At 60.5% G+C, this 111276-nt stretch carries 108 protein-coding genes, 2 tRNA genes and 2 pseudogenes (2 of these 112 running past the window's edge); 62 read left to right on the top strand and 50 right to left on the bottom strand.

What is annotated here, in order from left to right; all coding sequences use genetic code 11:
* The 8 genes from ACN0X0_RS00770 to ACN0X0_RS00735 all read left to right on the top strand — a co-directional run.
* A protein-coding gene (locus ACN0X0_RS00770) for a hypothetical protein (RefSeq protein ID WP_417277603.1) crosses the window boundary here: on the top strand, positions 1 to 161 show its 3' end. The gene continues 412 nt to the left of window position 1, outside the view; the window shows 161 of its 573 coding nt (coding positions 413-573); its start codon lies off the left edge, out of view; its stop codon occupies positions 159 to 161.
* Positions 162 to 296: 135 nt separating this feature from the next.
* Positions 297 to 563: a hypothetical protein gene (locus ACN0X0_RS00765; RefSeq protein WP_417261433.1), complete on the top strand. Its 267-nt coding sequence runs from the start codon at positions 297 to 299 to the stop codon at positions 561 to 563.
* 123 nt (positions 564 to 686) lie between these two features.
* Complete coding sequence (gene sufC / locus ACN0X0_RS00760; RefSeq protein WP_417261434.1) at positions 687 to 1448, top strand: Fe-S cluster assembly ATPase SufC; 762 nt, start codon at positions 687 to 689, stop codon at positions 1446 to 1448.
* A 59-nt stretch (positions 1449 to 1507) separates the two neighbouring features.
* Positions 1508 to 2746 (top strand): Fe-S cluster assembly protein SufD, encoded by a 1239-nt coding sequence (gene sufD / locus ACN0X0_RS00755; protein WP_417277873.1) that lies wholly within the window; start codon positions 1508 to 1510, stop codon positions 2744 to 2746.
* A gap of 5 nt (positions 2747 to 2751) precedes the next feature.
* The gene (locus ACN0X0_RS00750) at positions 2752 to 3255 is read left to right on the top strand and encodes a YIP1 family protein (protein WP_417277602.1); all 504 of its coding nucleotides are present in this window, start codon (positions 2752 to 2754) and stop codon (positions 3253 to 3255) included.
* Positions 3248 to 4465, top strand: coding sequence for a cysteine desulfurase (locus ACN0X0_RS00745; protein ID WP_417277601.1), 1218 nt, complete (start codon positions 3248 to 3250; stop codon positions 4463 to 4465). Before ACN0X0_RS00750 ends, ACN0X0_RS00745 begins: the two co-directional genes overlap by 8 nt.
* Before the next feature lie 79 nt (positions 4466 to 4544).
* Positions 4545 to 5024: a hypothetical protein gene (locus ACN0X0_RS00740; protein WP_417277600.1), complete on the top strand. Its 480-nt coding sequence runs from the start codon at positions 4545 to 4547 to the stop codon at positions 5022 to 5024.
* Between the two features lie 131 nt (positions 5025 to 5155).
* Positions 5156 to 5232 (top strand) — tRNA-Arg (locus ACN0X0_RS00735).
* 119 nt (positions 5233 to 5351) lie between these two features.
* Here the strand turns inward: ACN0X0_RS00735 and ACN0X0_RS00730 are convergent.
* Positions 5352 to 6416 carry an alpha/beta hydrolase family protein gene (locus tag ACN0X0_RS00730; protein ID WP_417277599.1) on the bottom strand — a complete coding sequence of 355 codons (1065 nt, stop codon included), beginning with the start codon at positions 6414 to 6416 and terminating at the stop codon, positions 5352 to 5354.
* 112 nt (positions 6417 to 6528) lie between these two features.
* Between ACN0X0_RS00730 and ACN0X0_RS00725 the strand changes: the two genes are divergently transcribed.
* The gene (locus ACN0X0_RS00725) at positions 6529 to 7536 is read left to right on the top strand and encodes a helix-turn-helix domain-containing protein (RefSeq protein WP_417277598.1); all 1008 of its coding nucleotides are present in this window, start codon (positions 6529 to 6531) and stop codon (positions 7534 to 7536) included.
* An 82-nt stretch (positions 7537 to 7618) separates the two neighbouring features.
* Here the strand turns inward: ACN0X0_RS00725 and ACN0X0_RS00720 are convergent, their stop codons facing one another.
* A complete protein-coding gene (locus ACN0X0_RS00720; RefSeq protein WP_417277597.1) occupies positions 7619 to 8434 on the bottom strand; it encodes an arginase family protein in 816 nt (271 codons plus the stop codon).
* Positions 8435 to 8570: 136 nt separating this feature from the next.
* Here ACN0X0_RS00720 and ACN0X0_RS00715 point away from each other — a divergent pair.
* Together ACN0X0_RS00715 and ACN0X0_RS00710 are read left to right on the top strand one after the other, a co-directional pair.
* Positions 8571 to 8810 (top strand): annotated as a pseudogene (locus tag ACN0X0_RS00715) (DJ-1/PfpI family protein); the annotation flags it as partial.
* A 33-nt stretch (positions 8811 to 8843) separates the two neighbouring features.
* On the top strand, positions 8844 to 9260 hold the full coding sequence (locus ACN0X0_RS00710; protein ID WP_417277872.1) for a helix-turn-helix domain-containing protein: 417 nt from the start codon (positions 8844 to 8846) through the stop codon (positions 9258 to 9260).
* Positions 9261 to 9278: 18 nt separating this feature from the next.
* On the opposite strand, the gene pdxY is transcribed toward ACN0X0_RS00710, so the two are convergent.
* On the bottom strand, positions 9279 to 10139 hold the full coding sequence (gene pdxY / locus ACN0X0_RS00705) for a pyridoxal kinase (protein WP_417277596.1): 861 nt from the start codon (positions 10137 to 10139) through the stop codon (positions 9279 to 9281).
* Entirely contained in the window at positions 10136 to 10822 is a 687-nt protein-coding gene (locus tag ACN0X0_RS00700; protein WP_417277595.1) for an MOSC domain-containing protein, read from the bottom strand. The genes pdxY and ACN0X0_RS00700 overlap by 4 nt, the downstream gene beginning before the upstream one ends.
* A gap of 89 nt (positions 10823 to 10911) precedes the next feature.
* Between ACN0X0_RS00700 and ACN0X0_RS00695 the strand changes: the two genes are divergently transcribed.
* The 3 genes from ACN0X0_RS00695 to ACN0X0_RS00685 all read left to right on the top strand — a co-directional run bounded on the left by ACN0X0_RS00695 (position 10912) and on the right by ACN0X0_RS00685 (position 13232).
* Positions 10912 to 12324 (top strand): PLP-dependent aminotransferase family protein, encoded by a 1413-nt coding sequence (locus ACN0X0_RS00695; RefSeq protein WP_417277594.1) that lies wholly within the window; start codon positions 10912 to 10914, stop codon positions 12322 to 12324.
* Between the two features lie 124 nt (positions 12325 to 12448).
* Complete coding sequence (locus tag ACN0X0_RS00690; protein WP_417277593.1) at positions 12449 to 12874, top strand: MerR family transcriptional regulator; 426 nt, start codon at positions 12449 to 12451, stop codon at positions 12872 to 12874.
* Positions 12813 to 13232 (top strand): carboxymuconolactone decarboxylase family protein, encoded by a 420-nt coding sequence (locus ACN0X0_RS00685; protein WP_417277592.1) that lies wholly within the window; start codon positions 12813 to 12815, stop codon positions 13230 to 13232. Before ACN0X0_RS00690 ends, ACN0X0_RS00685 begins: the two co-directional genes overlap by 62 nt.
* Positions 13233 to 13261: 29 nt before the next feature.
* Here the strand turns inward: ACN0X0_RS00685 and ACN0X0_RS00680 are convergent, their stop codons facing one another.
* Positions 13262 to 13822: a pyridoxamine 5'-phosphate oxidase family protein gene (locus ACN0X0_RS00680; RefSeq protein WP_417277591.1), complete on the bottom strand. Its 561-nt coding sequence runs from the start codon at positions 13820 to 13822 to the stop codon at positions 13262 to 13264.
* Positions 13823 to 13902: 80 nt separating this feature from the next.
* Between ACN0X0_RS00680 and ACN0X0_RS00675 the strand changes: the two genes are divergently transcribed.
* Positions 13903 to 14571, top strand: coding sequence for a TetR/AcrR family transcriptional regulator (locus tag ACN0X0_RS00675; RefSeq protein ID WP_417277590.1), 669 nt, complete (start codon positions 13903 to 13905; stop codon positions 14569 to 14571).
* Positions 14572 to 14935: 364 nt separating this feature from the next.
* Here ACN0X0_RS00675 and ACN0X0_RS00670 read toward each other — a convergent pair whose 3' ends face one another.
* Positions 14936 to 16315, bottom strand: coding sequence for a PLP-dependent aminotransferase family protein (locus tag ACN0X0_RS00670; RefSeq protein ID WP_417277589.1), 1380 nt, complete (start codon positions 16313 to 16315; stop codon positions 14936 to 14938).
* Positions 16316 to 16395: 80 nt separating this feature from the next.
* Here ACN0X0_RS00670 and ACN0X0_RS00665 point away from each other — a divergent pair, with 80 nt between their 5' ends.
* A complete protein-coding gene (locus ACN0X0_RS00665) occupies positions 16396 to 17565 on the top strand; it encodes an aminotransferase class V-fold PLP-dependent enzyme (RefSeq protein ID WP_417277588.1) in 1170 nt (389 codons plus the stop codon).
* A gap of 12 nt (positions 17566 to 17577) precedes the next feature.
* Here the strand turns inward: ACN0X0_RS00665 and ACN0X0_RS00660 are convergent.
* The 7 genes and pseudogenes from ACN0X0_RS00660 to choX all read right to left on the bottom strand — a co-directional run.
* Positions 17578 to 18426: pseudogene (locus tag ACN0X0_RS00660) on the bottom strand (ABC transporter permease); the annotation flags it as partial.
* 5 nt (positions 18427 to 18431) lie between these two features.
* The gene (locus ACN0X0_RS00655; protein ID WP_417277587.1) at positions 18432 to 19718 is read right to left on the bottom strand and encodes an ABC transporter permease; all 1287 of its coding nucleotides are present in this window, start codon (positions 19716 to 19718) and stop codon (positions 18432 to 18434) included.
* A gap of 87 nt (positions 19719 to 19805) precedes the next feature.
* On the bottom strand, positions 19806 to 20903 hold the full coding sequence (locus tag ACN0X0_RS00650; protein WP_417277586.1) for an extracellular solute-binding protein: 1098 nt from the start codon (positions 20901 to 20903) through the stop codon (positions 19806 to 19808).
* 67 nt (positions 20904 to 20970) lie between these two features.
* Complete coding sequence (locus ACN0X0_RS00645; RefSeq protein WP_417261475.1) at positions 20971 to 22068, bottom strand: ABC transporter ATP-binding protein; 1098 nt, start codon at positions 22066 to 22068, stop codon at positions 20971 to 20973.
* 309 nt (positions 22069 to 22377) lie between these two features.
* Positions 22378 to 23400 (bottom strand): choline ABC transporter ATP-binding protein, encoded by a 1023-nt coding sequence (choV, locus tag ACN0X0_RS00640; protein ID WP_417277585.1) that lies wholly within the window; start codon positions 23398 to 23400, stop codon positions 22378 to 22380.
* Positions 23397 to 24230, bottom strand: a complete 834-nt coding sequence (gene choW / locus ACN0X0_RS00635) for a choline ABC transporter permease subunit (protein WP_417277584.1) — start codon at positions 24228 to 24230, stop codon at positions 23397 to 23399. Before choW ends, choV begins: the two co-directional genes overlap by 4 nt.
* 81 nt (positions 24231 to 24311) lie before the next feature.
* A complete protein-coding gene (choX, locus tag ACN0X0_RS00630) occupies positions 24312 to 25241 on the bottom strand; it encodes a choline ABC transporter substrate-binding protein (RefSeq protein WP_417277583.1) in 930 nt (309 codons plus the stop codon).
* 81 nt (positions 25242 to 25322) lie between these two features.
* On the opposite strand from choX, the gene betI reads away from it, so the two are divergent.
* From betI to ACN0X0_RS00595, 7 genes are all read left to right on the top strand, one after another.
* Positions 25323 to 25910 (top strand): transcriptional regulator BetI, encoded by a 588-nt coding sequence (betI, locus tag ACN0X0_RS00625; RefSeq protein ID WP_417277582.1) that lies wholly within the window; start codon positions 25323 to 25325, stop codon positions 25908 to 25910.
* Between the two features lie 12 nt (positions 25911 to 25922).
* Positions 25923 to 27437, top strand: a complete 1515-nt coding sequence (betC, locus tag ACN0X0_RS00620) for a choline-sulfatase (protein WP_417277581.1) — start codon at positions 25923 to 25925, stop codon at positions 27435 to 27437.
* Between the two features lie 23 nt (positions 27438 to 27460).
* Positions 27461 to 28924, top strand: a complete 1464-nt coding sequence (gene betB, locus ACN0X0_RS00615) for a betaine-aldehyde dehydrogenase (RefSeq protein WP_417277580.1) — start codon at positions 27461 to 27463, stop codon at positions 28922 to 28924.
* 13 nt (positions 28925 to 28937) lie between these two features.
* Complete coding sequence (betA, locus tag ACN0X0_RS00610; RefSeq protein WP_417277579.1) at positions 28938 to 30587, top strand: choline dehydrogenase; 1650 nt, start codon at positions 28938 to 28940, stop codon at positions 30585 to 30587.
* A 133-nt stretch (positions 30588 to 30720) separates the two neighbouring features.
* On the top strand, positions 30721 to 31257 hold the full coding sequence (locus ACN0X0_RS00605; RefSeq protein WP_417277578.1) for a flavin reductase: 537 nt from the start codon (positions 30721 to 30723) through the stop codon (positions 31255 to 31257).
* A 99-nt stretch (positions 31258 to 31356) separates the two neighbouring features.
* Positions 31357 to 32343 (top strand): tRNA dihydrouridine(20/20a) synthase DusA, encoded by a 987-nt coding sequence (gene dusA, locus ACN0X0_RS00600; protein ID WP_417277577.1) that lies wholly within the window; start codon positions 31357 to 31359, stop codon positions 32341 to 32343.
* 16 nt (positions 32344 to 32359) lie between these two features.
* Entirely contained in the window at positions 32360 to 33172 is an 813-nt protein-coding gene (locus ACN0X0_RS00595) for a class I SAM-dependent methyltransferase (protein WP_417277576.1), read from the top strand.
* 3 nt (positions 33173 to 33175) lie between these two features.
* On the opposite strand, the gene ACN0X0_RS00590 is transcribed toward ACN0X0_RS00595, so the two are convergent.
* Both ACN0X0_RS00590 and ACN0X0_RS00585 read right to left on the bottom strand, forming a co-directional pair.
* Positions 33176 to 37186 (bottom strand): efflux RND transporter permease subunit, encoded by a 4011-nt coding sequence (locus ACN0X0_RS00590; RefSeq protein WP_417277575.1) that lies wholly within the window; start codon positions 37184 to 37186, stop codon positions 33176 to 33178.
* Positions 37183 to 38337 (bottom strand): efflux RND transporter periplasmic adaptor subunit, encoded by a 1155-nt coding sequence (locus ACN0X0_RS00585; RefSeq protein WP_417277574.1) that lies wholly within the window; start codon positions 38335 to 38337, stop codon positions 37183 to 37185. The genes ACN0X0_RS00590 and ACN0X0_RS00585 overlap by 4 nt, the downstream gene beginning before the upstream one ends.
* A 427-nt stretch (positions 38338 to 38764) precedes the next feature.
* On the opposite strand from ACN0X0_RS00585, the gene ACN0X0_RS00580 reads away from it, so the two are divergent.
* From ACN0X0_RS00580 to der, 3 genes are all read left to right on the top strand, one after another.
* The gene (locus tag ACN0X0_RS00580; protein ID WP_417261488.1) at positions 38765 to 39418 is read left to right on the top strand and encodes a hypothetical protein; all 654 of its coding nucleotides are present in this window, start codon (positions 38765 to 38767) and stop codon (positions 39416 to 39418) included.
* 56 nt (positions 39419 to 39474) lie between these two features.
* Positions 39475 to 40806 (top strand): PQQ-binding-like beta-propeller repeat protein, encoded by a 1332-nt coding sequence (locus ACN0X0_RS00575; RefSeq protein WP_417277573.1) that lies wholly within the window; start codon positions 39475 to 39477, stop codon positions 40804 to 40806.
* A 91-nt stretch (positions 40807 to 40897) separates the two neighbouring features.
* On the top strand, positions 40898 to 42415 hold the full coding sequence (der, locus tag ACN0X0_RS00570; RefSeq protein ID WP_417261490.1) for a ribosome biogenesis GTPase Der: 1518 nt from the start codon (positions 40898 to 40900) through the stop codon (positions 42413 to 42415).
* Between the two features lie 52 nt (positions 42416 to 42467).
* On the opposite strand, the gene xth is transcribed toward der, so the two are convergent.
* The 4 genes from xth to ACN0X0_RS00550 form a co-directional block, all read right to left on the bottom strand.
* The gene (gene xth / locus ACN0X0_RS00565; protein ID WP_417277572.1) at positions 42468 to 43298 is read right to left on the bottom strand and encodes an exodeoxyribonuclease III; all 831 of its coding nucleotides are present in this window, start codon (positions 43296 to 43298) and stop codon (positions 42468 to 42470) included.
* A gap of 246 nt (positions 43299 to 43544) precedes the next feature.
* On the bottom strand, positions 43545 to 44741 hold the full coding sequence (locus ACN0X0_RS00560) for an NAD(P)/FAD-dependent oxidoreductase (RefSeq protein WP_417277571.1): 1197 nt from the start codon (positions 44739 to 44741) through the stop codon (positions 43545 to 43547).
* Positions 44742 to 44856: 115 nt separating this feature from the next.
* Entirely contained in the window at positions 44857 to 45201 is a 345-nt protein-coding gene (locus tag ACN0X0_RS00555; RefSeq protein ID WP_417277570.1) for a hypothetical protein, read from the bottom strand.
* A 232-nt stretch (positions 45202 to 45433) separates the two neighbouring features.
* The gene (locus tag ACN0X0_RS00550) at positions 45434 to 45766 is read right to left on the bottom strand and encodes a HesB/IscA family protein (protein WP_417277569.1); all 333 of its coding nucleotides are present in this window, start codon (positions 45764 to 45766) and stop codon (positions 45434 to 45436) included.
* A gap of 155 nt (positions 45767 to 45921) precedes the next feature.
* On the opposite strand from ACN0X0_RS00550, the gene ACN0X0_RS00545 reads away from it, so the two are divergent.
* From ACN0X0_RS00545 to ACN0X0_RS00505, 9 genes are all read left to right on the top strand, one after another.
* Positions 45922 to 47094, top strand: coding sequence for a deoxyguanosinetriphosphate triphosphohydrolase (locus ACN0X0_RS00545; RefSeq protein ID WP_417277568.1), 1173 nt, complete (start codon positions 45922 to 45924; stop codon positions 47092 to 47094).
* 46 nt (positions 47095 to 47140) lie between these two features.
* Entirely contained in the window at positions 47141 to 49081 is a 1941-nt protein-coding gene (locus tag ACN0X0_RS00540; RefSeq protein WP_417261496.1) for a cation:proton antiporter, read from the top strand.
* A gap of 72 nt (positions 49082 to 49153) precedes the next feature.
* Complete coding sequence (argS, locus tag ACN0X0_RS00535; RefSeq protein ID WP_417277567.1) at positions 49154 to 50872, top strand: arginine--tRNA ligase; 1719 nt, start codon at positions 49154 to 49156, stop codon at positions 50870 to 50872.
* A 141-nt stretch (positions 50873 to 51013) separates the two neighbouring features.
* On the top strand, positions 51014 to 52249 hold the full coding sequence (locus tag ACN0X0_RS00530; protein ID WP_417277566.1) for an SPOR domain-containing protein: 1236 nt from the start codon (positions 51014 to 51016) through the stop codon (positions 52247 to 52249).
* A 2-nt stretch (positions 52250 to 52251) separates the two neighbouring features.
* The gene (locus ACN0X0_RS00525) at positions 52252 to 53241 is read left to right on the top strand and encodes a glycoside hydrolase family 3 N-terminal domain-containing protein (protein ID WP_417277565.1); all 990 of its coding nucleotides are present in this window, start codon (positions 52252 to 52254) and stop codon (positions 53239 to 53241) included.
* A gap of 28 nt (positions 53242 to 53269) precedes the next feature.
* Positions 53270 to 54061 carry a segregation and condensation protein A gene (locus tag ACN0X0_RS00520; RefSeq protein WP_417277564.1) on the top strand — a complete coding sequence of 264 codons (792 nt, stop codon included), beginning with the start codon at positions 53270 to 53272 and terminating at the stop codon, positions 54059 to 54061.
* A 1-nt stretch (position 54062) separates the two neighbouring features.
* On the top strand, positions 54063 to 54707 hold the full coding sequence (gene scpB, locus ACN0X0_RS00515; RefSeq protein WP_417277563.1) for an SMC-Scp complex subunit ScpB: 645 nt from the start codon (positions 54063 to 54065) through the stop codon (positions 54705 to 54707).
* A gap of 130 nt (positions 54708 to 54837) precedes the next feature.
* The gene (locus tag ACN0X0_RS00510; RefSeq protein ID WP_417277562.1) at positions 54838 to 55095 is read left to right on the top strand and encodes a hypothetical protein; all 258 of its coding nucleotides are present in this window, start codon (positions 54838 to 54840) and stop codon (positions 55093 to 55095) included.
* A gap of 369 nt (positions 55096 to 55464) precedes the next feature.
* Positions 55465 to 56892: a GGDEF domain-containing protein gene (locus ACN0X0_RS00505; RefSeq protein ID WP_417277561.1), complete on the top strand. Its 1428-nt coding sequence runs from the start codon at positions 55465 to 55467 to the stop codon at positions 56890 to 56892.
* 26 nt (positions 56893 to 56918) lie between these two features.
* Here the strand turns inward: ACN0X0_RS00505 and ACN0X0_RS00500 are convergent, their stop codons facing one another.
* The 8 genes from ACN0X0_RS00500 to ACN0X0_RS00465 all read right to left on the bottom strand — a co-directional run bounded on the left by ACN0X0_RS00500 (position 56919) and on the right by ACN0X0_RS00465 (position 63345).
* Complete coding sequence (locus ACN0X0_RS00500) at positions 56919 to 57989, bottom strand: 2'-deoxycytidine 5'-triphosphate deaminase (RefSeq protein ID WP_417277560.1); 1071 nt, start codon at positions 57987 to 57989, stop codon at positions 56919 to 56921.
* A 114-nt stretch (positions 57990 to 58103) separates the two neighbouring features.
* Positions 58104 to 58180: transfer RNA gene (locus ACN0X0_RS00495), tRNA-Pro, on the bottom strand.
* A 108-nt stretch (positions 58181 to 58288) separates the two neighbouring features.
* On the bottom strand, positions 58289 to 59641 hold the full coding sequence (locus ACN0X0_RS00490; protein ID WP_417277559.1) for a MerR family transcriptional regulator: 1353 nt from the start codon (positions 59639 to 59641) through the stop codon (positions 58289 to 58291).
* 27 nt (positions 59642 to 59668) lie between these two features.
* A complete protein-coding gene (gene ihfA, locus ACN0X0_RS00485; protein WP_167600471.1) occupies positions 59669 to 59968 on the bottom strand; it encodes an integration host factor subunit alpha in 300 nt (99 codons plus the stop codon).
* A 117-nt stretch (positions 59969 to 60085) separates the two neighbouring features.
* Positions 60086 to 61060, bottom strand: a complete 975-nt coding sequence (locus ACN0X0_RS00480; protein WP_417277558.1) for a beta-ketoacyl-ACP synthase III — start codon at positions 61058 to 61060, stop codon at positions 60086 to 60088.
* A 20-nt stretch (positions 61061 to 61080) separates the two neighbouring features.
* Positions 61081 to 62217: a phosphate acyltransferase PlsX gene (gene plsX, locus ACN0X0_RS00475; RefSeq protein ID WP_417277557.1), complete on the bottom strand. Its 1137-nt coding sequence runs from the start codon at positions 62215 to 62217 to the stop codon at positions 61081 to 61083.
* Positions 62218 to 62242: 25 nt separating this feature from the next.
* Positions 62243 to 62449: a 50S ribosomal protein L32 gene (gene rpmF, locus ACN0X0_RS00470; protein WP_226550917.1), complete on the bottom strand. Its 207-nt coding sequence runs from the start codon at positions 62447 to 62449 to the stop codon at positions 62243 to 62245.
* 332 nt (positions 62450 to 62781) lie between these two features.
* Entirely contained in the window at positions 62782 to 63345 is a 564-nt protein-coding gene (locus ACN0X0_RS00465) for a YceD family protein (protein WP_417261507.1), read from the bottom strand.
* A 79-nt stretch (positions 63346 to 63424) separates the two neighbouring features.
* On the opposite strand from ACN0X0_RS00465, the gene ACN0X0_RS00460 reads away from it, so the two are divergent.
* Entirely contained in the window at positions 63425 to 63913 is a 489-nt protein-coding gene (locus ACN0X0_RS00460) for an outer membrane protein assembly factor BamE (RefSeq protein WP_417277556.1), read from the top strand.
* 83 nt (positions 63914 to 63996) lie between these two features.
* Here the strand turns inward: ACN0X0_RS00460 and msrB (ACN0X0_RS00455) are convergent, their stop codons facing one another.
* Entirely contained in the window at positions 63997 to 64407 is a 411-nt protein-coding gene (msrB, locus tag ACN0X0_RS00455) for a peptide-methionine (R)-S-oxide reductase MsrB (protein ID WP_417261509.1), read from the bottom strand.
* Between the two features lie 136 nt (positions 64408 to 64543).
* On the opposite strand from msrB (ACN0X0_RS00455), the gene ACN0X0_RS00450 reads away from it, so the two are divergent.
* Entirely contained in the window at positions 64544 to 65296 is a 753-nt protein-coding gene (locus tag ACN0X0_RS00450) for a GNAT family N-acetyltransferase (RefSeq protein WP_417277555.1), read from the top strand.
* 3 nt (positions 65297 to 65299) lie between these two features.
* Here the strand turns inward: ACN0X0_RS00450 and ACN0X0_RS00445 are convergent, their stop codons facing one another.
* A complete protein-coding gene (locus tag ACN0X0_RS00445; protein WP_417277554.1) occupies positions 65300 to 65941 on the bottom strand; it encodes a LysE family translocator in 642 nt (213 codons plus the stop codon).
* A 109-nt stretch (positions 65942 to 66050) separates the two neighbouring features.
* Here ACN0X0_RS00445 and ACN0X0_RS00440 point away from each other — a divergent pair, with 109 nt between their 5' ends.
* From ACN0X0_RS00440 to ACN0X0_RS00410, 7 genes are all read left to right on the top strand, one after another.
* Positions 66051 to 67880 (top strand): ABC-F family ATP-binding cassette domain-containing protein, encoded by a 1830-nt coding sequence (locus ACN0X0_RS00440; protein WP_417277553.1) that lies wholly within the window; start codon positions 66051 to 66053, stop codon positions 67878 to 67880.
* A gap of 205 nt (positions 67881 to 68085) precedes the next feature.
* On the top strand, positions 68086 to 68679 hold the full coding sequence (locus ACN0X0_RS00435; RefSeq protein ID WP_226550927.1) for an outer membrane beta-barrel protein: 594 nt from the start codon (positions 68086 to 68088) through the stop codon (positions 68677 to 68679).
* Between the two features lie 173 nt (positions 68680 to 68852).
* Positions 68853 to 69815, top strand: a complete 963-nt coding sequence (gene speB / locus ACN0X0_RS00430) for an agmatinase (RefSeq protein WP_417277552.1) — start codon at positions 68853 to 68855, stop codon at positions 69813 to 69815.
* 10 nt (positions 69816 to 69825) lie between these two features.
* A complete protein-coding gene (locus tag ACN0X0_RS00425; protein ID WP_417277551.1) occupies positions 69826 to 70248 on the top strand; it encodes a DUF1499 domain-containing protein in 423 nt (140 codons plus the stop codon).
* A gap of 46 nt (positions 70249 to 70294) precedes the next feature.
* A complete protein-coding gene (gene prfA / locus ACN0X0_RS00420; RefSeq protein ID WP_417277550.1) occupies positions 70295 to 71344 on the top strand; it encodes a peptide chain release factor 1 in 1050 nt (349 codons plus the stop codon).
* Positions 71341 to 72195, top strand: a complete 855-nt coding sequence (gene prmC / locus ACN0X0_RS00415) for a peptide chain release factor N(5)-glutamine methyltransferase (protein WP_417277549.1) — start codon at positions 71341 to 71343, stop codon at positions 72193 to 72195. The genes prfA and prmC overlap by 4 nt, the downstream gene beginning before the upstream one ends.
* 376 nt (positions 72196 to 72571) lie before the next feature.
* The gene (locus tag ACN0X0_RS00410) at positions 72572 to 73192 is read left to right on the top strand and encodes a DUF4167 domain-containing protein (protein ID WP_417277548.1); all 621 of its coding nucleotides are present in this window, start codon (positions 72572 to 72574) and stop codon (positions 73190 to 73192) included.
* A gap of 57 nt (positions 73193 to 73249) precedes the next feature.
* On the opposite strand, the gene ACN0X0_RS00405 is transcribed toward ACN0X0_RS00410, so the two are convergent.
* The 10 genes from ACN0X0_RS00405 to ACN0X0_RS00360 form a co-directional block, all read right to left on the bottom strand.
* Complete coding sequence (locus tag ACN0X0_RS00405) at positions 73250 to 73762, bottom strand: helix-turn-helix transcriptional regulator (protein ID WP_417277547.1); 513 nt, start codon at positions 73760 to 73762, stop codon at positions 73250 to 73252.
* An 18-nt stretch (positions 73763 to 73780) separates the two neighbouring features.
* On the bottom strand, positions 73781 to 74305 hold the full coding sequence (locus tag ACN0X0_RS00400; protein ID WP_417277546.1) for a cytochrome b/b6 domain-containing protein: 525 nt from the start codon (positions 74303 to 74305) through the stop codon (positions 73781 to 73783).
* Positions 74306 to 74357: 52 nt separating this feature from the next.
* Positions 74358 to 74606: a PepSY domain-containing protein gene (locus ACN0X0_RS00395; RefSeq protein WP_417277545.1), complete on the bottom strand. Its 249-nt coding sequence runs from the start codon at positions 74604 to 74606 to the stop codon at positions 74358 to 74360.
* 147 nt (positions 74607 to 74753) lie between these two features.
* Positions 74754 to 75176 carry a VOC family protein gene (locus ACN0X0_RS00390; protein ID WP_417277544.1) on the bottom strand — a complete coding sequence of 141 codons (423 nt, stop codon included), beginning with the start codon at positions 75174 to 75176 and terminating at the stop codon, positions 74754 to 74756.
* A gap of 3 nt (positions 75177 to 75179) precedes the next feature.
* A complete protein-coding gene (gene rsmA, locus ACN0X0_RS00385; protein ID WP_417261521.1) occupies positions 75180 to 76022 on the bottom strand; it encodes a 16S rRNA (adenine(1518)-N(6)/adenine(1519)-N(6))-dimethyltransferase RsmA in 843 nt (280 codons plus the stop codon).
* Positions 76022 to 77005, bottom strand: a complete 984-nt coding sequence (pdxA, locus tag ACN0X0_RS00380) for a 4-hydroxythreonine-4-phosphate dehydrogenase PdxA (protein ID WP_417277543.1) — start codon at positions 77003 to 77005, stop codon at positions 76022 to 76024. Before pdxA ends, rsmA begins: the two co-directional genes overlap by 1 nt.
* Before the next feature lie 38 nt (positions 77006 to 77043).
* Positions 77044 to 78297 carry a peptidylprolyl isomerase gene (locus ACN0X0_RS00375; protein WP_417277542.1) on the bottom strand — a complete coding sequence of 418 codons (1254 nt, stop codon included), beginning with the start codon at positions 78295 to 78297 and terminating at the stop codon, positions 77044 to 77046.
* Positions 78298 to 78466: 169 nt separating this feature from the next.
* Positions 78467 to 80662 (bottom strand): LPS-assembly protein LptD, encoded by a 2196-nt coding sequence (locus ACN0X0_RS00370; RefSeq protein WP_417277541.1) that lies wholly within the window; start codon positions 80660 to 80662, stop codon positions 78467 to 78469.
* 4 nt (positions 80663 to 80666) lie between these two features.
* A complete protein-coding gene (lptG, locus tag ACN0X0_RS00365; protein ID WP_417277540.1) occupies positions 80667 to 81764 on the bottom strand; it encodes an LPS export ABC transporter permease LptG in 1098 nt (365 codons plus the stop codon).
* Positions 81761 to 82906, bottom strand: coding sequence for an LptF/LptG family permease (locus ACN0X0_RS00360; protein ID WP_417277539.1), 1146 nt, complete (start codon positions 82904 to 82906; stop codon positions 81761 to 81763). The genes lptG and ACN0X0_RS00360 overlap by 4 nt, the downstream gene beginning before the upstream one ends.
* 203 nt (positions 82907 to 83109) lie before the next feature.
* Here ACN0X0_RS00360 and ACN0X0_RS00355 point away from each other — a divergent pair, with 203 nt between their 5' ends.
* From ACN0X0_RS00355 to ACN0X0_RS00345, 3 genes are read left to right on the top strand one after another with little or no spacing between them, the layout of a single operon-like run.
* The gene (locus tag ACN0X0_RS00355) at positions 83110 to 84588 is read left to right on the top strand and encodes a leucyl aminopeptidase (RefSeq protein WP_417277538.1); all 1479 of its coding nucleotides are present in this window, start codon (positions 83110 to 83112) and stop codon (positions 84586 to 84588) included.
* 6 nt (positions 84589 to 84594) lie between these two features.
* Complete coding sequence (locus tag ACN0X0_RS00350; RefSeq protein WP_417277537.1) at positions 84595 to 85056, top strand: DNA polymerase III subunit chi; 462 nt, start codon at positions 84595 to 84597, stop codon at positions 85054 to 85056.
* Between the two features lies 1 nt (position 85057).
* Positions 85058 to 85693 carry a LysE family translocator gene (locus tag ACN0X0_RS00345; protein WP_417277536.1) on the top strand — a complete coding sequence of 212 codons (636 nt, stop codon included), beginning with the start codon at positions 85058 to 85060 and terminating at the stop codon, positions 85691 to 85693.
* Between the two features lie 3 nt (positions 85694 to 85696).
* Here ACN0X0_RS00345 and ACN0X0_RS00340 read toward each other — a convergent pair whose 3' ends face one another.
* The 3 genes from ACN0X0_RS00340 to ACN0X0_RS00330 all read right to left on the bottom strand — a co-directional run bounded on the left by ACN0X0_RS00340 (position 85697) and on the right by ACN0X0_RS00330 (position 88834).
* A complete protein-coding gene (locus ACN0X0_RS00340) occupies positions 85697 to 86266 on the bottom strand; it encodes a retropepsin-like aspartic protease family protein (protein ID WP_417261530.1) in 570 nt (189 codons plus the stop codon).
* 87 nt (positions 86267 to 86353) lie between these two features.
* Positions 86354 to 86980 (bottom strand): MarC family protein, encoded by a 627-nt coding sequence (locus ACN0X0_RS00335; protein WP_417277535.1) that lies wholly within the window; start codon positions 86978 to 86980, stop codon positions 86354 to 86356.
* Positions 86981 to 86983: 3 nt separating this feature from the next.
* On the bottom strand, positions 86984 to 88834 hold the full coding sequence (locus ACN0X0_RS00330; protein WP_417277534.1) for an ABC-F family ATP-binding cassette domain-containing protein: 1851 nt from the start codon (positions 88832 to 88834) through the stop codon (positions 86984 to 86986).
* 139 nt (positions 88835 to 88973) lie between these two features.
* Here ACN0X0_RS00330 and ndk point away from each other — a divergent pair, with 139 nt between their 5' ends.
* Positions 88974 to 89396, top strand: coding sequence for a nucleoside-diphosphate kinase (gene ndk / locus ACN0X0_RS00325; protein ID WP_417261533.1), 423 nt, complete (start codon positions 88974 to 88976; stop codon positions 89394 to 89396).
* Positions 89397 to 89571: 175 nt separating this feature from the next.
* Here the strand turns inward: ndk and ACN0X0_RS00320 are convergent, their stop codons facing one another.
* The 4 genes from ACN0X0_RS00320 to kdsA form a co-directional block, all read right to left on the bottom strand.
* Positions 89572 to 89748 carry a YqaE/Pmp3 family membrane protein gene (locus ACN0X0_RS00320; protein ID WP_226550959.1) on the bottom strand — a complete coding sequence of 59 codons (177 nt, stop codon included), beginning with the start codon at positions 89746 to 89748 and terminating at the stop codon, positions 89572 to 89574.
* A gap of 72 nt (positions 89749 to 89820) precedes the next feature.
* Positions 89821 to 90159 (bottom strand): TfoX/Sxy family DNA transformation protein, encoded by a 339-nt coding sequence (locus tag ACN0X0_RS00315; RefSeq protein WP_417277533.1) that lies wholly within the window; start codon positions 90157 to 90159, stop codon positions 89821 to 89823.
* 89 nt (positions 90160 to 90248) lie between these two features.
* Positions 90249 to 90431 (bottom strand): hypothetical protein, encoded by a 183-nt coding sequence (locus tag ACN0X0_RS00310; RefSeq protein WP_417277532.1) that lies wholly within the window; start codon positions 90429 to 90431, stop codon positions 90249 to 90251.
* 122 nt (positions 90432 to 90553) lie between these two features.
* Positions 90554 to 91393, bottom strand: coding sequence for a 3-deoxy-8-phosphooctulonate synthase (gene kdsA, locus ACN0X0_RS00305; protein WP_417277531.1), 840 nt, complete (start codon positions 91391 to 91393; stop codon positions 90554 to 90556).
* 227 nt (positions 91394 to 91620) lie between these two features.
* On the opposite strand from kdsA, the gene ACN0X0_RS00300 reads away from it, so the two are divergent.
* Complete coding sequence (locus ACN0X0_RS00300; RefSeq protein ID WP_417277530.1) at positions 91621 to 93600, top strand: TonB-dependent receptor plug domain-containing protein; 1980 nt, start codon at positions 91621 to 91623, stop codon at positions 93598 to 93600.
* Positions 93601 to 93653: 53 nt separating this feature from the next.
* Here the strand turns inward: ACN0X0_RS00300 and ACN0X0_RS00295 are convergent, their stop codons facing one another.
* Complete coding sequence (locus ACN0X0_RS00295) at positions 93654 to 94151, bottom strand: MarR family winged helix-turn-helix transcriptional regulator (RefSeq protein WP_417277529.1); 498 nt, start codon at positions 94149 to 94151, stop codon at positions 93654 to 93656.
* Between the two features lie 554 nt (positions 94152 to 94705).
* Here ACN0X0_RS00295 and ACN0X0_RS00290 point away from each other — a divergent pair.
* The 11 genes from ACN0X0_RS00290 to ACN0X0_RS00240 all read left to right on the top strand — a co-directional run bounded on the left by ACN0X0_RS00290 (position 94706) and on the right by ACN0X0_RS00240 (position 105689).
* Positions 94706 to 94912: a Flp family type IVb pilin gene (locus ACN0X0_RS00290; protein WP_417277528.1), complete on the top strand. Its 207-nt coding sequence runs from the start codon at positions 94706 to 94708 to the stop codon at positions 94910 to 94912.
* Positions 94913 to 94926: 14 nt separating this feature from the next.
* Entirely contained in the window at positions 94927 to 95904 is a 978-nt protein-coding gene (cpaB, locus tag ACN0X0_RS00285; protein ID WP_417277527.1) for a Flp pilus assembly protein CpaB, read from the top strand.
* Between the two features lie 2 nt (positions 95905 to 95906).
* The gene (locus tag ACN0X0_RS00280; protein ID WP_417277526.1) at positions 95907 to 97274 is read left to right on the top strand and encodes a type II and III secretion system protein family protein; all 1368 of its coding nucleotides are present in this window, start codon (positions 95907 to 95909) and stop codon (positions 97272 to 97274) included.
* Complete coding sequence (locus ACN0X0_RS00275; RefSeq protein ID WP_417277525.1) at positions 97271 to 97837, top strand: hypothetical protein; 567 nt, start codon at positions 97271 to 97273, stop codon at positions 97835 to 97837. The genes ACN0X0_RS00280 and ACN0X0_RS00275 overlap by 4 nt, the downstream gene beginning before the upstream one ends.
* On the top strand, positions 97834 to 99093 hold the full coding sequence (locus tag ACN0X0_RS00270; protein WP_417277524.1) for an AAA family ATPase: 1260 nt from the start codon (positions 97834 to 97836) through the stop codon (positions 99091 to 99093). Before ACN0X0_RS00275 ends, ACN0X0_RS00270 begins: the two co-directional genes overlap by 4 nt.
* The gene (locus tag ACN0X0_RS00265; protein WP_417277523.1) at positions 99090 to 100631 is read left to right on the top strand and encodes a CpaF family protein; all 1542 of its coding nucleotides are present in this window, start codon (positions 99090 to 99092) and stop codon (positions 100629 to 100631) included. Before ACN0X0_RS00270 ends, ACN0X0_RS00265 begins: the two co-directional genes overlap by 4 nt.
* Positions 100631 to 101602 carry a type II secretion system F family protein gene (locus tag ACN0X0_RS00260; protein WP_417277522.1) on the top strand — a complete coding sequence of 324 codons (972 nt, stop codon included), beginning with the start codon at positions 100631 to 100633 and terminating at the stop codon, positions 101600 to 101602. Before ACN0X0_RS00265 ends, ACN0X0_RS00260 begins: the two co-directional genes overlap by 1 nt.
* 187 nt (positions 101603 to 101789) lie before the next feature.
* Positions 101790 to 102587, top strand: coding sequence for a type II secretion system F family protein (locus ACN0X0_RS00255; RefSeq protein ID WP_417261547.1), 798 nt, complete (start codon positions 101790 to 101792; stop codon positions 102585 to 102587).
* Positions 102584 to 103018 (top strand): TadE/TadG family type IV pilus assembly protein, encoded by a 435-nt coding sequence (locus ACN0X0_RS00250; protein WP_096804865.1) that lies wholly within the window; start codon positions 102584 to 102586, stop codon positions 103016 to 103018. Before ACN0X0_RS00255 ends, ACN0X0_RS00250 begins: the two co-directional genes overlap by 4 nt.
* Positions 103008 to 104798 (top strand): pilus assembly protein TadG-related protein, encoded by a 1791-nt coding sequence (locus ACN0X0_RS00245; protein WP_417277521.1) that lies wholly within the window; start codon positions 103008 to 103010, stop codon positions 104796 to 104798. The genes ACN0X0_RS00250 and ACN0X0_RS00245 overlap by 11 nt, the downstream gene beginning before the upstream one ends.
* Positions 104799 to 104888: 90 nt before the next feature.
* Entirely contained in the window at positions 104889 to 105689 is an 801-nt protein-coding gene (locus tag ACN0X0_RS00240) for a tetratricopeptide repeat protein (protein WP_417277520.1), read from the top strand.
* A 23-nt stretch (positions 105690 to 105712) separates the two neighbouring features.
* On the opposite strand, the gene ACN0X0_RS00235 is transcribed toward ACN0X0_RS00240, so the two are convergent.
* From ACN0X0_RS00235 to ACN0X0_RS00225, 3 genes are all read right to left on the bottom strand, one after another.
* Positions 105713 to 108778: a CapA family protein gene (locus tag ACN0X0_RS00235; RefSeq protein WP_417277519.1), complete on the bottom strand. Its 3066-nt coding sequence runs from the start codon at positions 108776 to 108778 to the stop codon at positions 105713 to 105715.
* Positions 108779 to 108968: 190 nt separating this feature from the next.
* Complete coding sequence (msrB, locus tag ACN0X0_RS00230; RefSeq protein WP_417277518.1) at positions 108969 to 109436, bottom strand: peptide-methionine (R)-S-oxide reductase MsrB; 468 nt, start codon at positions 109434 to 109436, stop codon at positions 108969 to 108971.
* 95 nt (positions 109437 to 109531) lie between these two features.
* Complete coding sequence (locus ACN0X0_RS00225; protein WP_417261552.1) at positions 109532 to 110083, bottom strand: fasciclin domain-containing protein; 552 nt, start codon at positions 110081 to 110083, stop codon at positions 109532 to 109534.
* A gap of 350 nt (positions 110084 to 110433) precedes the next feature.
* Here ACN0X0_RS00225 and ACN0X0_RS00220 point away from each other — a divergent pair, with 350 nt between their 5' ends.
* Positions 110434 to 110640, top strand: coding sequence for a hypothetical protein (locus ACN0X0_RS00220; RefSeq protein WP_417261553.1), 207 nt, complete (start codon positions 110434 to 110436; stop codon positions 110638 to 110640).
* Positions 110641 to 111190: 550 nt separating this feature from the next.
* Positions 111191 to 111276, top strand: the start of a protein-coding gene (locus ACN0X0_RS00215; protein WP_417277517.1) for a hypothetical protein. The gene runs 736 nt beyond the window's last position; 86 of the gene's 822 nt are visible here — the first part of the coding sequence; the start codon lies at positions 111191 to 111193; the stop codon falls past the right edge of the window.

Raw genomic sequence — 111276 nt, 5'->3', positions numbered from 1 at the left:
AATTCGCGGGGATTTTGCTGGCGATCGTCACGATGCACAATGTGGTGCACGAAATGCCCGACCTGTTCTCGAAACTCTTCTCCCAGCAATGGGTGCAATATGTGACCGGCACGACCGAGCCGGGCACGCTCTATTTTCGGGGGCACAGCTATCACATCTGACCCAGCGCGTGATCGTGCGCGCGGGTGACGTTGCGTCATTCGTTTCGGGCGCAAGAATGCCCGTCGTCCGCCGCAATCTTTCCCAAATTCCCGGCCAATCTGTTTGTGAAGACAGAAAAGAGGGGCAGGGAGAAGATGCAGCATCAGCACGCTCAGTTCGCCGACAGGATCAAACGGATCGAGGCCGGGGCGCCGAATACATTCGCGACCGTCTACACGGGCCTACAGGATGTGGACACGCCCAAGGGCAAACGCGTCTCGGGCATCAAACACCATGGGGCGGTGCAGCAAGAACGCCTGCTCAAACGCACGCTCTTGGCCATGGGTCTCAAATCCGGCCTTCTGAAACTGATCGCACTGGGCTCCGGCCTGTTGATCTTTTTGCATTTTTCGGGCGTCTGATCGCATCAGGCTCCCGTTCTGATAAGGCGCGCCCGCGCGTCACAACCTCCACGCACATGAAAAACACACAGGCGCCTGCCGGGTTCTCCCCGCGCGGGCCCTTCCTCGTGAAAGGACAATAATATGTTGGAAATCAAAAACCTCCACGTCAAACTTGAAGAAGAGGACAAGCAAATCCTCAAAGGCGTCGACCTGAAGGTCGGCGAGGGCGAAGTGCATGCCATCATGGGTCCGAACGGCTCTGGCAAGTCCACCACCTCTTACGTGCTCTCCGGCCGCGACGGCTATGAGGTGACCGAGGGCGAAGTGCTGCTCAATGGCGAAAACATCCTTGAACTGGAGCCCGAAGAGCGCGCCGCCGCCGGTCTGTTTTTGGCCTTCCAATACCCGGTCGAAATTCCGGGCGTCGGCAACATGACCTTCCTGCGCACCGCCGTGAACGCGCAACGCAAAGCGCGCGGTGAGGAAGAGCTGTCGGCCACCGATTTCCTGAAAGAAATCCGCGCCAAGGCGAAATCGCTCCAGATCGACGCCGAGATGCTCAAGCGTCCAGTCAACGTCGGCTTCTCCGGCGGTGAGAAAAAGCGCAATGAAATCCTCCAGATGGCGATGCTGGAGCCCAAACTCTGCATCTTGGACGAGACCGACTCCGGCCTCGACGTGGATGCGATGAAACTGGTGTCCGAGGGCGTGAACGCGCTGCGCGACGGCAAACGGTCCTTCATCGTGATCACCCACTACCAGCGTCTTCTGGACCACATCAAACCGGACGTGGTGCACATCATGTCCAACGGTCGGATCATCAAGACGGGCGGCCCCGAGCTGGCGCTTGAGGTCGAGAACAACGGCTATGCCGATCTTCTGGCCGAGGTGGAGCAAGCCTGATGAAACGCGCAGAGTTGAAACAACGCAAGTTGGACGCCACCAGCGCCCGTGTTGAGGGCATGACCCTGCCTGCGGGGGCGGCTTGGGCCGAAGCGCTGCGTCAGGACGCTTTGAGCCGCTTGCTCGCAATGGGCTTGCCGCAGGGGCGCGACGAATATTGGCGCTGGACCCGTCCGGACACGCTGAACGCCGATGCGCCGAAACCCGCCACGGTGTTCGACGCAAAGGAAGCGCCGGTGTTTTCCGGCATTGACCGGCTGAAGATCGTTTTCGTTGATGGTGTGTTCGATGCCGAAGCCTCGGATGCGCTCAACGGCGAGAACCTCGAGATCATGCGCCTGTCGGATGCGCTGTCCGCCGACATCCATTGGGTGAAAGACGCTTACGGCGTGCAGGAGAAAAAGGCGCAAGACCCGGTCGAGCGGCCTTTCGCGACGCTCAACACCGCCTTTGCCACGGACGGCGTGGTGATCCGCGCCACGGGCAAGGTCGCGAAACCGGTGTCGCTGATCTATCTGCACCGCAATGAGACCTCGGATGCGATCCTGCACCATGTGATCCGCGTCGAAGAGGGCGCCGATCTGACGGTTCTGGAAAACGGCCCGGCTGCTGCGCGGTTCAACAAGGTGATGGAGGTCGAGGTTTCCGACAAAGCCGCCTTCCACCACGTCCGCGCGCAGGGCCGCGATCACGAACGTCGTGCCGTGACGCATGTGTTCGCCACGATCGGGCAGGAGGCTTTGTTCAAAAGCTTCACCATGACAGCCAATGGCGTTCTGACCCGCAACGAAGTGGTGCTCGACATTCAAGGCGACGATTCCATGGCGCATGTCGCGGGGGCTGCGCTTGGCGATGGCGATTTTCACCACGATGACACGGTGTTCATCACCCATGATGCCGAGCGCTGCGAAAGCCGTCAGGTGTTCAAAAAGGTGCTGCGCAACGGCGCGAAAGGCGTGTTTCAGGGCAAGATCCTCGTGAAAGCGGGCGCGCAAAAGACCGACGGCTATCAGATCAGCCAAGGCCTTTTGCTCGATGGCGACAGCCAGTTTTTGGCCAAGCCGGAGCTTGAGATCTACGCCGATGACGTCGCCTGTTCGCATGGCTCCACCGTGGGGGCAATCGACGATGAGGCGCTTTTCTACCTGCGCTCGCGCGGCGTGCCGACGGCGGAGGCGACCGATCTTTTGACGCTGGCGTTTCTGGCCGAAGCTATCGAGGAGATCGAGGATGAGGCCATCGCCGAAGACATCCTGCATCGTCTCGAAGGCTGGCTGACCCGCCGCCGTGCAGGCTGAGCCTGATGGGCGTCGTCACCGACATCGCAAAGAGCTACCGCGCGCCGCGCGCGGTGCTCCGTCACAGGTTGGCGGGCGGGGACAATGAGGGCAGCGCCCTTGTGACCCTGATGCTGGCCTGTGGGCTGATTTTCGTGGCGCAATGGCCGCGTCTGTCGCGGCTCGCGTTCGAGACCGGCCAAGAGGTGCAAATGCTGATGGGGGCCACGCTTTTGAGCTGGCTCTTTATCATGCCTTTGGTCTTCTACGTCTTGGCAGGAATTGTCGCTTTTGTTCTGCGTTTGCTCAAGACGCCCGCCACCGGGTTCGAGACCCGCATGGCGCTGTTTTGGGGCCTCTTGTGCGCCGCGCCGCTGTGGCTTTTGTGGGGCCTGACCGCGGGCTTTGTGGGCCCCGGTGCGGCCACGACGGCTGTGGGCGTTTTGGCGCTTGCTGCCTTGATCTATTTCTGGGGCGCGATGCTGTCCGAAGTCGCCCACACACCTAAGAAAGAGAGCCGAGATGTTTGACGTCAACGCCATTCGTGCCGATTTTCCGATCCTGTCGCGGCAGGTCAACGGTCAGCCTCTGACCTATCTCGACAGCGGCGCCTCGGCGCAAAAACCACAGGTGGTGATCGATGCGATCACCAAGGCCTATTCTGAAGAATACGCCAATGTTCACCGTGGCTTGCACTATCTTTCTAATCTTGCGACCGACAAATATGAGAATGTCCGCCAAGTGGTGGCCAAGTTCCTGAACGCCGGTCATGAAGACGAGATCGTCTTTACCTCCGGCACGACCGAGGGGATCAACCTTGTCGCTTACTCCTGGGCGATGGAGAACTTGCAGTCGGGCGATGAGATCGTACTGTCGGTCTTGGAGCATCACGCCAATATCGTGCCTTGGCAATTCCTGCGCGAACGTCAGGGCGTGGTTCTGAAATGGGTGGATTGCGCAGCCGATGGCAGCCTAGATCCGCAGGCCGTGATTGACGCTATGGGGCCGAAGGTCAAACTCGTCGCCGTGACGCATATGTCCAACGTGACCGGGACAAAAGTCGACGTCAAAACCATCTGTCAGGCAGCGCGCGAGAAGGGCATCGCCACTCTCATTGACGGCTCTCAGGCCTCTGTGCATGGGCCGGTCGATGTGCAGGACCTCGGCTGTGATTTCTATCCCATCACCGGGCATAAACTCTACGGACCGTCGGGCTCCGGCGCGATCTATATCCGTGCCGAGCGTCAAGCCGAGATGCGGCCTTTCATGGGCGGCGGCGACATGATCGACACGGTGACGAAAGACGCCGTGACCTACGCCAAACCGCCGCTCAAGTTCGAGGCCGGCACGCCGGGCATCGTTCAGACCATCGGCATGGGCGTGGCGCTCGATTACCTGATGCAGATCGGCATGGAGAACATCGCCGCCTATGAGGCCCAACTGGCCGCTTATGCCTCCGAGAAGCTTCAGAACCTCAATTGGCTCAATGTCCAAGGCACCGCACCGGGCAAGGGCGCGATTTTCTCCTTCACCATGGAGGGCGCGCATCCGCATGACATCTCGACGGTTCTCGACAAAAAAGGCGTCGCGGTGCGGGCAGGGAGCCATTGTGCCATGCCCTTGATGCAGCATCTGGGCGTGACCGCCACCTGCCGGGCGTCTTTCGCGATGTACAACACCACCGAGGAAGTCGACCGTCTCGTTGAGGCGCTGGAGCTTTGCCGGGAATTCTTTGGCTGAATTTGGGGCTAAGAGGCGCTTGTCTGAAACGGGATGTCATGCCACGCTTCTGCTCGTGTGAGGTACGAGGAGACGCGGCATGACGCCTTTTAGATTCTCTGTGATTGCCGTGGTTGGCATGGCGCCGCTGATGGCCACAGCGGCGGATATCCAGCCGACATCCGGCCAGTGGCAAGGGCAGGCGACGCTTTTGGGGCAGGACGGCTGTCCGCCGCAAATGGTCGATCAAATGCCCGGCGCGTTTTCTGAAAATGCGAATTACGGTCCGCAGCAGATCACCTTCCCCGATCCGTTTACCCCGGAGAGCTTTGTGGGGGATTTCGCTTGGGTCAAACTGGGCGAAAACCACTGGCAGGCGGCCTTTCAACAGAGCAACCAGACCGGCATGGGCGCTTTGGTGGCCGATCACAAGATCGATCTCTATGTGCGGTCTGAGACCGCTCTGGAACAAGTCTCTGTTTTGCAGGTCTCCTTCCCACCGGCTTTGGCGCAGATGATGGGCACATCGGCGCCCTGTGTCATCTCCTCGCGCGTGGATCACCGCTATGCCGGGCCGTGACCGCGCATGAGCGCCCATGTGCAGGAACATGAGCAGGAATAAGGGCAGGAAGAAGAGGCCATGGCCATGAAAACCGATTGCGCGCCGGTTTTTCATCCCCTATAGAAACCCCACTGACGCGGTCAGCCCGCGCACCCATAGCTCAGCTGGATAGAGCGCTGCCCTCCGAAGGCAGAGGCCAGAGGTTCGAATCCTCTTGGGTGCGCCATTACTCTCGAAATTCCAGACTGTTAAATGACGTTTCTGACGCGCGTGCCTCTGCATCGCGAGACAGGCCTGCCCACTTGGGCCCCTCCCACGGTCAGGCCGCGAGAGGGGTGTGCGGCGCTAGAGATCTAGAAACCGGGCGATGGCCGCGAGGGAGGCGTCATGGGCCGTCGCGCGGTCCCAGCCTTCGGGGTCGTCGCAAATCGGGTCTTCGCCTTCTTCGATCAGCAATTGCGCCGCATGATCCTTGCAGAGCGGAAGAAAGGAATAGTGGTGGGCATTGGGAATGATCGTGTGCTCGACTTGGGCGAGCAAATCGACCAGCCCGCTGCCTTCCGTGCGGACATCGGTTGTGGGCCAGGGAAAGCTGTCGCCGAGGGACAAGAGCTGGATAGGCCGGTCGATTTTGGCGGCGCTTTCGGGCATGGCCGCATAGGTCCAGCCGGGGTCGACCGCAACGATGGCGGTGAACCTCGGGTCTGACATATTGGCGGAGAATTCGGGCGGCAGAGTGTCGAGATCGACGCCGCCGCGCATCAGGAACAGGCAATCTTGCGCCGTCTCTTTGAAGCGGGCGCAATAGTCCCGGTAGGCCGCCGGGTCGAGACGCAGACCGGCGAGGCCCAGCACCGTTGAGCCGCCGAGAGAGAAGCCGACGGCTGAAATTCGGCTGCTGTCGATATGCGGTGCGATCTGCGGGTCGGCCAATACATGATCCAGCGCGGCGCTCATGTCGGCGGCCCGTTCAGAGAGGCGCACGGTGCGGCGCGGGGAGCTGTCTCCGGTTGTCGTGCCGGGGTGGTTCAGAACCAGAACCATGGCGCCACGTTCGGCCAGCCCGGCCGCAAGCCAGGCGGTGCCATCGATGCTGCTGCCGGAGCCATGGGACAGGACGATCAGCGGTAGCGCGCCCTCGGGAAGCGCCGCACCGACATAGGCCTCGACCGGTTCGAAGACCAGACTGTCGCCGACGGAGGCGGCATAGGTCGCCCGGCCTGAGGGATACCAGATCCCCGCTGCGAGAGGCGTCGAACGGTGATCGGTTTTGACGTCGAAGCGGTCGAAGCCGATGGTGGGGGCCGCGGCACTGGGAGCTGTGACAGCGGGATCAGTGCCTGCGGGGTCTGTGAAAGCGGGACCTGCGAGAGCGGACATGAGGGGGACGGTAAAAATCAAATGTTTCAAAGTATGTCTCCATGAGTGAGGGGATGGCCTTTCGTCCGCTCCAATCGCCATTCTCGCGACCTGAAACCGGTTTGAGGTCGTGCAGGACGGGATCTTGGACTAAGCGAATGCCATGTTGACGCTTCCGATTCCGCTTGTGGTCGCTCTGATCCTCGGCTTTCTCGCCCTGCGACATGCTCTTGCGGGCGACCGATCCGTGCTGTTTCTCGTGCTGCTCGCAAGCTGCGCGTTTCAGGCGCTGGTGATCTCCTTGACCCAACATTACGGGCTGGTCATGCTATGGCCCTTGCAGCTCCTTGCCGCCGTCGTCATGGCGCCGCTGGCGTGGCTGACATTTCAGACCGCTGTCTTGCGCCCGGTCGATCTTGGGCGTGATTGGGTCCATCTGCTTGGCCCTGTTTTCACCCTCTTTTGCGCCGTTTTCGCTGGGCCGACGCTGGACGTGGTTCTGCCGATGCTGTTCCTCGGCTATGGCGGGTCCATCCTGCTGTACCTGCGGGGCGATGAGGCCCTGCCGCTGGCGCGGCTCGGCGCGGGGCCGGTGCCCGCACGGATTTGGCAAGCCGTCGGTATTTTGCTGATCCTTTCGGCCCTGTCCGATATTCTGATCGCCCTTGCGCTTTGGGACGGTCATGTCGCATGGCGGCCGCTGATCATCAGCATTTTCACCTCCTTCACCTTGCTTGGCATTGGTCTTTTGTCCCTCTCCCGAGACGCCGAGGGGGCGGCTCAGGAGAAGCCCGAGACTGACACCTCTGAGACGCCGGGCCCGGCCGAGGAAGACGCCGCCCTGATCGCGCGTTTGGAGGTGCTGATGCAGGCCGAGCGTCTGCATCTGGACCCCGATTTGACATTGGCCCGTCTCGCCCGTCGGCTTCACGTGCCGATCAAACAGCTCTCAGTGGCGATCAACCGGATGACGGGAGAGAATGTCTCTCGCTATGTCAACGGATACCGCGTGCAGGCGGCCTGCACGGTGTTGCAAAAAGGCGAGACGGTGACCGAGGCCATGCTTGCGAGCGGGTTCAATACGAAATCGAACTTCAACCGGGAATTCTCGCGCGTCATGGGGCAGACGCCCTCCGCCTTTCTGCGCGCAGAGGGGGCCGGGAAGGGATGACGCCTTTTGCCATCGCAGGGAAAAGAGCGAGGCCAAAAGCTCAGCCAAGCTTTTGGCTTTTGGCTTGCCCTCGATGGAAGCGTCACGATCCTTTGCCGGTCTTCTCGTGATACATCGCGCCCAGGAAATCGAGCATCAGGCGCGCCGCCAGAAGCGAGGTGATCCCCGACGGATCATAGGGCGGCGAGACCTCGACGAAATCGACGCCAACAACATCGAACCGCGAGGCGATTTCGCGCAGGATGTCCTTGCCTTCGTAATAGCTCAGGCCACCATGGCTGATCGTCGCGGTGCCCGGCGCGATGGATGGATCAAAGGCGTCGATGTCGATCGAGACATAGACCCGTTGCCCGTCCGGCAGATGCGCCAGAGAGGCCGCAGCCCCCTGTCGGCGCAGTCGCCGCAGCGGCACGACATGGGTGCCATAGGCCTTGGCCGCCTCGTAATCCTTGCGGCTGACCGAGGCCATGTTGTGCGGCGCCAGCGTGGTGATGCCGGTCACATGGGACATTTCCGACGCGCGCCGCATCGGCCTGCCGTGCCCCCAGGAAATGCCATTGCGCTCGTCGATAAAGTCGAAATGCGCGTCGATATGGAGGATGTGGAGCGGCGGTTCATCTGAGTATGCCGCCACGGTCGCCATGGTGATCGCATGATCGCCGCCCAAAATGTAGGGCAGGGTGCCCTGATCCAAAAGCGCGCGCACCGCCTCGGTGGCCTTGGCGAGGCTGCGTTTCGTATCGGCATAGATGACATCGCTGTCGCCTGCGTCAACGATCCGCACCTCATCGGCGTTCAGATAGGTCACCTCATCCTCGAAATCGAACACGCCTTCGGGGCCAAAGCTATGGAACATCGAGGCCTCGCGGATCGCGCGCGGCCCAAATCGGGTGGGCACGCCCAAAAGGCGACATCGGCGCCTCTCAGCTGGCTCCAGTCCTCCTGCGCGGGTTGTCCGGCAAAGCTGACCAGCCCCACAAAGGGCAGGTTCATGCGGTCGATACGAACGCGCAGCCGATTTTCCTGCCTTTTCCGCGTGGCTCCACGCGCGCGCCGGTGATGTGCGCCGGATCGGCTCCGTCTGTACCGGGGCGTTTTTCCTCGCCGAATCCGGGCTGCTGGAGGGGCGGCAAGCGACCACCCATTGGCAACATGCGGCAGAGCTTGCGACGTGCTGTCCGGGCGCCGATGTGCGTCCCGATGCGATCTATGTCGAAGATGAGGGGCTCTATACTTCAGCCGGGGTGACGGCGGGGATCGACCTTGCGCTGCGCCTCATTGAGGAGGACCACGGGCATGAGATCGCGATGCGTGTGGCGCAGCGGTTGGTGGTGTTCCTGAAACGCCCCGGAGGTCAGTCTCAGTTCAGCGCGCATCTGGCGGCGCAGATGGCGCAAGAGGGGCGGATTGCACAGGTTCAGAGCTGGATCTTGGACAATGTCTCGGCGGATTTGTCCGTGGCGGCGCTCGCGCAACGCGTGGGCATGAACCCGCGGAACTTTTCCCGCTTGTTTCTGACCGAGGCCGGAATAACCCCCGCGGCTTTCGTCGAATATGCCCGCGTCGATGCGGTGCGCCGAGCGCTTGAGGAGACGGAGATGCCGCTCAAGAGCATCGCCGCTCTCTGTGGCTTTGCCGGGCCGGATACTTTGCGCCGGGTCAAGACGACGCTGGCTGAATATCGCGAACATTTTTGCCGATCGAAACTCCCGGCGCGCATATAGCGCCGGGGTTTGTGACGTCTACGGCGTCCGGCCGAGGGACAAAAGCGCCTGTCGGAAGTCCGCCTCGCTGAGCACCACCTCTCCGGCCCCCAGCGCCTGTGCATGGGCAAGGGCGCGGGAGGTCAGGGACTGCGCCGTTTCCACCGCCTCACCCAGCGACTGCCCTCGGGCCAGCCCGGCCACAATCAAGCCGCTGAACAGATCGCCGGTGCCCGGCAGCGCGCAGGGCAGATGCGCGGTCGGGTGGCGGCTCGGCGCACTGTCTGTATGTGGGCCGCAAATGATGCTCTCGATCTGACCCGGTTGTGTGGTGTCCAGAATGCAGCCGGTCGCGATCAGATGCGCGTCATCGCGGATGTCGAGATCGCGCCTTGCGGCCTCGACATCTTGCACGGTCGCGATCTGCCGCCCGGTGAGCCAGCCGAGCTCGAACGGGTTCGGCGTCGCGATGTCCGCCATCGGCAAGAGACGCTTGCGCATGACCTCGGCGATGGGTTGGGGCACGTAAAGACCGGGGCCGCTGTCCCCCAGCACCGGGTCACACAGATAGGTCAGCGTCGGGTTCACCGCCTTGGCCTCGGCCACGAAATCAGCCACCATCTCGGCCACCTCAAGCGATCCGATGTAGCCCGTGACGATATAATCGGCCCGCGTGAGGAGGTCGCGTTCGCGCGCACCTTGCAGCAGATCGGCAAAGAAATCGGGCGGCAAAGCGCGCCCGCGCAGCGTCGGGTAATCGGGGGTGTTCGAGTAGATCACGGTGGGGATCGCCGCGACCTGAAGACCCGCCGCCTGCATCGGGAAAAGCGCGGCGGAATTGCCGACGTGGCCGAAAACCACCTGGCTCTGGATCGAGATCACAAAGGGAGAAGGGGTCATGCCTTGCCGTCCAATCTTGGGCTCCAGTCCTCGACGCGCCGGTTCGCCAAGCGGCGGACAGCGTATTTTCGCCAACCGTCCGCCAGAACATCGAGCGCCGCGATGCCCTCCAGCTCCGACAGATTCATGCGGTCTACATAGAGCGCATGCCAGAGCCGGTGCAAGGTCCAGTCCGGCGCGACCCGATCGGTCAATTCAAGCTTGTCACCGGGCGCGACCGTGCCGGGCTGAAGAACACGGTAATACCAGCCGGTGCGGCCCGTGTCTTGCACGCGTCGTGCCATGTCGGGGACATCGAACCGCCGGTTGAGCTTCCAACAGGGTTGGCGCCCTTGTGAGACCTGCACCACTGCGCTGCCCAGCCGAAAGATGTCGCCCACCGCGACGGTTGTCTCGGTCAGCCCCTCGGTCGAGATGTTTTCGCCAAAGCCGCCCGGCGCCTCGAGCGCCGGAAGTGTGCCCAGTTCCGAACGCCACGGCGCATAATGCTCATGCGGATAGTGGTGGACGGCCTTTTCAGGGCCACCGTGGACACGAAGGTCGGCCTGTTCGTCGCTCTCAAAACCGTTGGGGCCGAGTTTCAACGGGCGGTCGACACAGGTCTTGATGATTCCGCTGGGGGTCTCCGTGCCGGAAAGCGGCGCAATCCGGCCGGTCATGAGGGTGATGGGGGACGGGGTCATGGGAGCCTCTTGTCTTTTTCTCCTCTTTGGCGAAAATTCGGCCTATCCAAAAGTGCCAGTATGAATGAAAGAGATAGGCCGGTTTTAAGATGCGCGAGCCTCTTGCCCTCGATATTGAGCTTGGCCACAGTGGCCCGCTTTTCCTCGCGATTGCCGAGGCCATCACCCACGACATCACCCGTGGGCGTTTGAGGCCCGGTGCGCGACTGCCCGGCACACGGGCGCTGGCGCAAGAGCTCGGCGTGCATCGCAACACGGTCGATGCCGCCTACCAGGAGCTGCTGATGCAGGGGTGGTTGGAGGCGAAGCCCGCGCGGGGCACCTTCGTGGCGCAGGATTTGCCGCAAGGCGGTCTGGTGCGCCGCACCGCGCCGGATCCCGTCGCACCGGAGACGCCGCCTCCCGCGCTGGCCTTCACGGACGGCGCGCCCGACCCGAAACTGGTCCCGGACAAAGCATTGGCACGGGCCTTTCGCCGCGCACTCTTGTCGCCGGGGTTCCGCGCCGGGGCGGATTATGGCGACGCCCGCGGCACCTCCGTGTTGCGACAGGCCCTCGCGGGCTATCTCGCCTCCGATCGGGGCGTCGTGGCGGACCCGTCCAGCATGATCATCACGCGCGGCAGCCAGATGGCCCTGTTTCTCGCGGCGCGGGCGGCGCTGTCGCCGGGCGACGTCATCGCGGTCGAAGACCCGGGCTATCCGCTCGCCTGGGAGGCGTTTGGCGCGGCGGGGGCGGTGGTGCGGGGCGTGCCGGTGGATGGCGGAGGTCTCAGGATCGACGCGCTGGAGGCGGCGCTGGCCCGCGATGCGCGCATTCGGGCCGTCTATGTGACGCCGCATCACCAATATCCGACCACGGTGACCATGGGCGCGGCGCGGCGATTGCAGCTTTTGGAGCTGGCGCAGCGTCACGGGATCACGCTGATCGAGGACGATTACGACCACGAGTACCGCTTTGAGGGCCGCCCGGTGTTGCCGCTGGCGGCCCGCGCGCCGGACCACCTGCCGTTGATCTACGTCGGATCGCTGTCAAAGCTGCTCTCGCCGGGCATTCGTCTGGGCTATGCTTTGGCGTCGGGGCCTGTGTTGCGGCGGATGGCGGAGGCGCGGGCCGCCATCGACCGGCAAGGCGACGCGCCTCTCGAGGCGGCGCTGGCGGAGGTGATTGTTGATGGCGATCTTGGCCGCCATGCCCGCAAGGCGCGGCGGATCTATCGGGCGCGGCGGGATTTTCTGGCGGAGCTTTTGCGGGTGCAACTGGCCGGGCGTGCCAGTTTTGAGCTGCCCGGCGGTGGGCTTGCGCTTTGGCTGCGCTGCGACGGTGTGGCGGCAGATCGCTGGGCCGAAAGCGCGGGGCAGGCGGGGTTGGCGCTTTTGCCGGGCAAGCGTTTTGCTCTGGAGGGCGCGGAGCCGCAGGCTTTTCGTCTGGGCTATGCGGCGTTGGATGAGGATCGGATCACCCGCGCGGTCGAGATTTTGGCCAAAAGCTGGCCGGGATGACAGGACGGCGCCGACACACTGGTTGCCTGATCTTGCCTTGAATTTTCACCTATTTTTTTCCGCCTTGACTTAGAGCGCGCTCAAGCCCCTAGAGTCGGGAGCGTCTTGATGAGAAGCAGGTGCAATGCAAATCGGTGAATTGGCGAAACGCAGCGGGCTGTCGGCCCATACGATCCGCTATTACGAGCGTATCGGGCTTTTGCCCTATGCGGATCGCGATGCGGGCGGGCGGCGCGACTATGATGAGGCGATCCTCGTCTGGATCGCGTTTCTCGACCGGCTGAAAACCACCGGGATGCCCATCCGCGAGATGTTGCAATATGCCAAACTGCGTGCGGCCGGGGATCATACCGGGCCTGCGCGGCAGCGCATTCTTGAGGCGCATCGCGACCGGGTGCGCGCCCATGTGCGCGATTTGCAGGCCAGTCTTCTCGTCCTCGACACCAAGATCGACACCTATGTCGAAACGGAAAAAAGGACGCATTCCCATGACGATACAGAACATTCCTTCGACGGACAGCAGACTCGAACGCGGCCAACGCGCCCTTGAGGCCATTGACGGGCGGGCCGGGCAAAACGTGATTGACGCCTTGGCCGATATTGCGCCGGATTTTGCCACCTATCTGTTCGAATTTCCGTTCGGGGACATCTACTCCCGCCCCGGCCTGTCGCTGCGAGATCGCGAGATTGCCACAATCGCGGCGCTTGCCGCCATGGGCACGGCACAGCCGCAGTTGAAGGTGCATGTCGAGGCCGGGCTAAATGTGGGGCTGACGCAGGAGGAAATCACAGAGGTTCTGATGCAGATGGCGGTCTATGCCGGGTTTCCCGCCGCGCTGAACGGGCTTTTCACCGCCAAGGAGGTCTTTGCCGCGCGGGCGCAGGAGGCGGTGGAGGCCCGGACATGAGGCTGAGCCGACGGCGGCTTGTGCCCGGCCTAAGTGGGAGTCATGCGCGGGATGCGGGCCTGGCAATTGCCATAGGCCTGTTCGATCGACACCAGGATCGCCGCCTGAGCGGTCGGCCAGGTGGAGCGGATGTCCTCGTTTGCCTCGATGATCTGCGCAATGCCATTGACACGGGCGCGGCGGCGGCGGTCGAAGTCCATGAACAACATGCCGATATGCGGGTTCACTTGAATATTGCCGAGACTGTTGTAAAGCCCGTTGCCGGAGAAATCGGGGAACACAAGCGATCCGGTGTCGATCACCCGCAAGGCAGGCAGCGGCGCTCCGGTGTCATCATGTTCCCGGCCGCGAAAACTGCAATCGCAATGCCCCTCGGCGTCGGAGGTGGCGATGAAGAAAAAGGGCAGGGATTCGATGAATCGTGCCAGCCCGGTGGAGAGGATGGGGCGCATCATGGCGGTCAGGCTGTGATCGTTCCAGTGATAGTCGCTTGGAAAGCGCTGTCTCATCTCAAGTTCGCCGGGATGTCCCTGCGGCGTGTCGGGGGCGATGGCTGACGCGGCAGAGCCTTTGCCTTTGGGCTGTGTCATAGGTCTCGCTTTCTCTCTTGATAAATCACGATGTGACGACATAAATACGACCGACCGGTCGTTTGTAAATGAGGACTCACATGGCAAAGACATCTCGCAGAGAGATCATCTTTTTCGCGCGCGATTTGATGCGGGAAAAGGGATACGCGGGCATGTCCATGAAGGATGTCGCTCTCAGTGTCGGCCTGTCGAAAAGCAGCCTGTATAGCCACTTTGGCAGCAAGGAAGACTTGGTTCCCGAGGTCCTCGATCTGACCTTCGGTGAGATCATCGAGGGGCTTGAGACCACCGGCGACTGGCGTGCGGATTATGAATCGGCGTTGGATCGGCTGAGTTCCGTGCTGATCCGTAACCGGCGTTGCCTCGGGCTGCATTTGGCTTACGGGCTGAGTGAGGACGCGTCCGAGGTCCGAGAGGCGGTGAGCAGTTTCTTTCTCGATCTTAGGGAATTCCTGCGCGATCTGTTGATGCAGGGGCTGGATGTGACGCTTGCCGAACCTCTGGCCCTCGACACGCTGACCGCGGTGGAGGGCGCGACGCTATGGCTGGCGCTCTACGGCAATGCCGAGCCGATGGAGCGCGTCCGGCGGGCGCTTTTGGCGCGGGCCGACGGTTTGATCGGGCCGGAGCCCGACGAACAGGCCAAAGCTCTGTTGACCCAGATGCTGGGGGACTGGCGCGCGGCAACTGCGGTGGAGAGGCGCCTCGCAGACCGCGTGATCGCGGCGGAAAGCGATCTTTTGGCCTGAGCGGACCACAGCGGATCACAGCGGACCAAAGCGCCTCACAAGGACATCCCTAGGCAACACCCCCGATTTTCAGAGAAGACCGCGTCGAGGTCATGCAGGCGATGATGAGGGAGCATCCCTTTGCGACGATCGTGTCCGACGCGCCCGAGGACTTCGTTTCCCGGCAGTTGAAAGGCCTTGTCGGGTTTGAGATCGTCCTCCAAGAGCCAAAGGGCGTGTGGAAAGTCAGTCAAAACAAGGTGCCACCGGATCGGACGGGGGGTCAGGCCGGGCTCAGGTCGTCTGGCCGCGGTGAGGATAAGGCGCTGGCGGAGCGAGTTCAGGCGCGGGCGATGGATCGCACAGGATCTCAATGAGCGCCGCTTCAGGAGTGCGGGCCGAGATGCGCGGCCAATAGTGCCAGCCCCTGTTGCAACCGGCGCCGGTCGGGCGGTGCGCCGAGGCAGAGGCGCACACCTTCGGGGATCGGTTGCCCCTCGCCATGCGGGGCCGCGAATTGGCGCAGCGGAGCGACGATGACGCCCGCCTCGAACAGGGTGGAGACCAGCGTGCTGCTGCGCTGTCCGGGCGGTAGATGCACCAGAGCATGCATGCTCTGCGGCGCAGTCCGGACCCGGTAAGCCCCCAGTTCCGTTGCGAAAATCCTTTGCCTTTTGGCAATGTCCTTGCGTTTCGCGGCGGTGATCTGTGAGTAGGCGCCACTGTCAATGAGCGCGACGATCACCGAGGCCATCAGCGGCACCGCGGTCCAGATCGTGCCGCTTTGCGCCTGCTCAATACGTTTCTCAAGGCCTGCCGGGAACACCAGATGCGCAATGCGTAGCCCCGGCGCCCAGCTTTTCGAATAGGGCCGCAGGTAGAACACGCGTTCGGGCATCAGGGCGGCAAGGCTCACCGGCGGATCGGGCAGCAGGAAGCCATAGGCGTCGTCTTCGATGACCCAAAGATCGTGCCGTCGGATGACCTCGGCGAGATCACGACGGCGCGCTTCGGGCATCGTGACAGAGGTCGGGTTTTGCAGGTTCGGCATGGTGAACAAAAGCTTGACCGGCGTGTCGCGACAGAGCGCGTCGAGCGCATCGGAACGAATACCGTCCGCATCAGAGGCGACTTCGACGACGTTCAGATGCAGAAGCGCGCAGGCCTGTCGGATCACCGGGTAACTCAACGCCTCGATGGCGATGACGTCACCGGGCCGGCAGGTGGCGGCGAGGCTCAGGAACAGCCCGTGCTGGCCTCCGGCGCAAACGACCAACCGCGCGGCATCAACCCTTGGCACCTGCTCCGTGCCGCTGAGCCAATCGGCAATCCGGGCGCGTTCATCAGGGTCACCGAAGGTGTCGCGATAGCCCAAGACGTCGGTGCCGCGGGCCAGCACCTCTTGAAGCGCGCTTTGGAACAGGTCGTCCTGTTCCGGCAACAGAAAGTGGTTGAGCCGCAGGTCGATCTTCTCGGCGGAGGTACCGCGCACCACGAATTCGCCCGCCCGCACATCGCTTTGCCGCCGCACGAAGGTGCCGCGCCCGACCTCGCCGGTGGTCAGCCCCATGGCGTCCAACTCGGCAAAGACCCGCGTCGCGGTGCCCAAAGACAGCCCATGTTCCCAAGCCAGTTGCCGATGCGTCGGCAGGCGGTCGCCCGGTTGCAACCGACCAGAGTGGATGTCATCGGCGATCCGGGCGACGATCTTGTGATATTTGGCGCGCATGAGAGACAGGGCGTGGTTTCGAGAATATTGTCCCATATACAATGCTGTGCTTGCGGGATCGGATGCAAGACAATTACCACATTGTCTCAAATGATATCCCTCATGTGAGACCCATCATGACCCAGCTCGCCGCCCAGCTTAGCCCCCAACGTGCCCTCTTTGATATTCCCAATGAGATCGCCTATTTCAACGCCGCCTATAACGCGCCGCTGTTGGTGGAGGCGGAAGAGGCGCTGCATCAGGGTGTGCGGTCCAAGTGCCATCCCTGGACGCGGGTGCCTGCCGATTTCTTCGAGGATGCCGAGCGCTTTCGCACACTGGCGGCGCAGGCCTTTGGCGGGGCGGCGGAGAACTATGCGCTGATCCCTTCGGCCAGCTACGGCACCTCGACTGTGGGCCGGATTTTCGAGACGCGGCTGGGGGCAGAGGATGAAATCGTGGTGATCGAAGAGGCCTTTCCGTCGAATTTCCTACCGTGGCAAAGATTGGCGCGCGAGACGGGGGCCACGCTTGTGACCGCGCCTTGGCCCGCGGGCGAGGGCAATTGGACGGAACAAGTGCTGTCCAAGATCACGCCCCAAACCGCGCTGGTCGCTGTGCCGAATTGTCATTGGAGCAATGGCGCGGTGCTGGATCTCATCGCGATCTCGGAGGCTGCGCGCGCGGTGGGGGCGGCTTTGGTGTTGGAGGTGACGCAATCACTGGGCGCGATGCCGCTCGATCTGGCGCGGGTGCAGCCGGATTTCATGATCGCCTCGGGTTATAAGTGGCTGTTGTTTCCCTATGGGCTGAGCCTGTTTTACGCGGCGCCTCAATGGCATGACGCGCGGCCCTTGGAGGAAAGCTGGCTCAACCGGGCGGGCGCGGAGGTGTTCGAGACGCTGTCTGACTATGCCGAGGCCTATCAACCCGGCGCGCGGCGGTTCGATATGGGGCAAAAGAGCATGCCGACGCTTCTGCCCGGCGCTTTGGTGGCGCTGCGGCAGATCGGCGATTGGGGTGTTGAAAACATCGCGGCGCGGCTTCAGGCGATCAATGATCGGCTGGCCGAAGCCATGGTCGAGATGGGGCTCAGCCCCGTGCCGAAATCCCAGCGCAGCCCGCATATTTTGGGTGTGGCCGCCGAGAAGAACCTGCCCGAGGGCCTGATCCCGGCACTGGCCCAGCGGCAGGTCTATGTCAGCCGTCGCGGCAATGCGCTTCGGATCGCGCCGCATCTGCATGTGACGGAGGCCGATGAAGCGCGGCTGTTGTCGGCTTTGTCGGCGTGTTTGGGGCGGGGGTAATCCCCCGACCCCTTAGTGTGTGATCCCGCGCAACCGCTCAGAACGGCGGCGGAGCAGTTCGACGGTGGTCAAAAGCGCAATGGAGATCACCACAAGGATGGTCGCCACGGCGAGGATCGTCGGGCTGATTTGCTCGCGCAAGCCGATGAACATCTGCCAAGGCAGGGTCTTTTGACTGGCCGAGCCGACGAAGAGGATGACGATCACCTCATCGAAAGAGGTGATAAAGGCAAAGAGCGCGCCGGAGATCACGCCGGGCAAAATGAGCGGCATCTGCACCCGGAAAAACGTGGTCACAGGATCGGCCCCCATATTGGCGGCGGCGCGGGTCAGCGAATTGTCAAAGCCCACGAGCGTGGCGGTGACCGTGATGATCACGAAGGGGATGCCAAGCGCGGCATGGGCCAGAACGACGCCTGCATAGGTGCCCTGCAAGCCGATGCGGCTGAAAAAGAAATACATGCCGGCGGCGGAGATGATCAGCGGAACGATCATGGGCGAGATCAAAAGCGCCATGATCGCCCGGCGAAACGGCACATGCGGCTGGCTGAGGCCGATGGCCGCGAGCGTGCCGAGACCGACGGAGAGCATGGTCGCCAAGGGCGCGATCTTGAGCGAATTCCACAGCGCATGCTGCCAATCGCTGTTGCTGAAGAAATCGCGGTAATGCTTGAGTGAATAGCCCTCGGGATCGAGGCGCAGCATCTCCGGCGTGAAGGTGAAGAAATCCTGCGCGTTAAAACTGAGCGGGATGACGACGACAATCGGCGCGATCAGAAAGAAAAAGATCAGCCCGCAGATCACCCGGAAACTGTAGTACCAGATGCGCTGACCGGTGGTGGCGTAGGATGGCAAGCTCATGTCAATTACCCCAGCTTCACGTTGTCGATGCCGACAAATTTGTCATAGGCCCAGTAGAACACGAGAACGACTGCCAAGAGGATGCCGCCAAGCGCGGCCGCCAAGCCCCAGTTGAGCGAGGTCGAAATGTGAAAGGCGATGCGGTTCGAGATGAAGGTCCCGGTGGTGCCGCCGACCAAAGCGGGCGTGATGTAATAGCCGATGGCGAGGATGAACACGAGGATCGAGCCTGCGCCGATGCCCGGCACGGTTTGCGGGAAATAGACCCGCCAAAACGCCGTCCAATCGGTCGCGCCAAGGCTCTTGGCGGCGCGCAGATAAGAGGGGTTGATCGACTGCATGACGGAGTACATCGGCAGGATCATGAAAGGCAAAAGGATATGCGTCATGGCAATGATCGTGCCCAATTGGTTGTTGATCATCACAAGCCGCGCGTCATCTGACACAAGCCCGATCCAAACAAGGATGTCGTTGATCACACCCTGCTGTTGCAGCAGGATTTTCCACGCCGACGTGCGCACCAAAAGCGAGGTCCAGAAGGGCAAAAGGACGAGGATCATCAGGAGGTTAGACGTTCGCATCGGAAGGTTGGCCAAAAGCCAGGCGACCGGATAACCCAGAGCGATACAGCTCAAGGTGATCGCCATGGACATCATCAGAGTGCGCCAGAAGAGTTGCAGGTAGATGCGTTCGTTTTCGGGCCGCATTTCTGGACCGTCGGCGCCGAGCTGCATGTCTACGGCGGCCAGATAATAGCCGGAGGTCGTCGCGGGGGAATAGGTCTGGATCGTGCGCCAAACGTCGATGTCGGCCCAGTCCTCGTCGATCTCGACGAATTTCTCCATAAAGGGCCCGTCGGTTTCCAGATCCCAGCGTTTGACCTGACGTCCGGATTTGCGGAACAGGGACGACATGCCCGGGTTTTCGTAATTGAGGCGCGAGCCAAGCTTGGTGTGGGTCTTTTCCTCAGCGGCGATCTGGATATCGGCGGCCAGCGCGGCAAAGACCGCCTCATCGGGCGGGGTGTCACCGCCCGCGTCCCAATCGGCAAGTGCGACCACCGTGCGCGGAAGGGTCTCGGAAACGATGCCATTCTCGACCGAGCGGTAGAGCATATCCGCTACGGGCAGAATAAAGGTCACCATGATGAAAATCAGAAGCGGCGCGATCAGCATCAGCGCCCTGAGTTTCTGGCGGCGCAGCGCGCGAGCAAGGCTGCGGTGCAGGGGCGTGCCGTCTGCGGCCAGAACTGGACCGTTTTGGGGGCTGTCGTCTGTGGTCGTGTCGCTCATGATCCGTCCATCGAGGTGTGTGAAGCGCAAAGGGGCAGGGCGCCCCTTTGCTTTTTCATTTTGTATTCAAGCGTTTCGCTTAGATACTTATTGCACGAGCCAGGCTTGGAACTTGGCTTCGGCGTCGTCCTGATTGTCGGCCCACCAGTCGAGGTTGTTCACGAGGAAGCGCTCGGCATTGGCCGGGTTGGTCGGCATATGCGGCGCCATTTCGATGCCAAGCTCGGCATGTTTGCCAACGAGCGGCTGGGACGAGGCACGCGCCGGACCGTAGGAGATGTATTTCGCCTGATCCGCCAGACGCTGGGTGTCGGTGGCGTATTTCACGAATTCCATGACGGCGGCTTCGCGCTCTTCCGTCAGGCCAGCCGGGATCACCCAACCGTCGAAGTCGAAGACCTGGTAGTCCCAGAGCATGGCAACCGGCTGATGCTGTTCTTCGATCACGGAGAAGAGGCGGCCATTATAAGTGGAGCCGATCACAACCTCGCCGTCGGCCAGAAGCTGCGGGGTTTCCGCACCGGCGGACCACCAGACGACCTCGTCCTTGATGGTGTCGAGCTTGGCCAGCGCGCGTTCCACGCCGCCGTCCTCGTCGAGCACGTCATAGAGCGCATCTTGTTCCACACCGTCACAGAGCAGAGCCCATTCGAGGTTCTTCTTCGGGCTCTTTTGCAGCGCACGTTTGCCGGGGAAGGTCTCCAGATCGAAAACGGCGCAGAGGTCTTCGGGTTTGCTGTCGCCCCAGGCTTCGACATCGGTGCGATAACCAAAGGTGGTGGAGAAGACGATCTGCGGGATGAAGCAGTCGCTGATCAAAGACGGACCGAAGTCGTCGGAGGGGGCGGAGCCATCGTCGCCCGCGGCCAGAATTTCGTCGATATCGACCTCAATCGCGAGACCTTCGTCACAAAGGCGCACGGCGTCCGGGCCTTCGACGTCGACGAGATCCCAGGTCACATTGCCCGCCTCATCCATGGCACGTAGTTTCGCCACGGCCTCGCCGGAGCTTTCGTCCCAGATCGCGTTGAAGTCGGGCTTCATCTCGGCATAGGGCTCGGTATAGGCCTTTTGCTGGCTGGATTGATAGGCGCCGCCCCAGGACACGATGGTCATGTCTTCGGCAACGGCCGGCAGGGTGAGTGCAGTCGCGGACAAGGCGGCGGCAAGGGTCGTAAGTTTCATGTAACTCTCCAAGTTGGTGGTTTTGTTTTATGAACCCCGCCTATCTGACGGGTGTTTATGGCCACGCTCAGGCGTCCAGCGCGCGGCAATCTTCGGGCATCCAGCCGATGTTGACCGTCTCACCGGGTTTCAAACGGATTTGATCCGGCGCGTTGCGGCATTTCATGATGAAATCGTCCCGCCCCGCGACCCGCAGACGGGTGCGGAACACATCGCCCATGTAGATGAATTCCAGAACCTCGGCCTTGAGCAGATGCGCGCCTTCTTGAAACCGTTCGGAGCGGTATTCGACGCGCTCCGGGCGGATCGAGACTTTGGTGCGGTCGCCGACGTTCTTGACGTTCACAGGCCTGCAATCGATCAGGCTGCCATCGTCGAGCTGGACCACGGCCGTGTCGTTGTTCAGTACCTTCACCGTACCTTCCAAGGAATTGTTTTCGCCGATGAATTGCGCGACAAAGCTGTTCTTGGGCTCTTCATAAAGCGTGTCCGGCGGATCGAGTTGCTGGATGCGGCCATCGTTAAACACGGCAACCCGGTCGGACATGGTCAGCGCCTCGGTCTGGTCGTGGGTGACGTAGACCGTGGTGATGCCCAGATTGTGGGCCAGTCGGGTGATCTCGAACTGCATATGTTCGCGCAGCTGCTTGTCGAGCGCGCCCAGAGGTTCGTCCATCAAAACGAGTTCCGGCTCGAACACCAGCGCGCGGGCCAGAGCGATCCGCTGTTGTTGACCGCCCGAGAGTTGCGCCGGGCGGCGACTGGCGAAATCGCCCATCTGGACCATATCGAGCGCGCGTTTGACCTTGGCCTCGCGGTCGGATTTTCCAAGCTTGCGTACTTCGAGCGGGAAGGCGAGGTTTTCGGCCACCGTCATATGCGGGAAAAGCGCATAGTTCTGAAACACCATGCCGATGCCGCGTTTGTGCGGCGGGATGTTGTTGATGCCCTGACCGTCCAAAAGGATGTCGCCATGGGTGGCGGTCTCGAAGCCCGCGAGCATCATCAGGCAGGTGGTCTTGCCGGAGCCGGACGGCCCGAGCATGGTCAGAAATTCGCCCTTGCCAATCGAGAGATTGAGGTCTTTGACGACAAGTGTTTGCCCGTCATAACTTTTTTGCACCTTGTCGAAAACGACAAAGTCGTCTGAGCCTTGATCAAGCACAGTGTTTATTTCCCTGTTTTTGGCCTCTGCATCTTTGCGACGTCTGGGCCGTCCCCGTTGTTCTTCAAGAAAAGCAGCCCTCGCGAGAATGTCTACCGCACTCTCTTTAGAATTGAGCCACCCAGTCGGGGTTGGTTGATTTTTGATCATACTTGCGTGTTTTCACGCCGCTGTCCAAAGAAAATTTTGATCATCCTTTCCGAAAGATACAAAAAACCTCTTGGAAACGTAGCTAAATTGTTTGCGCAAGCACTGCCGCAGATGCGGGTCGAGGCCCCTCGCGGTTTTGATCCCCGCGAGGGGTGTGGTTCAGTTCGATTTCTTCGCCAATTCCTTGAGCAAAGAGGCGCGGGAGGCCTGTCCGATCAAGGCACCGTCCTGCATCACGCCGAGAGGCGTGTCGAGCTCCGCCAGACGCGCCATGAGGTGGATCACCGGCACAGAGGCTTCGACCGTCTCGACGTGATCGCCCTTGGCCTCTTCCATCACATCGCCCGCCGTCAGAACACCCAAGGGGTTCATATGGTTGACGAATTCCTCGACGTAGTCGTCGGCAGGGTTCTCGAAGATGTCTTTGGGCGTGCCGCATTGCACGATCCGTCCGCCTTTCATGATCGCGATCCGGTCGCCCAGTTTGAACGCTTCATCAAGGTCGTGGCTGACGAAAATGATCGTGCGTTTGAGCTTGTGTTGCAGCTCCAACAACTCGTCCTGCAAGTGGTTGCGGATCAGCGGATCGAGCGCGGAAAACGGCTCGTCCATTAACAGGATCGGCGCGTCGGCGGCAAAGGCGCGGGCAAGGCCCACACGTTGCTGCATGCCGCCCGACAGCTCCGACACCTTGTTCTCCGCCCAGTCGGTCAGGTTCACGAGGCTCAATTGCGCATCGACTTTTTTCGCCCGGACATCCGGCGCCACATGTGCCAGCTCAAGGCCGAGGCCGACGTTTTCGCGCACCGTGCGCCAGGGCAGGAGGCCGAATTGCTGGAACACCATCGCGACCCGGCTTTGACGCAGCGCGCGCAGGCCTTTGGCATCGGCATGGGTCACACTGGCCATGCCGTTGCCGTCGCTGATCTTCACCTCGCCGCGCACCACCGGGTTGAGCCCGTTGACCGCGCGCAGAAGTGTTGATTTGCCCGAGCCGGACAGGCCCATCAGGACGAGGATTTCACCCTCCTGAACCTCGAGCGAACAGTTGTGCACGCCAAGGACCTGGCCGGTCTGTTCCTGCACCTCGGAGCGCTCCTTGCCTTGGTCCATAAGGGGCAGGGCGGTCTCAGGTTTGTCTCCGAAGACGATGGAAACATTGTCAAAAATTACTGCGGTCATTTGCGTTCAATCCTCAGGACACGGTCCAGCATGATGGCCAGTACGACGATGACAAAGCCACTTTCAAAGCCCAAAGCGGTGTTCACCTGATTGAGCGCGCGCACCACCGGAACACCGAGACCATCGGCCCCCACGAGGGCGGCGACCACGACCATGGACAGCGACAGCATGATGGTTTGGTTCAGCCCGGCCATAATCTGCGGCAGGGCAAAGGGCAGTTCGACCTTCCACAAGAGTTGCCGCGAAGTGCCGCCAAAGGCCTGAACGGCTTCGAGCAATGCGGGTGGCGTAGAGCTTATCCCGAGATGCGTCAGACGGATCGGCGCGGGCAGCACGAAGACCACGGTGGCCAAAAGGCCCGGCACCATGCCAATGCCGAAAAACACGATGGCGGGGATCAGATAGACAAAGGTCGGCAGCGTCTGCATCAGATCTAGGATCGGGCGCAGCACGCGGTAAAATCCGGGACGTCGCGCGGCATAGATACCGATGGGCACCCCAATCGCCATACAGACGACACAGGAGGCGACGACGAGGGTGAGGCTTTCGGTGGCCTCTTCCCAATAGTCCTGATTGAGGATGAACAGAAACCCGAGGGCGACGAGCAGACAGGCTTTCCAATTGCGTTGCAGCGCCCATGTGCCCGCCACGAAAACGGCGATAACCACCAGCGGCGGCGGGGTTTGCAGCACCCAGAGGACGGCCTCGATCATCCATTCGAGCGCAGCAGACAGCGCGTCGAAGAACCAGCCTCCATGGTGTTGCATCCAGTCGAAATAGTCTGAGGCGACGTCTCCGACCGGGATTTTATACTCTGTGATCCAGCTCATTGCGTTTCCGATCTTCTGGGGTGTTGGCGGTAGGTCTCAAAACGAAAGGCCCGAGGGTGTGCGCCCCCGGGCCATGTTTGATCAGAGACCGAAGGCCGCTTTCACAGCCGGAAGACCCGGCTCGCCCGCCGTGGTGGTCACGCCGTCGAGCCAGGGATCAAGGATCTCGGGGTGGGCGGTGACATAGGCTTTGACCGCATCGTCGGCGTCTTCGCCGTCGTTGAGGATCGCGCCCATGATCTCGCTTTCCATGGAGACGGTGAAGTCGAGGTTGGTCAGGAGCTTGCCGACGTTCGGGCATTCCTCGGAGAACCCTGCACGGGTCAGCGTGTTCACGACGCCCACGCCGCCAAAGAACTCTTCGCCGCCGGTGAGATATTTCAGCTCGAAGTTGACGTTCATCGGGTGCGGCGCCCAGCCGAGGAAGACGACGTCTTCGCCCTTGTCATAGGCGCGACGCACCTGGCTCAGCATACCTTGCTCGGAGCTTTCCTTGACCTTGAATTCGCCCAGACCGTGCGTGTTCGCCTCGGTCAGACCGATCAGGTAGTCATTGCCCTCGTTGCCCGGCTCGATGCCGTAGATGGTCTCGTCCAGCTCATCGGCGAATTTGGCGATGTCGGCGAAATCTTTCAGGCCCTTCTCATAGGTATAGGCCGGGACGGCGAGGGTGTAGACGGTGCCCTGCAGGTTCTCGTGGGCGATCACGATGGAGCCGTCATCGAGGTAAGGCTGAACGGCGCCGGCCTGTGCGGGCATCCAGTTGCCCAAGAATATGTCGGTGTCGCCGCCCGACAGCGAGGCGAAGGTCACCGGCACGGAGAGCACGGACACGTCCACGTCATAGCCCAGCGGTTCGAGGATCTGTTTGGCGATGGAGGTGGTGGTGGTGATGTCGGTCCAGCCGACATCGGAAAAGGACACAGCGTCGCAGGGTGTTTCGGCAGTGGCCGCAAGTGCGCTGAATTGGGTGGCTGCAAGAATGGTCGCGAGAGCGGTTGTTCTGAGCATCTGTGGGGATCCCTGTTTTATTTTGATTGATGAGTTAATCAAAACGTGTTGAGTCTTGTTTGACAACAGAAAGAGAGAGCGATGCCCAAAGTAGGAATGGAATCGATCCGCACCTCGGCCCTGATCGACGCGGTGATCGCGGAGATCGGACAGACCGGCTCCATGGAGGTCACCGTCAGCCAGATCGCCAAGCGGGCGGGGATGTCGAGTGCCTTGGCGCATCACTATTTTGGTAGCAAAACCAATATGTTCATCGCCGCAATGCGTCACATCCTGACGAAATACGGCGCCGAAATCCGGCAAAATCTCCAGGGCAAAACCGATCCGAGAGCGCGCATCGAGACGATCATTCGCAGCAGTTTTTCCGACATGAATATGCAACCGGATACGGTCGGCGCATGGCTTAATTTTTATGTTTATGCCCAAAGATCAGGCGAAGTTTCGCGCCTTCTCAGGGTCTATCACCGGCGGTTGCGGTCGAATCTTCTGGCTGAATTGCGGCAGGTGATTCCCGCTCAGGCCCCGATGGTGGCCGAGGGAATCGCGGCGCTGATCGACGGCGCCTACATCCGTTTCGTGCTTTGCGACGAACGCGACCGACCGGAGCATCCGGAAGCCATCGTGCTCGACTATCTCAACCTGCACCTGCCGAAAGAGCAGGGCATCTGACGGGAGCCTCACATGACTGCACAATCCCCCAATATTCTCATTCTCATGGTCGACCAGTTGAACGGCACGCTGTTTCCCGATGGGCCGGCCGAGTGGCTCCATGCCCCCAATCTCAAACGTCTGGCCGCGCGCTCGACGCGGTTTGCCAACAGCTACACCGGCTCGCCTTTGTGCGCGCCGGGGCGGGCGAGTTTCATGTCCGGCCAGTTGCCCTCGCGCACGCGGGTCTATGACAATGCCGCGGAATTTGCCTCCGACATTCCGACCTACGCGCATCACCTGCGCCGCGCGGGCTATCAGACTTGCCTCTCTGGCAAGATGCATTTCGTCGGTCCCGATCAGTTGCACGGATTCGAGGAACGCTTGACCACCGACATCTATCCCGCCGATTTCGGCTGGACCCCGGATTACCGCAAGCCGGGCGAGCGGATTGATTGGTGGTATCACAACATGGGCTCGGTGACGGGCGCGGGCGTGGCGGAGATTTCCAACCAGATGGAATACGACGACGAGGTCGCCTATCACGCCACTCGCAAAATTCAGGACCTCTCGCGCGGCAAGGATGATCGCCCGTGGTGCCTGACGGTGAGCTTCACCCATCCGCATGATCCCTATGTGACGCGGCAGAAATATTGGGACCTTTACGAGGACTGCGAGCATCTGTTGCCCGAGGTTCCGGCGATGGACTACGAAGACCACGACCCGCATTCGAAACGCATTTTCGATGCCAACGACTGGCGCAATTTCGACATCACGGAAGAGGATATTCGCAAATCACGTCGGGCCTATTTTTCCAACATCTCCTACCTCGACGACAAGATCGGCGAGATTCTCGACACGCTGGAGGCCACGCGACAAGAGGCGGTGATCTTCTTTGTCTCTGACCATGGCGATATGCTGGGCGAGCGGGGGCTGTGGTTCAAAATGAACTTCTATGAAGGCTCCGCGCGGGTGCCTTTGATGATCGCCTCTCCTGATCTTACCCCCGGCCTGATCGAGACGCCGGTCTCGACCATCGACGTCACGCCGACGCTTTGCGATATTGCGGGGGTGTCGATGGCAGATGTCATGCCATGGACCGATGGCGAAAGCCTCATACCCTTGGCAAAAGGCGAGGTGCGCACCGCCCCCGTCGCCATGGAATATGCCGCCGAGGCCTCTTATGCGCCGCTGGTGGCGCTGCGCGAGGGGGATTACAAATTCACCCGCTGTGCGCTTGACCCCGAGCAATTGTTCGACGTCGCCAATGACCCGCATGAGCTGACGAACCTTGCAGAGGACCCGGCCCATGCCGACACGCTCGCACGGCTTCAGGCCATGGCCGATGAACGCTGGAATCTCGATCTGTTCGATGCGCAGGTCCGCGAAAGCCAGGCCCGCCGCTGGATCGTCTATGAGGCGCTGCGCAACGGCGATTATTTCCCCTGGGATTACCAGCCGCTGCAAAAGGCCTCCGAGCGCTACATGCGCAACCACATGGATTTGAACACTGTCGAAGACATCGCGCGTTTCCCGCGTGGCGAATGACTTTGACCCGAAGGACCAGACTGATGACACCCTCCCCAAACCAGCAACCCAAGGCGAGCCATTTCATCAATGGCTGCTACGTCGAAGACAGTGACGGCGCGGCGCTCAATTCCACCTATCCGGCCACGGGCGAGGTGATCGCCGAGCTCTATTCCGCGACGCCCTCCATCGTGGATCAGGCCCTCGCGTCTGCGGACGCCGCGCGCGTCGGGTGGGCCGCAATGACCGGGACGGAGCGGGGCCGCATCCTGCGCCGCGCCGCCGAGATCATCCGCGCGCGCAATCATGAGCTTTCCGTCATGGAGACCTATGACACCGGCAAACCTTTGCAGGAGACCTTGGTGGCCGATGCCGCCTCGGGCGCCGATTGTCTCGAATATTTCGGGTCGATCGCGGCGGGTCTGACCGGCGAACATATCCAATTGGGCGCGGATTTTGCCTATACGATACGCGAACCTTTGGGAGTCTGCGTGGGCCTGGGGGCGTGGAACTACCCGACCCAGATCGCCTGTTGGAAAGCTGCGCCAGCGCTCGCGTGTGGCAACACGATGGTGTTCAAACCCTCGGAGACGACGCCTCTGGGCGCGTTGAAACTGGCGGAAATCCTTTCTGAGGCCGGACTGCCCGATGGCGTGTTCAACGTGGTGCAGGGCTATGGCGACGTCGGCGCTGCGCTGGTCGAAGACAATCGCGTCGCGAAAGTCTCGCTCACTGGCTCCGTGCCAACAGGGCGCAAGGTCTACGCGGCGGCGGCGGCGGGCATGAAGCACGTCACGATGGAATTGGGCGGCAAATCGCCCCTGATCATTTTCGACGACGCCAGCATCGAGGACGCGATTTCCGCCGCGATCAACGGCAATTTCTATTCCTCCGGCCAGATTTGTTCCAACGGCACGCGGGTTTTCGTGCAAAAAGGCATCCTGCCGCATTTTCTCGCCCGCCTCAAAACCCGCACCGAACGTGCCGTGATCGGCGACCCGATGGATGAGGCGACGAATTTCGGCCCGATGGTGTCGCAAGGCCAGCTCGACATTACGCTCAGATATATCGAGAAGGGGATCGAAGAGGGCGCGACATTGATCACCGGCGGCAAGGCGCATGAGATGGGTGGGCTCTACATCGAACCCACCGTCTTTTCCGACGTCACCGACGACATGGCCATCGCCCGCGAAGAGATCTTCGGTCCGGTGATGTCCGTCCTGCCGTTTGAAACCGAAGAAGAGGTCATGGCGCGCGCCAATGACACCGAGTTTGGGCTGGCGGCGGGCGTGTTCACTTCTGATCTGACCCGCGCGCATCGCGTGGTCAAAGGCTTTGAGGCCGGCACCTGCTGGATCAACGCCTATAACCTCACGCCCATCGAGATGCCCTTTGGCGGCGTCAAAGCCTCCGGCGTCGGGCGCGAAAACGCCCATGCCGCGATCGAGCATTATTCCGAAGTGAAATCCGTCTATGTCGGCCTTTCCCCGGTCGAAGCAGCCTTTTGAGGGGGTAAGAGATATGGAAGCAGATTTTGTCATCATCGGCGCGGGCAGCGCAGGCTCGGCCATGACCTATCGCCTGTCTGAGAGCGGCGCCTCGGTTCTGGTCATCGAACACGGCGGCACGGATGCGGGGCCCCTCATTCAGATGCCCGCAGCACTCTCTTATCCGATGAACATGAAGCGCTACGATTGGGGCTATCAATCCGAACCCGAGCCGCATCTGGACGGGCGTCGCCTCGCCACGCCGCGCGGCAAGGTGATCGGCGGCTCGTCGTCCATCAATGGCATGGTCTACGTGCGCGGCCACGCCCGCGATTTCGACACCTGGGCGGAGATGGGCGCGGAGGGCTGGGCCTACAAAGACGTGCTGCCTTATTACAAACGGATGGAGACCTGGCACGACGGTGGGCATGGCGGCGATCCCAGCTGGCGCGGCACCGACGGGCCACTGCATGTCACGCGCGGCCCCCGAGATAATCCGCTGTTTCAGGCTTTTGTCGATGCCGGCGCGCAGGCGGGCTATGAGGTCACCGGCGACTATAACGGCGAGAAACAAGAGGGCTTTGGCCCGATGGAACAGACGGTCTGGAAAGGCCGCCGCTGGTCCGCCGCCAATGCCTATTTGAAACCAGCGCTGAAGCGCGAGAATTGCGATCTGGTCCACGGGCTTGTGGACCGCATCGAGATCGAAGAGGGCCGCGCCACCGGCGTGCGTTTGGTCGATGGCCGGGTGATCAAGGCCCGGCGCGAGGTGGTGCTCTCCGCTGGCTCCATCAACTCGCCGAAAATTCTTTTGCAGTCGGGTGTTGGCCCCGCCGACGAACTGGCCGCACTGGGCATTGAGGTCAAAGCCGACCGTCGTGGCGTGGGCAAGAACCTACAGGATCACCTTGAGCTTTATCTGCAAATGGCGGCGTCCCAGCCGATCACGCTCTACAAACACTGGAACCTCTTATCCAAGGCCCTGATCGGGGCGCAATGGCTGTTCACGAAACAGGGTCTGGGTGCGTCGAACCAATTCGAGAGCGCGGCCTTCATTCGCTCGAAGGCAGGCGTGGAATATCCTGATATTCAATATCATTTCCTGCCCATCGCGGTGCGCTACGACGGTCAGGCGGCCGCAGAGGGCCACGGGTTCCAAGCCCATGTCGGCCCGATGCGTTCGCCCTCGCGCGGCGAGGTCACGCTCCGCTCGAAAGACCCGCGAGAGGCGCCGAAAATCCTGTTCAACTACATGTCGCAAGAGAAGGACTGGGAGGACTTCCGCACCTGTATCCGCCTGACGCGCGAGATTTTCGGCCAAGATGCGTTCAAGCCCTATGTGAAACACGAAATCCAACCGGGCGCTGCGGTCCAGAGCGACGACGAGCTGAACGGCTTTATCAAAGAGCATGTGGAAAGCGCCTATCACCCCTGTGGCACCTGTCGCATGGGGCGCGCGGATGATCCGATGGCAGTCGTGGACCCGGAAAACCGGGTGATTGGGGTCGAAGGGCTGCGCCTCGCCGACAGTTCGATCTTTCCGCAGATCACCAACGGCAACCTCAACGCGCCCTCGATCATGTCGGGCGAAAAGGCGTCGGATCACATTCTGGGCAAAACGCCTCTGTCGGCCTCGAATGCCGAGCCTTGGATCAACCCGCGATGGGAGGCGGCGCAGCGATAGGCCTCTTTTGAAACGGAGGCCTGCTTGACACTCCGCCTCTATGCTGGTTGAGCCAGTTTCAGCGCCGTTCGGGCGGCGTTAGGACTGGCCGCACCCGGCATGACGACATATATGGGGGCAAAAGGAGTTGGGCATGGTGGACGCGAAGAGTTCAAAACCAGATCAGGATACGACCTCGGCGACGCTCCCGCATGTCTCGCGCGAGGCGTTTCGCGATGGTATGGCGCATCTGGCCGGGGCGGTGAACATCGTGACCACCGACGGGCCAGCGGGCCGGGCGGGGTTCACCGCGACGGCAGTTTGTTCCGTGACCGACACGCCACCGACGCTTTTGGTCTGTGTGAACCTGTCCAGCTCGGTCGCTCCGGCTTTCTTAGAAAACACCGCCCTCTGCGTGAACACCGTGGGACCGGATCTGGCCGAACTGGCGATGGCCTTTGGCGGCAAACTTCCGGTGGATGAACGCTTTGTCGACGAGGACTGGAGTGCGGATGTCTCGGGGGCGCCCTGCCTCAAAAGGGCGGCTGTGTCCTTCGACTGCCATGTGACGGCCCGCCAAGAGATCGGCACCCATGCGGTGCTGTTCTGCGAAGTGCTGAGTGTTGCGCGCGCCGACAGCCCGAGCGCCTCCGTCTATTACGCCCGCAAATTCCACGCGCTCGAAAGCTGACGGCGCGCCCTGACGCGTTGACGCCAAAGAGACTTGGCATCTGAGGGGGGCGATGTTATCCGACGCGCTGCCGTCCGCGATCTGTCTGAAAGCCTTGAAATGAGCCGTTTGACCCCGACCTTAGAGCACTCCGCGCGCCTCTCCGTCGCGCCCATGATGGATTGGACGGATCGCCATTGCCGCTATCTGCATCGGCTGATGTCGCATCATGCGCTTTTGTACACGGAGATGGTCACGGCACCCGCTTTGGTGCGTGGTGGCGCGCTGCATTTGCTCGACTATAACCCGGAAGAACATCCTGTCGCGCTGCAACTCGGCGGGTCCGATCCGGCGGAGTTGAAGGCGGCGACGGCGCTTTGTGTCGAGCGCGGCTATGACGAGGTGAACCTTAACGTCGGCTGCCCCTCGGACCGGGTGCAATCGGGGGCCTTTGGGGCTGTGCTGATGAAATCGCCCGATCTTGTGGCGGACTGTGTGAGTGCCATGCAGGAGGGCGCGGGCGATGTGCCGGTGACGGTGAAATGTCGGATCGGGGTGGACGATCAGGACCCCACCGAGGTGCTGCCCGACTTTTTGGAAAAGATGCGCGGCGCGGGTGTGACGCGGATCACGGTGCATGCCCGCAAGGCCTGGCTCGAAGGCCTCAGCCCGAAGGAAAACCGCGATATTCCGCCTCTGGATTACGCCCTCGTGCATGAGATGAAGCGCGCCTTTCCCGAGCTGCATCTGTCGATCAATGGCGGTGTGCAAAGCCTTGAAACAATTGAGGAAGAGTTGAATGTCATGGATGGTGTCATGGTCGGTCGTGCGGCCTATCATCAGCCCTATGACATTTTGGGTCAGGCCGATCAAAAGGTGTTCGGTGACGCCCGCCAAGCTCTGAGCCGTGCCGAGGTGGTCTTCGCGATGGAGGACTACATCGGGCGGCATGTCGCGGATGGTGGCAAGCTGGCGCAGGTGACGAAACACATGCTTGGGCTGTTTGCCGGTCAACCCGGCGCGCGGCGCTGGAAACGTGTGCTGTCCGAGGGCGCGCACAAAGACGGCGCGGGGTTTGATTTGGTGCGCGAGGCTTTGCCGCGCTGAATATTCGAAGACAAAAATGACGACCGAGACACCCAATTTGTCCGAGGCTACAGACGCCAACAAAGCCGCCTGGAACGCGTCTGCGCATTTGCATGGGACGGGTGCGGGCTGGGAGGCGCTTTTACAGGCGGCCTCTGAGTCGGGGTTTTCCACCTTCGATGCCTGTCTGACAGAGACGCTCTCCGCGCTCGATCTCAACGGCAAGCGCGCGGTTCAAGTTGGCTGCAACAACGGGCGTGAGCTTTTGTCTCTGGCGTCTTTCGGGGCGGTGCCTGCGGCGGGGATTGACCAATCCGGCGCATTTCTGGATCAGGCGCGGGTCTTGGCCGAGGCTGCGCAAATCGCGCCTGACTGGATCGAGGCCAATATTTACGATCTGCCCTCCGACATCGGCACGTTTGATTTTGTCCTGATCACCATTGGCGTGCTCAACTGGATGCCCGACCTGCCGCGGTTCTTCGAGATCGTCGCGGGGCTGATGGCCCCCGGCGCGCAACTGGTGATCTACGAGACACATCCGGTTTTGGAGATGTTCGATTACGAGGCGGAGACGCCGTTCGAGCCGTCGTTCAACTATTTCCAAACCGCGCCGCTGAGCGCGACCGAGACGTTTTCCTATGACGGGGTGGACCACGGCGAAGGTGCGGTGAGCTATTGGTATTTTCACACCATGGGCGAGATCGTGACATCTTGCGTGCAGGCGGGGCTTAAGATCATGCGCCTGACAGAGCATGGCCATAGCAACCGCGAGCCGGAATATGACATCTACGCAGGCCGCGCGGCGCAATTGCCGATGAGCTACACGCTGCTGGCATCACGCGACGGGTGAGGGTCACTCCGCCGCGTCTTTGCCGATCTTCCCTGTTTCAATTTTCCCTGTCTCCGGGCGTTCCGGTTCGATCTCGATCATGCTTTCGGGCGTCGCCATGGGCTGTTCGACCGGGCGCTGTTTCGGTGCGCTTTGGGAGACGCGGGTGGCATCGAAGCTGTCGGGCGCGGCCCAGCCATCATTCCCAGTGCTCCAGACGAATTCCGGGTTCTTGGCCCGCTTGGCCTCGCGGCGCAGGCGGAAGTCTTCGGCAGAACGGCTTTGGCGGCCCATCCGTGTCATCAGCCGCATCCAGACATGGTGCAGAATGTCCCAGAACCAGACCCGAAGCGCCAACATCGCAGGCGTGAAGATCAGCGTCAGGACGGTCGCAATCCCGAGTCCAAAGACCACGGCGGTCGCGAGGTTGGTCCAGAACTGCGCGGTGGGCGAATTGATCGTGTAACCGCCGTTGATGAAGTCCAAAGACAGGCCAAACATCATCGGCGTCAGACCCGCCATGGTGGTGATCGTGGTCAAAAGCACGGGCCGGATGCGGTCTTCGGCGGTGCGCACGATGGCCTCGATCCGGGGCATGTAGCGGGCATATTCCTGATAGGTATCAATGAGAACGATGTTGTTGTTCACCACGATGCCCGCAAGCGCCACGACGCCCGTACCGGTCATGATCATGCCGAATGTCATATCCATCACCAAAAGCCCGATCAGCACGCCCGCCGTGGACATGACCACGGCTATGAGCACCAGCACAGAGTTGTAGAAGCTGTTGAACTGGGCCAAGAGGATGATGAACATGAGCGCGAGTGCTGCGCCAAAGGCCTTAAGGAGGAAGGCGCCGGTTTCCTTTTGCTCCTCATCATCGCCGGTCCATTCCCAAGCGACACCTTGGGGCAGGGGATTTTCACTCTCGAGCCAATCGGTCAGGGTTTCGATCCGTTCGGTGGGTGTGATCGGTTTTTCCGAGACAGTGATTGCCTCACCGTCAGAAAATGCGCTGTCCTTTAGAAGTTGATCGAAATCCTGCTGGGCATAGTCGCCCTCGACGAAGAAATACTCCGGTTTAGCATCCCATTTCAGAAGTCCGAACAGCAGAGAAACCTTGTTTCGGACAATGAAACTATAGGGCGCGTCGTTGTCGATTTGATCCTGTGACAGCTTATAGCCAAGACCGATTGGATGCGGCTGGTCGGATCGTTCCGTTTCTTCGCTCTCTGCGGCTTCGTCTTCCGTTTGCTCTTGTTCTGAGTGTGCGAGTTCGAGAAGCGACATATCCTCAGGCACATCCACCGCCGCTTTCACATCGTAATAGCGTTGCTGATCGACACGGGAGATGGAGGCGAGTTTCGCCACAGGTTCGCGGGTGATGAAATTCGACAGCGGCACCAGCCCGTCCATGGTGCGGACTTTCAACGTGTCCAAGGTCGAGAGCACACGGAACTCTTCGGGCAGGCGGACGCGGATGTCGATTTCCTCGTCCGAGCTGTCGACCCGCATGGTGTCGAGGGTGATGCCACGGGTCACAAGTTGAATCATTCCGCCGACGGTGGCCACATCGGCCCCAAAGCGCCCGGCTTTCTCGACGTCCACGTCGATCTGCCAGTCGATGCCGGGCAGGGGGCGGGTGTCTTCGGTGTCGGCCAGCGCTTCGGTCGCATCGAATTTGGCGCGCACGATCTCGGTCGCCTCTTCCAAGAGGGCGAAGTCGTCGGATTTGAGCCGCAAATGCACAGGTTTCGCCGAGGCAGGCCCCATCGCGAGGTTCAGTGTTTCGGTCTGAATGCCGGGCAGCTTGGCCAGTTTCGTCTCGATCTGATCGAGCACATAATTGCCGTCATATTCGGGGCGCACATGGGTGTCCTCGAAGAACAGAAAACCGTCTTTGGTCTCCGTCGGGCGGTCCTCCCACGGGATCAGCTCGACCTGAATTTGCCCGATGGTGTCCCGCGGCGCTGTGCTGCCGCCGGTGTTAGGGTTGAGGCCGCCGTCGCCTGCAAAGACGAACGCATTGTCGACGCCGGGTTGGGCGAGCACGATGTCTTCCGCCTGCCGCACCAGCGCGTCTTTTTCCGTGAGCGACAGGTTACCGCGCGCTTTGACGTAGATGATCGCCTGCTCCGGCTCGGTGGCGGCGAAGAATTCCACGCCTTTGTTGTTTTTGCCGTAATAGCCAAAGACCGAGACGACGGCGAAGATCACGGCGAGGATGGTGACGACCGGCATCACCGGGTTGCCCGCGATGAAATGGGTGAAATGGCCGAAGGGCGAGCGTTTGTAACCGGCGTCGATTTTTTTGCTCTTGCGCTCGATCCGGGCGGCAGAGAGCGTGATGCCGGTGAAGGCGGAGCCTGCGAGGAACAGAATGGCGCCAAGGGCCGTGGGCCAAAAGCCGTCTGGGTCTGCCAAGAGATAGCTCGGGTTCATCAGCTGCATCAGCCCGAGGAAGACCATATAGGCGGAGGGCACGACCAATATGGCGCGGACCCAATAGGGCGTGGTGGCGCGCAGGCCGCTTGAGAGATCGTCAAACAGGCGCGCGATGCGGCCCGAGACGCCGCCCATGACGGGCAGGTAAATCAAAGCGACGATCAAGGAGGCCGAGAGCACAAAGATGATCGTGACCGGCAGCATTCCCATGAATTCGCCCGCCACACCGGGCCAGAACAGCATCGGCAAAAAGGCACAGAGCGTGGTGGCGGTCGACGACACAATGGGCCAGAACATGCGTTTCGCGGCCTCGACGAAAGCGGCCATGGGGCCGGTGCCTTCTTCCATCTTGCGGTCGGCATATTCCACGACGACGATGGCGCCATCGACCAACATGCCGACAGCGAGGATCAACCCGAACATGACGATGTTCGAGATCGTGATGCCCATCAGCCCCAAAAGGATGAAGCACAACAGAAACGAGGTCGGGATGGCGAAACCGACCAGAAGCGACGAGCGGATGCCCAAGGAGGCCAAGACCACGATCATCACCAATGCGATGGCGGTCAGAACCGAGCCTTCGAGCTGGCTCACCATCGAAGACACCTGCCGCGACTGATCGTTTGAGGTGCCGACCACGATCGCTTGCCGGAGCGGCTCGGGCCAAGTGGCGAATTCCGCCTCGACCTCTTGTTTGACGATCTCTACCGTGTCGATGATCGGAAAGCCTTTGCGTTTCACGACCTGAAGCGCGACGGTGTTTTCGCCGTTGAACCGCGCCGTACCCACGCGATCCTCAAAGGTCAGGCGAATGTCGGCCAGATCGCCAAGCGTCACCACCCGGTCGCCGTTGACCTTGACCGGAAGCTCCATGACGTCGCGCTGATCGTTGAAAGAGGCGGGGATTTTGACCGAGAAGGTGCCTTGATCCGTTTCGACCTCACCGGCGGCGACCAATTGGTTGTTGCTGGTCACCACAGTGATCAGCTCGGCGGCGGTGACATTGTAGCTTTCCAACCGCAGCGGGTCGATTTCAACCTCGAGCATCTCGTCGCGGTGGCCGGTAAGCTGCGCCTCCAAGACGGGTTCCAAACCTTCGAGCCGGTCCTGCATCTGTTTGGCGTATTGCACCAAAGTGCGCTCCGGCACCGGGCCGGTGAGGTTGACGATCAGGATCGGGAATTCGGAGAAATTGACCTCGGAAATCGTGTAACTCTCGGCGCCTTCCGGGAATTCCGCCTCGACCCGGCCCATGCGGTCGCGCACATCGGCGATGATTTTGGTCTTGTCCCAGCCGAACTCGAACTCCAACCAGATGCCCGCGTAATTCTCAGACGCGGTGGCCGACATGGTGTCGAGCCCGTCGAGATCGGAAAGCTCCGTCTCCATCGGTTTGACCAAGAGCTTCTCAGAATCCTCCGCGGAAATGCCGGGGAAGGGGACGGAGACATAAAGGCCGGGAATTTCGATGTCCGGCTCGCCTTCTTTCGGCAGGCTGACATAGGCATAGGCGCCCGCGATCAAGGTCAGCGCCACGAAGGCGAGGATCATTCGGGCGCGCTCGCCCGCCCAATCGACGAGGCCGGTCATTGGCCGATCTCCGCGGAGGTCTCAGCGGAGGTTGCGGCGTCAGGTGTCTCTCTCTCATCGCCAAAATGCGGATCAACCAACACGCCTGCGCGAACAAATTCCTGGCCGACGGTGATGATGTCGGCGCGCTCGGGAAGACCCGCGACCCAAATGCCTTCGCGGGTGTCGCGCAGCACCGTGATGGGCGCGAACTCGACACGGTTCTCAGGGCCAACAAGACGCAAGCCGATGCGACCCTCGTCATCCAGCGTGAGCGAGGATTGCGCCACGAGATGCGCCTCGACACCGGCGGAGGCGATGGCGATCTCAACCGTCTGGCCGTCGCGAATGGCGAAATCGGGATTCGGCACTTCGATCTCGACTCGGAAGGTGCGGGTGGCCGGATCGGCGGAGCGCGACAGGAAGGTCACCTGACCCGTCACCGTGTCGCCGGTGAGCAGCCGCGCGCCCGCCATGGCGCCCAGCTCGATCTTGGTCACATCGCTCTCGGAGGCATAGCCCACCAGTTTGATCGGGTCGAGTTGGATCACGGTCGCGCAGGCGCTGCCCGCCGACAGGAAGGTCCCAAGCTCCGCCGTGTCGCTTTCCAAAAGCCCCGCGAAGGGCGCTTTGATCACCAGATTTTCGATGTCTCGCTCGACCTGAGCGACAGCGGCCCGCGCACTTTCGACACCGGCCTCGGCGGAGAGGATCTGCGTCTCTGAGGCATAGCCGCCAGAGGCGAGTTTGCGGGCATTGGCCAGCCCCACCTCAGCCTCAGACAGCGCCGCGCGGGCCTGAGCGAGGCTCGAATCACGGGTTCCCCGGTCGATCTGGCACAGCTCCTGACCCGCCGTGACAGTCGCGCCTTTGCGTAGCGGCTCGTTGATCACGCGGCCTGTGGTTTCCGCCGTGACCTCGACGCTGCGCGCGGCTTCGGTTTCGCCGCGCAGGACGACGCCGGTTTCAAGCACCTGTGCCGTGGAATGGCGCGCGATGACGGAGACGGCGGTGTCGCCCACGGTGGCTTTCTCGGCAGGCGGTGCGAAATCTTCGCTGATCTCCGCCGTTTCCGTCTCTGCGGGCGCGCCGGTCAGCCGGTCGCGTTCAAAGATGAACAGGTACAGGCCCACGGTCACAAACAGGGCGATGAGGATGGAAACGATACGCATGGTGGTCTGTCCCTGTACTTCAGTCTTGGTTCTTTAGTCTTGCGGCGGTCTTTTGATCTCGACGCTCATTATACGGTTGGGCCGAGGCGATGGATCAAGCTTATCACGCTTTCAAGAGTTAATGGCTTTAACATTGCGGCCAAGATGGGGAAGCTCCGCGACATTCACAAGATCGTGTCGCGCTTTTTTCGCTGTATTTCGTGGATTTTTGCCGCGGCACAGGGACGCTGGGGCGTATTTGTAGAGAGGGGGATGGTTCCCAACTCTGTTTTCGCACAGCGCACCGTCCACGTCGTGAGCGACGCGCAGATGAAAGGCCGGGTCTTGGCAATCTGGCGAAGATCGGGGTAAGAGGGGGCACGAGTTTTAAAAAACGATAGGACTCCCAAGCGCGGTGATGCGCGCAGGGTCAGGGCAGGGGGCAGACGTGAGCCACAGCGATACCTTTATCGAGGAAGTGACCGAAGAGGTCCGCCGCGACAAATTCTATGGCTTTCTGAAGAAATACGGCTGGATTGGAATCCTAGCCGTGCTGGCCCTCGTGGGCGGCGCGGCTTTCAACGAATATTCCAAGGCTCAGGCACGCGCGCAGGCTGAGGCCACGGGCGATGCGTTGACTGCAGCCCTTGGACAAGAGACCGACGCGGCACGTGCCGAAGCTTTGGGGCAGGTCACGGCCGAGGGCGACGCCCGCGTGATCGCGGCCATGCTGCGCGCAGGCGAATTGCATGCGGCGGGCGACGCCAAGGCGGCGCTGTCGGTTCTGGCGCCTTTGATGGCCGACGACATGCTGGCTCCGGTCTACCGTGATCTGGCTGTGCTGAAATCCGCCATGATCGGCGCCGGAGAGATCGCGCCCGAGGACCGGGTGACGCAACTGGCCGCGATCGCCAGCCCCGGTGCGCCCTATCGGCTTTTGGCCGAGGAACAAATCGCTGCCGCTCAGGTCGAAATGGGCGAGGTTCAGGCCGCGATCGAGGGCTATCGGGCCATTTCGCAGGATGTCGAGGCAAGTAATGCCTTGCGTCGACGCGCGGCACAGATGATTGTGGCCCTTGGGGCCGATCCCGTGGCTGAGTAAGAGTAGTCTGCATGCAAGAGATGCATCGGGATCGTGTGAAGAAAGGGAGTGCGGGTATGATCGGTCGATCTGGCAAAGCGGGATTGTTCGTAGCGATGCTGGCGCTGACCGCCTGTGGCGCGGGGCGTGAGGAGATTCTTTCTGGCCCGCGTGTCGATTTGCGTGATGGCTCGCCGCTGGCGAATGCCGACACGGGACCGGTACAGAACCGCAGCGTGGCGATCTCACTGGGGCAACAGGTGTCGCGCGATGCCTGGACCATGACCGGTGCCGGGCGGATGCATGCCTCGGGCCATAACGCCTTTACCTCTGGCACACCGTCTCTCGCATGGACCTCTGACATCGGTCAGGGCAAGACCCGCAAAACCCGTCTGACGGTCGACCCGGTCGCCGCTCAAGGTGTTGTGGTGGCGATGGATGCCGAAGCGCGTCTGACGGCTGTGTCGGCCAGCACGGGCGGCACGGTCTGGTCCGTCGATCTGACGCCTGCGGGCGAAAAAGCCGGTAAGGTCTTTGGCGGTGCTTTAGCGATCTCCGGCAATGTGGTCTATGCGACCACGGGCTATGGCGATCTCGTGGCGCTCGATCTGAAATCGGGCGGCGAGATTTGGCGCCAACGCCTCGATTCCGTCGGCGCGGCGGGTCTGACGGTCTATGACGGTCTGGCCTATGTCACCGCAGGCAATGGCACGGCTTGGGCGGTTCAGACCTCCGACGGGCGCGTCAAATGGCAGATCTCCGGCCCCGAATCCGTGACCTCGCGCGCAGGCGCGGTATCGCCCGCCGTCTCCGACAAATTCGCGATCCTGCCCTTTGCCTCGGGCGATCTCTACGGCGTGTTCCGTCAAGGTGGCATCCGCTATTGGACCGCCTCCCTGGCCGGTCAGCGCAAGGGCGTGGTCTACGCGAACGTCTCCGACATCACCTCCGATCCTGTGGTTGTAGGCAACACCTTCTATGTCGGCAATCAGGCCGGGCGCTATGCGGCGTTCAACCTTGAGACCGGCACACGCATCTGGACGGCGGATGAGGGGGCTTATAGCCCGGCGTCCATCGTCGGTGGCTCTGTCTTTATCGTCACGGATCGCAACGAGTTGGTGCGCCTGTCCGCGTCCTCTGGCGAGCGCATCTGGGGCGTGCAACTGCCCTATTTCACCACCGACAAAGCGCGCAAACGCAAAACCGTCTTTGCCCATTACGGTCCGGTTGCTGCGGGTGGCAAACTATGGGTCGCCTCTGACGATGGTGTGCTGCGCGGCTTTGATCCAGCCTCCGGTGCTCTGGTGTCCTCGGTCACGCTGCCGAAAGGCGCCACGTCCGATCCGATCGTTGTCGGCGGTGTGATGTATCTTCTGCTCGAAGACGGTTCTCTGGCCGCTTTGCGCTAAAGCGTTTTTCGAGACGCGTATGAAATCTCTTTGACGAGCGGCCCCGAACACGTGTATCGGGGCCGCTTGACACTTGTTTTGGAGCCTGTCCATGTCCTTTTCGCTTGCCCTTGTCGGTCGTCCCAATGTGGGCAAATCGACCCTGTTCAACCGCCTTGTCGGGCGGCGGCTGGCTTTGGTCGATGACCAGCCAGGCGTGACGCGCGACCTGCGTGAGGGAGAGGCGAAGCTTGGCGATCTGCGGTTCACCGTGATCGACACGGCGGGGCTGGAGGAAGCCACCGACGAGTCCCTTCAGGGCCGGATGCGCAAGCTCACCGAACGTGCGGTCGATATGGCGGATGTATGTCTGTTCATGGTGGACGGGCGTGCTGGCGTTCTGCCCGCCGATGAGGTCTTTGCCGAGATTCTGCGCAAACGTGCGAAACATGTGATCTTGGCTGTGAACAAGGCCGAGGGGCAGGCGGGCGAAAGCGGATTTCTTGAGGCCTATGGGCTGGGCATTGGCGAGCCGCTGCGGCTCTCGGCCGAACATGGCGAGGGCATGCCTGATCTCTACGACGTGCTCAAACCGCTGGCCGCAGACTTCGACATTCGCTCTGCCGCAGAACAACCCGAGGTCGATGTCGAACTGACCGAGGAAGAGCAGGAACTGGGCGAAGACGAAGACATCGGCGGTGCGTCGCGCGATTTCACCCTCGACAAACCGCTTCAGATCGCGGTCGTGGGCCGTCCGAATGCCGGGAAATCCACGCTGATCAACAAGCTCTTGGGCGAAGATCGTTTGCTCACCGGCCCCGAAGCAGGGATCACCCGCGACAGTATTTCCGTGACCATGACCTGGAACGGCACCCCCGTGCGCGTGTTCGACACGGCGGGGATGCGCAAAAAGGCTAAGGTGCAGGAAAAGCTCGAAAAGCTCTCCGTCGCCGATGGTCTGCGCGCGGTGAAATTCGCCGAAGTCGTGGTCGTTTTGCTCGATGTCTCGATCCCGTTCGAGCAACAGGACCTGCGCATCGCCGATCTGGCCGAGCGCGAAGGCCGCGCCGTGGTGATCGCGGTGAACAAATGGGACGAGGAAAAGGACAAATCCAACAAGGCGAAAGAGCTGCGCGAAGAGTTCGCGCGTCTCCTGCCGCAGCTGCGCGGCGCGCAACTGGTGACCGTGTCGGCGATGACCGGCAAGAACCTCGACAAGCTTCAGGAAGCCATTTTGAATGCCCACGCGATCTGGAACCGCCGTGTATCGACTTCGCGTCTGAATTCCTGGCTCGGCGCCATGACCCAGGCTCACCCGCCGCCCGCACCGGGTGGCCGTCGGATCAAGCTTCGCTATATGACGCAGGTGAAAGCCCGCCCGCCGCAATTCGTGGTGATGTGCTCGCACCCGGACGAGTTGAATGACAGCTATAAACGCTATCTGATCAACGGCTTGCGTGAAGACTTTGATATGCCGGGGACGCCGATCCGGCTGTTCTTCCGCTCTCAGGCGGACAAGAACCCCTATAAGAACAAGACGAAATCGACGCCGTCGCGGCTGCGCAAACACTTGGGCAAAGACCGCGCCGATGCGCCGAAGGTGAAAAAACAGCGGCCTCCGAAACGGTGAGGCGTTGGACACTAGAAACAAAAAAGGGAGGCGTTATGCCTCCCTTTTTACGTTACAGGTCGAGATCAACCCAGATCGGCACGTGATCGGAGGGCTTGTCTTTGGCGCGCGTGTAGGCGTCGATTTGACAGTCGGTCAAAAGGTCTGCGGCCTGTGGTGACAAGAGGAAATGGTCGATGCGGATGCCGTCGTTTTTCTGGAACGCGCCGGCTTGGTAGTCCCAAAACGTATAGGTCTCCGGCGCGCCATTGCGCACACGGAGCGCATCCGTCAAGCCGAGGTTCATGAGTTTGCGGAACTTGGCGCGGCTCTCAGGGCGGAACAGCGCGTCGTCTTTCCAGGCTTCCGGGCGTTTCGCATCCTCAGGCTGCGGGATCAGGTTGTAATCGCCCGCCATGAGGAAGGGCTGTTCCTCGGCCAGAAGGGATTCGGCACGCGCCGTCAGTCGATCAAACCATTTGAGTTTGAAGTCATATTTCGAACCGGGCACAGGTGCGCCGTCGCTGTCCAGATCGACCGGGTTGCCGTTGGGCAAGTAGAGACCGCAGATGCGGATTGCGCCCTTGTCTCCGACCACCGTGGCCTCGATGTAGCGGGCCTCTTCGTCGTCCGCGCCGTCGCGGCCTGCGCTTTGCGCGCCGGGGAGGCCGCGGGTGACGTCTTCGAGTGGCAGTTTCGACAAAAGCGCCACGCCGTTGAAGGACTTTTGCCCATGGGTTTCAACGTTGTAGCCCATGTCCTCGAAGACCTCGCGCGGGAAGTTTTCGTCTATGGATTTGATCTCTTGAAGGATCGCCACATCCGGCTCGGCCTCTTTCAGCCAATCTTGCAGGGCGTTCACCCGCGCTTTGATGCCGTTGATGTTGAAGCTGGCGATTTTCATGACGGCTCTCCTTGGTTTGCCTCTTTTTAGGGGGCGAGTGCGGTGAGGGAAAGGGGATGTTGGCAGAAGCATGAAGCGAGGGGCGCTGAATTCAGGGGCGAACCTGCGCTGAGGGTGCGATGGATGAACTTTTACCGGGTGTTAAGGTTAGCGGGCATTAAGGTTAATGTGAGGTAAAGGAACAGAGACATTTCGAACTGGGGCGGAGCTTAAGGGGGCGAAACAGTGAAGTCCCACTGGTGCCGGTTATCTCTGGGCCGCAATCGCCCGACCCGCCGCCGCCGCTGAGGCCCAGGCCCATTGGAAATTATACCCGCCGAGCCAGCCGGTGACATCGACCACTTCGCCGATGAAATAAAGGCCTGGGACGGCTTTGGCCTCCATGCTTTTGGATGACAGCGCGTTCGTGTCCACGCCGCCCAAAGTGACCTCGGCGGTGCGGTAGCCTTCCGACCCGGTGGGTTTGAGCATCAGGCCATGAAGCTGATCGGCGAGCGCCCGAAGCGCCTTGTCGGAGTGATCGGCGAGGTTGCCCTTTAGCTGAAATTTCTCTGCCAAAGCCGTCGCGAGTTTGGCGGGGAAAAGCGTGGCCAGCGCCGTTTGCATTTGCCGACGCCCATTTTGTGCGCGCTCGGATTTCAGCGCTTCAAATGCATCTTGTCCGGGCAACAGATCGACGGTGAGCGCATCGCCTTCACGCCAATAGTTCGACACTTGCAGGATCGAAGGGCCGGAGAGGCCGCGATGGGTGAACAAAAGCGCCTCATCGAAAGAGCTGCCATTGGCCGTCACCCGCGCGTCCAGTGCCGTGCCCGCGAGCGGCGCGATCCAGTCCAGCTCATGCGGGGAAAAGGTCAGGGGCACGAGGCCGGGGCGGGTGTCCAGAACCTTGAGGTCGAATTGCTCGGCGATCTGATACCCAAGTCCCGTAGCGCCCATTTTCGGGATCGACTTGCCGCCGGTGGCGACGACGAGGGTGCGACACTGAACAGGGGTGCCGTTCAGCGTGACGATGAACTGGTGCCCGTCATGGCGGATTTCGTTCACCTCTGTCGACAGCCGCACCTCTGCGCCTCGTGCCTCGGCCAAAAGCATGTCGATGATCGCGGCGGATTTGCCGTCACAGAACAGTTGGCCCAGACCTTTTTCCGGGTTTTTCTCATGCCAGGTGATGCCATGCCTGGCCAGAAGGTCGATGAAATCCCATTGCGTATAGCGCGCCAGCGCGGATTTCATGAAATGCGGATTGGCGGAGAGGTAGTTTTGCGCCTCGGCATAGAGATTGGTGAAATTGCACCGCCCGCCACCGGAAATGCGCACTTTGTCAGCCGGGCGTTTGGCGTGATCGACGACCAGAACGGACGCGCCTTTTTCAGTGGCGAATTTCGCGCAGAAAAGCCCGGCAGCGCCCGCGCCCAAGATGATCGTGTCAAACTGTTCCATAGCCCGGTTTGAGCAGGGCGCGGGTCACATTGCAAGCCCGGAAACCCCTCGGACGATAGAACCAAAAAAGGCTCCCGAAACGGGAGCCTTTTGTAAGACTGTGGGAGGGGCAGTCTTAGTTTTCGTTCACTTCAGCACTCGCGGCCGGGGTTGTCGTGTCGCCGGTGTAGAGCACGGTGAGCACATCATTCAGGGCAGGCGTGCGGAAGTCGATGCGCACGTCTTTGTTCACGCCAGCTTTCACGGGAACGGAGCCCAGCACTTTTCCTTCGACACCGTCACGAGCGTTATAGGCGTAGATCACGCCAGCGCTGTCGGAGCGCACCAGATCAAGGGTCACGCCGGTTTTGGTGTTCTGAGCGTAACCGGGTTTGATGTAGTTGCTGTCTGCGAAGGCGGCGGAGCCTGCGAGGGTGACAAGAGCGGCGGCGAGAACGGTTTTAACAGAATGTTTGGTCATGAGTATTGGTCCTTTTCAGTGCAAGAGCGACAGGAATGCTCTCGTCTTCCCTCCTCATATGGTGCTTCTGGACGGGAAGGGTAGTCTGTGAAACTTCACAAGAGTGTGTGCATAAAATGACATCACGAAGTTTTTATCTGTGCGTATGTGGAAGTGGGCAGTTGGGCGCTGGCGCAATAAAAAAGGAGGCCCAAAGGCCTCCGTCTTATCGGTGTTCGAGAATGCTAAGGTCTTACATCGAAAAGGACACGCCGCAGCCGCAGGCCGAGGTCGCGTTCGGGTTTTCGATCACGAACCGCGCGCCGATCAGCTCTTCGGTGAAATCGATCGTCGCGTTTTCGAGAAACGGCAGGGACACAGGGTCGATCACCACCGTGCCGCCATCGCCCGCCAGAACCACGTCGTCCTCGGCAGGTGCGTCCAGCGTGATGTCATATTGAAACCCCGAGCAGCCGCCGCCCTCGACCGCCACACGCAGGGCCTTCTCCTCGCCGGTCGCGGCGTTAATCTCGGCCAGACGCGCAAAGGCGCGAGAGGTCACTTTCGGGGGCAGGGTGAGGGCCATGATGTCGATCCCGGGGGTTCAGACTGAAAAAACAGTCCTTTATTGCGAAAAAGCGACGTCATCTGTTTGTCGCGGGTCTCTGAGCACAATATAGTTGTGGAAAACTCAGGCGACAAGGTGGGGGTGTGTAAGCCCCGCTGTGGAAAAGAGAACAGATGTTAAAACCCTACGCAAGCCAGCCCAATGAGACGCGGGGCCGTCTCTATCCCGAGGAACTGTCGACATTCCGCTCGCCCTTTCAGCGCGACCGCGACCGGATCATCCATTCCTCGGCCTTTCGCAGGCTGAAACACAAGACGCAGGTCTTTGTCGAACATGAAGGCGATTATTATCGCACGCGTCTGACGCATTCCATCGAGGTGGCGCAGGTGGCGCGCACCATGGCGGGGGCTTTGGGGCTGAACGAGGGTCTGGCAGAAGCCATCGCTCTGGCGCATGATCTCGGCCATTCGCCCTTTGGGCACACCGGCGAGGATGCGCTTGAGCTGTTGATGGAGCCTTACGGCGGCTTCGATCACAACGCGCAGGCGCTTCGGATCGTCACCAAGTTGGAGCGTCATTACGCGACCTTTGACGGGCTGAACCTGACCTGGGAGAGCCTTGAGGGCATCGCCAAACACAACGGTCCCATCGTGGGGCCCAATGCCGACAAAAAGAAACACCCCGACGATGCGCCTTTGCCCTATGCGCTCAAGGAGGTGAATGATCTCTTCGATCTGGAGTTGCACACATTCGCCAGTGCCGAGGCGCAGGTGGCGGCGATTGCCGACGATGTGGCCTACAACCACCACGACCTGCACGATGGTCTGCGCGCGGGACTATTCACCGCCGAGGACCTGATGGAATTGCCGCTGACGGGACCGGCGTACGAAGAGGTCGACCGGCTCTATCCGGGCTTGGAGCGCAACCGGCGCGATCACGAGGCTCTGCGGCGGATTTTCGGCTATATGGTCGAGGATGTGCTGACCATCGCCACCAACCGGCTGGAGGCCGCAAAGCCCGAAACGGCGCAGGACATTCGCGATATGGACCGGACGATCATTCGGTTCTCAAAGCCGTTCTTCCAAAATCTCAAAGCGATTAAATCCTTTTTGTTCAAGCGGATGTACCGCGCGCCTTCCGTGGTCAAAGAGCGCCAGCGCGTCACCCATATGGTCAACACGCTGTTCCCGCTGTTCATGCAAAAGCCTGACCTTCTGCCCGCCGAATGGCGCCACGAGGTCGAGGCGGCGCAGACGGAAACTGAGCTGGCGCGGATCGTGCTTGATTATGTTGCGGGCATGACGGACCGTTTTGCCATTCAGGAATTTGAACGACTTTGCGCCTGACGCGTTAGGGTGAGTTGAGTATTTAAAGCACAAAGGAAACGGCGACATGGCCACAGAACAACTGACGGGTCTGGGACCGGTCGAGGCCTTTGCCCTCGTGGGTGTGCTGGGCGTTGGCTCGCAATGGCTGGCATGGCGACTGAAACTGCCGGCGATTGTGCTAATGCTGGCGGCCGGGCTTTTGGTCGGGCCGGCTCTGGGCGTGCTTGAGCCGCAGCGTGACATCGGCGAGCTGGTACAGCCTTTGATTTCACTGGCGGTTGCGGTGATCCTGTTCGAGGGCGGGCTGACGCTCGATCTGCACAAACTGGGCGACGCACGCAAAGGCGTGACGCGGCTGGTGCTGATCGGCGCGCCTTTGGGATGGTTCCTGTCGTCCGCAGCGCTGCATTGGGGCGCGGGGCTTGGCTGGGAGGCCTCGACCGTGTTCGGCGGCATCATGGTCGTCACCGGTCCGACGGTGATCGCGCCGCTTCTCAGGCAGGCCAAATTGCAAAAACGGCCCGCGAACCTGTTGCAATGGGAGGCCATCGTCAACGATCCGGTGGGTGCTCTGGCGGCCGTGCTGGCCTTCGAATTCGTGCTTGTGGGCCGCGAAGCAGAAAGCTTTCCAGACGCGGTGACGCAATTGGCGCTTGGCATTGCGATTGCCATGGCCGTGGGCATCGCTGCGGGGGCTGCGATCTCCTACACTTTCCGTCGCGCTTACGTGCCGGAATATATGAAAGTGCCGGTGCTTTTCGCGACGCTTTTGGCGACTTTTGCTTTCCCGAACATGATGTTGCACGAAAGCGGGCTTTTGGCCGTGACCGTCATGGGGTTGATCATCGCCAACGCAGACCTGCCGTCTTTCGAAGAGTTGCGGCGGTTCAAGGAACACGCCACGGTGCTTTTGGTCTCTGGCGTCTTCATCCTCTTGGCCTCGTCTATGGACTTTGCCTCCCTGGGACAACTCACCTGGCGCGCGGGGCTGTTCGTCGCTTTGGTGATCCTCGTGGCGCGGCCTTTGACTGTGCTGATCTCGCTGATCGGCACAGGGTTGCCACGCAATGAGAAACTGTTGATCGCTTTGACCGGCCCGCGCGGTGTCGTGCTGGTCGCCGTCGCCGGTCTTTTCGGTGAACGGCTGGCGCAGGCGGGGGTCACCGATGGTGCGGTGGTCGGGCCTTTGGCCTTTGTCTTGGTGCTGGTCACGGTGGTGTTGCACGGCTTTACGTTGGCGCCCATGGCGCGCGCGCTGGGGCTGGCGACGAGTGGCAAGCCCGGGGTGCTGATCCTTGGTGGCTCGCGGTTCACCACGGCGCTGGCCGAAGCTCTAAAGCGCGAAGAGGTGCCGGTCCTGATCGCCGACCCGAACCACGCGCGTCTGGTGCGGCCACGCGCGGCGGGGCTGCCGGTGTTTTACGGTGATATTCTGGGCGAGGCGGCGGAGGACAGTCTTGAGGTGCTGTCCTTTGAGACACTGATCGCGGCGACGGAGAATGACGCCTATAACACGCTGGTGGCCACCGATTTCGGGTCGGAGTTCGGGCGGGATCAGGTCTGGCAACTGGCCCGCGTCAAAGGCGAGCGCGCGCGGCATGCATTGCCGACGCAGCTTGGTGGGCGGCCTTTTGGCGGTGGCAAGACCTATGGCGAATTGGACGATCTGATGCGGCAGGGATGGAAGTTGTCTGTCACGCCGCTCTCTGAGGATTACGGCTTTGATCAGTGGAAAGAGGACCGGCCCAAGGCGATGCTTTTGGGGCGGATGGGCACGGATGGGGTGTTCAAACGCTTCCTATCCGAAGACGCCGAGTTGCTGTTCCCGGGCCGTGCCGAGGCGGCGATCAAGGACCTGCCCGAGGATCAGCGCGAAAGTGCGCGTGAGGCCTTGAAGCGGCGGCGCACCGAGTTGCGGGTCAACACGGCGCGGGGGCGGATGTCGCCGGGGGTCAAACTTGTCTCCCTCGTGCCACCTGAGGCGGAAAGCGCGAAGGCCGGCTAAGCCCCCCATTGAAGCCGTTGACGTGGCGCGCCCGCGTGGTAAACCCGCGCTGGACTTATAAAGAGAGAGACCATGAACCTGTTCGCCGATATCCGTGCCCTTGTGATCGACAGCCTTGAGGCTCTGACCCAAGAGGGCGTTTTGCCCGAAGGTCTGGAGTTTGCCAATGTGGCCGTCGAGCCGCCGCGCGATCCGCTGCATGGCGATATGGCGACCAATGCCGCAATGGTGCTGGCGAAACCGGCGGGTATGAAGCCGCGCGACATTGCCGACAAACTGTCGGAGAAACTCGCGGCTGACGCGCGGATCACCTCCGTCGATGTGGCGGGGCCGGGGTTCATCAACCTGCGTCTCGATGAAAGCGTCTGGTCCGGTCTCGTGGAAACTGTGCTCACCAGCGAGGGCTATGGCCGCTCGACCATGGGGGCAAAGGCGAAGATCAACGTCGAATATGTCTCCGCCAACCCGACCGGTCCGATGCATGTCGGCCACACGCGCGGCGCTGTGTTTGGCGATGCTTTGGCGTCTCTGTTGGATTTCGCGGGCTATGACGTCACGCGCGAATATTACATCAACGATGGCGGTGCGCAGGTCGATGTGCTGGCGCGCTCGGTGTTTGAGCGTTACCGCGAGGCCAATGGTCTCAGCCCCGAGATTGCCGAGGGGCTGTACCCCGGCGATTACCTTGTGCCCGTGGGCGAGGCTCTGAAAGAGAAATATGGCGACAGCCTTTTGGATCAGCCCGAAGAGGCGTGGCTCGCCGAGGTGCGCGAATTTGCCACCGACGCGATGATGGCGATGATCCGCGAGGATCTGGCGCTTTTGGGCGTCGAGATGGACAATTTCTTCTCGGAGAAATCGCTCTACAACACCGGTCTGATCGAGGCTGCGATTCAGGAGCTGAAAGACAAGGGGCTGATCTATCGCGGCACTCTGGAGCCGCCGAAAGGCAAGCTGCCCGAGGACTGGGAACCGCGCGAGCAGACGCTGTTCAAATCGACCGAACACGGAGACGATGTGGATCGTCCGATCCAAAAATCCGACGGTGCCTGGACCTATTTCGCCCCCGACATCGCCTATCACTACGACAAGGTGAAGCGCGGCTATGATGGCATCATCGACGTGTTTGGCGCCGACCATGGCGGCTATGTCAAACGGATGAAAGCGGCTGTGTCGGCGCTGTCCGATGGCAAGGTCGATTGCGACATCAAACTCATTCAGCTGGTGAAACTCTTCAAGAATGGCGAGCCGTTCAAGATGTCCAAACGGGCAGGGACGTTTGTGACCCTGCGCGATGTGGTCGAGCAGGCGGGCAAGGATGTGACGCGTTTCATCATGCTGACCCGCAAAAACGACGCGCCGCTGGATTTCGATTTCGCGCGTGTGCTGGAACAGTCGAAAGACAACCCGGTGTTCTACGTGCAATACGCCCATGCGCGGGTCTCATCCGTGCTGCGCAAGGCAGAGGAGCAGGGGATTACGCTCTCCAACAGCCCCCGCTTCGACGACCCAGCCGAAATTGCCGTCGCGCGCAAACTCGCCGACTTCCCGCGTCAGGTCGAAATTTCGGCCAAAGGCCACGAGCCGCACCGGATCGCTTTCTACCTCTATGAGCTGGCGTCTGACTTCCACGCGCTGTGGAATAAGGGCAATGACAATGAGGCGCTGCGCTTCTTGCAGGACGACGCAGACGTATCGTCGGCAAAAATTGCACTTCCGCGTGCCGTTGCCGTTGTGATTTCTGCCGGACTTGCTATCCTTGGCGTAACCCCGGCGAAGGAAATGCGTTGATCTTCAAGAGCTTCGCGCCAAACTGACCGGGACCCCCGGGAGGGGCCGCATCCAAAACGAGGGCAAAAGATCCTCACGCGGCCTCTCAAGAGCAGACGATAACCCGCAGAAAACAAGCGGGAAAAGTACGAGGCGAAGAGTATGCAGGACGTTTATAACGGCCCCGGTTCCCCTTATGCGCAGGCGCAGGATCGCGGCTTCACTTCTCGTGAAAATCCCCGAGATAATCATTGGCAAAGACCCGAGCCGCAAGTCTCGCGGCAGGCTCATTATGGCGGTCAGGGTCACCCTGGACTGGCGGGCGCGCCGGATGCGGACCGGTTGTTTTCCAATGAGAATGTGCACTTTCCGCCACAGTCGGAACGCGCTCCGTCGCAAGATTACAGCCATGTCGCGCAAGGCTTCCACGATCCGCGTGCCAGCTACGAGGCGGGTCCCGCCTATGTCTACGACACCACGGATTTGCCAGAGATCGAGGCCGCGGCGCGTCCGCATCTAGGCCCGGCGCAAATCGGCGGCGCGATCGTGTCTCTGGCGCTGATTCTGGGCCTCGGCATCTGGGGCTACAAATTGATGGTGCGCGATGTGACCGGCGTGCCGGTGATCCGCGCGCTCGAAGGCTCTGCGCGTCTGTTGCCCGACGATCCGGGCGGGCAACTGGCGATGCATCAGGGCCTCGCGGTCAATTCCGTGACCGCCGATGGCTCTGCGGCGGCCCCTGCGGATCGGTATGTACTGGCGCCTGCCACGGCCAGCCTGACCGACGAAGATCAGCCGATGTCCTCGGTTCAGCCGGTCTTGTCGTCCTATGAGCCGTCGAATGACGCCTTCGCGTTGCAAGCCGCGCCTGAGACGCTTGAACAGGTCGCGGTGAACGAAGACCCGCTTGAGCTGCAAAGTGTCGAGGATCTGGCCGCTTCCGTCGAGGAGATGGCGGAAGACATGGCGACCAGCGATGTGATGATTTCGCCGATCCCGAAACCGCGCCCGGTGCGGCTTGCGTCTCTGGCGCAATCCGCGAGCACCTCTGCGACGCGCACGGATGCCGCGAGCCTCGATGGCGTGGCGGGCGATATTCTTGCCGCCATCGGTGGCGTGAATGAAATGACGCCCTCCGAGGTGCCTGCGGGATCGCGTCTGGTGCAATTCGGCGCGTTCCAGTCCGAAGACATCGCGCGCAGCGAATGGACCCGTCTCTCGGGCCGGTTCGAAGAGCTGATGGAAGGCAAAACCCGCGTGATCGAAGAGGCGGAAAGCGGCGGCAAATCCTTTTACCGCCTGCGCGCCTACGGCTTTGCCGATGCGTCCGATGCCAACCGGTTCTGTGCCGCATTGACGGCGATGAACGCGGCCTGTGTGCCGACCGTTCAGCGCTGATCATGGGGCCGGGTCGAGGGCAGGGCGCCTATATCTTCGGGTGTGAAACTTTGACGCTGTCTCCCTCGGAGGCGGCGTTTTTCCGTGAGGCGCAGCCTTGGGGGTTCATCCTTTTCGCGCGCAACGTCGACACCCCCGATCAGTTGCGGGCACTGACGTCTGATCTGCGTGCGGCCGTTGGCTGGCACGCGCCCATCTTGATCGACCAAGAGGGTGGTCGCGTGCAACGCATGCGCGCGCCGCATTGGCGCGAATTTATGCCGCCTTTGGATCAGGTCCTGACCGCGAAGGACCCCGACCGTGCGCTGTGGCTCAGGGGGCGGTTGTTGGCCGAGGATTTGTTCCGCGTGGGCATCGACGTGAACTGTGTGCCCGGCCTCGATGTGGCCCGCGATGAAACGCATCCTTTTCTGAAGAACCGTTGTTTCTCCGAAGATCACGGTATGGTGGCCCGCATGGGCCGCGCCTTGGTCGAGGGCATGGCCGCAGGCGGCGTGTCGCCGGTGATGAAACATCTGCCCGGCCATGGGCGCGGCACGGTGGACAGCCATAAGGGCCTGCCACGCGTCACCGCCTCCCGCGCCGAACTGGCCGAGGATTTCGCGCCCTTCGAGGCCTTGAGCGATCTCTCGATGGGGATGAGCGCGCATATCATTTTGGACGCCATCGATTCTGAGCGTCCCGCCACGCAAAGCCCGAAAGCGATCTGTGTTATCCGCGACGAGATCGGCTTTGATGGGCTTTTGATGACCGACGACATTTCCATGGGCGCACTTGAAGGGACGGTGTTGGAACGCGGCGAAACGGCGCTCGCCGCTGGCTGCGATATGGTTCTTCATTGCAATGGCGATCTTATGGAGATGCAGGAGATTGCGCGTCTGGGTCAGATGTCGGAGGCGGCACAGGCCCGCGCGGACCGTGCCATCGCCCGCCGCCCGGCCTACGCGCCCATTGACATCGACGCGCTGGCGGAAGAGTTTTCCAGAACATAAATCTGCATAGCCCCTGAAAAGATAGCAAATGGCCGACAACGACCAGTTCGATCTCAGCGATATTCTCAGCGTCGAGGAACGTCTCGCCGCGGAGGCTTTGATCGTCGATGTCGATGGGTTCGAAGGGCCTTTAGATTTGCTCCTGCAATTGTCGCGCACGCAGAAGGTCGATTTGATGAAAATCTCGATCCTGCATTTGGCGCAGCAATATCTGCTCTTCGTCGAGAAGGCCAAGGAACTCAGGATCGAACTGGCCGCCGATTATCTGGTGATGGCGGCGTGGCTGGCGTTCCTGAAATCGCGGCTTCTCCTACCGCCCGATCCCACGGATGAGGGCCCCTCGGGCGAAGAGCTGGCCGCGCATCTGGCCTTTCAGTTGCAACGTCTCGAGGCGATGCGCGACGCCGCCGCGAAACTCATGGCGCGCGACCAGAAGGGCCGCGATTTTTTCGTGCGCGGTATCCCCGAAGAGGTCCAGCGCCTGCGCAATGTGACCTATACGGCGACGCTTTTGGATTTGATGCAGGCCTACGCGCGCGTACGGACCAAGGACGAATTCCGGCCTTTCGTCTTGGACCGCGAGGCGATCCTGTCGATGGAACAGGCCTTGGAACGGTTGCGGGGGCTTATTCCTTTTGCGGTCGAATGGGCGGACCTGTCGTCCTATCTGCCCGAGGGCTGGGAATTGGACCCGAAGAAACGGCGCTCGGCGACGGCGGCGACATTCGCGGCCTCTTTGGAGCTGGCGAAACAGGGCCAGATCGAATTGCGTCAGGGCGGCACATTCGCGCCCATTCAGATCAAAGCGAGACGGAGATAAGATGTCGGACGATCAGGCAGAGGCTGCACAAGAAGAAAGCCTGTTCGAGGCCCCGCCTTTGGCGGAGCAGGAACGCATGGTCGAAGCGGTGCTTTTCGCCTCCGCCGATCCGGTGAGCCTCACCGATCTCGCCGTCCGGATGCCGCATGGCTGTGAGCCGAAAGCGGCGCTGGAGCAATTGCAGAAACGCTATGAGGGGCGTGGCGTGCGGGTGGTGCGTGTGGGTGACAATTGGGCCATTCGCACCGCGCCGGACCTTGGATTTTTGATGCAAAAAGAAACGGTTGAGACCCGAAAACTCAGCCGTGCCGCGATCGAGACGCTGGCGATTGTCTCCTATCACCAACCCTGCACCCGCGCCGAGATCGAGGAAATCCGTGGCGTTTCCGTGTCCCGCGGCACTTTGGATCAGCTCATGGAGCTGGAATGGATCCGGTTCGGGCGCCGCCGCATGAGCCCGGGGCGGCCCGTGACCTATGTGGTGACCTCGCAATTTCTCGATCACTTCGGCCTTGAGAGCGCGCGCGATCTGCCGGGGGTCAAGGAACTGCGGGCCGCGGGTCTGTTGGAAAGCCGTCCGATGCCGGGGTTGGACGAGCGCGATGAGGATGACGATCAGGACGATCTGTTCGAGGATGAAGCCTGATTTTCACAAGGATGTGTGCACCACGTTTTCATTTTTCCGACGTGGAAAGGGCGCATTTCTTGCTTATCTGCTGTAAAAGATCAGAAAATAACGCGTTCCGCGCACCACACGAGCCAAAAGGCGATGCGATATGAATTTGGACAGAGTGATCAATATGGTCATCAACCGCGTGATCCGCACCCTCGTCAACAAGGGGGTGAATGCCGGGATCGATGCGGGGTCTTCGGCCTTGGCCAAGCGGCGCAAACCCTCTGACGCGGACCTGCTCAGCGAAGAAGAGCAGCGTCAGCAGAACCAGGATCAGGCCCGTATGGCCGCTCAGGGTAAGAAAGCCGCCAAGAATGCCCGCAAATTCGCGCGCATGGGCCGCCGTATCGGCAAGTTTTAAGCCACTTTCCTGAATTTCGTGGAAAAGACAGCGCGATGACCGGGCCGGAAAAGGGCTTGGCCACGCTTTGCGTCGAGCACAGGTTCTGAAAGTGGGGAATTAAAAAGTAAGCGTTATGAAAGAGATATGAATTTTCACGCAAAGTTTTTATAAGTCTTCAGTTTTTTTTAACTGTTTTGATCAGACACTCCCAGAAAATATATGTCATCGATAAAAGGCCCAATGGACTATGAAGATGCGGCTCAGTTGCGGTTCTCCCCCTATTGAGGGAGGCGCCACAGGGCCGATGAGACTGCCATGTTAGGATGAGACTGCCATGTTAGGAGGTAGGATCGTGACACGCTGCAAGGAGAGCAAAGGAGAGACACCGTGACAGTGTTGCCCACCAATATGGGACAGCGCGTGACGGGCTTTCGGCCTGCGCTTTTTCTCTTGTATGTTCAGTCCCTGTTGGCTCTGTCGGCTCTTTCGATTGCGCTTCTCATCGCCTTGAGTGAGCTGTCCGGTCACGTGCCAGCGATCTTTCTGTCCAAGGGCAATGGCCCGCATCCGCTGAGCGTTCTTTCGGTGTGCCTTTTCAGCATTGCCATTCTCCGGCGCAGCCCGTTCAAGGTTCAAACTTGGTGGCGGCGTGTGCTTTTCATGGTGGTCTTGACGATCTGCCTCATGCGTTTGGCGGAAATTTTCCTGCTGAACACCGCGCCACTCTCACATGTCACGATGTCTCTTTATCGCGATGCAGCTCCGGTGCCGCTCTCCATGGGGGCCAATACGGCGCTGGCATTGGGGCTGTTCACCCTTGGGGCCTTGATCCGGCCGCGCAACTCGACGGCGGCTTTTGTGGTGACGGTTCTGGGCCTTGTCCCGGTCAGCCACGCGATGTTTTCCTATTTCTTTGGTATGCCCGGTGGGTATGGCGAGATGTCGCCTCCGACCCTTGTTTTGCTATGCCTCGTGGGGCTGTCGCAGCTTTTCGTTTTCTTCCGAACCCCGCTTTTGCGGCCATTTCTGAGCGAGACGCCTTGGGGCCGTATGGCGCGCCGTCAGGCGGCGGCGGCGACCGTGGGGGTCTTCTTCTTGGGCACCGTGTTTCACAGATCGGATGACACGGGCATGTCCGGCGCGCTTTTGGCGGCTGTGTTCTGGCTGTCTCTGGTGATCCTCTTGGCGGCGGGGCCGATCTTTGAACGGATCGAACGCGAACGTCGGAGCCTGTCGCGCGAAATGCGCAGGCAGGCGCGTCAAGATCCTTTGACGGGACTTTTGAACCGCCGTGCCGTGCGGGCCTATATCGACAACCACACGGTTGCTGGCGGCAATATGGAAACCGTCGGCGTTCTTTTGGCGGATATCGACCATTTCAAACGGGTGAACGATACGGTCGGCCATATTGTGGGGGACAGCGTGCTCAGTGAACTGGGCAAAAAGCTTCAGAGCAAGTTGCGTCCTTCTGATCTTGTGGCGCGCTGGGGCGGTGAGGAGTTTCTTATCTTGTTGCCGGGCGCCAATCTTGAGCAGACCATGACTATGGCGCAGGTGCTGCGGGCGGCGGTGGCCTCTCATGTTTATTGGGAAAAAGACGGCCAGAAGGAACCGGTGACCCTATCGATCGGGGCGGCGATCTATGCGGCCGATGGTTCGGAAAGCCTCGAGCAAGCGATCCAAAAGGCCGATACGGCGCTTTATGCCGCCAAGTCACAGGGCCGCAACCGGGTGTTGTGTCACAACGCGCCCGGAGGTGGGGCACAGTCGAAAACGATTACGGACTATCGGCCGAAAGCATCGGCGTTGCATTAAAGGGGGACGGATAAAAGGGGGACGGATCAGCTTCGGAAATGTTTCGAAAGCTTCAGGCCCTGACCCTGATAATTCGACGCAAGATCCGCGCCGTAAAGCCGTTCCGGGCGGCTTTGCATTCGCTCATAGACCAGACGCCCGACGATTTGCCCATGTTCCAAGACAAAGGGCGCCTCGTGGCAGCGCACTTCCAACACGCCACGCGCACCTGCGCCGCCCGCGTCCACATTTCCGAACCCCGGATCGAAAAAGCCCGCGTAATGCACCCGGAATTCGCCAACCATAGCAAGGTAGGGCGCCATTTCGGCGGCGTAATCCGGCGGGATATGCACGGCTTCGCGGCTCACGAGAATGTAGAAGGCGCCGGGGTCGAGGATGATCTGGCCGTTCTTGGAATAGATCGGCTCCCAATAGTCCGCCGGGTCGTAATGCCCGATGTTGTCCAAATCGATCACACCCGTGTGCGGCTTGGCCCGGTAGCCAACGAGATTGCCCTCCGCCGGTTCAAGATCGACGGAAAATCCAAGCCCCTGATCAATCACGGCGGGACCGTCCACCAGCGGGCTGTCTTGATGAAGTGCGGTGAGTTCGGCGTCGCTCAGCTGCGCCTGACCGGCGCGGAACCGCACCTGATTGAGCCGCATCCCCGGACGCACCAGCACTGAGAAGGAGCGGGGGCAAATTTCGGCATAAAGCGGCCCGCTATATCCGGGCGCGATGCGGTCGAATTCTTCGCCCTCGTCGGTGATCAGGCGGGTCAACAGGTCCAGCCGCCCGGTCGAGCTTTTGGCGTTGGCGACCGCTTGGATGCCCTCGGGCAGGGACAGGCTTTCCATCAAAGGCACGACATAGACGCAGCCTTTTTCCAGAACGGCGCCCTCAGAGAGGTCGATTTGATGCATTTCGAATTCTTCGAGACGCTCTTTGACGCTTCGGCCCGCGCCCGCCAGAAACGAGGCCCGCACGCGCCAAGCCCGCGTGCCCAGACGCAGGTCCAAGGAGGCAGGTTGGACTTGCGCGTCGATCACCTCGGGGGCGGCGGAAATCTCGCCGCGCGCCAGCATCTCGCGAATGGCATGATCCGCCAATACACCCATAATCGTCCCTCCACCCATCTTTCAGGCTTGTTCTTCCGGCATCCGGTTTGGCATTTGGCATAACGCAAAACCGCCCGCAAGCCCAGAGGGTTGCGAGCGGTTTTGAGTGTATACTGGTCGGGCTAGCAGGACTCGAACCTGCGACCTTCCGTCCCCCAGACGGACGCGCTACCAGGCTGCGCTATAGCCCGACGTGGAGACCTAAATAGTGATTTCCTTGCTGGGGGCAAGGGCTATTTTAGCAAATTCTGCGATGAATTTGGAAATCCCCGATCCGGCGTCCTTCCCCCTTTGCGCCGTCAACTCGCCAGACGATCCCGCAGCGTTTCGATCCGGGCGATCAACGCGTGCAGCTCTTGCGCGGGCAGGGCGGTGAGATGTCGGTGATTGAGCTGGCCAAGCACCCCGGACGGCGGCGTGATCCCCGCTGCGCGATCGTCGAGGTCCTCAGGCAGATCCAGGCCTGCGCCAAGCGGGGTCGCTTGGGTCACGGTCTCACCATATGCGGCCTCAGGCTCAGGTGGCAGATCGGTCGGAAGATCGGCCGAAAGATTTGGCGGCGTGATGTCCTCTGCGATCTCAACAGGCGCGATCTCCGCAGGAGCTGCGTCGAACATTGGCTCTGGCACATCGACAAACGGCGCTTCGGGGACATCCGCAGCAGGGGGCAATTCGGCCTCAACTGGCCGAAGCTCCGTGGCGAAATGACCCTCTTCGGCGGCAATCGGCGGCAGGTCCTCTACCTCTTCCTCCACATCCCTCGCGGGGGGCGCCATGTCGAAATCGAAGGCGGCCTGACCGGGCAAGGCGTCTTTTGGTGGTTCTGGGGCCGTGGGGTCCGGCGTGGCGGTCATCTCAAAGAGGGCTTCCGCTACCGGATCAGCCACTGGATCGGACACAGGGATCAGATCCGGCTGCGGCTGATCTTCGGTGTCGGGGGCCGCAGCGGCATAGCTGTCGGCAAAATCGGAGAGCGGAGCCTCCGGGATATCCAAAGCCACGTCTGGCAGATCAACACTGTCTTCCTGAACATGCGCGGGCGGTTCAAAGCCATGGGGCGCAAAGCGCTCTGTCGAGAGGCCACCATCTTTAGCGAAGTCTGCCGCGATCTCTTCGACGGGCTCGCGTGGCGCAGGCGCCTCAGGGGGCACCTCGGCGACTGCCGGCTCAGACACTGGTTCAGACAAAGGCGTGGCCTCGGACCGGACATCTGGGCGTGCAAAGGGCACAACCGTTTCCGGCGGGGGTGCGCTTTCTGCTCCATACCCCAGCGGCGTATCGTCTTGCGGCACCATTTCGGCCATCGGGGCGGGCGGAACCGGGGCTGAGGGAATCGGTGTATCGACTGGCGCGGGGGCGGTGACTGGGGCCACGCCATCGATGATCGGCGACAGCGAGGCGACATATTTGACGCCATGTTCGCGCAGAAGTTTCTGCACGCCGCGAATGGTCATGCCGTCATCGTGCAACAGCTTTTTGATGCCACCCAAAAGCGCCATATCGGCGGGGCGGTAATACCGTCGCCCGCCGGCGCGTTTGACCGGTTTGACCTGGGTAAACCGGCTCTCCCAAAAGCGCAGTACATGCGCAGGCGTGTCGAGCCAATCGGCAACCTCGCTGATTGTGCGGAAGGCGTCCGGTGATTTATCCATGTCTCATCAAGGCCTTAGATGTTTTTCTTACGCTTTGTTGCCGTCAGCAACCCGATCTTTCATCAGGTGAGATGGGCGGAAGGTCAGCACGCGCCGCGCCGGGATCGGGGCCTCGTCGCCGGTCTTCGGGTTGCGGCCCACACGTTCGGATTTGGCGCGCACAGAGAAGGTCCCGAAGGAGGAAATCTTGACGGTTTCGCCCTCGACCAACGCGTCGGAAATATGGGCCAGAACGCTTTCGACCAGCGTGGCGGATTCATTGCGGCTCAGGCCGACCTCGCGAAACACGGCTTCGCTCAGGTCCATACGTGTCAAAGTCTTGCTCATATCTCTCCCCCTGTTTCTATAGGTTGGAGCGACAGTGGCAGTTTGCCAAGCCTCCGTCAATATCAATGACTTGGGCCGAGGTCTTGAGGCAGGAATTCTCTTGCGAGGGCCGTCCGATTACCAGCGCAGGACCACCGCGCCCCAAGCCAGACCGCCACCGATCGCTTCGGCGACGCAAAGATCGCCTTTCTTGATCTGGCCGCGCGCAACGCCCACGGACATGGCCAAGGGGATGGACGCGGCGGAGGTGTTGCCGTGATCCTGTACGGTGACGACGACTTGATCCATCGAATGGCCGAGTTTCTTCGCAGTGCCCTCGATGATGCGGATATTGGCCTGATGTGGCACGATCCAGTCGATGTCGTCGGAGCTGAGCCCGGCCTTCTCAATCGCGGTTTCGGCGGTGGAGGCGAGTTTTTGCACGGCCTGACGGAACAGCGCATTGCCCTGCATCCGCAGTTTGCCCGAGGTGCCGGTGGTGGACACGCCGCCATCGACATAGAGCATGTCTTTATACTGGCCGTCGGAATTCAGATCGACCGCGAGAATGCCGCGATCTTCGGGGGTGCCTGCGCTCTCTTGGGCTTCGAGCACCAAAGCGCCTGCGCCATCACCGAACAGCACGCAGGTGGCGCGGTCTTCCCAATCCATGATGCGGCTGAAGGTCTCCGCGCCGATCACCAGCACCTTTTTCGCCTGACCGGAGACGATCTGGGCATTGGCATTGGAGAGCGCGTAGATGAACCCGGCACAGACGGCCTGAACGTCAAAGGCAAAGCCACAGTTCATGCCCAGCTCGTTCTGGATCATCGTGGCGACAGAAGGGAAGGTCAGATCGGGCGTCGAGGTGGCGACGATCACGGCGTCAATCTCGGAGGCGTCCAGCCCAGCGTTTTCCAGAGCGGCCCGAGCGGCAGCGGCGCCGAGCATCGAGGTGGTCTCGCCCTCTGCCGCGAAATGACGGCGTTCGATGCCGGAGCGGGTGCGAATCCATTCGTCCGTGGTGTCGAGGGTTTGTTCGAACTCTGCGTTTTCGACCACGCGTGCGGGGAGGTAGTGACCCACGCCGGTGACGACTGCCCGGATTGTCATGGCTTTGAGCCTTTTGTTATTTATGACGTTGGGTCATTTTGCGCCGAGGCGTCGGCGGATGCAACCCGTGCGGCCAAACGTTCGGTGAACCCGGTGGAGGCCAGTTCATAGGCCAGTTTGATGGCGGCGGAAACACCGGTCGCGTCGGCCGAGCCGTGCGATTTGACCACGGTGCCCTTGAGGCCAAGGAACACGCCACCGTTCACACGGCGCGGGTCGATTCGTTTTTGCAGGCGTTTGAGTGAGGTGAGCGCCAAAAGGGCGGCAATGCGCGACAAAGGCGTGGCTTTGAAGGCTTCTTTGAGGAAGTCGCCCACGAGTTTCGCGGTGCCTTCTCCGGTTTTCAGCGCGATATTGCCGGTGAACCCATCGGTGACGATCACATCGACCCGGTCGCCGGGGATGTCGCCGCCTTCCACGAAGCCCTTGAAATCATAACCGCCGATCTGGGCCGCATTGGCGATCAGATCGTTGGCCTCTTTAAGCTCCGCACGGCCTTTGTGCTCTTCGGTCCCGACGTTCAAAAGCCCGACACGCGGCACGTCGAGGCCAAGCCCGTTGCGCGCGTAAGAGGCGCCCATCATGGCGTATTGCAGCAGGTCACGTGCATCGGCGCGGATGTCGGCACCCACGTCCAACATGACGTTGAAGCCCTGATCGTTGCGCGAGGGCCAGAGGCAGGCGATGGCGGGCCGGTTGATACCGTCGAGCTTGCGCAGGCGGATCATCGAGGTGGCCATCAAGGCGCCGGTATTGCCACAAGAGACACAGGCCTGAGCCGTGCCGTCTTTCACCGCATCGATGGCCGAGCGCATCGAGGTGTCGGTACGGCGCATGGCTTGGCTGGGCTTTTCGTCCATGGTGACGACGCCCGGCACATCGCGAATTTCAACGCGGTCCCGCAGCACGCGGCGCTTGCGCACCAGCTTTTCCAACTCCGCAGCAGGGCCGTGGAGGATGAAATCCAGCGCAGGATTCTTGGAGGCAGAACGCGCAATACCGGCGACAACAGTCGCCGGTCCACGATCGCCGCCCATGGCGTCGACCGAAAGCGTCACTTTCACGCCTGCGCGCGCCCCTAAGCGACCTTTGTGTTGGGCCTCGGTCTCCGCAGGGGCGGCAGACAGCGGGTCAACGGAAGGTTGAGAAGAGGTCATGCGTCAGACGTCAAAAAGAGGATGCTTATGCTGCGTCTTCGTCGAGATCGACTTCGTCGGCCTGAGCGATGACTTCACGGTCATCGTAGTGGCCGCAGGCGCCGCACACGTGGTGGGGGCGTTTCAGCTCGCCACAGTTCGGGCATTCTGCCGGGTTGCCAGCGACCAGGGAGTCGTGAGCGCGGCGCATGTTCCGCTTGGAGCGGGTGACTTTATTCTGAGGGACAGCCATGTCTCAACCTCGGTATCTATAGGGCAGAAGACCGGGTCGGACTTATGCCACAGGTGGGCGGGGCAGGTGCCCCAATTCATCTCCGGACCTCTTGCCCGGCAAAACTTTGGCGCTTCATAGGCCTTCGTGAGCAGCGTGTAAACCATGGTTTGTACCATGGCCTCGAAACTGCGGATCCTGTCTGCATCAGGCGCGAAAACATGCATGGAAGCGAGGCCGGGAACATACTCGGTTTCCGCTATCTTGCAAGTCTTTTGTTCGCGCCTGTGTTTTCAGAGGGTTAACGCCTGTTTTCCCGCCTGTTTCGGTTCATTTCGCGGCCTCTCAGGGGCTTATTCGCCGTCTTTCCCGAGTTTGTCGCGCAGAGCTTTCAGGCTGGCGAAAGGTTTGGCATCGTCATCGCTCATCGCCTCTTTGCCAGATTCGGTAAATTGCGTGACGGCCAGCTCGGCGCCTTCAACGCGCGGATAATCCGGCGCGGCCAGCGCCAGCGCCTCTTCGGCCACAGCGGACAGCAAAAGAGAGACGGGCAGGGGCTCTGTCGTCTCGTCCTCCGGAATTTCCACCTCTTCCTCTGAGGTCGTCTCTTCCTTGAGCTCAGCCAGATAGGTGCGGGTGACTTCCGCGTCGATGCGGGTCGTCACCGGTGCCAAAGTGGCCACGCAGGGCTGCACCACCGTGGCGCCCAAGACGCCCTCGAGCCGCCAGTCGCGTTTGCCGACCGGCACCATCTTGCCTTCGAAACTGACTTTCTTGACCGAAGAGAGGCCTAACGTGGCGGCCATTTCCTCCAGATCTTCGGAAGTGGGTTTGAGCCGAAACGGATGCGCATGGGCGTCGGAGAGATCGCGCAAGCGCAATTCCACCCCCCAGCTGGTCAAACCGTCATGTCCCATAGTCGATGTCTCCTTGAACGTCGGGCACTGTTTCTATAAGCGGATAAGAGGCGTACGCGCACAAGGCAAGAGGGGGCACATGTCCGACCGCATTTTCCCGCAAAAACCCGCATCTTCCGGGCTTGGCATTCTGATGAAGGCTGTGCTTGGGCTGGTGCTCGTGTTCTCTTTGACGGCCTGTGTCGCGCAGTTCCGCAATCATGGCTATGTGCCCTCTGATGCCCAACTGGCGCAGATCAACGTGGGTGTCGACACCAAGGAGACGCTGGCCGAAGAGATCGGCGCGCCGGGTGCCGAGGGCATTCTGGACGGTGCCGCCTGGTACTATGTGCGCTCACAATTCCGTCATTTGGGCGCCTTCGAGCCGAAGGAAGTGGACCGCCAGGTGGTGGCGATTTCTTTCGATGCGCGGGGCCGGGTGAGCAATGTCGAACGTTTCGGGTTGGAACAGGGCCGCGTTGTCGTGCTGTCGCGTCGTGTGACGGACGGCGGCGTGCAGGGCATCACCTTCCTGCAACAGCTCTTTGGCAACTTGGGCAACGTCTCTGCCGAGCAGTTGTTGCAGTAAGTCTGGCCACAGCGTCGAATATGAAAAGCCGCCCTTATGAGGCGGCTTTTTTGTGAGTATTTGAACCACGGAAAAGTGGGGCGTCAGGTCTCGACCGCGCCGTCATCCGGTTGAAAACGGATTGAGACGCCGTTGATGCAATAGCGCATGCCGGTGGTCTCGCGCGGACCGTCGGGGAAGACATGGCCCAGATGCGCGCCGCAATCGTCGCAATGGACCTCGGTGCGGACCATGCCGTGCGAAATGTCGCGGGTCTCGGCCACGGGCGCGCCCGCTTTAGTGGCGTCAAAGGACGGCCAGCCGCAATGCGATTCGAATTTATTGTCTTGTTGGAACAATTCAGCGCCGCAGCAGGCGCAGGTGAAAACGCCGGGGGTTTTCGGGAATCCAGGATGCGAAAACGGGCGCTCGGTGCCCGCTTGGCGGGTGACGCGGAAGGTTTCCGGGTCCAGTTCTTCGCGCCATTCGGCGTCTGTTTTTTCGATTTTGGCCATGGCGAAAGTCCTTTTTGTGCTGTGCCAAACATAGGCGGGGAATAGCTTAGGGCAAGCCGTCAAAAAACCGTCATCTCTTGTAGCCATGGTGGGGCGACCCCATAGTCTATTTAGGACAAGCGGAAGGATCCGGGCGATGTTCAAGCTTTTGAAAGGCCGTTACACGGTGCGTTTTGCCGAAGAGCGCCGCGACATCGAGGCGGCGCAGCGGTTGCGGTATCTGGCGTTCGTGGCGGGCACAGGCGCCATGGCGCGCGAAGACGGGCTTGAGGCCGATGATTTTGATGCGCTCTGCCGTCATGTCTTGATCGAAGAGCGCAAATCTGGGCGGCTTGTCTGCACCTATCGGTTTCTGGACCTCGACGGTGGCGCCCAGATCGCGCAGAGCTATGCGGCGCAGTTCTACGGCCTCGATGGGTTGGCGGAATACGAAGGCCGGATGTTGGAGATGGGGCGGTTTTGCATCCATCCCGAGGCGCGTGACCCGGACATCCTGCGCGTCGCTTGGGGCGCGATGACGCGCTATGTGGACGAGCAGGGGGTCGATCTGTTGTTCGGCTGTTCGTCGTTTCACGGCACGGAATGGAAAGAGCACGCGGACGCTTTGGCGATGCTCAAACACCGTCACCTTGGCCCGAAACGATTCCTGCCCAAGGTGAAGGCGCCGAATGTGTTCAAATTCGCCGCCCGTCTGCGTCGCAAACCGGATGCACGGCGCGCGATGCTGAAAATGCCGCCGCTGCTCAAGACCTATCTGATGATGGGCGGCTGGGTGTCGGATCACGCGGTGGTGGACCCCGATCTGAACACGATGCATGTGTTTACGGGCGTGGAGATCAAATCCATCCCGCCCGCGCGCAAGAAATTGTTGCGCGCGGTGGCTGGGTAAGAGTCAGCGCTTATCCAGTGCCAGTCGCAGCCCAAGCGCGATAAAAATCGCGCCCACGGAGCGCTCCATCCACAACGCCAGTCGTTTGCTGCGCCGCAGGGTCTGTCCAAGACGATCCGCCATCAAAATGAGCGGCGGTTCGATGAAGGCGGCGATGCAGATGATCAGGACGCCGTGCAAAAACAGCTGCGCCGAGATCGGCCCCGCGCCCTCGACCACGAATTGCGGCAGGAAGGCCAGGAAAAACAGCGCGACTTTCGGGTTCAGGATGTTGGTCAACATGCCTTGGCGAAAGATCGTCGCGGCCGGGAAACTTGGGCCCGCCTCATTGCGATCAGGCAGGAAACTCGCGCTTTTCGCACGCAGCGCGGACACCCCGAGCCACAAAAGATATGCCGCGCCCACCCATTTGACGATGGAAAAGGCGGTGGCCGAGGTCATGAGGATCGCCGACAGCCCGAGCGCCGCCATCAGCACATGCACCATGGCGCCGGTCCAGATGCCGAACATGGCGACAAAGCCCGCGCGGCGTCCGCCGCGAAAGGTCTGGCCTAGGATAAAGGCAAAATCCGGCCCCGGTGCGAGGTTCAACACGAGGGCTGCGGAGAAGAAGGTGGTCCAGTGGAGGAGGGTATACTCGAACATGCGGAAAGGTTAGCCACGGGACAGTTAAAGCCCAAATCAGCTTTTGTGACAGCCTGTGTCACAGCAGTTGATATTGACCTTTCCCGCGCTTCACAGTAGCGCAGGCGGCATGGCACGCGCACCCGTTTTACAGCTCTCCGACATTTCCCTCACCTTTGGGGGCGATCCCGTATTCGATGGTCTGAACCTCGTGGTCCAGGAGGGCGACCGCGTCGCTCTTGTGGGCCGCAATGGCTCCGGCAAATCCACGCTGATGAAAGTCATGGCCGGTCTCGTCGAGGCCGACCGCGGCGCCCGCGTGTTGGGGCCGGGGATCACGGTCGGCTATATGGAACAGGACCCGGATCTGTCGGGCTTTGCCACCTTGGGCGACTTTGCCGCCTCCGAACTGGATCCAAGCGAATCCTATAAGGTCGATATGGTCGCCGAGGGGCTTAAATTTAACCCGGAGACGCCGGTGGAAACTGCCTCGGGCGGCGAACGGCGCCGGGCGGCTTTGGCGAAACTTCTGGCCGAGGGGCCGGGGTTGATGTTGCTCGATGAGCCGACCAACCATTTGGACATCGAGGCCATCGCCTGGCTCGAAGAAGAGCTGCGTACGACGAAAACCGCCTATGTGCTGATCTCCCACGACCGGGCGTTCCTCAATCACCTCACCCGCGCGACGCTTTGGATCGACCGTGGGCAGGTGCGGCGTCAGGAGGAAGGATTCGAAGCCTTCGAGACCTGGCGCGACAAGATCTGGGACGACGAGGACATGCAGCGCCACAAGTTGGACCGCAAGATCAAGGCCGAGGCGCGTTGGGCGGTCGAAGGCATCTCTGCCCGGCGCAAACGCAATCAGGGCCGAGTGCGCGCGCTTCAGGACCTGCGTGCCGAACGTTCGAGCCAGATCAAGCGTCAGGGCACGGCGGCGATGGAGTTGGATGTCGCCGAGAAATCCGGCAAGCGCGTTGTCGAGGCCGATCACATTTCGAAGAGGTTCGAGGATAAGATCATCGTCCGTGATCTCTCGATCAAAGTGGCGCGCGGCGATCGGATCGCCTTTGTTGGCCCGAACGGGGCAGGGAAGACCACCCTGTTGAAAATGCTCACCGGCGAGATGGAGCCCGACAGCGGCACCGTCAAACTGGGCACGAAACTCGAAATGGCGGTGTTCGATCAGACGCGGTCCAACCTGCGCAATGATCTGACGCTTTGGGAGGCGATGACCTCTGACAAGGACATGCGGGTGTCGGGCAAGGCCGATCAGGTCATGGTGCGTGGCACGCCGAAACATGTGGTCGGCTATCTCAAGGAATTCCTCTTCACCGATGCGCAGGCGCGCGCCCCCGTGGCGTCCCTGTCGGGCGGCGAAAAGGCGCGGCTTTTGCTGGCCAAGATCATGGCGAAACCCTCGAACCTTTTGGTGCTTGACGAACCGACCAACGATCTCGACATCGAGACTTTGGACCTGTTGCAGGAGCTGCTGACGGATTTCGAAGGCACCGTGCTTTTGGTCTCCCACGACCGCGATTTCATCGACCGTGTGGCGACGCAAACGGTGGCGATGGAGGGCGATGGCGAGGCTGTCGTCTATGCGGGCGGCTGGTCCGACTACCGCGCGCAGCGCGGTGAGAAACCTGCTGCATCGGCTGCGAAATCGGCTCAAAAGCCGGCCGAGAAACCGGCGGCACCTGTCGCACCAGAACCTAAGCCCGCGGCGAAATCCAAGCTGTCGTTCACGGAAAAACACCGTCTCGAAGCTCTGCCTGCGGAGATGGAGCGGCTGGAGGCGGAGATCGCTAAATTGGGCGAGCTTTTGTCCGATCCGGAGCTTTTCACCCGCGAGCCTGTGAAGTTCCAGAAGGCCACCGATATGTTGACAGAACGTCAGTCTGTCTTGGAGGCCGCCGAGGAAGAATGGCTTACGCTCGAAGAAAAGAATTCCGGCGCCTGACCTATTTAAATTTTATGAAATAAGCTGCTTTTTGCCGGTTCCCTCCCGGCAATGAGCGGCATTTTTCCGATTTATGGTACTTCACGGTTTCCTCACGCTGGCGTGATCTCGGACCCCCTATTTTCTCGGAACAACTTCGCTATCTCTTCGGTTGAGATGTCGATCAAGACATCACCTCACGAACGAGGCAGAAAAGGAGAATAATATGAAACGTATCGCAACCCCCGTGCTGGTCCTGAGCGCCCTGGCCCTGTCCGCCCCGGCTTTTGCTGGTGGCTATTCCGAGCCGGTGATCGAACAGCCGACCATCGCGCCTGCACCCGTCGTGCCGGTGTCCGGCTCCGACTGGACCGGTGGCTACGCCGGTGCGTCGCTTGGTTACGGCTGGGGTGACGACGCGCTCGATGACGCGGACGACATGACCTACGGTATCTTCGGCGGCTACAACTACGACTTCGGTCAGTTCGTGCTCGGCGGCGAATTGGAATATCTCGGCTCCGAGATCGAAAATGACACCGCCAACCTCGATGACCTGACCCGTCTGAAACTGCGCGCCGGTTACGACGCCGGTCCGGCTCTGATCTACGGTGTGGTCGGTGCGGCCTATGCCAATGCCGACATCGGTGGCCAGTCCTACAACGACACCGGCTACACCTACGGTATCGGTGTGGACTATGCCGTGACCGACAGCATCAACGTCGGTGCCGAGCTTTTGCAGAACGAATTCGACGAATTCGACAACAGCGGCACGGATCTTTCGGCCACCACTTTGGGCGCCCGTGTGTCGTTCAAATTCTGATCCGGCTCACCTGAGCTGATCTTTACAGGCGGTTCGGTTCCCCCCCACACACAAGAACCGCCACGGCCCCTCGCAGATTTGCGGGGGGCTTTTTTGTCTCTAAACTCCGGGATGCGATTGCCAAGCCGGATACGATAGCTACACTGGCGCAGGACAGACAAAAGGGTGCAGTGATGGCGCTGGAAGATGCAAAAACGCAGATTGATCTGGCCTTTACGGGCACTGGGCGGGGGCTGGCCTTTGAGAACGCCTTTGGCGGCGCGCTCTCGGCCTTTCGTCGACGTTATACCAAAGATCTGAGTGGTGTTGATCTGGCGATCACCGGCGTGCCTTTTGACCAAGCCGTGACCAACCGTCCCGGCACCCGCCTTGGCCCGCGCGCGATCCGTGAGGCGTCCGCTTTGCAGGCCTTTGATGCGCCTTACGGCTGGGGTTATTCGCCGTTTGATGCGTTCAATGTGGTGGATTATGGCGATCTGGCCTTTGATTATGCCATGGTCTCCGAATTTCCCGACCGTTTGACCGATCATATCCGCACGATTCTGGCCGCAGGCGCCGGAAGCCTTGTGATGGGTGGCGATCACTATATCAGCTACCCGATCCTGAAAGCGCATGCCGAGAAGTTTGGCCCTCTGAGCCTCATTCACTTCGATGCGCATTCCGACACTTGGCAAGATGATGACCTGACCCGGATCGACCACGGGACCATGTTTTACAAGGCGGTGAAGACCGGCCTCATCGATCCGAAAACCTCGGTTCAGATCGGCATTCGCACCGACAACCCGGACACGATGGGCGTCAATATCATCGACGCGCGCACCGTGCACGAACGCGGCGCCGGATGGGTGGCCGCGGAGGTCAAAAAGATCGTCGGTGAGCGGCCTTGCTATCTGACCTTCGACATCGACTGTCTCGACCCGGCCTTCGCCCCCGGCACCGGCACGCCGGTCTGGGGTGGGCTGGCCTCATGGCAGGCCGCCGCGATCCTGCGCGATCTGGTGGGGGTGAACCTCACCGGCGGTGATGTCGTCGAGGTCTCTCCGCCCTATGACACCACCGGAGCCACAGCCATCGCGGGCGCGCATGTGCTGATGGAGATCATCGCGCTCTATGGCTGGACACGCCGCACATCATGAGAGAGGACGCATGAGAATGGTTTTCTGGGGGATCATCATTGCATTTGCGGCGTTGCAGGCGCTGATCCGTCTGGCGCCCACCGATCCGTCGCGCTGGCATGTCGATCCCTTCGCCGCCGCCGATCCCGCGCCGGGGGGTGTCAAACGCCTGTTGACCGTGCCAATGGACCCCGAAGAGGCGCTCACCCGGTTGGCGGCCATCGCCGAGACTGAACCGCGCACGCGTCACATCGCCGGATGGGTCGAAGAGGGGCGTCTGACCTATCGCACCCGCACCGCCTTTTGGGGATTCCCCGATTTCACCACCATCGCCGCGCGCCCGCATGACAGCGGTGCCGAAGTGGTGATCCTCGCCCGTCTGCGTTTCGGAAAATCCGATATGGGCGTCAACGGACGGCGCGCGGAGGCGTGGATCGAGGCCGCCGGGTTTTAGCGATGTCTCTTGACGCTGGCCCGGATCGCGGGCAACAGATCACGCCATGATACCAGAAGATCGCCTATACCAAATCCTTCAGCGTTTTGAATTCCTTGAGGCCTCCATGTCTCAGGGGTCAGGCGATATTGTCGCCTTGGGGCGCGAATATGCCGAGTTGCGCCCCGTCGTGGAACAAATCCGGGGCTACCAAAGCCTGCGCGCCCAGATTTTAGAGGCCGAAGAGATGCTCGCGGACCCGGAGATGAAGGCCTTGGCCGAAGAGGAACTGCCCGGTCTCAAAGCCGCGCTGCCCGAGGCCGAAGAGGCGCTTCAGATCGCGCTTTTGCCGAAAGATGCTGCCGACACCGGCTCCGCGATCATCGAAATTCGCCCCGGCACCGGCGGCGACGAGGCGGGGTTGTTCGCGGGCGATCTTTTGCGGATGTATCAACGCTATAGCGAGGCCAAGGGCTGGCAGTTCGAGCTCATCGAGCTCTCCGAGGGCGAGTTGGGCGGTGTCAAAGAGGTCGTGGCCAATATCAAAGGCGAGGGCGTCTTTGCCCGGATGAAATTCGAGAGTGGCGTGCACCGGGTGCAACGTGTGCCGGAGACCGAGAGCGGCGGGCGCATCCACACCTCTGCGGCCACCGTCGCCGTGCTGCCCGAGGCGCAGGATGTGGACATCGAGATCAACGCCAATGACATCCGTATCGACACGATGCGCAGCTCCGGCGCGGGCGGCCAGCACGTCAACACCACGGATTCGGCGGTGCGGATCACCCATATTCCCACGGGAATCGTTGTGACCTCTTCGGAGAAATCCCAGCACCGCAACCGCGAGATCGCGATGAATGTGCTCAAAGCCCGGCTTTATGATGCGGAGCGGCAAAAATTGCATGATGCGCGTTCCGCGGACCGGAAATCCCAGGTCGGCTCGGGCGATCGCTCGGAACGCATCCGCACCTATAATTTTCCGCAAGGCCGCATGACGGATCACCGCATCAACCTGACGCTCTACAAGCTCGATCAGGTGATGCAGGGGGACCTCGATGAGGTGATCGACGCGCTGATTTCCGACCATCAATCGGCGCTTTTGGCGGAGATGGAAGGGTGACGGTTCAGGCGGCGCTCATCGCAGGCACCAAGCGCCTCTCGGAGGCCGGGATCGACGGCGCGCCCCGCGACGCGCGGCTCTTGATGGCGCATGTGTTGGGCATGGAGCCGGGGCGGCTGACGCTCGTGATGCCGGATGAGATTTCAGTGGATCACAAAGTGGCTTTTGAGGCCGCCATTGCCCGCCGTCTGAGCCGTGAACCGGTCTCGCATATCTTGGGCTATCGCGACTTCTACGGGCGGCGGTTTTTGGTGTCTTCCGACGTGTTGGACCCGCGCCCTGAGACGGAAATCCTGATCTCGGAAGCGCTCTCTAAACCCTTTGCCTCCGTCTTGGATCTTGGCGCAGGATCAGGCGCTATCCTTTTGACATTGCTGGCGGAACAGGTTTTGGCGAAAGGTCTTGCGACGGATCTTTCCGAGGCTGCGTTGACGGTCGCAAAGCGCAACGCGGAGGCACTTGGCCTCGCCACGCGCGCGCGGTTTCATCAGGCCGATTGGTGGGACGGCATTGAGGGCCAGTTTGACCTCATCGTCTCCAACCCGCCTTATATCGCCGCCGATGAGATGGCGGGGCTCTCGCCGGAGCTTGCGCATGAGCCGCGCATGGCGCTCACGGACGAGGCCGATGGGCTGATGTGTTACCGCGCGATTGCCGCGGGCGCTCGGGCGCATTTGGCGCCGCGTGGGCGGATCATGGTGGAGATCGGCCCGACGCAGGGTGCCGCCGTATCCGACCTGTTTTTGGCTCAGGGCCTCAAGGCCGTGCGCGTCATCGCCGATCTCGATGGGCGTGACCGAGTGGTCGTGGCGCAGACGCCGAATCCGCATCCGCGCAATTTGGGAAAATGATGCAGGAAAATAATGTGGCCACCTCTAGTCCGATAAGGGATTTGGTAAGGCTTATGCGTTAGAGTGCCTGTTAGCGATACCTTTTCCCGTATCGGCAAAATCCGGGCAAAACGGTTCAATTTGGCGCAGCCCATGTGCAAAAACCTCTTGTAATGCGCGGATGTACATGGTTACTGGGGACAGCGTAAGGCGGAGGACACTCCCCAACGCTGTTACCCTGCACAGCTTTGACGTTGAGGGCTCTCATTTCGGGGAGCGCAGACCACAACATGAAGTGCGGATCAACAAGGACAGACAAGCCAGTTCCAGGACAAGCCGGTCCAAGAATCCGGCAACAGGCTCGACTTACCGAGATATAGGCTCGAAAGAACAACATATGAGATCTTCTAAAAACCGTTCGCGGTCCAAGAACAACCGCAGCCGTTCCGTTGGCAATATCGTCAACCGCGTCTTCGACAGCTCCGGCCCCGAAGGCAAGGTGCGCGGCACGCCACAGCAGATCATCGAGAAATACAATCAGCTTGCCCGCGATGCCCAGCTTGGCAACGACCGCGTGGCTGCTGAGAACTTTCAACAGCACGCGGAGCATTATCTTCGCCTTCTGGGCCAGGCCCAAAAAGAACAAGAAGCGCAGCGCGAGCAGCAAGAGCGCGATCAGGCCGAGCGTCGTGAACGTCAGGAATCTGAGCGCGCCGAGCGTCAGCGCAAACGCGACGACCATCAGGCCACACAACCGCAAGCTGGCGAAGGCGATCAACCCGATCTGGTCTTTGTGGACACCAAGGCGGACGATGGCGACACCGGTCTCGTAGAGACGCCGGAAGAGGCCCCGAAAGAGGCGGCCGAGGCACCGAAGCCGAAAAAACCGCGCGCGCCGCGCAAGCCGCGCAAGACCAAAGCGGAAAAGGATGCGGAAGCGGCGGCGAAAGCGGCAGAAGAAGCCTCGTCTGAGGCACCGCAACCGGCGCCCGAGGCCGCACCAGACGCCGCCGAGTAAGGCAGAGAACACATTCCCAAAACCCTCGCCTCGGCGGGGGTTTTTCTTTTGAGGGACTTAGGCGTCGCCACTCACATCTGCGTCGATCAGCGTGTCGATGACCGCAGACATCAGTTCCGCACGATTTCTGGTGCCGGATTTGCGATAGATCGCGTTGAGATGCGCCTTGATCGTGCCCTCTTTGTTGCCGCGCAGTTCGGCTATCTCGGTGATCGACAGACCTTTGACGAGAAAACTCGCCACATCGCGCTCCGCAGGTGAGAGCGCCCAGTCATCGAAATGCGCCTCGATGACGTCGAACACCGCGCGGGAGGCCTCTTTGAGACTGGTTTCGAGCCGGGCCTTTCGGGCGAAAAGATCAAGCATGAGCCGTGTTTCAAGGAAAATCGCGACGACCAAAGTGGCCGCCGCCATGGCTTCGATCAAAAGATGCGTGGTCGGTTTTCCGCCCGCTTCGCCCAGATCGGTCAGAACATCCGTGATAAAAAACAGTGCGCAAAAGGCCTGAGCCGCGATCAAGGCCACCATGGCCGCAGGCGTCGGGCGTCCGGTGAAGGCAGGATGTGCCATGACGTCGTCCTTTCGGGGTCAGGAATCTGGCATGTCCTTGTAGCCTGTCACCATCGCGCGGGGAAGGTTGATGCGCGTCCGCCAGCTTTCGAAAAACACGGCGGCGATATGCAAAAGCACCGAAAACTCGGCCCAGCCGACCGCGATTTCATGGAGCTCCTCGGGCCATTCGACGCCCCAAAACAAATCGGTGGTCATCAGCCAACCGGAGAGGCCGATGAGACCGAGCGTGGCGATGAGGTTATAAATCATCAAGGCGCCCAGAGGTGTGTGGCCTTTGTGTGGGCGCACCCGTCCGGTCATCATGTCCGTGGCCTGTTCCATCGCCTGCGACGCAGAGGGTGGGAAACTGGCGAAGCGGGCGTAACGACTGCCGACAAAGCCCCAGATCACGCGGATCGTCAAAAGCGCAATGATCGTATAGCCGACCCAGAGATGCAGATCGCTTTCGTCATCGACAAAAAGCGCATTGGCGGCGAAACAGCCCACAAGCGTCCAGTGAAACAGGCGGACGACGGGGTCCCAGATTTTCTCACGTGTCATAGAGGCCTCTTTCGAAATCTGGGGGGCGTTTGAAGCCCCCCGTACGGGCAGATCAGTCTTCGATTTTCACGATGTTGAAATCGCCATCCAGAAAGACTTCGAGCTTTTGCCCATCTTTCTTGGTGTAGGCCTCATAGAGACCGTCTTCGAGTTTGATCTTGCCCACCACATGACCGTCTGCGGTGAGCAGTTCGGTGATCTTCATCTTGTTCGCATCGCTCAGTTCGACCTTGCCGGCGGCGAAAGCGCCGGTGGTGAGCGTTGCGGCCAGAAGCGTGGTGGAAATTAGGGTTTTGAGCATGGTTTGTCCTTTTTGCAGATGGACCGGCAAGAGGGCCGGACTGGTGCAAAAAGGCAGGAGAGCACCGGAAAACCTATTGGACCCAAGTTGGAAACCAGTGGTTTTCGTTCAGGTTGAGGGGGATTGACCCTGAGTTTAGGTCTGAGGTTAGGGCAGTATCTTGAAACTCTCGGTCAGTTCGGCGCGGTGCACGATATGGACCTTATTGCCAGAGGGGTCGCGCAGATAGGCGCCGTAGTAATCCGGTGCATATTGGGGTCTGAGACCCGGCGCGCCCTCATCACTTCCGCCCTGTGCCAGCCCCGCGGCATGGGCCGTGTCGACGGCAGCGCGGGTGGGGGCGACAAAGGCCAGCATGGCGCCATTGCCTGCACGTGCGGGCGTGCGATCAAAGGGTTTATAGACGTAAAACCGGGGATAAGGTGCCTCGGGCCGGACCCAGCATCGCGCCTCCGGCCCGCCATCTGGCTCAACCACGCGCTGTTTAAGCCCCAACGGGACCAGCACCGCGTCATAAAAGTCGGCGGCAAGGTCGAGATCGTCGGCGCCGACCGTGACATGGGAAAACATGACTTATCCTTTTGCGATTTCGCGTGCTAAGGCGCACCACCCTTCGATCGGCACCTGTTCGGCGCGGTCCGTGGGTTTGATCCCGGCCGCGACCAGCCGGTCTTCGATCTCCGGCGCAACGCCTTTGAGCGAAGCGCGGAGCATCTTGCGGCGCTGGTTGAACCCGGCGGCGACGATGCGCTCCAACACTTTGGGATCGGCCTCAAAACGCGGCGCGGGCAGGGCATCGAAATGCACCACGGCGGAATGGATTTTCGGCGGCGGGCTAAAGGCCTCGGGCGGCAGTTCCATGACAATCCGGGGCCGCGTGCGCCATTGCGACAGGATCGCGAGGCGGCCGTATTTTTTAGAACCGGGCTCTGCGACGATGCGCTCGGCCACTTCTTTCTGGAACATCAGCGTCAGCGAGGCCCAATAGGGCGGCCATGTGGGTGGCGTGAGCCAGCGCACCAAAAGCTCGGTGCCGACGTTATAGGGCAGGTTGGCGACCACGCGCACCGGGGGCGTCAGACGCTCCAGCGGGTCGATTTCCAAGGCGTCGGCGTTGATCACCTCAAGCCGCCCGGGATAGGCGGCGGAGATTTCCGACAGCGGCCCCATGGCACGGCTGTCTTTTTCCACGGCCAGAACCTTGCGCGCGCCCTCGGCCAAAAGGCCACGGGTCAGACCGCCGGGGCCGGGGCCGACCTCCAAGACGTCGGATTGCGTCAGATCACCCGCTTGGCGGGCAATTTTCGACGTCAGGTTCAGATCGAGAAGAAAGTTCTGCCCGAGAGATTTCTTGGCGACGAGACCATGGGTTTCGATCACATCGCGCAATGGCGGGAGCCCATCGACAGTGGCCATCAGCGCACTCCTTTTTCTGCCATTTCAGCGGCCATTTTGAGCGCCGCGATCAGGCTTGTCGGATCGGCAAGGCCTTTGCCCGCGATGTCAAACGCGGTGCCGTGATCGGGCGAGGTGCGGATGAAAGGCAAGCCCAGCGTGACATTGACGCCTCCCGAAAAATCAATCGTCTTGATCGGAATGAGGGCCTGGTCGTGATAGGCACAGAGCGCCACGTCATAGCCCGCGCGCGCACGGGCGTGAAACATCGTGTCAGGCGGCATTGGGCCTTTGAGATCAAAGCCTTCTGCGCTCAGCCGTTCGATCAGCGGGATCATCCAGTCAAGCTCTTCCTGCCCCATCGCGCCGCCTTCGCCGGCATGGGGATTGAGCCCGGCAAGCGCGATGCGTGGGCGTTCCATCCCCCAGAAACGGCTTAGATCGGCGGCGGTGATGCGAATGGTCTCTTCGAGCAACGCGGGCGTGAAAGCGGCGGGCACGTCCTTGAGGGCGATGTGGATCGTCACGGGCACGACGCGCAACTCCGGACAGGCGAGCATCATCACCACACGCTCCACACCGCCCAGATCGGCGAGGTATTCGGTGTGGCCGGGAAAGGCGAACCCGGCGCCGTCTTTCAGGACTTTTTTGTTGATAGGCGCGGTGCAGAGCGCGGAGGCGGCCCCCGACTGTACTAAGGACACGCCGCGCGCGATCACATCGATCACGCCCTGCGCGTTGCGCAGCTCCGGGTGGCCGGGCGTGGCAGGGGCGGCGAACTCATGGCGCAGCACGGGCAGGGTGCCTGAGGCGACATGATGCGCCTCGTGAGCGGCGGAGATTTCCGTGTAGTGAGTGCCATCTGGCAGGTGGCGCGGATCGCCGATCCAGAAAAACGGCACGGACCCGTCGAGGACTTTCGCGGCGGCGACGGCCAGTTCGGGCCCGACGCCCGCCGGTTCGCCGCAACTGAGTGCGATGGGGGCAAAAGCAGCCGGGCTCATATCTCTTCTTTCATAACGTGCCCATACAGGGCGTCAGATCAGGGGTAGACGATGGTCGCATCGGCCCGCATTTCGGCGACAAAGCTGTCTGCGAGGGCGGCCAGACGCTGGGTCTGCAATTGGTTGCGGACCTGATCGCGGTCGGCTTCGGCCGAGTTCCCGTAAGTGCGGCTGCACATCATCAGGAACACAAGCGTCTGCCCATCGGCGCGGGTCAAAGCGGTAGACACTTCGCCGGGATCGAGCTTGGCGAGCTCAATCGCCACATCGGTCGGAATATCGCCCGCTGGCAGCGTGTCGATTTGCAGCACCTCGGCGGGCTCATTCTTGGCGATGGTGTAGAGGTCTTCACAGCTATCCACGCTGGCTTTCACCTCAGCAGCGCGTTTCAAAGTCGCCTCGGAGCGTCCGCCTGCGATGTAATAGGCGGCATATTCAATGGCGTCGGCTTTCGGCGTGGGCCGAGTGGTTTCGGCCACGGAGCGCAGCTGGAACATGCCGATGGCGTTTTGGGTCGAGAGCGGTGCTGTGACTTCGCCGGGTTTGAGACCCGCAACGGTGCCACGCAGAGCGGGCGGCAGATCGCCGATGTTCACCCAATCCATCCGTCCGGCTTTCTCGCGCGAGGGCGCGACGGAATATTTGCTTGCAGCAGAGGCAAAGGCGCCGATGGTCGGGCGCGAGGCGATCTGTTTGGCCAGCGCTTCGGATTTGGCGCGCTCTTCGGGTGTCCGTGCCGGCAGGAAGATTTCCGACAACAGCACGCGCAAGCCGCCGGAGGGGCCGTTGTTTTGCAGCGCGCGATCAACCTCGACTTCGGACACCTGGGCCTTGGAGGCAAAGCGGGCACGGGCGTATTCGCGCCAGGCATTGCCGGTGCTCACAAAATCGCGCACGGTCTGGGCGCTGATGCCTTCGCGGGCCATGAGGCTCAGGAATTGCTCGGGCTGAAGACCGCCGCGGCTGGCGAATTCCTGAATGCCTTGTGCGATTTGCTCGTCGGTCAGTGTGATGCCGACACGTTCCATTTCATTGGCCTTCAGCCGGTCCTCGATCAGCGCATCGAGCGCGGCCTGACGGGTCGGAACACTGCCCAAAACGCTCATGAACTGGATGCGTTGGTTCAGCTCATAGCTGGTCACCACCTTGTCGTTGACATAGGCGACCGGGGCAAACATGTTTTGCGCGATGGCAGGCGTGAGTGTGGACAGGCTCAAACCCGCAGCACAAAGCGTGCCCAGGGTGGCTTTCTTCAGCCCAATGATCAGATCTGCCCCGAATTTGCGTGTCATGCCAACTCCCATATTCCAACCTTCACAACGATACCGGCCCGCAGATTGCGCATTCCGGGGTGTTTCGTTTCTTTCTTAAGAGGTTTCTTGGCGCGGGCCAAGCGGATTGCCAAGGGCCAAGGCCTCTCTCTGGGCGAAAGATTGCGGATGGCCACCTTTCTGGTCTGGCTCAAAACGCGCACGACCCGGCCTGTTGTTCGGCGGCGAAAGCGCCAAAGCCGACGGAAAAGGACAGTCGCGTGGTCGGATCCAGATCGTCCGTATTCCAATAGCGCCGCGTCAGGCCGAGGTTAAAGCGGCTACATTCGTTTTGAAATTCGAGGCCAAAGCCAACACGCGTCTCGGTATCTTCAGAGAAATCATAGAGATATTGCGCCGTGGCCGACCAGTTCTGGGCGATTTTCACGGCCCCATCAAAGCCGAATTCATTGAGATTCGTGTCGCGCTCTTCCAAGGCGTCGGCGATCACATAAGCGTAGCTTGTGCCAAGGCTGTACCGCGGGCGCATGTAATCGAGGCGGGTTTCCCATTTCGTGACCTCGATTTTGTCATCGAACAGGGCACGTGAGGTGAAGGCGAGGCCGGTGTCGAATTGCATCGTTGCGGCCAAAAGCCAGTCGGATTGACGCGAATCCAGGCCCGAACTTTCGGTGTAGGCGGCGATGTCTTCGAGATAGAGCACCCGCCCCAGCGTCAGACCATATTCCGAATGTTGGCCGAAATGCGCGAAATGCAGACCAGCGGCGGCGGTCAGCCCGGTTTCGCGACGATCCGCCCCCGGAAAGCGCGCCAACGTCAAAAGATTGCCCTCGTCGAACTCGACAAAACGCGAATCCGTATTTGGGACAGCGCCGCCGGAGGTGTCGGACCAACCGAGTTGGAGCATCGGTTCCAACAGCTGAGAGGCGCCAGAGGCCGTCCGGCGCAGCAAGGGCCAGCTCAGCCGCGTTTCGGCTTCGCCCGTGAGCCGGATCACTTTGTTTTCATAGGCGGAATATTGTTGCTGGATATAGGCGTCGGCCATCAGCGCCGCGGTGCTGTCGAGTTTCAGACCGGGGCCAAAGACCGCACCACCACGCCAGCGGGTTTCTGCGCCGAGGCGGACAACATCATAGCCATCGATGTCATCCTCGGAATCACGGTAAGAGGTCGAGGCGGAGAGGCCAAAGCTCAACCGACCGGGGAGCTGCGGCACCGTCAGAAACCGTTCGTAGCTGAATTCGCCCAAAATGAACGGCAGCTTGTCTTCGATCACGACATCAGAGGCGCGCAGGCTGCGGGAATAGGCGAGCTGGGCGTCCAGCGCTTCATCGGCCCAGTAGCGCGTGAGCGTGACCTTCGAGGTCAGGTAATCGCCATCGTCGATGCCGTAATCGGCGAGATAGGCAATGTCAGAGGCGGCGCGCAGATCGACACCGAACTTGAGACCCCGCCCGATGTCCCATTGCCCTTGGGCGTAGAGATAGGCGCGCAGGCCGTCGCGGGTGTCATCGGAACTCACCGCGCCGTTCAATTCCAGATCGCCGTTCGAGAACGCCTGACGATAGCGCAGGTTGAGCGTGGTGGTCTTGGTCGCAATATAGGGCGAGACGGTCAGGTCGCGGTGATCGCCAAGCGTGATGAAATAGGGCACGACGATGCCGGTGCCGAGGGTCGAGTCGGTGCGAATTTCCGGCACCAGAAAGCCGTTGGCGCGTTTCAGCGTCGGATCGGGGACGCGCAGATGCGGCAGCCAAAGCACGGGCACATTCATCAGACGGAATTGCGCATTGGTGAAATAGAGCTGGCGCGCCTCGCTGTCGTGAATGATCTCCTGTGCGCGGATTTCCCACAGAGGCACCGGGCGATCGGCGCAGACCTCACAGGTCGAGGCGACGGATTTCTGCATCCGGATGTAACGTCCGTCGACCACATCGAGCCGGGCGGCGGCCAATTGCATCTGGCGGTCGATCACCATGCGGGCAGAGGTCAGAATGCCGTTCTGCAACTCTGTGTCGAGTTCGGCGGCGGAGGCCAGAATGACCGCCTCTGTGCCGTTCTGCGTGAGACGGATCGGGCCGTCGATGCTGAGCGCGCCGGTGGTCTGGTTGTAGGTGATGCGGCTGGCGGTGAGGCGCCTGTCGCCTTGCAACACCTCGACATCGCCGGTGGCGACCAACAACTCGCCGTCAAAGGTCACGCCATTGGCCAAAAGGGCGGTCGAGGTCGAGGCCTCCTGTGCCTGGGTGGCATGGGGCAGGACCGCTTGGGACAGCGCAGCCACCAAAGCGACCTGACAGGCACGCCGCGACACCCCGCTTAGGAGGCGGGGCAAAGTGCCTTTCAACAGGCGTGCGGCGGAGGCATGAGACGGGGCAGCAGACATATCTCTATCCATCTTCCAGATGCAGCAGAAGTGCAAGAGTGGCGAGGATGACTGCCAGAGGCGGCGCCCAGGCCGCGAGCGCAATCGGCAGCAATCCGTTCTGCCCCATGACGATGGCGAAAGAGCGCAGGAAATAAAAGCTGAAGGCCAAAAGCATGGCCGTGACGACCCGCGAGGAGGTGTTGCCAAGCCGCGTGTGGCGCATGGTGAACCCGGCGGCGATAAGAGCCATGGCGATGAAAGAAAACGGTAGCGCCAATTCGCTTTGCAGCCACATGCGATAGGAGCGGGCGGAAAATCCGGCGACCTCGAGCTTGTCGATATAGCCGGTCAGCTCCCAAAATGGCACGGCCTCGGGGGCGCCGAACCGGTCGCGGATTTCATTCGGGCTCAAAGATGTGGGCAGTGTCAGATCGTCATGAAGGGTCGCGGCGACCTCTGGATTGGCGGCGCCCAACAAAGGCCAGCGTTTGGCGTTTCGCAGATGCCATTGCCCGTCTTCGATCTCGGCAGTCTGCGCTTCGATGCGGTAGAGCGGTGTGCTGTCGGGGGCAAAACCCACGAAACTGACATCCTGAAGCTCTGAGCCATCGAGGTTCGACCGGCTGGCGCGGATCACCATTTGACCGTTGGCGGTGCCTTCGCGCAGCCAGAGCCCTTCGTCGGAGACCGAAAACACCTGCGCCTCGCCTTGGCTCATCAATGTGATCCGGCGCTCATAGCTGCGTTCCGAGGTGGCGGCGATGGGGTTGAACACGGTGATGCTCAGAACGCCGAACAAAAAGGCCACGGTCATCGGCGGCACCAGAGAGCGCAGCGCAGACCGACCCGCGGCACGCGCCACGACCAGTTCCGAGGAGCGCGCGAGGCCCAGAAACAGCACCAGCGTGGCGATCATCACGATGATCGGCAGGATTTCATAGAGCGTGCGCGGCACCCTGAGCAGCGCCATCTGCAAAATCGCGGCCCCACCGATCCCGAGATCAGACAGATCGCGCAGTTGATCGAGGCTTTCGACCATCAGGATCAGCCCGCCGAAAAGCGCCAAGACGATGAGAAGCGCGCGCAGGAACTGACGTCCGAAATAAAGATCAAGCTTCATCGGGCCTCTCCCCGGTTGTCGCGAACTGCATCCGCCTTGCGGGGAAGCAGGCGTGGATGGGCGGCTTTCCACATCAGGGCGAGGGCCATGAAGACCGCCAGTATCGAGGCCAGATAGCGCAGGGGCCAGAGCCGGGGATCGTCGTCAATCGCCCCGCCAAACCCGTTGTCGAGGCTTTTCACGATGACCAAAAGCAAGATCGCCAAAAGGACTTGCCGCCAGAGGCCAAAACGCGAAAACCCGCCAATCAGCAGCGCGCCAAAGCCCACGAGACAGATGACGAGGCCCTGAACGGCCTTGTTGGTGCGCTGCGCAACCTCGGCCAGCACCTCGAGGCGGCTGGCGTTCAATTCGGTCAAAAGCGCAGGCCCCGCGCTGAGCAAATCCACACTGTCGGTGGAGCGCATCGTGCGTCTCTGGTTCGGGTTGGTGTTCAAAAGCCCGGCGAGACTATAGGCAAAACTGTCAAATCGTGTGACAGACAGGCGGTTGTCCTCAAGATCGAAGACCTGCGACATGCCGTCGAACAGCAAGAGCATGGGCCCCGTGTCATCCTTCACAATCAAGGCTTTGCGGGCCATAAATCCCTGTCGCTCGCCTTCGGTGCGGGTGTTGGAGATATAGACATCCTCAAGCTCACCCGCCGCCGTGATGTTGCGCACGTAGAAGGTCACGCCTTTGACCGGGTGCACGAAGGAGCCCTCGGTCAAAAGCCGCGCAGTCACATCGCGGGTGATCTCGGCGCGGCGCAGGTCCAGTTCACGCTGTGACAGGGGCACGAGCATATGCGCCAGGACCGCGATCATCACGCCGACGATGGCGCCAAAGATCAAAACGGAGCGCGCGAGGCGATAGGGCGAATAGCCCGCGGCCTGAACCACCACCAGTTCCGATTCAGAGGCCAGTCGGTTGGTGACGTAGACCGTGGCGGCAAAGGCCGCGATCGGCAGTAGGTTCACGAGAATGGTCGGCAGCGACAAAAGCGTGAGCTGGACAAAGGTTGAGGCCGATTGCCCGTCGCCCATCAGCCAGTCCAACAGGCTCACCGCCTTGTTGACCCAAAACACGAGTGCCAGAACGAGCGAGAAAAACCCGAACAGCATCAGCAATTGCTGAAGCATGTATTTGTCGAATCTTCCCAAACCCGTGGTCCCGTTCCCGTGCACATATTTTTGCCGGACTTTATCGTCACAGCGCGCAAGGAGAAAGGTCCAATCTTGCCCGTAAAAGCCGAGACGCGAAGAGATGCCGGAGAGACGCCGGAAGAGACACCTGTAAACTCATACTGGTCACTCGGGGCATTGACCGCTACCTATAACGGAATTGAACTGAAACAGGATCTCCCATGACCGCTCTTGCCCAACTTTCCGTTGCCGCCCTCGATCTCGATGCCATTGCCGCAGCTTCAGGCCGCGTGGTCGTGATTGTCACGCCCGATGGCAAATTGGGGCTGCCCGCGCGGCGGATCAACCGGCTGACCAAGGGCGCTCTGGCGCGGTTCGTTGAAAGCGACGGCTTCGAGACGATGAAAGAGGGCGAGGCCAAGGATCTCGCCTATCCGACCGGCATGGAGGCCGACGCCGTTCAGGTCGTCAAACTTTCCAACCAAGCCTCATCCGCGCTCTGCCGCAAGGCAGGCGCCGCGATTGGTGCGGCTTTGGGCAAGGCAGACGCTCTCGTGCTGCCCGGAAGTGTCAAACGTGTCGAAGAACTGGCGCTCGGGATTGCGTTCAAGCATTACAGCTTTACCGATCACAAGACGCTGGACGAGGAGGTCACCGTGCCCTCCGTGACGCTCGCCGTGACCAAACCTGAGAATGTCGATCTCTCGACCGTCACGGCTCTGGCCGAAGGCGTGTTCTTCACCCGCGATCTGGTCTCCGAGCCCGCGAACGTGCTGACCACCACGGAATTCGCCAAACGCCTCGTCGAGCTTGAAAGCCTCGGCCTCAAGGTCGAGGTGTTCGAAGAGGATCGTCTGGCCGAACTGGGCATGAACCTCTTGCTCTCCGTCGGCCAAGGCTCTGTCACGCCCACCAAAATGGTGGTGATGACCTGGTCCGAGGGCGGTGATGAGGCCCCGATCGCGCTTGTCGGCAAGGGTGTCGTCTTCGACACCGGCGGCATCTCCTTGAAACCCGGTGCGGGCATGGAAGACATGACCATGGACATGGGCGGCGCGGGTACGGTCTCCGGCGTGATGAAATCCCTCGCGCTGCGCAAGGCGCCTGTCAATGTCGTTGGTCTTGTGGGCCTTGTCGAGAATATGCCCGACGGTCAGGCTACGCGCCCCGGCGATGTGGTGAAATCGATGAAGGGCGACACCGTCGAGATCATCAACACCGACGCCGAAGGCCGCCTCGTTCTGGCCGATGTGCTTTGGTACGCGCAGGAGACCTTCGCGCCGCGCGCCATGGTGAACCTCGCGACCCTGACGGGCGCTTGCGTGGTGGCTTTGGGCCATGAAAACGCGGGCGTGTTTTCCAACGACGACGCCTTCTGCAACGGTTTCCTGAAAGCCGCCGAAGCGGAGGGCGAGGGCGCATGGCGTCTGCCTTTGGGCGCGGGTTACGATGCGCTGATCAAATCCGATGTGGCCGATATGAAAAACGTCGGGCCGCGTTGGGGCGGGGCCATTACGGCGGCGCAATTCCTCAAGCGCTTCGTCAAAGACGATGTGCCGTGGATGCACCTCGACATTGCGGGCGTGGCCTCGGTTTCGACGCCCACCACCTTGGCCCCCAAAGGTGCGACCGGCTGGGGCGTGTTGGCGCTCAACCGGATGATCGACGATATGAATGCCGAGATGAACAAGGAGAGCTAACCCCTTATGGGTGCGGTCTATTTCTACCACCTGACCCGCGCGCCTCTGGCGGAGACGCTGGCCACGCTTGCAGAGAAATCTTTGCAAGCGGGCTGGCGCGTGGAGGTGCGCGGGCGCTCGGATCAGATGCTCCGCGCGCTGGATCAGGCGCTCTGGCTGCGCGAGGGGTTTTTGCCGCACGGGCTCGCAGGCGGGCTGCATGACGCGGATCAGCCGATCCTGTTTACCACTGGGGCGGGCGGCAACGCGGCGTCCTGCGTGATGAGTGTCGGCGGGGCGGATTTGGCGGCGGAAGAAATTGCCAATCTCGACCGCGCCTGCATCCTCTTTGATGGTGACGATCTGGACGCGGTGCAACACGCGCGCGTGCAATGGAAAACCCTGACCGCCGCCGGCGCCGAGGCGCAATATTGGTCCGAGGAAAGCGGTCGCTGGGAAAAGAAGGCTGAAAGCAAGAAGGACGCGTGACATGAGCCTGCAAGAAATCATGACATTTGCGTTGGTGGCGTCGCTTTTGGTGATGTCGCCGGGGCCGAACGGGGTGTTGATCGCGAAAACAGTGCCCAGCTCCGGGCGCGCGGCGGGATTTGCCACTGTTGCGGGCTTTGTCTCTGCATTTTACCTGCATGGTGCGCTTTCGATCCTCGGGTTGTCCGTGCTTTTGGTGCATTCGGCCACGGCGTTCACGATCGTCAAACTTCTGGGGGCGGCGTATCTGGGCTGGATTGGGGTTAAGGCGCTGATGTCGGCATGGCATGGTGTCTCTTCGCTGGAGGTTGCGCCAGCCCGTCAAGGGCGGACACTGTCGCGTGCTTATCTCGAAGGTCTTTTGACCAATGCGCTCAATCCGAAAGTGTCGATGTTCTACCTGGCGGCTTTCCCGCAATTCATCAGCCCGGGGGAAACGCCCATTCTCGCCAGCTTCACGCTGGTGGTGATCCATTCTCTGATCAATGCGATCTGGTTTTCGGCGATGGTGCTGCTCTTTGCGCGGCTGACCAAAAGCCTCGGCGGCGGTCGGTTTCAGCGCTGGCTCAAGGGGGTCACGGGCGTGGTCTTTCTCGGGTTCGCCGCAAAACTCGCCTCCGTGCGCGCGATGCCGTAAGCCTCACCGCGTCAGAACCAGCTTATCCTGCTGAATTTCGATCCGCTCATAACGTCGCAAGTAGTCCATGCCCAAGAGCGACCCGAAGAGCTCGCCATCTGTGACATAGGCCCGCACGCCCTCGTCGGTGATGCCCTCAATCCCCAGCGTGTCGATCCGCACAGGCGCAGTGCGCACCGTGCCGTTGGCGGTCTGGGCGCGGCCCGTAAAGGCCAGATTGTCCACATCGATTCCGGCCTTTTCGGCATCTTCGAACGAGAGCACCACGTTGGATGCGCCTGTATCGACGAGAAACTCCACCGGCGCGCCGTTCACTTCGGCGATGACGGAAAAATGCCCGGTTCGGTCGCGGTCCACGGTGATCACACCGGCGCCGTCGCTGATCTGCGCGGGCGCCAGACGCGGGCGCACGTCTTGCCAGAGGCCGACGGCGGCCAGAGCGCCGATGAAGATCAGCGCCCAGAGCGCGGCATGGCGCGCCATCTGGCCAAGATTGCGGCGATTGGCGACGACGTAATAAAAGCCGACGGCGCCTAACAGCAGCGACAGATAGAGAATGCGGGCGGTGTCCATTCGATCCATGGGCTTATAGATAGGCACGGCAAACGGGTTTGTCAGTGGGGCAATTTGGAGTGGGGCAATTTGCGCGCCGCATAACATTTAAGCGACGAAAAACAGCGCCTTGATGCCATCGGCCACGAACTGCACCGACAGCGCGGCCAAAAGCATGCCCATCAGACGTGTTACCACATTGATGCCGGTCGCGCCGAGACCGCGCTCCATCACGTTGCTCAGGGCAAAGAAAATCAGGCAGACGCCCAACACGGCGACCATCACGCCGAGCATCATGAGCACACCGGGGACGCCATCGGCCTGATCGATCAAGAGGATCATCGATGTGATCGCACCGGGACCGGCCAGCAAAGGCGTGGCAAGCGGGAAGACGGAGGGGTCTTCGACCGGTTGATGTTCCGGGTGTTCGGCATGTTCGCTGCGGCGTTTCGAGCGTTTCTCGAACAGCATTTCAAGCGCCGTGAGGAACAGCAAAAGCCCGCCCGCGATGCGGAAGGCGGGCATGGAAATTCCCACGAATTCAAGCACATGGTCGCCGAACAATCCAAAGAGCGTCAAGATCACGAAAGCGATCAACACCGCGCGCAGGCCCACCGCGCGGCGGTGTTTGGCGGAGGCGCCTTGGGTCAGCGCCACGAACAAAGGCGCAAGCCCGATTGGGTCGATGATGACGAAAAGCGTCATGAACGCCGTGATCAGAACCTGCCATTCCATTGTTTAGCCTCCCGCCCGGTCCAGCTTTTCAAGCGCGTCCATCCAAAGCGCCTCGGCGCGATCCGTGGCCTCCGACACCTCGGCATATTTCTTTTGCCAGACGACGGCGGCCTCTTTGTCCTCGTAAAGCTCGGGGTTGGCCAGTTTGACTTGTAGCTTCTTGCTCATGTCCGTCAGTTTGCCGACACGCTCCTCACATTTGCGCACCTCGGCCCGGAGCGCCAGAATTTCGTCGCGGCTGGCTTTTTTCGGCTTTGGCGCGGGTTTGTCTTTCTTCTCGGCCTTCGGCTTCTCGTCGCCTTGCAGCAAGAGCTTGCGATAGGCGTCGAGGTCCTCTTCATAGGGCGCCACGCGACCGTCTTTCACCAACCAAAGCCGGTCGGCGACGAGGCTCAAAAGATGCATGTCGTGCGACACCAAAACCACGGCGCCGGTGTAGGCGGTCAAGGCCTCGACCAGCGCCTCGCGGCTTTCAATGTCGAGGTGGTTGGTGGGTTCGTCGAGGATCAAAAGATGCGGGGCGTCGAGTGTGGCCAGCAAGAGTGAGAGCCGCGCTTTCTGACCGCCGGACAGACGCCCGACCTCGGTGTCGGCCTGATCGGCGCCAAGGCCAAAGCCCGCAAGTTTCGCCCGCAGTTTCGGCGGGTGGAAATCGGGCAGGGCGCTTTGCAAGTGCTGAAGCGGGGTTTCGCCCAGATGCAGCTCATCGACCTGGTGTTGGGCGAAAAAGCCAATGCGCAGTTTGTTGTGCCGGATGATTTGACCACCCATCGGGTCGAGACGGTTCGACAGCAATTTCGACAGCGTCGATTTGCCTTCGCCGTTGCGGCCCAGCAAAGCGATGCGGTCGTCCTGGTCAATCCGAAGGTTCAGGCGCTGCAAAATCGCCTTGCCATCATAGCCAACGGAGGTGCCCTCCATATTGATGATCGGCGGCGAAAGTTCCTCGGGTTCGGGGAAGGAAAACACCACGCGGGCCGCATCCTCGGGGGCGGTGATGGTTTCCATCTTTTCCAGCATCTTGACGCGGCTCTGCGCCTGTTTCGCTTTCGAGGCCTTGGCTTTGAAGCGATCCACGAAGCTCTGCAAATGCGCGCGTTGCAGTTCCTGTTTCTTGGCCGCCGCGGCCTGAACGGCGCGTTTCGCGGCGCGCGTGCGTGCGAAATCGTCATAGCCGCCGGAGTAGAGCGTCAGTTTCTTGCTCTCCAGATGCAGGATCGCCCCGACAGCGCGATTGAGCAAAGCGCGGTCATGGGAGATCAGCAGAACGGTGTGCGGGTATTTGGCGAGATAGGTCTCAAGCCAGAGCGCGCCTTCCAAATCAAGATAGTTGGTCGGCTCGTCGAGCAACAGGAAATCGGGCTGCGAGAACAGCACCCCTGCCAGCGCCACACGCATCCGCCACCCGCCGGAAAACGCCGAGCAGGGCATCTGGATCTCTTTTTCGGTGAAGCCCAGACCTTTGAGAATGGAGGACGCGCGCCCCTCGGCACTCCAGGCATCAATATCCGCCAAACGGGTCTGAATATCGGCGATGCGGTGCGGGTCGGTGGCGGTTTCCGATTCCGCCATCAGGCTCGCGCGTTCCTTGTCCTCGGCCAGAACCGTGTCCAGAAGCGAGACCTCATTGCCCGGCACCTCCTGAGCGACGCCGCCGATGCGGGCGCGTTTCGGGATCTCGATGGAGCCGCCTTCGAGCACCAATTCGCCCTTGATGATGCGAAACAGCGTGGTCTTGCCCGCGCCATTGCGCCCCACGATGCCGACCTTATGGCCGGTGGGAATGGTGACAGAGGCCTCTTCGATCAGAGTGCGGCCTTCAACGGAATAGGTGATGTTCTGGATTTTAAGCATAAGGCTCACTTGCCTGAGCTTTCGGCCAAGGTCAATCGCCGCTTTTCAAAGTGCGCGTCCCATGCTATCCGGCGCGCAATCTTTGGGCAGGGCGCAGGTCTTGTCCGTTCCATTTGACCCATCCAAGAGGTTCTGTCCCATGGCGATCCAGCGTACCTTCTCCATCATCAAACCCGACGCAACCAAGCGCAACCTGACCGGCAAGATCGTTGCCAAGTTCGAAGACGCCGGCCTGCGCGTCGTGGCTTCCAAGCGCATTCAGCTGACCCTGGCTCAGGCTCAGGAATTCTACGGCGTCCACAAAGACCGTCCGTTCTTTGGTGAACTGTGCGAATTCATGATCTCCGAGCCGATCGTTGTGCAGGTTCTCGAAGGTGAAAACGCCATCGCGAAAAACCGCGAAGTCATGGGCGCCACCAACCCGGCCGACGCCGCAGAGGGCACCATCCGCAAAGAGTTCGCGCTCTCCATCGGTGAAAACTCCGTGCACGGCTCTGACGCTCCGGAAACCGCAGCGGTCGAAATCGCCTACTTCTTCTCCGGTCTCGAACTGGTCGGCTAAGCTTTTCGCTTAAGCTCAAAAATGTGGCCGCCCCCTGTGATCAGGAGGCGGCCTTTTGCGTTCCGGCTTTCAGGAGAAACGCAAAGTCGTGACGGCCTTTTGGGGCCTGTTGCGGGTATCTTAGGCCGGGTCTGTTACCACTGGATCAAATGCGGCCCGTTCAAATGCGGCCCGTTCATATGCGACTGTGCTCCGGCGTGCGGGCGATGATCCAGACGGCGTGGACGATGCCGGGGATGTAGCCCAGAAGCGTCAGCAGGATGTTGAGCCAGAAGTGTTTGCCAAAGCCTACCTGCAAGAACACGCCCAGAGGCGGCAGAAAAATCGCGGCCAGAATACGGATAAGGTCCATGATGTTCTCCTTTTCGTGTTGAAAAGAGAACGCCTTTGGGGCTGCGATGGTTCCGGTTTGGGACGTCGGCGTTTAGCGCCGCAGCCCGGTGCCGATCTCATTGAGCACAGATTCGATGCCGGTGGGCGCCGCCGTGGTGTCGGCGGCCACGGAGGCCACGATCACGTCGAAACGAGCGCGCAATGCGTCCTTCTCCTTGCCCTTGCAATCGTTCCATGGACGGCCTTGTAGCCCCATGACCATGGCGTAATAGCCGATGAAGTGGGGCCGCGATCCGGTGGCCAAAAGCCGGGTGTAGGCCGCATCCGGTCCCAACGCGCGCAGAGCCTCGGCACTGTCGATGCCCGCGCGGGCGAAAGAGGCGTCTGAGGCGGGGCCGAGATTGCGGATGGAGGAGACGGGGGTGGGCATGAAGACCTCAAAAGGCAGATCGACCGCCAGAATGTCAGGCGTGGCCCACAAAGGTCAAGGCAAGAGGTCAAGCCATCTGCGGGGCCGATTTAGAACATCGCCCAATCGGAGATGACAAAGGGTTTCTCCGGCGCGGCTTCGCTCTGCACCTCTGGTGTGACCCGCATCGGCATGGGCGCGATCTGCTGTGGCAGGGGCTGCTGCATCGCAAGTGGCACGGGCTGCGGCACAGGTTGGGCCAAGTGAGGGGCAGGGTGTTTTGCATCTGACATAACGGTTCTCCTTTTACACCAAAGCAGATTAGGGGCTGAAGGTTTCAGGCGGCTGAAGTCAGATGCAAAAATACGCGCGATTTATCTAAAATTTTGTCGATGCGCCGTGCGGGTCGGTCAGATCAAGCGGGTTTGACCACGCTGTCCAGCGCATGCAGTGTCGCCAAAAGCGGGCCGAGGTCCTCGATCTTGAGCATGTTCGGCCCATCGGAGGGCGCGTTATCGGGGTCCTCGTGGGTCTCGATGAAAAGCCCCGCAACGCCGACGGCCACCGCCGCCCGCGCCAGCACCGGCACCATGGTGCGGTCGCCGCCGGTCGAGGTGCCTTGCCCGCCCGGTTGCTGCACCGAATGGGTCGCGTCCATGATCACCGGATAGCCGGTCTGGGCCATACGCGGCAGGCCGCGGAAATCGCTGACCAAAGTGTTGTAGCCAAAGGACGTGCCGCGCTCGCAAAGCATGATCTGGTCGTTGCCCGTGGAGGCCAGCTTCGCCGCCACATTGTCCATGTCCCACGGGGCCAAAAACTGGCCTTTCTTGACGTTCACAGCTTTCCCGGTCTCGCCCGCGGCCAACAACAGGTCCGTCTGACGGCACAGAAACGCCGGGATTTGCAGCACATCCACCGCTTCGGCGGCCATGGCGCAATGCGCGGGCTCATGCACGTCGGTGATGACTGGCACGCCGAATTCCTCGCGGATTTTCGACAGGATGGTGAGGCCTTTCTCAGCCCCCAATCCGCGCTTGCCCGACAGGGAACTGCGGTTCGCCTTGTCATAGGAGCCCTTGAACACGAAACCGGTGCCCGTGGGCGCGCAGGCCTCCGCGATCTTTTCCGCCAACATCCGGGCGTGATCGAGGCTTTCCAACTGGCAAGGGCCGACGATCAGACCAAAGGGCCGGACGTTGGAGAAGGTCACATTGCCGATGGTGACGTCTTTGGGGGCTGTGGTAGCGGACATGGTGAGATCCTTGCAAAGGGGTTTGTGTCCCTATCCCATGAAGCAGGCTTTGGGTGCAAGTCTGCTGACGCAGACGGAGGCGCAGGTGGGGCAGGGCTGGGGGAGCAAAAATCTTGCGGCACATATTAACATGCAATTGCATGTTAGGCGAGAAGTCGCTAACACCACGGCCATCAGCCAGCTCACCCGTGCCAGCGATCCCGTCAACTTTCAAAACGGCTGAGATCATGACACAGTTGAAAACCGCGTTGCTGGCGACAACCATCCTTGGCGCGCATCCTCTGACGCTTTCGGCGCAAGAGAGCGATATCATTTACCTCGATCCGATTTATGTCGAGATGACCGACGCGAATGCCGGGGCGGCAGATCGCGCGACCTCGGTCTATGTGTCGGAGGCCGAACTTGAGGCCGCCAGCATGGGCGATTTGAAAGACCTCTTTGCGGGGATTTCCTCTGTCTCTGTCGGGGGCGCGATCCCCATCGCGCAGAAGATTTTCGTCAACGGCGTCGATATGCTTAATCTCGGGGTGACGGTCGACGGTGTGGCGCAGAACAACCGTATTTTCCACCACGTCAGCGCCAATGCCTTTGACCCCGGCCTGATGAAATTCGTCCGTGTCGATCCGGGCGTGGCCCCTGCGGACGCGGGGTTCGAGGCGCTGGCGGGGGCTGTGACGATGGAAACCATCGACGCGGGCGATATGCTTGATCCCGGTGACAGGTTCGGCGGGCGTGTGCGGTTGAGCTATGGCGAGAACGGCGACACCTTTGGCCGCTCCGTGACATTGGCCGCGCGTCAGGCGGGCTTTGAGGGGTTGGCCTATGTCAAACAGATGGACGGGGACGATTTCGAGGATGGCGACGGCAACACCGTTCTGGGCACCAGCACCGACCTCGACAGCGCACTTGTCAAACTGGCCTATGAGGCCGAGACCGGGGATCGCGTCGAGTTTTCCGCGCAAAAGATGCAGGATGATGCGTTGCGCAACCGGCGTGCCAACTTCGGCGCGGCCACGTGGAACCCGCTTGAGCTTTATGAGACCGAGCGCACGATCTATGCGTTGCACTATGAAAACACCCAGGCGGCGGGGCTTTGGGACCCTGAGCTGACCCTTGGCTATTCCGCGACAGAGGTGGACAAGGAGACGCCCTACGACAGCTCCGGCCTGACCGACACGCTGAGCTTTACGGCCAAGAACCACTTTCACCTGAGCGAGACGGCCACGATCACGGCGGGTGTGGATTACATCGACAAGACCAGCCAATATTCGATCTATTCGACGGGTGAGAAACTCGGGCGCGAGCGGATCGAAAACCTCGGCCTCTTCGCGCAGGCCCGTTTTGAGCCGATGGCGGGGCTGAACCTCTCGGCAGGTCTCAGATACGACTCGCAGACCTTCACCGATGTGAACGATGTCGAACATGAGAATGACGGGCTGAGCGGCAACCTCTCTGTTGAATATGCGATCACCCAAAGCTTTTCCGTGCGGGCCGGCTATTCCAATGTGTTCGGCGGCATTCCGGTCGAGGACAACTATCTCTTTGCCGATCCGTGGGATTACAGCGGGCTGACCGAGGTGACCCGTGGCGAGAACATCGTGCTTGGCGCGAATTGGGAAGAGGGGCCGTTCCGCCTAGGCGCCGAGCTGTTCCAGACCAAGCTCAACAATGTGCGCACCTCGGCCTATGATGGCGGCGCGGGCAGCTATGTCGCGGGCCACGCCGACTTTGAGAGCAAAGGCTTCACGCTGGCGGGGTCTTACGATTGGACCTCCGGCTTTGCGCGCATGAGCTATACCTATAGCGAGGCGGAGCTGAACGGGGCGGCGGCCTCGAGCTATGCGGTGCTGGATTATGGCACGCCTCTGGGCGGTGTCTTCTCGCTTGAGCTGCAACAGGAGCTGATCGACTATGACATGGTGATCGGCGGCAGCATCGACGCGGCACTTGAGTACGATCTCGACTACGACACGGGCGCAGGCGACGGGTTTTTGGAGAAAATGCCGGGCTATGTCGTGGCCAATGTCTTTGCCGAATACCGTCCGCGCACTGTCGATGGGCTGACGCTTCGGGCTGAGATCAACAATATCTTCGACGAAACCTATGCTGATCGTGGCACCTACGGGAACGACTTTACAGAAGATGAGATCAACACGCTCAAGGAGCCGGGGCGCAGCGTGAGCCTCATGCTCACAAAAGAGTTCTGATTATGAGGCCTTCGCGGGCGTTGCTTGCGAAGGCCGCTTCCTGTGGCGCTGCCTCAGGCCCTGGCGTTCTCGTCCTCGCGCAGAATGCCGATCAAGAGATAAGACATCAGATAGGCGTCCTCTTCGGAGATCAGCGGGCCCAATTCCTCCTGAATGGCGCTTTGGTAGATCGGCCACATCTCCGCATTGATCCCGGCGCCTTTCTCGGTGAGAAACAACACATGTTTGCGCCGCCCATCGCGGATATATTCGCGCCTGAGAAATCCCTCTTTTTCCATCCGACTGATATGACGCGACAGCGCGTATTGCGGCAGGTAGAGCACCTGTTCGATCTCGGACATTCTGCGCCCCTCAGCCCCGCCGCGTTCGATTTCCCAGAGAATTTCATGCCAGATCAGATCACGTACGCCGCGTTTCTTGAGGTCTTTGGCAATGCGGGGATAAAAATTGCGATGCACGCGCATGATGTTGAACCACAGCCGGTTGAAGGCCACGGACTTGTCGGAATCTTTGAAAAAAGCGGCGGCGGCCTCATGGGGAGTCTGTGGCAAGATGCTCTCACTGCGCGAAACGCGCTTAAGGGGGATATGCGTCTAGATTAATGGCAAGATCATATGAAAACAATTTCTTAAGAGATGCCTCAGGCCGTGTTTCTGTCGCGAAAACGACGGGCGAAACGATCAACATTCTGATAAAGCGACCGCCCGATCAAAGGGCCGCGATGGTTTAAGATCGGCGAACTCGAAAGAGTGTGTCCAATGAGGCAGGAATCATCTCTCCGAAAGAAAAGCAGCCCTGTGTCCGTTTGAATGGACCCTGGGAGTGACTGTGCAAATATGCATTTTAGATGCATGTAAGCGTCAAGGCTAAAGTTTAATTGGTAAATACTAAAGCATATAAGAGATATCATTAAGTATGATTTATGCTGTTGTTAAATATGAATAAAATTCGATTTCAATACTTTTTGTTATTGTTTGTTCGTCTAATTTTGTTTTCTAAAAGATATGTCACATATCCGTATTTCCATATCGACAATACGTTTTGTGATTGGTCCAGCAAAATGACTGTGTCCGAAAGAAAATTATAACCTTTAGGGGAACGCACGATGAAATTCATTCAGAACTCTAAGAGCCTCATGCAACGGTTCGCACGTGAAGAAGACGGCGCGACGGCGATCGAATACGGCCTTTTCGCTGCTTTGATCGCGGCTGTGATTGTTGGAACGGTGAGTACTTTGGGGGGAAATGTGAAAACCGGCTTTACGACTGTGAACACATGTCTTGAAGACCCTTCATCCACCGATTGTAGTTAAGCTGTATATTGAATATGTTCTCACGCCTCGGTTTTTCCGGGCGCGCGACATTGGTTCTGGCCACGTCGGCTCTGGTGGCCGGTGCTGTGGTGTGGGGGGGATTTCATCCGAATGATCCGCCCGCTGCACAGCCCGCGCCACAGGCCGCAAACGTAGCGGTGAAAAAAGCGCGCATTCTGGTCGCGTCACGCACCGTTCAGCCGGGACACCCCGTCGCGCCCGATGATTTTCATTATGTCGACATGCCGGTTGATAGCGTGCATGACGGGTTTCTCGCAGATACTGATCAGCATCGTGCGACGCTCACGGGGATGGCTGCCTCGCGCAGAATTCCGGCGGGCACGCCGTTTGTCGAGGCTGACCTGACGGAGCAGGCCACAGTGCAGGCCCCAGTGCAGGCCACAGTGCAAACCGTTACGTCGGATATGGCCGCCGCCCCTGTGACACCGACCCGGCTGCATCTTGCGGCTGGCATGCGGGCCATCGCTTTGCCGGTCACGGCGGAGACGGCCGTGGCGGGGTTGCTCGATCTTGGCGACCGCGTCGATATCCTTTTGTCCTACGAGATGGCGGAGGATGTCATGGCGATCCGCACGGTGTTGCGCAATGTGCGTATCATCGCGACGGATCAGACCACGCAGCCGCCGGCGGAAGATGCACAGGCGGAACCGAAAACGCCGCCAAAGATCGTGACCTTTGAGTTGACGCCAGAGGGGGCCAAGGTTCTCGCTCTGGCGGATCAGATGGGCGACATCATGTTGGTTCTGAGCGAAGACGATGCAGGCGAGGGGCCGGTGATTGCCGAGGATGCCCCGATTTTCTCCAGCCAGATTTCCGGCCAAACGACCAAGCCTCTGCCGACGGTGACCAGCCGCAATGTGTCCATCGTCCGCGGCGCGCAAAACCGGGTCGATGTGCTGCTCGCAGAAGATCAGGCCCCGGGGGGCGTCCCCGCAGCGGTCGTCTCCGTTCCTTCCAGTTCAGCAGAGTGACCATGATGTTTCAAAAACGTTTCGACCTCATCCTCCGCACGTCCCTGATCCTGCGGCTTTTTCTGAGCACGCTCCTGCTGTCGCTGACGCTTGCCCCCGCGCAGGCACAAACTCTTGTGGAAACACGCAATCGCGCGATTGATCTCTTCGCAGGACAAGGCAAGCTGATCAAACTCGACAGCCCTGCGGAGACGGTTTTTCTGGCCAATCCCGAGGTGGCCGATATCGAGATCAAATCTCCGAAACTGCTTTACATCTATGGAAAGTCCATCGGGGAAACGACGCTTTTCGTGATTGATGACACGGAAGAAGTGACGCTCAGCAGCGCGGTCAACGTGTCTTTCAACATGGAGGCCATGACCCGTGCCGCCCGCGCCGCGCAGCCGGGGGGCAGTTTTTCGGTGACCGAGATCGGTGGGGCAATCGTACTGAGCGGCAGCGTCGACACCATCGGAGAGGCGGAAAAGGTCGAAACAGTCGTGCGGCAATTGGCCGGGGCCGATGCAACGGTGGTCAATTCCCTGTCATTGAACACCCCGGCGCAGATCAATCTTCAGGTCAAGATCGCGGAAGTGTCCCGAACGGTGACGGAAGATTTGGGCGTGAGCTGGACGGTGTTGTCCGGGCAGGGCTTTTCCGGCGGATCGGGTGTCGACGGCGGCTATGCGCTGGCGGGCAATATCCGCAGTGGCGGGACAAATATCGGAGTGACACTTGAGGCGCTGAAGGGCGAAGGTTTGGTCACAATCCTCTCCGAACCCAACCTGACGGCGCGCTCCGGCGACAAGGCGAGTTTTCTCGCGGGGGGACGCTTTCCCTATCAGACCACGCAGGACGATGACACGGCCACGGTCTTGTTCGAGCCCTTCGGTGTGGAGTTGGAATTCCTGCCGGAGGTCTTGCGCGCGGATCAGATCAAGCTGAACGTGCGCACGCAAATCCGCGAGCTTGATTTTTCGAACGGAAGCCAGACCAACACGCAGAATGTGCCGCTGATCCGCGAACGCAGTGCCAGCACGACGATCGAGGTTGGCAGCGGTCAGAGCTTTGCCATCGCGGGGCTGTTCAGCGCGTCGACACAGCAGGATGTCGAACAGGTGCCGGGCCTCGGGGATATTCCGCTGTTGGGCGCCTTGTTCCGGTCGACACGGTTCCAGAAAGGCGAAAGCGAGCTGGTGATCATCGTGACGCCCTACATTGTCGAACCGGCCGCGCCCGGTCAGTTCAAGACGCCGCTCGACAAATTCAGCCCGGCCAACAGTCTCGATCGCAATTTCCTCGGCGCGCTCTCCTCCGGTGAGCCGATCAGCAAAGACGGTCCTGTGTCCGTCAAAAATATCAACGGCAACGCAGGGTTCCTTTTGCAATGACACTGATCCGAATGTCCTCCGTCTGTGCCCTTATCGGCATTTCCCTGCTGAGCGCCTGCGCCACGCCTGTTGTGGATCGCGGCGCGATGCAGCGTCTTTCGGCGCCCTATGTCGAGGTTCAGCATCAGTTTCGCTTCACCAGCGGCGGGGGCGATCTTTCGGCCTCAGAAATACAAGCCATCGAGCGCTTTTTGAACCGTCTTGCCCTGACGGACAGCGACTTGGTGATCGCAACCCTTCCGGGAAGCGGCCAGCCCAAGGTGGATGTCGCGCGCGAGCAGGTGATGCGGTCGCTCTTATCGCGCAGCCCGGCCAAAGTTGAAATTCTAAGGGATGAGACTTTCGGGGCCCGACCGACGCCGAGGCGACAGGTCGGCATTTTGCGTGCCGTGCGCGCCCAGGGGCTTGCGGTTTCCTGTGCGCCGGGAGAGCTCATCGCGGATCTGGGCTGTGCCAGTGCGACAAATCTTGCGGTGATGATCCATGAACCGGGCGATGTTCTGGCGCCGGATCTGACGGCGGCGCGGGCCTATCGTGACAGTCCGGCGGAGACGACGCAATGAACGGCGCAATGAACCAAGCCTTGCCGTCTCAAACGGTCACCCGCCATGAAATCGATGCGTTTGTGGCCTCGGAAGAGGGGCGCGATGCGGTCAACTTGCTGATGCAGCGCCTTGGTGCAAGCGACGCCGTCACCCTTCAAACCGGCACGCTTGAAACCGTGGCCCGGCTGGCAGGTCTTGCGCCGTTTCGCAAGCTCATGATCGTGGAACTGGGGTCGGGCGACATGGCTGCCCATCTTGAAGCCGTCCGCGAGATTGTCGCCGAGGGGGGAGAGCTTGTGCTGCTCGGACGCGAAAACAGTGTCGCGGCGTATCGCCATTTTCTGGCGGCCGGGGCGCGGGATTATCTGACGCTGCCTTTGGAGGCGGATTTTATTCTACCGGAGGTGTTTGCCTCGCCGAAAGGCGCTCTTCCTGCTCATAACACCCCGCCAAAGGGCCGTGTCGTTGCGGTTTGCGGGGCGTCCGGCGGGGTCGGCGCGAGCCTGTTGGCCGCCAATTTGTCCGTTGCGTTTCAGACGCAGAGTGCGGCGCGTGGGGCAGGGACGTCCAGCGCGGGTCAGGGGGCAAGGGTCGGTCTGCTTGATACGGATTTCGCCTTTGGGTCTCTGGCGGTCGATTTCGACATCGATGCGACGCAGGGCGTTTTCGAAACCTTGGAAAGGCCGGAGCGCGTCGACAGCACCTATCTACAATCCAGTATGGCAGAGGTTTTGCCCGGCTTGTCGGTCTATGCCGGAGAGCTTCATGACGTGTCACAGCTCGCGGCGTATGAACAAGGGCTTGCGGGGCTTGTGCAGACGCTGAAGGCGGAGTTCCCTCTCACTGTGATCGACCTGCCGCGCCGACTTTTGTCGCAGGATACGGGGGTGTTGCGGGAGCTGGACGATGTGCTGCTGGTTCTGGCGCCCGGTTTCGGGGCGTTGCGTTCGGCGGGACGATTGATCGAGCGCGTCAATAGTCAAAACGGGGCCACGCGGGTCTGGAACGTTGTGTCCCATAGTCGCCGCGATGCCGGATTGAGCCGCAAAGAGATCGCTGAGGCGCTGGGGCAGCCGGTCACATGTGAGTTGCCTTTGAGCTCAGCCGAGATTGCGCGGGCGTCGGTCAAGGGCATGCCGCTCCAATCCGAGTTTCCAAGGAGTGCTTACGCCCGAAAAGTCACCGATCTGGCCCATACGATATTGGCGGCATCGGAACAGGAGACATCCGAGGCAAACGACCGTCGGTCTTGGTGGAAGAAGAGGGCGCGATGACACTGTCCGACCCTCGATCCGCGACAGCAACGTCGACCGCCCATGCTCAGATCACGGAGCGTGTTCGCCTTCTGATGGCGGACGGTGCGCAGGGCGGCCCCTATTTGGTGAGTTCCGCGATTGATTGGTATCAGGCGCAAAGCGGTGAAACCGTGCCGCGCGATGTGCAGCGGACGCTGATGCAGGACCTGGCCGCGGGCGTGGAGAGCCTTGTTGCCGCCGCGCCGCCTGTCGTGCCCGTATCGCCAGGGCGCGCGCAGTATCAGCCCGAGTTTACCAAGCGGGTGATGCAGCTTGGTGGGCAGATTGCGCCCGAGGTGATCGGGCTTTTGGATTTGCGTGCCTTGGGGCATTTGTCTTTGGACGCGCAGCGCAGTGCGATCCGGGATGCCGTTCTGAGCGTCAGCCGTGGGCAGAAACTCGATTTGAACGGCGTCGAGACGGCGGAGCTGGTCGATTACGTCGTGGATGACATGTTGGCGCTGGGGCCGCTTGAACGTCTGCTTGCGGATGACAGCGTCTCCGAGATTATGGTGAATGGGCCCCGGCAGATTTATGTCGAGCGCCACGGACAATTGGAGTTGGCGGATATTTGTTTTCGCGATGACGACCATGTGGTGAACATCGCCTCGCGGATTGTTGGCGCCGTTGGACGTCGGGTGGATGAGACGACGCCGCTGGTCGATGCGCGCCTGCCGGATGGCAGCCGGATCAATGTGACCATCCCCCCTTTGGCCGTGGACGGGCCGACCATGACCATTCGGAAATTTCCGAAAGACGATCTGACGCTTCAGGATCTGATGGAACGGGGCAGCCTCAGCCGACAGATGGCGCAATTTCTGCGTCTATGCGCGCAGTTGCGGCTCAATCTTCTGATTTCCGGTGGCACAGGGTCCGGGAAGACCACGCTTTTGAACGCAATTTCCCGGGAGATTCCGAAGAAAGAGAGGATCGTGACCCTTGAGGATGCCGCCGAACTGCGTCTGCAGCAGCCGCATGTCGTCCGTCTCGAAACGCGCCCCGCGAATATCGAGGGCGAGGGGGCGGTTCCCATGCGGGCCCTGTTCCGCAATGCACTGAGGATGCGACCGGACCGGATCATCATCGGTGAGGTGCGTGGCGATGAGGCATTCGATCTTTTGCAGGCGATGAACACCGGACATGACGGTTCGATGAGCACGCTGCACGCGAATACGCCGCGCGAGGCCCTGACCCGGATGGAAAACATGATTGCCATGTCCGGCGTTGTCCTTCCGACGGAATTTGTGCGTCAACAGCTGGGCGACGCGATCCACGTGATCGTACAAATTTCGCGTATGCGCGACGGCGGGCGGAGGGTGTCTTCGATCTCAGAAATCGTGGGGATCGAAGGCAATGTCGTCAGCCTTCAGGAACTGTTCCGTTTCGTCCCGCGCCCCTATGAAGGCGAGATCGTGCAGGGCGATTTTGTCTCCGCTGGACTTATGCCCGGTTTCCTCGATCTGGCGGTGGAGCATGGGCTCGACAAGACATTGCGGCAAACCATGGAGCCAGGCTGATGTTGATGTCTGCGCTTTTGTTTCTGCTCATTTTCGTCGCTTGCGTCGCCGTGAGTACCTTTGCCCTGATGATGTATGACCGGACCAACCGGGGCCGTAGGGACCGCTTGATGCGGGCCGCGGCGGCGCATCCCGGCGCATCCTCCGCACAGGTGCGGCAACGGCTGGCGGAGAGCGCCTCCGAGGCGGCGTCGGCCGTGCTCAAGCGTGAAAAAAGCGGTGTGATCGGCGTGCTGGAGCAGCGGTTGCGTGTCGCAGGGCTGACGCTCTCCGCGCCGACTGGGCTTTTTTTGGTTTTTCTTTTGTCGGCCCTGAGTTTTCTCGGCTTGATGATCTTCGCGGCGGTGCCTGCCATGTGGTCCGCTTTGATTGCGATCGGGACCGGCTGGATGGTCTTGAATGTTGTGCTCGACATTCTGCGCCTGCGGCGGGTGCGGCAGTTCACCGAAGCCTTGCCCGATTGTCTCGATGTCTTCGCGCGCGGGCTGCGGGCCGGACAACCTCTCGGCGAGGCGCTCGGTCTGGTGGCCAATCATTCCAAGGGGATCGCGCAGGAAGAGTTTCTCAGATGTCGCGAGGAATATCGTATGGGGATGGCGCTGGATGAGGCTTTGTCGGGGATGGCGGATCGGATCACCTCCCCGGAAGCGCGTTTTATCGCCGTGGCCACAGGATTGCAGGCCGAAACCGGCGGCAACCTGATTGAGACGCTTGAAAATCTTGCCATGCTCCTGCGGGACCGGCGCAAGTTGCGCAAAAAGGCGGCGGCGCTTTCGGCCGAGACGCGGGTGAGTGCGGTGATCCTCTCCGGGCTGCCGTTTGTTGTCGGTGGCGTCATTTTCTTTATGAATCCGACCTATCTGTCGCCGCTCCTCGAGGATCCGAGAGGCCGTATTCTCGGCATTCTGGGGGTGCTCAGCCTGAGCCTCGGTATCGCCAGTATGTATAAACTGTCGCAGATAGATGTCTGAGATGGAACGTTTTTTTCTCCTCTTGATTGTGTTTGCGGCTCTGGGTCTCCTACAGGTTCTGTTTTGGGGGCTATGGGACGCAAGGGCCCGACGCGCGCGATTGCAGCGCACGATCGCGCGGCACACGCAAGCCCGACACACGCAAGGGGCATCGTCAATTGCTTTTGCGCCTCCTGTCGACAACCCGATGCACAAGCGTTTTCAGGACCATTTGACACGCATGGCGGTGGCGACGTTTGAGCGGGTTTCTGTCGTGAAAGGCAGTGAGGCGGAGGCGTCGGATGCGCTTTTGAAAGCGGCGGGCATTCGCAGCCGGGATGCCCATCTGGTCTATGCCTTTCTGAAACTGGTTCTGCCGATTGCCGGGGCGTTTTTGGCGTTGTTCTGGTTGATGTTCAATGCGGACGGCGGGCTCAATCCGCTTTCCGTCATTATTGGTGTAAGTGGCTGCGCGCTTTTCTTTTCCCGTGCGCCGGATGCTTTTTTGGCAATGCGCCGCCGCAAGCGGCTTGAACGCGTGCGCCGGGCGTTTCCCGATATGCTGGAGCTTTTGGTGATCGTCAGCGAAGCGGGCCTTGGTCCGCTGCCGGCGCTGCGGCGGGTCGCGCGGGAACTACAGGTGAGCTGTCCCGATCTGTCTTTGGAACTGCAACAGCTCGTGCTCGAACTCACGGTTTTGCCGCAGCGCGCAGAGGCGTGGCGCAATTTCGAAGAGCGTCTGCCCTTGCCGGAAATTTCCGTGTTCGCCAATGCCCTTGTGCAGGCAGAACGCTATGGCACGCCGTTCCGCGGCACGCTGCGCAATCTGATGCAGGACACGCGGTCGGCGCGTCTGTTGCAGATCGAGGAAAAGGCCGGACGTCTGCCCGCCCTTATGACGATCCCGCTGATCGTTTTCATCATGCCCGCGCTTTTCGTGGTGCTGATCGGCCCGGCCGTGCTGAGCATTCTTGACAACATTATGCAGGGAGGAGCGGGGGGATGAACCTGTTTCGGCGTCACTTGCAGGAGGACGAGGGGGCGACGGCGGTCGAGTTCGCGCTCGTTTTGCCGGTGCTTTTGAGCATCCTCTTCGGCATCATTGCCTTCGGTCAGTATTTTGCCATTGCCAACAGCCTACAGCAATTCGCGGCAGAAGCCCTGCGCTATTCGGTGAGCGAGCCCTTCATGGCCGACCGTGAGGCGCGCGCGAACAGCTTTCTGAACAGCCCCGGAGAGCGCTTTGCCTTTCTCGACGCCACCAAGATTTCCCGCACCGTGACGCCCAGCGAAACGGTCACGGAGAGCGGTCTGACCGTCACGGCGCTACAGATCACACTGACCTACGATCTGAGCGGAACGGCGGTCGATATAGCGGACAGGTTTCTTGGCATCGGGATCGCCGACATCACCCGGAGCAGTTACCTTGCCTATTAAGCTCTATTTTCAGAGGTTTCACCGCGATGAACGTGGGGCAGTTGCGATTGTGGTCGCGCTCTTCATGACCGTTGCGATCGGGTTTTTGGCCTTGGGTGTCGACTTGGGGGCGCTCTATTTCGAGCAAAAGACCCTGCAAACGCGTGCTGATATGGCGGCGGTGAGTGCGGTTTTGAATCTTGACGACAGCCCGGCTCAGAACGCTCAGGACACAGTAGAGGGCAATGCCTTGGCCATCGCCGATCTGGAAACGCTGTCCTATGGTCGATACCTCTATGACGCGGCTGTCTCGCCCGAGGCGCGGTTCACCGTGGGGGATCTGACCGACACCGCGACCAATGCGGCAGAGGTCGTTCTTACGGATGACGCGCCGCTCTATTTCTCCTCTCTGTTTCTTGGCACGAACAGCACGCCTTTGAGCGCATCCGCAACCGCTGCCCGGTTCGATTTCGCGTCTTTCAGCCTTGGCTCGCGCTTGTTGTCTTTGGACGAGGGGCTGCTGAATGCGCTGCTTGAGGAGGTTCTGGGCAATTCCTTGTCGCTCACCGCTCTGGATTACGAGGCTCTGGCCAATACGAATATCGACCTTTTGACCTTCTCAGATGCCTTGGCCAATCGGATCGATTTGACCGCCGCGAATTACGAAGACATTTTGACCTCCGATATTGACCTGCTCGATGTGGCGGGGGCGCTGCTCGATACCGGGCTGGTCTCGGGCTCGACGGATGTGTTGACCGCCATTCTCAATGGTGCGGTGTCCAGCACTTTGAATGCGGCGCAATTGATTGCGATCGACGGCGACAATGTTGCCTTGCAGCTTGAAGATGTGCTCGGGGAAGTGTCTGTTTCCGCTCTCGATATCCTGATGACGAGTGTCGAGATCCTCAATCAGGATCACTATATCGAAGCCAGTCTGGATCTCGATATTCCTGGTGTCCTGGACACCGATTTGGGGTTGATCGTCGGGGCGCGGAAGGCGGGGTCTGGCTGGATCACGCTGGGCGATCGCGGCGCCACAGTGCATACGGCACAGGTGCGTCTCAAGCTGTTGCTCGATTTGTCTCCGAGCCTTCTCGAAGGCATCGGCGAGGGGGTCTCCGTGCTGTCTTTGCGTTTGCCGCTCTACGCCGAGATTGCGAGTGCCACGGCCACGTTGGCGGATCTCAGTTGCGACGCCGGGGATGCGGACGACGTTGTGGCGCGGTTCGACACGGGCTTTGCGCCGATGACCGGAACGACGGGCAACCATGTGCTCGAATTGTTTCTGGGCGAATTCGACGCGCCGACTTTTGAGGATACGACAACGCCGCTGGACGCCGCTTTGCTGGAACCCGCGAAGTTTCTCGATCTGGAACTGAGCCTGCTGCTGATCACCATTGATTTGTTTTCGCTGAACATCAAATCCCATGTCGCGACGGGAATTTCGGCTCAGCCGGAAACGGAATTCCGTGTGTCACAGATCGGCGAGACACAGACCTATGGTGTCGAGGGCTTGCTAAGTTCAACTGTGGCCAGCCTTCTGGACCCGGACAACCTCGAAATCACTATCAGCAATGACAGTCAGTCTCTTTTGGGCGGGATTCTCGAACTGCTTCTGGCGCCGGTGCTCGCGCTGGTGAACCTGATCCTGACCACCTTGCCGAACATGTTGCTGGGCGCGCTGTTGATCCCGGTTGACGCCGTGCTCGATGCACTTCTCAACATGCTTGGCATTGGTGTCGGCGAGGCGGACCTGACGCTTGACGGCGTGTCCTGTGGCAAGGTCATGCTGGTCCGATGACTGGTCTCGCGTCCCTCATACGAAATCGCCGCCGTGGGGCTGTTTCGCCTCACTTTTCCCTCATGTCCTCACGTTGTCCGGAGTAGCCTCTTGCGCCTTATCACACATATGAAACACCTGTTTGCATCTCTTTTTGTGGCTCTGAGCCTCTCGGCCTGTACGCTTGGCACGGAGACCGCGACACAGGGCGCAAGTGGGGGCGGTTCGGAAACTCTGCGTCTGGCGCAGGCGACCTCTGAGGCCGGCGACAATGAAACGGCGGCGCGGTTGTTTGAAAAGGTTCTGGTGGTCGATCCGGTGTCGGTGCCTGCGCTCTTGGGGGCGGGCAACAGCTATGCGCGTATGGGGCAAAACAGCCGTGCAGATGCCGTGTTGTTGCGTGGGCATGAGCTTGCTCCCGGGAATGCAGAGGTGCTGACCACTTTGGCGCGTGTCTATTTGGCGATGCAACAATCCGAGCGGGCGGTTGACACCTATGACAAGGCGCTGCGGGTGGATCGCACCAATGTGGCGGCCCTGACCGGAAAAGGCGTGGCGCTCGACACGCTGTCGCGGCACAAACAGGCACAGGGCGTCTATGAAGATGGCTTGCAGCTTTATCCCACGAATTTCATCTTGCGCAGCAATTATGCGCTGTCGCTGGCAATTTCCGGCGATATCGTGCGGGGGACTGCGATCCTGCAAGAGTTGGTCAAAGACCCGGCCGCTGCCCCTTATGTGCGGGGCAACCTTGCCTTGGTCTACGGGCTCGACGGGCGCGAAAACGATGCGCGGGCGACGCTGAAGCTTGATCTGACTCCGCAAGAGATCGAAGAAAATCTGGCGACCTATCGGGCGTTGCGCCGGATGCGGCTTGAGGGGAAACAGATCGGCTCTCTCGTATTCGTCTGAGGTAAAAGGGGCTTCTCTGACGTTCAAACGGCAGTCGGACCCGACAAATGATCCAGGATTTTACCAAAGCCGATCGAGTTGGACGCTTTCAGCAAGATGGTATCTCCGGGGAGCAGGTGGCGGTCGATGTCTTTCAGCAGGGACGGCGCATTTCGATAATATGCGCCCGTCGATGCGGAGGTGATGTCTGGTTTCAACTCGTCCCAGAGATGCGCCATCAGCTCCCCGCAGAGCAGCACAGTATCCGGCGCCATGGCCCGGATTTGTGGTGCCAGTTGCTGATGATAGCGCGGGGCATCTGATCCAAGTTCGAGCATATCCCCGAGAATAAGAATGCGCCTGCCGGTCATCGGCATCGCGCTGAATGTCGCTATCGCTGCCCGCATCGAAACCGGGTTTGCATTGTACGACTCGTCGACGATGATCAGAGGCTTTCCGGCAAAGTCGACAGCCCGGGTTTCGCCGCGTCCGGCGAGGGGCTGAAACTTTTCCATGGCTGTCAGGAAGGGCTTCAACGGGCCTCCCAGAATCTTTTTAACGGCAAGGGCGGCCAGACTGTTCATCGCCATGTGCAGGCCCGGAGCCGTGATGCGGTATTCGATTTTCTGGCCACGCGGGAGTTGGGCTGTGACGCGCCCGTTGGTCTGATCATAGGCCAGAATCCGGACATCCGCGTCCGGGGATTGACCGTAGGTTACGAGATGCACGCCACGTTCTGCCGCGCGCGCTCTGAATATCTCGTAGCAGTCGATTTCGCGGTTCAGGAGTAAGATGCCGCCCTTGGACATGCCTTCGACGATATTGGCTTTCCGGCGGGCCACAGTGTCCAGCCCTTGTTCGCCGCCGCGCATATGCGAGGGCGCAATGTTGGTGATGATACAGATATCGGGTCGCACAAGGCGGATGTTCTGGAATTTTGGGGCATTGATCGCGCTGACGGCGGCCTCGAGCACAACAACATCTGTGGCTTCCGGTGTGTTCGCCAAGAGATGCAGCATACCGACACGCGAGTTGTAGTTTGATCCAGAGTTGCTGACGACACTGCAGTCTGCTGACAACGCCTCTTTCAGCATGAGGCATTGCGAGGTTTTTCCGGCACTTCCTGTCACGGCGACGACTCTGCCTTTGAGGCGGTTCCGTGCGACCGCGCCAAGTTGCATGAGGGCGTGCAAGGGATCTGGAACTTGGAGTTGCGGGAAGTCGGGTTTCAGCCCTTCGACGGGCCGGGCGACGATGGCCCCTGCGGCTTTGTGGTGTCGGCTCGGCAATGTGTCATGGTTGTCCCAGTATTCTCGCGCCGTGAAGTCCGACAATTCGTGCCGCATGGCCATGCGCTGATCAATGGCCACCAAAAGTTTCGGATCAGCCAACCCCCAATTGTCCAACTGTTTGATCTTTTGCGTCACGGAAGACACATACCAGCCCTCCGGAGGCTTCACCAACCAAGTGCCTCCTGTGATGTCTTCAAGCTGTTGTGCTGTCCAAAGAAGGACAGGGGTCGGACTGATTTTGTCGAGAGCGGGCACCTCGTATTGTGCCGGGTTTGCCAACAACACCCGAAAGCCGGCCTTGGGGGAGAGGGCCAAGTGCGTTTTTCGCGGTAGGGTCACCCGGTCGGTTTTGCCCAGATGGCTGACCAGCCCGACAGATAAGGTCAATGTGCTGTCCAGCCAATTCGTGACGCTGGATGGTCGCAACGTATAGAAATCACGATAGATTTGCCCCGGCGTCCAGCGTCGAAGAGGCCACATCCAATCGCATGGGTCGTGAGACGAGGAGCGGCCCCATTCACCAACCGTCTCTGGATGGTCCGAGGTGGCGCGAAAGTCGATGCGCCAGTTGCAGTCAACCTGCTCAGGACTGCGCCACCAGGATTCGACTGCGAGATTGCAAAGACGCTCCAAGCGTTCGGGGGAAACGCGCACTCCAAGAAGCTCTAAAGGCCCGACTTTCAGCGGCTCCGGCAAGCGCGCATCTGGCGGCACATCATCAGAAAGCCATTCTGGCCGGGGGGCGCTGATCGCCTCCACGCGACGCTTTTCGACAACCTTGGGAGGCGTTCGCGGGGCAGGGGTCGGACGGTCGGGGGGCTGAAGATCAATCAGGCCTTGTCCATCGTCTGTCTGTTTCATTTGCACCCCCATGGCGTCGCATTTTCTGGCAAAGCGACGCAGGGCATCTGTTGCGGCTTGGCCAGACAGAACCTTGGTCGCGCAAAAGCCGATCTCAAGGGGGGTGAAACGCACGGCAGTCACCCCTCTGTGGTCCAGATCGAGGGTGAACACGCCACTGTCCTTGTCGGATCGTGACAAAGCGTCAAACAGCAGATCGCCTGCATCATGCAGGATTGGCCGGTTCTTGTAGATTTCGATACCCTGCAACAGATGTGCAGACGCCCCCAAGACGGCATCCGCCCCCGCATCGATCAAGGCGTGACCGCCTTTGATCTCGCTCGCATCGGGGGCGTGGCGATTATTTGCGCCCCAATGCATGGCAACAAGAACGATGTCGGCCTGTTTGCGGGCCTCGGTGATCCGGGGCGCCATGAGGGTTTTCCATGCCTCCGGATGCCTTGGGTCGAGCCAAGCGATACCGGGGCGGTTTTGGGAGGCTGCAAAGCTTTCTTGTGTGGCATCTATCGAGAACAGGGCCACATCAAGTGCGCCAGCCCGCCGGAGTGTCGGCTGAAAGGCGGCGTCGAGATCAGGGCCCGAGCCCGCCTGACCGATGCCTGCCTTGTCCAGCCACATGGTCTGTTCCAGCAGAGCTTCAGGCCCGTAATCCCCGCTGTGATTGTTCGCGGTCGCAACCAGATCCACATTGCCTCTGATCAAGGTCTCAAGCATTTCGGGGCGGGCGCGAAAGTAGAAGGATGCCCGTTCCCCCTTGTCGATAGTCTCGGCCCCACGGGTTGCAACCACGCATTCGAGGTTCACAATGCTCAGATCGGCAGAGCCCAGCGGTGTGATCTTTGCCAGAGCATCGCGGGCATGGGCGTGTTCAAATCGAAAATGAAATCGCCGCCCTATGTTGACGTCGCCGCCCCAAGCGATGGTGCCGGTCCGTGTAGAAATGTCGTCGTGGGACATCTGGAAATTTTCTGCCTTCTGGCCCCGTCATCGGGGCGTGTGTTTCATTTTTTATAACGAGGTTGGGCTCTGCGTGTTTCAGGTCGAGGTTTAGGTCGAGGCCTTCATGTGACGTGGGAGAGCGGAGTAGCGGCACAAGAGTTTCGCAAGAGCCGTGATCTATGGATGTTCGACCAATTCGCGTCATAGGTCAGACAGCAGGGACGAAAACCAGACTGAGACCATTCAAGCAGTGGCGTTTGCCGGTCGGCTCTGGCCCGTCATCGAAGATATGGCCCAGATGACTGCCGCAGCGGCGACAATGGACCTCGGTCCGGACCTGAAAAATAAACTTGCGGTCTTCCTTCGTGCCAACAGCATTGTTCAGGCTCATGGTGAAACTGGGCCAGCCGGTTCCGCTGTCATATTTTGCCTCTGAGCTGTAGATTGGCAAATCGCACCCGCGACATTGGTATGTGCCTGTGCGCCATTCCTGGTTCAACGCACTGGAGTAAGCACGCTCAGTCTCTTCTTTGCGCAACACGAGGTACTCGTTCTCGCTCAAACGTTCGCGCCATTCCGCGTCACTGCGACACAACTCGAAACCGCATGACGCGGCCACAAGGGGCGTGGCGAGCAGGGCGGCCCCCGTCGTCAACAAAAATGCTCTGCGTTTCATATCTTCACCTATTCGTAAAAATGCCCGGATAGGCCCCAGCCGTGAGGGTGAATTGGGCCTGACAAATGGGGCCTATCCGAGCGGGTCTGTCCGATTTACTTCGGAACGAGCACGCTATCGACCACGTGGATCACGCCGTTGGACTGATCGACGTCCGCAATGGTCACGCGACTGGCGTTGCCGCTTTCGTCGTAGATATAGACATTGTTGCCTTTGACTTGTGCCGACAGGGCGTCGCCCGAAACAGCGTTGAAGTGATAAAAGCCATCAGAGGAGGCACGCGCTTGACGAGCGATCTGAGCTGCGGACCAGTCACCGGCCACCACATGTGCGGTCAGCACTTTGACGAGCATGTCCTTGTTTTCCGGTTTCAGGAGCGTCTCCACCGTTCCCGCCGGAAGAGCAGCAAAAGCATCGTTTACGGGGGCAAAGACCGTGAAGGGGCCGGGGCCTTGCAGCGTTTCGACCAAGCCAGCGGCCTGAACTGCGGCAACCAAGGTGGTGTGGTCTGCCGAATTCACCGCGTTCTCAACGATGTTCTTGGTCTCGAACATGGGGGCGCCGCCCACCATCGGGTTTTCGGCGTAGGCCGCAGTTGCAATGGTCAAGGCTACGGCGGCAGTTGCCAGTTTGGATATGGTTTTCATTTTAGTCTCCTCTCTAAATGAGCCGCTTTCTGTTGCGGCTACTGGGGAGACACGGCATTTGGCGGGACATAGTTTCACCTGATCTGAAAAAAAATTTGCGTCGAAGACGTCGCCGGTCGCCACAGATGGCTCAAGTGAACAGCCCGTCGTTAGAGTTTTGGGGGCGGTTGGCTGTTTGATCTCCTTCTTGTGCCGCTGTTGTCAGCCTTTATCATGAGTATATACTTTAGTTGACTATTATTAATACTTTTGATTTTGTGTGTATAGTCATTGTGCGGAGGGGTGAAAATCTAAGACACAAAAGCTTATCCGCTCCACGAGTTACCTTCTAAAAACTATGCGAGGGAAATATGTTCTTTACTCTCTATGCTGTTTCAGGGGTGAGCATTGGAATTTTAGTCGCTATTGCCGTACTTCTTTTCGGTGGCGGGCTATGGGCCATGTTCGCAGGTTATGTCGCAGGTGCGGGGGGCGCGGTCTCGCTCCTTGCAGTTTGGATTTATATCACAGCACCTGAGGCAGAACATGTGCTGTTAAAAGACGCAGATAATTCATAAGAAGCGCCTCCTCTCAATATATTGAGCCACTCTCCGATGTTGGCGCTATATTTTGCGAAAATTCAGCTACTCTCTGGTCCTGCTGATCGGTTTGTGTTTTGTTATTTTCTACCCGTAGATCACGGCTGTTGGTCTGACGGAAAGTGCTGAGCTTGGTCGTTGGTGGCCGTAAAAATCTTCCCTGTCCGACTGCCGGCCTTCGCTTCAGCCCAAATGCGACAGTTTATGGTGATGTGAAAAGAGAGGGGCTGGTTCATCGGAACCACCAAGGAGAAGATCAGCAGGCATTCCTTCAACATTCCTCATACACTGTTCTGGGCTCAGGTCCGTTACGCAGCACCAGGATAGGAAATGTCCCCTGAGTTACAGTATAACTGTCATAGGAGATTTTTATCTGAAGCCAATTTAATCTACACCTAAGTATTAAAAGTATACTTTAGATAATTTAATTACAACTTTTGGTTGTGTTGCTCGCGCTCCGGTGTATTCATTCCCTTGCGTCACCTCTGCTTCGAGAGGCGCCTAGAGTAACACTACATAGGAGAGGGACATGACCCTTGAAACTACGACGTTTATCCTTGACCAGTTCGCTGATCTTCCCGGCACATTGCAGAACACCATTTCAACGCTCACAGC

The organism is Celeribacter sp. (assembly GCF_048270365.1).
In the GTDB taxonomy this organism is placed as follows: Bacteria; Pseudomonadota; Alphaproteobacteria; order Rhodobacterales; family Rhodobacteraceae; genus Celeribacter.
Note: the sequence above shows the minus strand (reverse complement) of the source record. Positions and strands in the feature narration are given on the sequence as shown.

What these genes read in the sequence shown, in the direction of transcription:
- ACN0X0_RS00675 (WP_417277590.1), top strand. Translation starts at nt 13,903, where the DNA reads ATGGCAAAGACATCTCGCAGAGAGATCATCTTTTTCGCGCGCGATTTG.
- ACN0X0_RS00590 (WP_417277575.1), bottom strand. Translation starts at nt 37,186, where the DNA reads ATGACCGGCCTCGTCGATTGGGCGGGCGAGCGCGCCCGAATGATCCTC.
- sufD (WP_417277873.1), top strand. Translation starts at nt 1,508, where the DNA reads ATGACCCTGCCTGCGGGGGCGGCTTGGGCCGAAGCGCTGCGTCAGGAC.
- ACN0X0_RS00575 (WP_417277573.1), top strand. Translation starts at nt 39,475, where the DNA reads ATGATCGGTCGATCTGGCAAAGCGGGATTGTTCGTAGCGATGCTGGCG.
- ACN0X0_RS00605 (WP_417277578.1), top strand. Translation starts at nt 30,721, where the DNA reads ATGGTGGACGCGAAGAGTTCAAAACCAGATCAGGATACGACCTCGGCG.
- ndk (WP_417261533.1), top strand. Translation starts at nt 88,974, where the DNA reads ATGGCGATCCAGCGTACCTTCTCCATCATCAAACCCGACGCAACCAAG.
- ACN0X0_RS00695 (WP_417277594.1), top strand. Translation starts at nt 10,912, where the DNA reads ATGCGCGAGCCTCTTGCCCTCGATATTGAGCTTGGCCACAGTGGCCCG.
- ACN0X0_RS00530 (WP_417277566.1), top strand. Translation starts at nt 51,014, where the DNA reads ATGCAGGACGTTTATAACGGCCCCGGTTCCCCTTATGCGCAGGCGCAG.
- scpB (WP_417277563.1), top strand. Translation starts at nt 54,063, where the DNA reads ATGTCGGACGATCAGGCAGAGGCTGCACAAGAAGAAAGCCTGTTCGAG.
- ACN0X0_RS00500 (WP_417277560.1), bottom strand. Translation starts at nt 57,989, where the DNA reads ATGGGTGTATTGGCGGATCATGCCATTCGCGAGATGCTGGCGCGCGGC.
- ACN0X0_RS00310 (WP_417277532.1), bottom strand. Translation starts at nt 90,431, where the DNA reads ATGTCAGATGCAAAACACCCTGCCCCTCACTTGGCCCAACCTGTGCCG.
- dusA (WP_417277577.1), top strand. Translation starts at nt 31,357, where the DNA reads ATGAGCCGTTTGACCCCGACCTTAGAGCACTCCGCGCGCCTCTCCGTC.
- ACN0X0_RS00345 (WP_417277536.1), top strand. Translation starts at nt 85,058, where the DNA reads ATGAGCCTGCAAGAAATCATGACATTTGCGTTGGTGGCGTCGCTTTTG.
- ACN0X0_RS00370 (WP_417277541.1), bottom strand. Translation starts at nt 80,662, where the DNA reads ATGTCTGCTGCCCCGTCTCATGCCTCCGCCGCACGCCTGTTGAAAGGC.
- ACN0X0_RS00740 (WP_417277600.1), top strand. Translation starts at nt 4,545, where the DNA reads ATGACGCCTTTTAGATTCTCTGTGATTGCCGTGGTTGGCATGGCGCCG.
- betI (WP_417277582.1), top strand. Translation starts at nt 25,323, where the DNA reads ATGCCCAAAGTAGGAATGGAATCGATCCGCACCTCGGCCCTGATCGAC.
- ACN0X0_RS00745 (WP_417277601.1), top strand. Translation starts at nt 3,248, where the DNA reads ATGTTTGACGTCAACGCCATTCGTGCCGATTTTCCGATCCTGTCGCGG.
- ACN0X0_RS00445 (WP_417277554.1), bottom strand. Translation starts at nt 65,941, where the DNA reads ATGTTCGAGTATACCCTCCTCCACTGGACCACCTTCTTCTCCGCAGCC.
- argS (WP_417277567.1), top strand. Translation starts at nt 49,154, where the DNA reads ATGAACCTGTTCGCCGATATCCGTGCCCTTGTGATCGACAGCCTTGAG.
- ACN0X0_RS00510 (WP_417277562.1), top strand. Translation starts at nt 54,838, where the DNA reads ATGAATTTGGACAGAGTGATCAATATGGTCATCAACCGCGTGATCCGC.
- ACN0X0_RS00595 (WP_417277576.1), top strand. Translation starts at nt 32,360, where the DNA reads ATGACGACCGAGACACCCAATTTGTCCGAGGCTACAGACGCCAACAAA.
- choW (WP_417277584.1), bottom strand. Translation starts at nt 24,230, where the DNA reads ATGAGCTGGATCACAGAGTATAAAATCCCGGTCGGAGACGTCGCCTCA.
- ACN0X0_RS00235 (WP_417277519.1), bottom strand. Translation starts at nt 108,778, where the DNA reads ATGTCCCACGACGACATTTCTACACGGACCGGCACCATCGCTTGGGGC.
- ACN0X0_RS00650 (WP_417277586.1), bottom strand. Translation starts at nt 20,903, where the DNA reads ATGAAACTTACGACCCTTGCCGCCGCCTTGTCCGCGACTGCACTCACC.
- ACN0X0_RS00290 (WP_417277528.1), top strand. Translation starts at nt 94,706, where the DNA reads ATGAAATTCATTCAGAACTCTAAGAGCCTCATGCAACGGTTCGCACGT.
- ACN0X0_RS00700 (WP_417277595.1), bottom strand. Translation starts at nt 10,822, where the DNA reads ATGACCCCGTCCCCCATCACCCTCATGACCGGCCGGATTGCGCCGCTT.
- pdxA (WP_417277543.1), bottom strand. Translation starts at nt 77,005, where the DNA reads ATGAGCCCGGCTGCTTTTGCCCCCATCGCACTCAGTTGCGGCGAACCG.
- ACN0X0_RS00250 (WP_096804865.1), top strand. Translation starts at nt 102,584, where the DNA reads ATGAACCTGTTTCGGCGTCACTTGCAGGAGGACGAGGGGGCGACGGCG.
- ACN0X0_RS00585 (WP_417277574.1), bottom strand. Translation starts at nt 38,337, where the DNA reads ATGCGTATCGTTTCCATCCTCATCGCCCTGTTTGTGACCGTGGGCCTG.
- ACN0X0_RS00330 (WP_417277534.1), bottom strand. Translation starts at nt 88,834, where the DNA reads ATGCTTAAAATCCAGAACATCACCTATTCCGTTGAAGGCCGCACTCTG.
- ACN0X0_RS00665 (WP_417277588.1), top strand. Translation starts at nt 16,396, where the DNA reads ATGACCCAGCTCGCCGCCCAGCTTAGCCCCCAACGTGCCCTCTTTGAT.
- ACN0X0_RS00435 (WP_226550927.1), top strand. Translation starts at nt 68,086, where the DNA reads ATGAAACGTATCGCAACCCCCGTGCTGGTCCTGAGCGCCCTGGCCCTG.
- lptG (WP_417277540.1), bottom strand. Translation starts at nt 81,764, where the DNA reads ATGAAGCTTGATCTTTATTTCGGACGTCAGTTCCTGCGCGCGCTTCTC.
- ACN0X0_RS00685 (WP_417277592.1), top strand. Translation starts at nt 12,813, where the DNA reads ATGACGATACAGAACATTCCTTCGACGGACAGCAGACTCGAACGCGGC.
- ACN0X0_RS00275 (WP_417277525.1), top strand. Translation starts at nt 97,271, where the DNA reads ATGACACTGATCCGAATGTCCTCCGTCTGTGCCCTTATCGGCATTTCC.
- ACN0X0_RS00405 (WP_417277547.1), bottom strand. Translation starts at nt 73,762, where the DNA reads ATGGCACATCCTGCCTTCACCGGACGCCCGACGCCTGCGGCCATGGTG.
- ihfA (WP_167600471.1), bottom strand. Translation starts at nt 59,968, where the DNA reads ATGAGCAAGACTTTGACACGTATGGACCTGAGCGAAGCCGTGTTTCGC.
- ACN0X0_RS00690 (WP_417277593.1), top strand. Translation starts at nt 12,449, where the DNA reads ATGCAAATCGGTGAATTGGCGAAACGCAGCGGGCTGTCGGCCCATACG.
- ACN0X0_RS00335 (WP_417277535.1), bottom strand. Translation starts at nt 86,980, where the DNA reads ATGGAATGGCAGGTTCTGATCACGGCGTTCATGACGCTTTTCGTCATC.
- ACN0X0_RS00465 (WP_417261507.1), bottom strand. Translation starts at nt 63,345, where the DNA reads ATGGGACATGACGGTTTGACCAGCTGGGGGGTGGAATTGCGCTTGCGC.
- ACN0X0_RS00350 (WP_417277537.1), top strand. Translation starts at nt 84,595, where the DNA reads ATGGGTGCGGTCTATTTCTACCACCTGACCCGCGCGCCTCTGGCGGAG.
- xth (WP_417277572.1), bottom strand. Translation starts at nt 43,298, where the DNA reads ATGAAAATCGCCAGCTTCAACATCAACGGCATCAAAGCGCGGGTGAAC.
- ACN0X0_RS00450 (WP_417277555.1), top strand. Translation starts at nt 64,544, where the DNA reads ATGTTCAAGCTTTTGAAAGGCCGTTACACGGTGCGTTTTGCCGAAGAG.
- ACN0X0_RS00725 (WP_417277598.1), top strand. Translation starts at nt 6,529, where the DNA reads ATGTTGACGCTTCCGATTCCGCTTGTGGTCGCTCTGATCCTCGGCTTT.
- ACN0X0_RS00300 (WP_417277530.1), top strand. Translation starts at nt 91,621, where the DNA reads ATGACACAGTTGAAAACCGCGTTGCTGGCGACAACCATCCTTGGCGCG.
- ACN0X0_RS00520 (WP_417277564.1), top strand. Translation starts at nt 53,270, where the DNA reads ATGGCCGACAACGACCAGTTCGATCTCAGCGATATTCTCAGCGTCGAG.
- kdsA (WP_417277531.1), bottom strand. Translation starts at nt 91,393, where the DNA reads ATGTCCGCTACCACAGCCCCCAAAGACGTCACCATCGGCAATGTGACC.
- ACN0X0_RS00280 (WP_417277526.1), top strand. Translation starts at nt 95,907, where the DNA reads ATGATGTTTCAAAAACGTTTCGACCTCATCCTCCGCACGTCCCTGATC.
- ACN0X0_RS00225 (WP_417261552.1), bottom strand. Translation starts at nt 110,083, where the DNA reads ATGAAAACCATATCCAAACTGGCAACTGCCGCCGTAGCCTTGACCATT.
- ACN0X0_RS00555 (WP_417277570.1), bottom strand. Translation starts at nt 45,201, where the DNA reads ATGACCAAACATTCTGTTAAAACCGTTCTCGCCGCCGCTCTTGTCACC.
- ACN0X0_RS00765 (WP_417261433.1), top strand. Translation starts at nt 297, where the DNA reads ATGCAGCATCAGCACGCTCAGTTCGCCGACAGGATCAAACGGATCGAG.
- ACN0X0_RS00545 (WP_417277568.1), top strand. Translation starts at nt 45,922, where the DNA reads ATGTTAAAACCCTACGCAAGCCAGCCCAATGAGACGCGGGGCCGTCTC.
- ACN0X0_RS00220 (WP_417261553.1), top strand. Translation starts at nt 110,434, where the DNA reads ATGTTCTTTACTCTCTATGCTGTTTCAGGGGTGAGCATTGGAATTTTA.
- ACN0X0_RS00525 (WP_417277565.1), top strand. Translation starts at nt 52,252, where the DNA reads ATGGGGCCGGGTCGAGGGCAGGGCGCCTATATCTTCGGGTGTGAAACT.
- rpmF (WP_226550917.1), bottom strand. Translation starts at nt 62,449, where the DNA reads ATGGCTGTCCCTCAGAATAAAGTCACCCGCTCCAAGCGGAACATGCGC.
- ACN0X0_RS00315 (WP_417277533.1), bottom strand. Translation starts at nt 90,159, where the DNA reads ATGCCCACCCCCGTCTCCTCCATCCGCAATCTCGGCCCCGCCTCAGAC.
- ACN0X0_RS00655 (WP_417277587.1), bottom strand. Translation starts at nt 19,718, where the DNA reads ATGAGCGACACGACCACAGACGACAGCCCCCAAAACGGTCCAGTTCTG.
- msrB (WP_417261509.1), bottom strand. Translation starts at nt 64,407, where the DNA reads ATGGCCAAAATCGAAAAAACAGACGCCGAATGGCGCGAAGAACTGGAC.
- rsmA (WP_417261521.1), bottom strand. Translation starts at nt 76,022, where the DNA reads ATGGCCACTGTCGATGGGCTCCCGCCATTGCGCGATGTGATCGAAACC.
- ACN0X0_RS00710 (WP_417277872.1), top strand. Translation starts at nt 8,844, where the DNA reads ATGCGTGTGGCGCAGCGGTTGGTGGTGTTCCTGAAACGCCCCGGAGGT.
- ACN0X0_RS00540 (WP_417261496.1), top strand. Translation starts at nt 47,141, where the DNA reads ATGGCCACAGAACAACTGACGGGTCTGGGACCGGTCGAGGCCTTTGCC.
- ACN0X0_RS00560 (WP_417277571.1), bottom strand. Translation starts at nt 44,741, where the DNA reads ATGGAACAGTTTGACACGATCATCTTGGGCGCGGGCGCTGCCGGGCTT.
- der (WP_417261490.1), top strand. Translation starts at nt 40,898, where the DNA reads ATGTCCTTTTCGCTTGCCCTTGTCGGTCGTCCCAATGTGGGCAAATCG.
- ACN0X0_RS00680 (WP_417277591.1), bottom strand. Translation starts at nt 13,822, where the DNA reads ATGACACAGCCCAAAGGCAAAGGCTCTGCCGCGTCAGCCATCGCCCCC.
- ACN0X0_RS00255 (WP_417261547.1), top strand. Translation starts at nt 101,790, where the DNA reads ATGCACAAGCGTTTTCAGGACCATTTGACACGCATGGCGGTGGCGACG.
- ACN0X0_RS00270 (WP_417277524.1), top strand. Translation starts at nt 97,834, where the DNA reads ATGAACGGCGCAATGAACCAAGCCTTGCCGTCTCAAACGGTCACCCGC.
- ACN0X0_RS00440 (WP_417277553.1), top strand. Translation starts at nt 66,051, where the DNA reads ATGGCACGCGCACCCGTTTTACAGCTCTCCGACATTTCCCTCACCTTT.
- speB (WP_417277552.1), top strand. Translation starts at nt 68,853, where the DNA reads ATGGCGCTGGAAGATGCAAAAACGCAGATTGATCTGGCCTTTACGGGC.
- ACN0X0_RS00460 (WP_417277556.1), top strand. Translation starts at nt 63,425, where the DNA reads ATGTCCGACCGCATTTTCCCGCAAAAACCCGCATCTTCCGGGCTTGGC.
- cpaB (WP_417277527.1), top strand. Translation starts at nt 94,927, where the DNA reads ATGTTCTCACGCCTCGGTTTTTCCGGGCGCGCGACATTGGTTCTGGCC.
- ACN0X0_RS00670 (WP_417277589.1), bottom strand. Translation starts at nt 16,315, where the DNA reads ATGGGACAATATTCTCGAAACCACGCCCTGTCTCTCATGCGCGCCAAA.
- sufC (WP_417261434.1), top strand. Translation starts at nt 687, where the DNA reads ATGTTGGAAATCAAAAACCTCCACGTCAAACTTGAAGAAGAGGACAAG.
- ACN0X0_RS00265 (WP_417277523.1), top strand. Translation starts at nt 99,090, where the DNA reads ATGACACTGTCCGACCCTCGATCCGCGACAGCAACGTCGACCGCCCAT.
- prfA (WP_417277550.1), top strand. Translation starts at nt 70,295, where the DNA reads ATGATACCAGAAGATCGCCTATACCAAATCCTTCAGCGTTTTGAATTC.
- plsX (WP_417277557.1), bottom strand. Translation starts at nt 62,217, where the DNA reads ATGACCTCTTCTCAACCTTCCGTTGACCCGCTGTCTGCCGCCCCTGCG.
- choV (WP_417277585.1), bottom strand. Translation starts at nt 23,400, where the DNA reads ATGACCGCAGTAATTTTTGACAATGTTTCCATCGTCTTCGGAGACAAA.
- ACN0X0_RS00395 (WP_417277545.1), bottom strand. Translation starts at nt 74,606, where the DNA reads ATGCTCAAAACCCTAATTTCCACCACGCTTCTGGCCGCAACGCTCACC.
- betA (WP_417277579.1), top strand. Translation starts at nt 28,938, where the DNA reads ATGGAAGCAGATTTTGTCATCATCGGCGCGGGCAGCGCAGGCTCGGCC.
- ACN0X0_RS00410 (WP_417277548.1), top strand. Translation starts at nt 72,572, where the DNA reads ATGAGATCTTCTAAAAACCGTTCGCGGTCCAAGAACAACCGCAGCCGT.
- ACN0X0_RS00480 (WP_417277558.1), bottom strand. Translation starts at nt 61,060, where the DNA reads ATGACAATCCGGGCAGTCGTCACCGGCGTGGGTCACTACCTCCCCGCA.
- ACN0X0_RS00260 (WP_417277522.1), top strand. Translation starts at nt 100,631, where the DNA reads ATGTTGATGTCTGCGCTTTTGTTTCTGCTCATTTTCGTCGCTTGCGTC.
- betB (WP_417277580.1), top strand. Translation starts at nt 27,461, where the DNA reads ATGACACCCTCCCCAAACCAGCAACCCAAGGCGAGCCATTTCATCAAT.
- ACN0X0_RS00490 (WP_417277559.1), bottom strand. Translation starts at nt 59,641, where the DNA reads ATGGATAAATCACCGGACGCCTTCCGCACAATCAGCGAGGTTGCCGAT.
- ACN0X0_RS00340 (WP_417261530.1), bottom strand. Translation starts at nt 86,266, where the DNA reads ATGGACACCGCCCGCATTCTCTATCTGTCGCTGCTGTTAGGCGCCGTC.
- ACN0X0_RS00390 (WP_417277544.1), bottom strand. Translation starts at nt 75,176, where the DNA reads ATGTTTTCCCATGTCACGGTCGGCGCCGACGATCTCGACCTTGCCGCC.
- betC (WP_417277581.1), top strand. Translation starts at nt 25,923, where the DNA reads ATGACTGCACAATCCCCCAATATTCTCATTCTCATGGTCGACCAGTTG.
- ACN0X0_RS00750 (WP_417277602.1), top strand. Translation starts at nt 2,752, where the DNA reads ATGGGCGTCGTCACCGACATCGCAAAGAGCTACCGCGCGCCGCGCGCG.
- ACN0X0_RS00355 (WP_417277538.1), top strand. Translation starts at nt 83,110, where the DNA reads ATGACCGCTCTTGCCCAACTTTCCGTTGCCGCCCTCGATCTCGATGCC.
- choX (WP_417277583.1), bottom strand. Translation starts at nt 25,241, where the DNA reads ATGCTCAGAACAACCGCTCTCGCGACCATTCTTGCAGCCACCCAATTC.
- ACN0X0_RS00425 (WP_417277551.1), top strand. Translation starts at nt 69,826, where the DNA reads ATGAGAATGGTTTTCTGGGGGATCATCATTGCATTTGCGGCGTTGCAG.
- ACN0X0_RS00550 (WP_417277569.1), bottom strand. Translation starts at nt 45,766, where the DNA reads ATGGCCCTCACCCTGCCCCCGAAAGTGACCTCTCGCGCCTTTGCGCGT.
- msrB (WP_417277518.1), bottom strand. Translation starts at nt 109,436, where the DNA reads ATGAAACGCAGAGCATTTTTGTTGACGACGGGGGCCGCCCTGCTCGCC.
- ACN0X0_RS00400 (WP_417277546.1), bottom strand. Translation starts at nt 74,305, where the DNA reads ATGACACGTGAGAAAATCTGGGACCCCGTCGTCCGCCTGTTTCACTGG.
- pdxY (WP_417277596.1), bottom strand. Translation starts at nt 10,139, where the DNA reads ATGACCCCTTCTCCCTTTGTGATCTCGATCCAGAGCCAGGTGGTTTTC.
- ACN0X0_RS00375 (WP_417277542.1), bottom strand. Translation starts at nt 78,297, where the DNA reads ATGACACGCAAATTCGGGGCAGATCTGATCATTGGGCTGAAGAAAGCC.
- ACN0X0_RS00320 (WP_226550959.1), bottom strand. Translation starts at nt 89,748, where the DNA reads ATGGACCTTATCCGTATTCTGGCCGCGATTTTTCTGCCGCCTCTGGGC.